The sequence below is a fragment of the Pseudolabrys taiwanensis genome (assembly GCF_003367395.1).
Lineage (GTDB): Bacteria > Pseudomonadota > Alphaproteobacteria > Rhizobiales > Xanthobacteraceae > Pseudolabrys > Pseudolabrys taiwanensis.
The window spans coordinates 1,412,944-1,526,470 of sequence record NZ_CP031417.1 but is presented as its reverse complement, the minus strand read 5'-3'; the positions used below and the strand labels follow the sequence as shown (position 1 = coordinate 1,526,470).

102 protein-coding genes, 2 tRNA genes and 1 pseudogene (2 of these 105 running past the window's edge) are annotated in these 113,527 nt (G+C 65.6%); 63 read left to right on the top strand and 42 right to left on the bottom strand.

Annotation, left to right across the window (positions count from 1 at the left end; all coding sequences use genetic code 11):
- The 5 genes from DW352_RS07310 to DW352_RS07290 all read left to right on the top strand — a co-directional run.
- A protein-coding gene (locus DW352_RS07310) for an isovaleryl-CoA dehydrogenase (protein WP_115689894.1) crosses the window boundary here: on the top strand, window positions 1-513 show its 3' end. 660 nt of this gene lie to the left of the window's left edge; only the last 513 of its 1,173 coding nucleotides appear in the window; its start codon lies off the left edge, out of view; the stop codon is at window positions 511-513.
- Window positions 514-582: 69 nt separating this feature from the next.
- A complete protein-coding gene (locus DW352_RS07305; protein ID WP_115689892.1) occupies window positions 583-867 on the top strand; it encodes a helix-turn-helix domain-containing protein in 285 nt (94 codons plus the stop codon).
- 103 nt (window positions 868-970) lie between these two features.
- Entirely contained in the window at window positions 971-1,795 is an 825-nt protein-coding gene (locus tag DW352_RS07300) for an aldo/keto reductase (protein ID WP_115689890.1), read from the top strand.
- Window positions 1,795-2,280 carry a lysozyme inhibitor LprI family protein gene (locus DW352_RS07295; protein ID WP_162826836.1) on the top strand — a complete coding sequence of 162 codons (486 nt, stop codon included), beginning with the start codon at window positions 1,795-1,797 and terminating at the stop codon, window positions 2,278-2,280. Before DW352_RS07300 ends, DW352_RS07295 begins: the two co-directional genes overlap by 1 nt.
- Window positions 2,281-2,291: 11 nt before the next feature.
- Window positions 2,292-3,107 carry an aldo/keto reductase gene (locus DW352_RS07290; protein WP_115689886.1) on the top strand — a complete coding sequence of 272 codons (816 nt, stop codon included), beginning with the start codon at window positions 2,292-2,294 and terminating at the stop codon, window positions 3,105-3,107.
- On the opposite strand, the gene DW352_RS07285 is transcribed toward DW352_RS07290, so the two are convergent.
- Window positions 3,104-4,027, bottom strand: coding sequence for a beta-propeller fold lactonase family protein (locus DW352_RS07285; protein ID WP_162826835.1), 924 nt, complete (start codon window positions 4,025-4,027; stop codon window positions 3,104-3,106). The two genes, DW352_RS07290 and DW352_RS07285, sit on opposite strands and share 4 nt — an antisense overlap.
- A 72-nt stretch (window positions 4,028-4,099) precedes the next feature.
- Here DW352_RS07285 and queC point away from each other — a divergent pair, with 72 nt between their 5' ends.
- Genes queC through DW352_RS07265 form a run of 4 tightly spaced genes read left to right on the top strand, consistent with a single transcriptional unit; the run spans window position 4,100 to window position 6,875 of the window.
- Window positions 4,100-4,819, top strand: coding sequence for a 7-cyano-7-deazaguanine synthase QueC (gene queC / locus DW352_RS07280; protein ID WP_115689882.1), 720 nt, complete (start codon window positions 4,100-4,102; stop codon window positions 4,817-4,819).
- Window positions 4,816-5,379, top strand: a complete 564-nt coding sequence (locus DW352_RS07275) for a VUT family protein (RefSeq protein WP_115689880.1) — start codon at window positions 4,816-4,818, stop codon at window positions 5,377-5,379. The genes queC and DW352_RS07275 overlap by 4 nt, the downstream gene beginning before the upstream one ends.
- A 9-nt stretch (window positions 5,380-5,388) precedes the next feature.
- The gene (locus tag DW352_RS07270) at window positions 5,389-6,084 is read left to right on the top strand and encodes a ribonuclease activity regulator RraA (RefSeq protein WP_115689878.1); all 696 of its coding nucleotides are present in this window, start codon (window positions 5,389-5,391) and stop codon (window positions 6,082-6,084) included.
- Window positions 6,084-6,875: a YdcF family protein gene (locus tag DW352_RS07265; protein WP_115689876.1), complete on the top strand. Its 792-nt coding sequence runs from the start codon at window positions 6,084-6,086 to the stop codon at window positions 6,873-6,875. Before DW352_RS07270 ends, DW352_RS07265 begins: the two co-directional genes overlap by 1 nt.
- On the opposite strand, the gene DW352_RS07260 is transcribed toward DW352_RS07265, so the two are convergent.
- Entirely contained in the window at window positions 6,872-7,213 is a 342-nt protein-coding gene (locus tag DW352_RS07260; protein ID WP_115689874.1) for an ArsR/SmtB family transcription factor, read from the bottom strand. The two genes, DW352_RS07265 and DW352_RS07260, sit on opposite strands and share 4 nt — an antisense overlap.
- A gap of 107 nt (window positions 7,214-7,320) precedes the next feature.
- Window positions 7,321-8,019, bottom strand: a complete 699-nt coding sequence (locus tag DW352_RS07255; RefSeq protein WP_162826834.1) for a hypothetical protein — start codon at window positions 8,017-8,019, stop codon at window positions 7,321-7,323.
- A gap of 174 nt (window positions 8,020-8,193) precedes the next feature.
- Here DW352_RS07255 and DW352_RS07250 point away from each other — a divergent pair, with 174 nt between their 5' ends.
- A complete protein-coding gene (locus tag DW352_RS07250) occupies window positions 8,194-9,180 on the top strand; it encodes a substrate-binding domain-containing protein (protein WP_115689871.1) in 987 nt (328 codons plus the stop codon).
- Window positions 9,181-9,288: 108 nt separating this feature from the next.
- Here the strand turns inward: DW352_RS07250 and DW352_RS07245 are convergent, their stop codons facing one another.
- The 4 genes from DW352_RS07245 to DW352_RS07230 are packed head-to-tail and all read right to left on the bottom strand — an operon-like array spanning window position 9,289 to window position 13,501.
- Window positions 9,289-10,080, bottom strand: coding sequence for an ABC transporter permease (locus tag DW352_RS07245; protein ID WP_245434353.1), 792 nt, complete (start codon window positions 10,078-10,080; stop codon window positions 9,289-9,291).
- On the bottom strand, window positions 10,059-10,835 hold the full coding sequence (locus DW352_RS07240; protein WP_115689870.1) for an ABC transporter permease: 777 nt from the start codon (window positions 10,833-10,835) through the stop codon (window positions 10,059-10,061). Before DW352_RS07240 ends, DW352_RS07245 begins: the two co-directional genes overlap by 22 nt.
- A complete protein-coding gene (locus tag DW352_RS07235) occupies window positions 10,832-11,665 on the bottom strand; it encodes an ABC transporter ATP-binding protein (RefSeq protein WP_115689868.1) in 834 nt (277 codons plus the stop codon). The genes DW352_RS07240 and DW352_RS07235 overlap by 4 nt, the downstream gene beginning before the upstream one ends.
- A gap of 21 nt (window positions 11,666-11,686) precedes the next feature.
- Window positions 11,687-13,501: a thiamine pyrophosphate-binding protein gene (locus DW352_RS07230; protein WP_115689866.1), complete on the bottom strand. Its 1,815-nt coding sequence runs from the start codon at window positions 13,499-13,501 to the stop codon at window positions 11,687-11,689.
- Window positions 13,502-13,718: 217 nt separating this feature from the next.
- Here DW352_RS07230 and DW352_RS07225 point away from each other — a divergent pair, with 217 nt between their 5' ends.
- Both DW352_RS07225 and DW352_RS07220 read left to right on the top strand, forming a co-directional pair.
- Window positions 13,719-14,669 carry a LysR family transcriptional regulator gene (locus DW352_RS07225; RefSeq protein WP_162826833.1) on the top strand — a complete coding sequence of 317 codons (951 nt, stop codon included), beginning with the start codon at window positions 13,719-13,721 and terminating at the stop codon, window positions 14,667-14,669.
- 121 nt (window positions 14,670-14,790) lie between these two features.
- Entirely contained in the window at window positions 14,791-15,993 is a 1,203-nt protein-coding gene (locus DW352_RS07220; RefSeq protein WP_115689862.1) for an MFS transporter, read from the top strand.
- On the opposite strand, the gene DW352_RS07215 is transcribed toward DW352_RS07220, so the two are convergent.
- From DW352_RS07215 to DW352_RS07190, 6 genes are all read right to left on the bottom strand, one after another.
- Window positions 15,990-17,228 carry a lytic murein transglycosylase gene (locus DW352_RS07215; RefSeq protein WP_115689860.1) on the bottom strand — a complete coding sequence of 413 codons (1,239 nt, stop codon included), beginning with the start codon at window positions 17,226-17,228 and terminating at the stop codon, window positions 15,990-15,992. The two genes, DW352_RS07220 and DW352_RS07215, sit on opposite strands and share 4 nt — an antisense overlap.
- Window positions 17,229-17,346: 118 nt before the next feature.
- Window positions 17,347-17,598 carry a hypothetical protein gene (locus DW352_RS07210; RefSeq protein WP_115689858.1) on the bottom strand — a complete coding sequence of 84 codons (252 nt, stop codon included), beginning with the start codon at window positions 17,596-17,598 and terminating at the stop codon, window positions 17,347-17,349.
- A gap of 161 nt (window positions 17,599-17,759) precedes the next feature.
- Window positions 17,760-19,475: a M23 family metallopeptidase gene (locus tag DW352_RS07205; RefSeq protein WP_115689856.1), complete on the bottom strand. Its 1,716-nt coding sequence runs from the start codon at window positions 19,473-19,475 to the stop codon at window positions 17,760-17,762.
- A 144-nt stretch (window positions 19,476-19,619) separates the two neighbouring features.
- Window positions 19,620-20,648, bottom strand: a complete 1,029-nt coding sequence (locus tag DW352_RS07200; RefSeq protein ID WP_115689854.1) for a Bug family tripartite tricarboxylate transporter substrate binding protein — start codon at window positions 20,646-20,648, stop codon at window positions 19,620-19,622.
- A 60-nt stretch (window positions 20,649-20,708) separates the two neighbouring features.
- Window positions 20,709-21,593 (bottom strand): substrate-binding domain-containing protein, encoded by an 885-nt coding sequence (locus DW352_RS07195; RefSeq protein ID WP_115689852.1) that lies wholly within the window; start codon window positions 21,591-21,593, stop codon window positions 20,709-20,711.
- Complete coding sequence (locus DW352_RS07190; RefSeq protein ID WP_115694280.1) at window positions 21,590-22,456, bottom strand: amidohydrolase family protein; 867 nt, start codon at window positions 22,454-22,456, stop codon at window positions 21,590-21,592. The genes DW352_RS07195 and DW352_RS07190 overlap by 4 nt, the downstream gene beginning before the upstream one ends.
- A gap of 112 nt (window positions 22,457-22,568) precedes the next feature.
- Between DW352_RS07190 and DW352_RS07185 the strand changes: the two genes are divergently transcribed.
- A complete protein-coding gene (locus DW352_RS07185) occupies window positions 22,569-23,807 on the top strand; it encodes a LysR family transcriptional regulator (protein ID WP_115689850.1) in 1,239 nt (412 codons plus the stop codon).
- Window positions 23,808-23,861: 54 nt separating this feature from the next.
- Here DW352_RS07185 and efp read toward each other — a convergent pair whose 3' ends face one another.
- Entirely contained in the window at window positions 23,862-24,470 is a 609-nt protein-coding gene (efp, locus tag DW352_RS07180) for an elongation factor P (protein WP_115694279.1), read from the bottom strand.
- 75 nt (window positions 24,471-24,545) lie between these two features.
- On the opposite strand from efp, the gene epmA reads away from it, so the two are divergent.
- From epmA to DW352_RS07155, 5 genes are all read left to right on the top strand, one after another.
- Complete coding sequence (epmA, locus tag DW352_RS07175; RefSeq protein ID WP_115689848.1) at window positions 24,546-25,589, top strand: EF-P lysine aminoacylase EpmA; 1,044 nt, start codon at window positions 24,546-24,548, stop codon at window positions 25,587-25,589.
- 21 nt (window positions 25,590-25,610) lie between these two features.
- Window positions 25,611-26,663, top strand: a complete 1,053-nt coding sequence (locus DW352_RS07170; RefSeq protein WP_115694278.1) for a lysine-2,3-aminomutase-like protein — start codon at window positions 25,611-25,613, stop codon at window positions 26,661-26,663.
- A 174-nt stretch (window positions 26,664-26,837) separates the two neighbouring features.
- Window positions 26,838-28,064, top strand: coding sequence for a 3-hydroxybenzoate 6-monooxygenase (locus tag DW352_RS07165; RefSeq protein WP_115689846.1), 1,227 nt, complete (start codon window positions 26,838-26,840; stop codon window positions 28,062-28,064).
- 31 nt (window positions 28,065-28,095) lie between these two features.
- Window positions 28,096-29,139: a cupin domain-containing protein gene (locus DW352_RS07160; protein ID WP_115689844.1), complete on the top strand. Its 1,044-nt coding sequence runs from the start codon at window positions 28,096-28,098 to the stop codon at window positions 29,137-29,139.
- Window positions 29,140-29,227: 88 nt separating this feature from the next.
- Window positions 29,228-29,689: a MarR family winged helix-turn-helix transcriptional regulator gene (locus DW352_RS07155; protein ID WP_115689842.1), complete on the top strand. Its 462-nt coding sequence runs from the start codon at window positions 29,228-29,230 to the stop codon at window positions 29,687-29,689.
- A gap of 28 nt (window positions 29,690-29,717) precedes the next feature.
- On the opposite strand, the gene DW352_RS26725 is transcribed toward DW352_RS07155, so the two are convergent.
- Window positions 29,718-29,864, bottom strand: coding sequence for a hypothetical protein (locus tag DW352_RS26725; protein ID WP_162826831.1), 147 nt, complete (start codon window positions 29,862-29,864; stop codon window positions 29,718-29,720).
- A gap of 256 nt (window positions 29,865-30,120) precedes the next feature.
- On the opposite strand from DW352_RS26725, the gene DW352_RS07150 reads away from it, so the two are divergent.
- Entirely contained in the window at window positions 30,121-31,599 is a 1,479-nt protein-coding gene (locus tag DW352_RS07150) for a flagellin N-terminal helical domain-containing protein (protein ID WP_115689840.1), read from the top strand.
- Here DW352_RS07150 and DW352_RS07145 read toward each other — a convergent pair.
- Window positions 31,596-32,513 carry a LysR family transcriptional regulator gene (locus DW352_RS07145; RefSeq protein WP_115689838.1) on the bottom strand — a complete coding sequence of 306 codons (918 nt, stop codon included), beginning with the start codon at window positions 32,511-32,513 and terminating at the stop codon, window positions 31,596-31,598. The genes DW352_RS07150 and DW352_RS07145 overlap by 4 nt on opposite strands.
- Before the next feature lie 119 nt (window positions 32,514-32,632).
- Between DW352_RS07145 and DW352_RS07140 the strand changes: the two genes are divergently transcribed.
- The 10 genes from DW352_RS07140 to DW352_RS07095 all read left to right on the top strand — a co-directional run bounded on the left by DW352_RS07140 (window position 32,633) and on the right by DW352_RS07095 (window position 43,461).
- Window positions 32,633-34,951 (top strand): xanthine dehydrogenase family protein molybdopterin-binding subunit, encoded by a 2,319-nt coding sequence (locus DW352_RS07140; protein ID WP_115694277.1) that lies wholly within the window; start codon window positions 32,633-32,635, stop codon window positions 34,949-34,951.
- Complete coding sequence (locus DW352_RS07135) at window positions 34,948-35,499, top strand: 3-hydroxyanthranilate 3,4-dioxygenase (protein ID WP_115689836.1); 552 nt, start codon at window positions 34,948-34,950, stop codon at window positions 35,497-35,499. The genes DW352_RS07140 and DW352_RS07135 overlap by 4 nt, the downstream gene beginning before the upstream one ends.
- An 82-nt stretch (window positions 35,500-35,581) precedes the next feature.
- Window positions 35,582-36,760, top strand: a complete 1,179-nt coding sequence (locus tag DW352_RS07130) for an ABC transporter substrate-binding protein (protein WP_115689834.1) — start codon at window positions 35,582-35,584, stop codon at window positions 36,758-36,760.
- 26 nt (window positions 36,761-36,786) lie between these two features.
- On the top strand, window positions 36,787-37,701 hold the full coding sequence (locus DW352_RS07125) for an MBL fold metallo-hydrolase (protein ID WP_162826830.1): 915 nt from the start codon (window positions 36,787-36,789) through the stop codon (window positions 37,699-37,701).
- Window positions 37,702-37,762: 61 nt separating this feature from the next.
- Complete coding sequence (locus tag DW352_RS07120; RefSeq protein ID WP_115689830.1) at window positions 37,763-38,932, top strand: ABC transporter substrate-binding protein; 1,170 nt, start codon at window positions 37,763-37,765, stop codon at window positions 38,930-38,932.
- 40 nt (window positions 38,933-38,972) lie between these two features.
- A complete protein-coding gene (locus DW352_RS07115; protein ID WP_115689828.1) occupies window positions 38,973-39,884 on the top strand; it encodes a branched-chain amino acid ABC transporter permease in 912 nt (303 codons plus the stop codon).
- A 41-nt stretch (window positions 39,885-39,925) separates the two neighbouring features.
- The gene (locus DW352_RS07110) at window positions 39,926-40,900 is read left to right on the top strand and encodes a branched-chain amino acid ABC transporter permease (protein ID WP_115689826.1); all 975 of its coding nucleotides are present in this window, start codon (window positions 39,926-39,928) and stop codon (window positions 40,898-40,900) included.
- On the top strand, window positions 40,897-41,649 hold the full coding sequence (locus DW352_RS07105) for an ABC transporter ATP-binding protein (RefSeq protein ID WP_115689824.1): 753 nt from the start codon (window positions 40,897-40,899) through the stop codon (window positions 41,647-41,649). The genes DW352_RS07110 and DW352_RS07105 overlap by 4 nt, the downstream gene beginning before the upstream one ends.
- Entirely contained in the window at window positions 41,649-42,347 is a 699-nt protein-coding gene (locus DW352_RS07100) for an ABC transporter ATP-binding protein (protein WP_115689822.1), read from the top strand. The genes DW352_RS07105 and DW352_RS07100 overlap by 1 nt, the downstream gene beginning before the upstream one ends.
- Window positions 42,334-43,461, top strand: coding sequence for an alpha/beta hydrolase (locus tag DW352_RS07095; RefSeq protein WP_115689820.1), 1,128 nt, complete (start codon window positions 42,334-42,336; stop codon window positions 43,459-43,461). The genes DW352_RS07100 and DW352_RS07095 overlap by 14 nt, the downstream gene beginning before the upstream one ends.
- Window positions 43,462-43,481: 20 nt before the next feature.
- On the opposite strand, the gene DW352_RS07090 is transcribed toward DW352_RS07095, so the two are convergent.
- The 3 genes from DW352_RS07090 to DW352_RS07080 all read right to left on the bottom strand — a co-directional run bounded on the left by DW352_RS07090 (window position 43,482) and on the right by DW352_RS07080 (window position 46,330).
- Entirely contained in the window at window positions 43,482-45,542 is a 2,061-nt protein-coding gene (locus DW352_RS07090) for a DEAD/DEAH box helicase (RefSeq protein WP_115689818.1), read from the bottom strand.
- A gap of 147 nt (window positions 45,543-45,689) precedes the next feature.
- Window positions 45,690-45,765 (bottom strand) — tRNA-Glu (locus DW352_RS07085).
- Between the two features lie 109 nt (window positions 45,766-45,874).
- On the bottom strand, window positions 45,875-46,330 hold the full coding sequence (locus DW352_RS07080) for a VOC family protein (RefSeq protein ID WP_115689816.1): 456 nt from the start codon (window positions 46,328-46,330) through the stop codon (window positions 45,875-45,877).
- A 57-nt stretch (window positions 46,331-46,387) separates the two neighbouring features.
- Between DW352_RS07080 and DW352_RS07075 the strand changes: the two genes are divergently transcribed.
- The 4 genes from DW352_RS07075 to DW352_RS07060 all read left to right on the top strand — a co-directional run bounded on the left by DW352_RS07075 (window position 46,388) and on the right by DW352_RS07060 (window position 48,538).
- Window positions 46,388-47,149: an SIR2 family NAD-dependent protein deacylase gene (locus DW352_RS07075; RefSeq protein WP_115689814.1), complete on the top strand. Its 762-nt coding sequence runs from the start codon at window positions 46,388-46,390 to the stop codon at window positions 47,147-47,149.
- Between the two features lie 170 nt (window positions 47,150-47,319).
- Window positions 47,320-47,901: a cold-shock protein gene (locus DW352_RS07070; RefSeq protein ID WP_425374653.1), complete on the top strand. Its 582-nt coding sequence runs from the start codon at window positions 47,320-47,322 to the stop codon at window positions 47,899-47,901.
- Window positions 47,902-48,000: 99 nt separating this feature from the next.
- Window positions 48,001-48,411, top strand: a complete 411-nt coding sequence (locus DW352_RS07065) for a DUF192 domain-containing protein (protein WP_425374652.1) — start codon at window positions 48,001-48,003, stop codon at window positions 48,409-48,411.
- A gap of 50 nt (window positions 48,412-48,461) precedes the next feature.
- A tRNA-Pro gene (locus tag DW352_RS07060) sits at window positions 48,462-48,538 on the top strand.
- Between the two features lie 49 nt (window positions 48,539-48,587).
- On the opposite strand, the gene DW352_RS07055 is transcribed toward DW352_RS07060, so the two are convergent.
- Window positions 48,588-51,323 carry a molybdopterin-dependent oxidoreductase gene (locus tag DW352_RS07055; protein WP_115689808.1) on the bottom strand — a complete coding sequence of 912 codons (2,736 nt, stop codon included), beginning with the start codon at window positions 51,321-51,323 and terminating at the stop codon, window positions 48,588-48,590.
- Window positions 51,320-52,144, bottom strand: coding sequence for an FAD binding domain-containing protein (locus DW352_RS07050; protein ID WP_115689806.1), 825 nt, complete (start codon window positions 52,142-52,144; stop codon window positions 51,320-51,322). The genes DW352_RS07055 and DW352_RS07050 overlap by 4 nt, the downstream gene beginning before the upstream one ends.
- A gap of 75 nt (window positions 52,145-52,219) precedes the next feature.
- Between DW352_RS07050 and DW352_RS07045 the strand changes: the two genes are divergently transcribed.
- Complete coding sequence (locus DW352_RS07045) at window positions 52,220-53,557, top strand: 8-oxoguanine deaminase (protein WP_115689804.1); 1,338 nt, start codon at window positions 52,220-52,222, stop codon at window positions 53,555-53,557.
- A 167-nt stretch (window positions 53,558-53,724) separates the two neighbouring features.
- Here the strand turns inward: DW352_RS07045 and DW352_RS07040 are convergent, their stop codons facing one another.
- From DW352_RS07040 to DW352_RS07025, 4 genes are read right to left on the bottom strand one after another with little or no spacing between them, the layout of a single operon-like run.
- Entirely contained in the window at window positions 53,725-54,801 is a 1,077-nt protein-coding gene (locus DW352_RS07040; protein WP_115689802.1) for a BMP family ABC transporter substrate-binding protein, read from the bottom strand.
- A gap of 21 nt (window positions 54,802-54,822) precedes the next feature.
- Window positions 54,823-55,743, bottom strand: a complete 921-nt coding sequence (locus DW352_RS07035; RefSeq protein ID WP_115689800.1) for an ABC transporter permease — start codon at window positions 55,741-55,743, stop codon at window positions 54,823-54,825.
- Window positions 55,730-56,821, bottom strand: a complete 1,092-nt coding sequence (locus DW352_RS07030; protein ID WP_115689798.1) for an ABC transporter permease — start codon at window positions 56,819-56,821, stop codon at window positions 55,730-55,732. Before DW352_RS07030 ends, DW352_RS07035 begins: the two co-directional genes overlap by 14 nt.
- On the bottom strand, window positions 56,805-58,391 hold the full coding sequence (locus DW352_RS07025; RefSeq protein ID WP_115689796.1) for an ABC transporter ATP-binding protein: 1,587 nt from the start codon (window positions 58,389-58,391) through the stop codon (window positions 56,805-56,807). The genes DW352_RS07030 and DW352_RS07025 overlap by 17 nt, the downstream gene beginning before the upstream one ends.
- Window positions 58,392-58,917: 526 nt before the next feature.
- Here DW352_RS07025 and DW352_RS07020 point away from each other — a divergent pair.
- Window positions 58,918-59,871 carry a hypothetical protein gene (locus tag DW352_RS07020; protein ID WP_162826829.1) on the top strand — a complete coding sequence of 318 codons (954 nt, stop codon included), beginning with the start codon at window positions 58,918-58,920 and terminating at the stop codon, window positions 59,869-59,871.
- 261 nt (window positions 59,872-60,132) lie between these two features.
- On the opposite strand, the gene uraD is transcribed toward DW352_RS07020, so the two are convergent.
- A complete protein-coding gene (gene uraD, locus DW352_RS07015; RefSeq protein WP_115689791.1) occupies window positions 60,133-61,020 on the bottom strand; it encodes a 2-oxo-4-hydroxy-4-carboxy-5-ureidoimidazoline decarboxylase in 888 nt (295 codons plus the stop codon).
- 129 nt (window positions 61,021-61,149) lie between these two features.
- Between uraD and DW352_RS07010 the strand changes: the two genes are divergently transcribed.
- From DW352_RS07010 to DW352_RS06980, 7 genes are all read left to right on the top strand, one after another.
- Window positions 61,150-62,280: a zinc-binding metallopeptidase family protein gene (locus DW352_RS07010; protein WP_115689789.1), complete on the top strand. Its 1,131-nt coding sequence runs from the start codon at window positions 61,150-61,152 to the stop codon at window positions 62,278-62,280.
- 123 nt (window positions 62,281-62,403) lie between these two features.
- A complete protein-coding gene (locus tag DW352_RS07005) occupies window positions 62,404-65,733 on the top strand; it encodes a transglutaminase family protein (protein WP_115689787.1) in 3,330 nt (1,109 codons plus the stop codon).
- Between the two features lie 7 nt (window positions 65,734-65,740).
- A complete protein-coding gene (locus DW352_RS07000; RefSeq protein ID WP_115689785.1) occupies window positions 65,741-68,242 on the top strand; it encodes a circularly permuted type 2 ATP-grasp protein in 2,502 nt (833 codons plus the stop codon).
- Window positions 68,239-69,111, top strand: a complete 873-nt coding sequence (locus tag DW352_RS06995; protein ID WP_115689783.1) for a transglutaminase family protein — start codon at window positions 68,239-68,241, stop codon at window positions 69,109-69,111. The genes DW352_RS07000 and DW352_RS06995 overlap by 4 nt, the downstream gene beginning before the upstream one ends.
- A 477-nt stretch (window positions 69,112-69,588) precedes the next feature.
- Window positions 69,589-70,797, top strand: a complete 1,209-nt coding sequence (locus DW352_RS06990) for a tyrosine-type recombinase/integrase (RefSeq protein ID WP_162826828.1) — start codon at window positions 69,589-69,591, stop codon at window positions 70,795-70,797.
- A gap of 377 nt (window positions 70,798-71,174) precedes the next feature.
- Window positions 71,175-72,458 carry a porin gene (locus tag DW352_RS06985; RefSeq protein ID WP_115689779.1) on the top strand — a complete coding sequence of 428 codons (1,284 nt, stop codon included), beginning with the start codon at window positions 71,175-71,177 and terminating at the stop codon, window positions 72,456-72,458.
- Window positions 72,459-72,670: 212 nt separating this feature from the next.
- Window positions 72,671-74,728 carry an O-linked N-acetylglucosamine transferase, SPINDLY family protein gene (locus DW352_RS06980; protein ID WP_115689777.1) on the top strand — a complete coding sequence of 686 codons (2,058 nt, stop codon included), beginning with the start codon at window positions 72,671-72,673 and terminating at the stop codon, window positions 74,726-74,728.
- Here DW352_RS06980 and DW352_RS06975 read toward each other — a convergent pair.
- Window positions 74,706-75,599 (bottom strand): alpha/beta fold hydrolase, encoded by an 894-nt coding sequence (locus DW352_RS06975; protein WP_115689775.1) that lies wholly within the window; start codon window positions 75,597-75,599, stop codon window positions 74,706-74,708. The two genes, DW352_RS06980 and DW352_RS06975, sit on opposite strands and share 23 nt — an antisense overlap.
- Window positions 75,600-75,772: 173 nt before the next feature.
- Window positions 75,773-77,806, bottom strand: coding sequence for a lytic transglycosylase domain-containing protein (locus DW352_RS06970; protein WP_245434351.1), 2,034 nt, complete (start codon window positions 77,804-77,806; stop codon window positions 75,773-75,775).
- 465 nt (window positions 77,807-78,271) lie between these two features.
- Here DW352_RS06970 and dapA point away from each other — a divergent pair, with 465 nt between their 5' ends.
- Genes dapA through smpB form a run of 3 tightly spaced genes read left to right on the top strand, consistent with a single transcriptional unit; the run spans window position 78,272 to window position 80,096 of the window.
- The gene (dapA, locus tag DW352_RS06965) at window positions 78,272-79,162 is read left to right on the top strand and encodes a 4-hydroxy-tetrahydrodipicolinate synthase (protein ID WP_115689771.1); all 891 of its coding nucleotides are present in this window, start codon (window positions 78,272-78,274) and stop codon (window positions 79,160-79,162) included.
- A 21-nt stretch (window positions 79,163-79,183) separates the two neighbouring features.
- Complete coding sequence (gene mscL, locus DW352_RS06960) at window positions 79,184-79,600, top strand: large conductance mechanosensitive channel protein MscL (protein WP_425374635.1); 417 nt, start codon at window positions 79,184-79,186, stop codon at window positions 79,598-79,600.
- Window positions 79,601-79,619: 19 nt separating this feature from the next.
- Complete coding sequence (smpB, locus tag DW352_RS06955) at window positions 79,620-80,096, top strand: SsrA-binding protein SmpB (RefSeq protein WP_115689769.1); 477 nt, start codon at window positions 79,620-79,622, stop codon at window positions 80,094-80,096.
- An 11-nt stretch (window positions 80,097-80,107) separates the two neighbouring features.
- Here smpB and DW352_RS06950 read toward each other — a convergent pair whose 3' ends face one another.
- Both DW352_RS06950 and DW352_RS06945 read right to left on the bottom strand, forming a co-directional pair.
- Entirely contained in the window at window positions 80,108-80,317 is a 210-nt protein-coding gene (locus DW352_RS06950) for a hypothetical protein (protein ID WP_115689767.1), read from the bottom strand.
- A 102-nt stretch (window positions 80,318-80,419) separates the two neighbouring features.
- Entirely contained in the window at window positions 80,420-80,941 is a 522-nt protein-coding gene (locus tag DW352_RS06945) for a superoxide dismutase family protein (protein WP_115689765.1), read from the bottom strand.
- Window positions 80,942-81,064: 123 nt separating this feature from the next.
- Here DW352_RS06945 and DW352_RS06940 point away from each other — a divergent pair, with 123 nt between their 5' ends.
- On the top strand, window positions 81,065-81,448 hold the full coding sequence (locus DW352_RS06940; RefSeq protein ID WP_115689763.1) for a VOC family protein: 384 nt from the start codon (window positions 81,065-81,067) through the stop codon (window positions 81,446-81,448).
- Window positions 81,449-81,489: 41 nt separating this feature from the next.
- Complete coding sequence (locus DW352_RS06935; RefSeq protein ID WP_210209941.1) at window positions 81,490-82,071, top strand: peroxiredoxin; 582 nt, start codon at window positions 81,490-81,492, stop codon at window positions 82,069-82,071.
- A gap of 33 nt (window positions 82,072-82,104) precedes the next feature.
- Here DW352_RS06935 and DW352_RS06930 read toward each other — a convergent pair whose 3' ends face one another.
- A complete protein-coding gene (locus DW352_RS06930; RefSeq protein ID WP_245434350.1) occupies window positions 82,105-82,731 on the bottom strand; it encodes a uracil-DNA glycosylase in 627 nt (208 codons plus the stop codon).
- 27 nt (window positions 82,732-82,758) lie between these two features.
- A complete protein-coding gene (locus DW352_RS06925) occupies window positions 82,759-83,427 on the bottom strand; it encodes a LabA-like NYN domain-containing protein (RefSeq protein WP_115689757.1) in 669 nt (222 codons plus the stop codon).
- A 328-nt stretch (window positions 83,428-83,755) separates the two neighbouring features.
- Between DW352_RS06925 and rpoZ the strand changes: the two genes are divergently transcribed.
- The 8 genes and pseudogenes from rpoZ to DW352_RS27295 all read left to right on the top strand — a co-directional run.
- The gene (rpoZ, locus tag DW352_RS06920) at window positions 83,756-84,151 is read left to right on the top strand and encodes a DNA-directed RNA polymerase subunit omega (RefSeq protein WP_115689755.1); all 396 of its coding nucleotides are present in this window, start codon (window positions 83,756-83,758) and stop codon (window positions 84,149-84,151) included.
- Window positions 84,152-84,336: 185 nt separating this feature from the next.
- Entirely contained in the window at window positions 84,337-86,664 is a 2,328-nt protein-coding gene (locus DW352_RS06915; protein WP_425374651.1) for a RelA/SpoT family protein, read from the top strand.
- A gap of 6 nt (window positions 86,665-86,670) precedes the next feature.
- Entirely contained in the window at window positions 86,671-87,447 is a 777-nt protein-coding gene (locus DW352_RS06910) for a pyridoxine 5'-phosphate synthase (protein ID WP_115689751.1), read from the top strand.
- Window positions 87,444-87,851, top strand: coding sequence for a holo-ACP synthase (gene acpS, locus DW352_RS06905; protein ID WP_115689749.1), 408 nt, complete (start codon window positions 87,444-87,446; stop codon window positions 87,849-87,851). Before DW352_RS06910 ends, acpS begins: the two co-directional genes overlap by 4 nt.
- Window positions 87,852-87,973: 122 nt before the next feature.
- Complete coding sequence (gene lepB / locus DW352_RS06900) at window positions 87,974-88,732, top strand: signal peptidase I (RefSeq protein WP_115689747.1); 759 nt, start codon at window positions 87,974-87,976, stop codon at window positions 88,730-88,732.
- A complete protein-coding gene (gene rnc, locus DW352_RS06895; protein WP_115689745.1) occupies window positions 88,729-89,448 on the top strand; it encodes a ribonuclease III in 720 nt (239 codons plus the stop codon). The genes lepB and rnc overlap by 4 nt, the downstream gene beginning before the upstream one ends.
- Window positions 89,441-90,361 carry a GTPase Era gene (era, locus tag DW352_RS06890; RefSeq protein ID WP_115689743.1) on the top strand — a complete coding sequence of 307 codons (921 nt, stop codon included), beginning with the start codon at window positions 89,441-89,443 and terminating at the stop codon, window positions 90,359-90,361. The genes rnc and era overlap by 8 nt, the downstream gene beginning before the upstream one ends.
- A 140-nt stretch (window positions 90,362-90,501) precedes the next feature.
- Window positions 90,502-90,585, top strand: a pseudogene (locus DW352_RS27295) (recombination protein O N-terminal domain-containing protein); the annotation flags it as partial.
- A 22-nt stretch (window positions 90,586-90,607) separates the two neighbouring features.
- On the opposite strand, the gene DW352_RS26720 reads toward DW352_RS27295, so the two are convergent.
- On the bottom strand, window positions 90,608-90,886 hold the full coding sequence (locus DW352_RS26720; RefSeq protein WP_162826664.1) for a hypothetical protein: 279 nt from the start codon (window positions 90,884-90,886) through the stop codon (window positions 90,608-90,610).
- Window positions 90,887-90,951: 65 nt separating this feature from the next.
- Here DW352_RS26720 and recO point away from each other — a divergent pair, with 65 nt between their 5' ends.
- Window positions 90,952-91,686, top strand: coding sequence for a DNA repair protein RecO (gene recO, locus DW352_RS06880; protein ID WP_115689741.1), 735 nt, complete (start codon window positions 90,952-90,954; stop codon window positions 91,684-91,686).
- A gap of 62 nt (window positions 91,687-91,748) precedes the next feature.
- Here recO and DW352_RS06875 read toward each other — a convergent pair whose 3' ends face one another.
- Window positions 91,749-91,970, bottom strand: a complete 222-nt coding sequence (locus DW352_RS06875) for a hypothetical protein (RefSeq protein WP_162826827.1) — start codon at window positions 91,968-91,970, stop codon at window positions 91,749-91,751.
- A gap of 158 nt (window positions 91,971-92,128) precedes the next feature.
- On the bottom strand, window positions 92,129-92,440 hold the full coding sequence (locus DW352_RS06870; protein WP_115694274.1) for a hypothetical protein: 312 nt from the start codon (window positions 92,438-92,440) through the stop codon (window positions 92,129-92,131).
- A 159-nt stretch (window positions 92,441-92,599) separates the two neighbouring features.
- Between DW352_RS06870 and parC the strand changes: the two genes are divergently transcribed.
- Window positions 92,600-94,873, top strand: a complete 2,274-nt coding sequence (gene parC, locus DW352_RS06865) for a DNA topoisomerase IV subunit A (protein ID WP_115689738.1) — start codon at window positions 92,600-92,602, stop codon at window positions 94,871-94,873.
- A gap of 152 nt (window positions 94,874-95,025) precedes the next feature.
- On the opposite strand, the gene DW352_RS06860 is transcribed toward parC, so the two are convergent.
- Complete coding sequence (locus DW352_RS06860; protein WP_245434349.1) at window positions 95,026-97,278, bottom strand: cation:proton antiporter domain-containing protein; 2,253 nt, start codon at window positions 97,276-97,278, stop codon at window positions 95,026-95,028.
- A 281-nt stretch (window positions 97,279-97,559) separates the two neighbouring features.
- Between DW352_RS06860 and DW352_RS06855 the strand changes: the two genes are divergently transcribed.
- Window positions 97,560-98,894: an Nramp family divalent metal transporter gene (locus tag DW352_RS06855; protein WP_115694273.1), complete on the top strand. Its 1,335-nt coding sequence runs from the start codon at window positions 97,560-97,562 to the stop codon at window positions 98,892-98,894.
- 3 nt (window positions 98,895-98,897) lie between these two features.
- Here the strand turns inward: DW352_RS06855 and DW352_RS06850 are convergent, their stop codons facing one another.
- Together DW352_RS06850 and DW352_RS06845 are read right to left on the bottom strand one after the other, a co-directional pair.
- Entirely contained in the window at window positions 98,898-99,647 is a 750-nt protein-coding gene (locus DW352_RS06850) for an arginyltransferase (RefSeq protein ID WP_115689736.1), read from the bottom strand.
- Between the two features lie 106 nt (window positions 99,648-99,753).
- Window positions 99,754-100,272, bottom strand: coding sequence for an RDD family protein (locus tag DW352_RS06845; RefSeq protein ID WP_115689735.1), 519 nt, complete (start codon window positions 100,270-100,272; stop codon window positions 99,754-99,756).
- 122 nt (window positions 100,273-100,394) lie between these two features.
- Between DW352_RS06845 and DW352_RS06840 the strand changes: the two genes are divergently transcribed.
- Both DW352_RS06840 and DW352_RS06835 read left to right on the top strand, forming a co-directional pair.
- Complete coding sequence (locus DW352_RS06840; RefSeq protein ID WP_210209940.1) at window positions 100,395-101,621, top strand: threonine ammonia-lyase; 1,227 nt, start codon at window positions 100,395-100,397, stop codon at window positions 101,619-101,621.
- Between the two features lie 307 nt (window positions 101,622-101,928).
- Window positions 101,929-102,720: a phosphoadenylyl-sulfate reductase gene (locus tag DW352_RS06835; protein WP_115689734.1), complete on the top strand. Its 792-nt coding sequence runs from the start codon at window positions 101,929-101,931 to the stop codon at window positions 102,718-102,720.
- A 183-nt stretch (window positions 102,721-102,903) separates the two neighbouring features.
- Here the strand turns inward: DW352_RS06835 and DW352_RS06830 are convergent, their stop codons facing one another.
- A complete protein-coding gene (locus tag DW352_RS06830) occupies window positions 102,904-103,734 on the bottom strand; it encodes an FkbM family methyltransferase (protein ID WP_115689733.1) in 831 nt (276 codons plus the stop codon).
- A 234-nt stretch (window positions 103,735-103,968) separates the two neighbouring features.
- On the opposite strand from DW352_RS06830, the gene DW352_RS06825 reads away from it, so the two are divergent.
- The gene (locus tag DW352_RS06825) at window positions 103,969-105,837 is read left to right on the top strand and encodes a tetratricopeptide repeat protein (protein ID WP_115689732.1); all 1,869 of its coding nucleotides are present in this window, start codon (window positions 103,969-103,971) and stop codon (window positions 105,835-105,837) included.
- A 112-nt stretch (window positions 105,838-105,949) separates the two neighbouring features.
- Here DW352_RS06825 and DW352_RS06820 read toward each other — a convergent pair whose 3' ends face one another.
- The 3 genes from DW352_RS06820 to DW352_RS06810 form a co-directional block, all read right to left on the bottom strand.
- Window positions 105,950-108,256 carry a xanthine dehydrogenase family protein molybdopterin-binding subunit gene (locus DW352_RS06820; protein ID WP_115689731.1) on the bottom strand — a complete coding sequence of 769 codons (2,307 nt, stop codon included), beginning with the start codon at window positions 108,254-108,256 and terminating at the stop codon, window positions 105,950-105,952.
- A 149-nt stretch (window positions 108,257-108,405) separates the two neighbouring features.
- Complete coding sequence (hemB, locus tag DW352_RS06815) at window positions 108,406-109,479, bottom strand: porphobilinogen synthase (protein ID WP_115689730.1); 1,074 nt, start codon at window positions 109,477-109,479, stop codon at window positions 108,406-108,408.
- Window positions 109,480-109,721: 242 nt separating this feature from the next.
- Window positions 109,722-111,263, bottom strand: coding sequence for an FAD-dependent oxidoreductase (locus DW352_RS06810; protein WP_115694271.1), 1,542 nt, complete (start codon window positions 111,261-111,263; stop codon window positions 109,722-109,724).
- A gap of 105 nt (window positions 111,264-111,368) precedes the next feature.
- Here DW352_RS06810 and DW352_RS06805 point away from each other — a divergent pair, with 105 nt between their 5' ends.
- Together DW352_RS06805 and DW352_RS06800 are read left to right on the top strand one after the other, a co-directional pair.
- Window positions 111,369-112,508, top strand: coding sequence for an acyl-CoA dehydrogenase family protein (locus tag DW352_RS06805; protein WP_115689729.1), 1,140 nt, complete (start codon window positions 111,369-111,371; stop codon window positions 112,506-112,508).
- A 218-nt stretch (window positions 112,509-112,726) separates the two neighbouring features.
- Window positions 112,727-113,527, top strand: partial view of an enoyl-CoA hydratase/isomerase family protein gene (locus DW352_RS06800; RefSeq protein WP_115689728.1) — the 5' portion only. It continues 255 nt past the right edge of the window; 801 of the gene's 1,056 nt are visible here — the first part of the coding sequence; its start codon is at window positions 112,727-112,729; its stop codon lies beyond the right edge, outside the window.

Here is a 113,527-nt window from a genome sequence, read left to right as displayed (position 1 = left end):
GTGTTCACCGATTGCGAGGTGCCGGAGGAGAACGTGCTCGGCGCCGTCGGCAACGGCGTCAACGTGTTGATGTCGGGCCTCGACTACGAGCGCGTGGTGCTCGCGGCCGGCCCCCTCGGCATCATGCAGGCCTGTATGGACGTGGTGATCCCTTACGTGCACCAGCGCCAGCAGTTCGGTCAGGCGATCGGCCGCTTCCAGCTCATCCAGGCCAAGATCGCCGACATGTATGTGACGATGAATTCGGCGAAGGCTTACGTCTACGCCGTCGCGCGCGCCTGCGACGAAGGGCGCACGACCCGCGAGGACGCGGCGGGCGCCATTCTCTACGCCGCCGAAAAGGCGACCTGGATGGCGCTCGAGGCGATCCAGTGCCTGGGCGGCAACGGCTACATCAACGACTTCTCGACGGGACGCCTGTTGCGCGACGCCAAGCTTTACGAGATCGGCGCGGGCACGAGCGAGATCCGCCGCATGCTGATCGGCCGGGAGATATTCGAGAACACGCGCTAGTTCTCATTAACTTTTGACTATCCCGAATCGCCTAGGCCTCTGACCGACCCATCGTCGATGGAGCGAGGCATGATGCGGGTGCGGTTGAAGGCCGACGGACGGATCGTCGAAATCCTGTCCGACGGCAGTGAGAAGGCGATCGAGTACAAGGACCCGGCGGTCTTCGTCCGCTATGTGCGGGCACGCTGCGGGCTCACCCAGGCGGCCTTTGCCGAGAAGATCGAAGTGCCGCTCGAGACCGTCCGCAATTGGGAGCAGGGCAAGCGCTCGCCGCGCGGTCCGGCCCGTGCACTGCTCAAGCTGATCGATCGCGCGCCCGAGGTTGCTTTCGCGGCGCTCGGCGGAAGCCGCTGACCCGCGCTTGGCATTGGGGGAGATACCCCCGTTGGCAGCTCCGTAGCGGCGGGGCATGCTCCCGGCCGCCACGCACATGAGCAGGTAGGCAGGGAGACAACCAATGAATGTCGTCGTCGCGCACGGCGCCCAAATTCCGACCATCGGCCTGGGGACCATGACCCTCAAGGACGACGTCTGTGTTCAAGCGGTGAAAACGGCGCTGCAGCTTGGATATCGCCATCTCGACACCGCCGCTTTCTACGGCAACGAAAAGGAAAATGGCGAGGGCCTAAGCCAGTCCGGCGTGAAGCGCGACGATGTGTTCATCACCACCAAGGTGCGTCAGGAGAACCTGATGCCCGACGACTTCCAGCGGTCGCTCGACCAAAGCCTGGCGAACCTGCAACTCCCTTACGTCGACCTCCTGCTGATCCACTGGAATAACGCCGAGGTGCCGTTCAAGCTGTCGGTCGGCGCGCTGTGCAAGGCCAAGAAGGACGGCAAGGCCAAGCATATCGGCGTCGCCAATTTCACCACCGCCATGCTGGACGAAGCGTGGGCGGTGACGACGGAGCCGCTCGTGTGCAACCAGATCGAGATGCACCCGTTCCTCAACCAGGACAAAGTGCTGGCGGGTTGCAACAGGCATGGCATGGCGGTGGTCGCCTATTGCCCGATCGCGCGCGGCAAGGTGCCGGGCGCCGAGGTGTTGGAGCGTATCGGCCAGGCGCACAACAAGTCGTCGGCCCAGGTGTCGCTGCGCTATCTGGTGCAGCGTGGCGTGGTGGCCATTCCGCGCACGGCGACGCCGGCGCATCTCCAGCAGAACCTCGACGTGTTCGATTTCACGCTCAGCGACGCCGAAATGGCGGAGCTGAAAAAGCTCAATGACACCAACATGCGCGTCGTCAATCCGCCGCACGCGCCGAAATGGGATACGCCTTGATGCGGGCGTTGCTGGTCGCCTTGGCCGTTGCCACGTTTGCCGCCGGTCCGTGGCCGGCGGAGGCGGCGCAACCGTCCAAGTTCGCGGCGAAGGACTCGGCCGAGATCCAGGATTGCATCAAGTCGAAGCCGGGCAAGGAAGAGGCCTGCATCGGCATCGTCTCCGAGCCTTGCCTCAATCGCGACGAGACGAAGTCGACGGCCGATATGAACGCATGCGTCGATCGTGAGCTGGCCGTCTGGGACGACATCCTGAACGAGACCTTCCGGCGCCTGCGCGACAAGCTCGACGCGCAACAGAAGGAGAAGCTGCGCGACATGCAGCGCGCCTGGATCGTGTCGAAAGAGAAGACGTGTGCGTTCTACTGGGACTATTTCCAGGGAACCATGGCGAGCCCGATGGCCGCCTCGTGCGTTAACAGGGAGACGGCCCGGCGGGCACTGTTCCTGCTCGGGTTCCTCGTGGACGCAGACAGCAGCAAATAGCCGGAGTGGTCATGCAAACGGTCGAGGCCAAGGGTTTCAAGATTCCCATCGTCGGGTTGGGCACCTGGATGTTGCGCGGCCGCGAATGCGCGCGGCTGACCGAACAGGCGATCCGCATCGGCTATCGCCACATCGATACCGCCCAGATGTACGACAACGAGCGTGACGTGGGCGAGGGCGTGCGCGCCTCCGGCAAGCGCAGCGAGGTGATGGTCACCACCAAGGTGCAGCCGACCAATCTGGCGCCGCACGATCTCGAGCGATCGGTCAAGGAGAGCCTGGCGAAACTCAGGCTCGATCACATCGACCTGTTGCTGATCCATTGGCCGAACCCGCGCGTGCCGCTCGCCGAGACGCTCGGCGCGATGGCGAAGATGCGTGACGCCGGCTACACACGCGAAATCGGCGTGTCGAATTTCACCGTTGCGCTGCTCGAGGAAGCGACCAAGATTTCGTCCGCACCGCTCGTCTGCAATCAGATCGAGTGCCATCCGTTTCTCGACCAGAGCAAAGTGATCGCCGCCTGCCGCCAGCTCGGCATGGCGGTGGTCGCCTATAGCCCGATCGCGCGCGGCAACGCCAAGGGCGACGCCGTGCTGGAGCGGATCGCCAAAGCGCACGGCAAGAGTGCGGCGCAGGTGTCGCTCCGCTATCTCGTGCAGCAGAACATCGTCGTCATTCCGCGCACCAGTAAAGTGGAGCGGCTGGAAGAGAATATCGCGCTGTTCGACTTCGCGCTCTCCGAGGCCGAAATGGCCGACATCGCCGCGCTCGGCGGACGACGCGAGCGCATCGTCGACTGGTCCTATTCGCCGAAATGGGATTAGAAAAACGCCAGTGACTCACACCCGGTGCCGGCCTGGAAGCTCGCCTTCCAGCGCCGCGCCGGAATGTCGATGACATGCACCGAGCCGTCGCCCTGGCAGGCGACGAACAGCTCGTCGCCGCGGAAGGCCATGTCCATCGGTTGTTCGCCGACCTTGATCGCCGTTTGTGTTTTGAAATCCGGCGAGATGAGGCTGACCGTGCCGCTGTTCAGGCTGGTGACGCCGAGGAGGCTGAAGTCCGGGCGATAGCGCGCGATTTGCGCCGCCTTCGGCACATCGGTCAGGGTCACGGTTTTGCGCACGCGCTCGCTCTTGGTGTCGATCAGGAACAGCACGGGGTCGACGTCGGAAACGGTGACCAGCGTTTCGCCGTCGCCGGAGATGGCGATGCCGGCGAGGGGCTGCGGCGTCTTGATCTTGCCGAGGAGCTTGCGGGCCGGCAGGTCGATCACCGATACCTCGCCGTCTTCCTCGTTCTCGGTGTAGAGCCGCTTCCCGTCGGGCGCGATGATCAGGCGATGCGCGTTGGTCGAGTCGGAGCCGATGGTATCGACCACGGTGTTGGTCTTGGGGTCGATCACCACCACCACGGCGCTGTTCTCGCAAGTGATGTAGATGAGCCCGTCGGGACCGAGCTTGAGCGTGTGCGGAGCGATATGCGGCCGCAGGTCGATGTCGGTGAGATGCGTCTCGTTGCGGAGATCGAAGACGCACAATGTGTGGCCGGGATTTGGATTGCGGCCGTGGATGCCGTCGCCAAAGATCGGCACATAAGCGCGGCCCATCTCCGGGATCACCAGCAATTCGTGCACGGTACGCTGGAAGCCCTCGAGTACCTTCCTTGTCGCGTAGGTCTGGGCGTCCAGGAACAGAACCTTGCAGCCCATTTTGTCGACAGCGATCAGCCCTCGGCTGCTCATTTTTATGCCTTGCTTGTTTGTTTCCCCACCCTCCATTAGCACGAAGCCCGCCAACCCATGTAACGAGGAACGATGACCATCGGCTCCGACACCGCGCTCGTCCTGTTCTCCGGCGGGCAAGACTCCACGGTTTGCCTGGCCTGGGCGCTCGAACGCTTTTCGCGGGTGGAAACCGTCGGCTTCGACTACGGCCAGCGCCATGCGATCGAGCTGTCGGTACGCAACAGCCTGCGCGAGAAGATGGCCGCGCTCGATCCGGCCTGGGCGATGCGCCTGGGGGAAGACCATCTGGTGAAAATCGACGCGCTCGCCGCCATCTCGGAGACGGCGCTGACGCGCGACACCGCCATCGAGATCGCCGACAACGGCCTGCCGACGACCTTCGTGCCCGGCCGCAACCTGCTGTTCCTCGGCTTCGCTGGGGCCATCGCGTACCGGCGCGGCGCCCGCCATCTGGTCGCCGGCATGTGCGAGACCGACTATTCCGGCTATCCGGACTGCCGCGACGACACCATCAAGGCCATGCAGCTTGCCTTGACCCTCGGCCTTGACAAGCGGGTAACCATCCATACGCCGCTGATGTGGATCGACAAGGCGGAGACCTTCGCGCTGGCGGAGGAACTGGGCGGGGAGGTCTTTCTCGACCTCGTTGTCGAGGAAAGCCATAGCTGCTACCTGGGCGACCGCAGCCGGCGCCATGCCTGGGGCTATGGCTGCGGCACCTGTCCGGCCTGCCAGTTGCGGGCGCAGGGCTTTGCCAAATTCATGCGCGAACGAGAAACGACGAAATGACGAACGAACGACGCAGGATCCTGGAGGGCGCGGTATTCCTCGTCCTGTTCTGCCTCACCATCCCGGCCGCCAACTGGATGATCGGCAATGTGGGAACCGTGTGTACGCGGAGCGGCCCTTGTCTGGTGCCGGTCGCGCCCGGTCTGATGGCGCCCTCCGGCGTCCTCATGGTGGGTTTGGCCCTGGTCCTGCGCGATCTGGTGCAACGGCGGCTTGGCGTAGAGTTCGGCGTCGCCGCGATCATCGCCGGCGCCGTCATTTCAGCCGGTGTCGCGCCGGGCGCGTTGGTGATCGCTTCGGCGGCCGCCTTCCTGCTCTCGGAGTTCGCCGATTTCGCCGTCTACACGCCGCTGGCCCGCCGCCGGCTGGTGCTGGCCGTCCTGGCCTCGAGCGTGGTCGGCTTGGTGGTCGACTCCATCGTGTTCCTGTGGCTTGCCTTCGGTTCGCTCGACTTTCTCGCCGGCCAGGTGGTGGGCAAGTTCTGGATGGTGCTGCTGGCGCTGCCGCTGGTGGCCTATTTGCGCCGCCGCGACGAGCGGCTTGGCCTGACGATCGCCTGAGGTTTCCCAATGACCGCGACATTGGACGCGCTGCGCACCATCACCACCGGCACCATCACCACGATGCTGCTGAAGAAGGGCATTCGCCACGCCTGGATGAAGGGGGCGATGCCGTTCGGCTTCTCCGGCAAGCGCGTCGTGGGACCGGCCTTCACGTTGCGCTTCGTTCCGGTGCGTGAAGATCTCGCGACCCCGGAAAGCTGGATGAAGCCGATCTCGACGCGTGGTGCGATCGAAGCGATGCCGGCGGACTGCGTCGTCGTCGCCGATGCCATGGGCATTACCGGCGCCGGCATCTTCGGCGACATCCTGTGCATGCGCATGGTCAAGCGCGGCGTCACCGCGCTGATCACCGACGGCGTCATGCGCGACAAGCACGGCGTGCTCGCGACCAACCTGCCGGTCTGGTGCCAGGGTGTTGCCGCGCCGGCGTCGGTGAACCAGCTCACCTTCGTCGGCTGGAACGAACCGATCGGCTGCGGCGGCTGCGCGATCTTTCCCGGCGACATCATCGTCGCCGATGACGACGGCGCGGTGGTGATCCCGAAGGACCTCGCCGATTTCGTTGCCACCGAAGGCGCCGAGCACGAGTTGCTGGAAAGCTGGCTGGTGCAGGAAGTGGAGAAGGGCGAGCAGCTTCTCGGCCTCTATCCGCCCAACGAAGAAAACAAGAAGCGCTACGAGGCCTGGAAAAAGGCGCGCTGATGTTCTTCGTTTTATCGAAGACGATCGGCTTTCTCCTTCTTCCTTCCAATCTGCTTATTCTGTGCGGCGTCGTCGGCGCCGCGTTGTTGCTCACACCGTGGCGGCGGCTCGGCGCCTGGCTCGCGGGTGGCAGCGTCGTCCTGGTCGCGCTATTGTCGTTGCTGCCGGTGGGCGCGCTCTTGCTGTCGACGCTCGAGAGCCGTTTTCCACCCTGGCGGCCGACCGAGGGCGCCCCTGACGGCATCGTCGTGCTCGGCGGCGCATTCAATACCGACCATTCTCGCGCCTATGGCGTGCCGATGCTCAACAGCGACGCCGGCCGCCTGGTCGCGCTCGCCAAGCTTGCGCGCGATTATCCGAACGCGCGGATCGTCTACACCGGCGGCGACGCCAGCCTGCTCGGCAATGGCGAACCGGAAGCGGATTTCGTCTATCCGCTGCTCGACGCGCTCGGCGTGCCGCGGAGCCGGGTGATGCTCGAGAGCAAATCGCGCAACACGCAGGAGAACGCGGTTCTGACCAAGCAATTGGTCCAGCCGAAAGCGGGTGAACGCTGGCTGCTGGTGACGTCCGCGTTCCATATGCCGCGGGCGATCGGCTGCTTCCGCAAAGCGGGCTTCGACGTCGAGGCTTATCCGGCCAACTGGTACACGCTGCCGAGCGGCGAATGGGAGTTCAAACGCAGCGTTTCGTCAGGCCTGCGCGTGCTCGATCTCGCCGTGCACGAATGGCTGGGTCTGATTGCATACCGGCTGACCGGCAAGACCGACGCGTTGCTGCCGTCGCCCTAGCGCTTGCGCGCCTTCTTGCAGAACACTTCGTACACCGCACCGATCACGATGTGCGCTTCCTCGCTGGCGAGCGTGTAGTAGATCGTCTTACCCTCGCGTCGCGTCGACACCAGACCGTCGGCGCGCAGCCGCGCTAGTTGTTGCGATACGGTCGGCTGCCGCAGCTTGAGCAAGTCCTCCAGTTCGCTCACGGACTTCTCGCCCTCGGCGAGGAAGCAGAGGATCATCAGCCGGCTTTCATGCGCGAGCGCCTTGAGGAAGTCGCTGGCGCGCTTGGCATTGCCCACCATGCGGTCGAAGTCGTGCGGACGTTCGCGGCTCTCGAGTTGCAACGTCATGGGGGCTCCGGGGCCGTCAAAGGCGCCAAACTACAGACGATCGGACGGGCTAATGCAACCCCGGTCGCGCTGAAACCGGCACGGACCTGACGACGCGGGCTTCCGCATCAACCGAACTGGAGCGCCATCAGCGTATCAAGCGACCGCAATTCGTTCAGCGCGCGGCGCAGCCGGACGGCGTCGCGTGCCGTCGCAGCCTCTGAGAGCAGCGCCAGGTTTGCCTTGGCGTTGTCGATGAGGTGGCGGAATGCCGGATCGTCCCTGACCGGGCCGGCGATGGCGTCGCAATGCGTGAGTGTGTCGCCATAGCGCTTGGCCTTGTCCGTGAGATCGGCGGTGTCGCCTTTGACGACATCGGGGGCGTGCTCCTCAAAGGCGGCGAGCGCTTCCATTGCGCTATTGGCATCGCGCACGCAGTCGGCGAGCACGACGATGCCGGCCGACTTGCGTAGGTCATAGAGGTTGTCGCGTATGCCGAGGAGGGCGGTGCGCGCGACATCGGGACGGCCGAATTTGAGCATCATGTCGGCGGAGATGAGGCGCGTCGCGACGTCCGTCATCACCGTCGTATAGAGCGCGCTGTTCTTGAACGCGTCGGGCCGCTTGCGCTCGCTCACCTGCCGCCACGCCGCGCGCAGACGGTTGAGCTCCAATTCAGCGAGTTCGACGTTGCGGTTCTCCAGCGCGCCGATGGCGGCGCGGTTCTGTTTGCCGACGGCATCGATGGCGGCGCTGAAATCGTCGTCGGCGGCGAAAGCCGCGGCCGCGAGCAGGAACAGCATCAGCAAGGCTTGAGCTGCGCGCATTGAAGCACCGTCTACGAGGCCACCGGCGGGCTGCCTACGCGACTATAGGCGTCGGCGGCCGCGCGGGCGAGCAGCCTTGCGGTGCGCAGCCGGAATGGCGGTCCTGCTTTGCCTCACGCGGTCATTTCCCTTAAGACAGAGCGCTACCAGAAACATTAATAACCGGAACGCTCCATGGCCAAACTGAACCTCTCCGTCGCGGTCGGTCCTTACGATCGCACGCGGGCGCTGATCGATGGCACCGTTAAGATCGACGGGGTCGAGCCTGTCTGCATGACGCTGCCGCCGGAGGAAATCTTCTTTCGCGCGCTGCGTCACACCGAGTTCGACATCTGCGAATTGTCGCTGTCGAGTTTCACCCTGAAGACGTCGCAGGGCGGGGGGCCTTACGTCGGCGTGCCGTGCTTCGTGTCACGCGCGTTCCGCCACAATGCCATCTGGGTGCGCACCGACCGCATCAAGAAGCCGCAGGACCTCAAGGGCAAGAAGGTCGGCCTGCCTGAATGGCAGCTCACGGCGAACGTCTGGGCTCGCGCCGTCCTCGAGGACGATTTCGGCGTGAAGTCGTCCGACATCCAGTGGGTGCGGGGCGGCATCGCCAGTGCCGACCGTCCGGAGAAGATCAAGGTTTCGCTGCCGCCGGGCGTGCAGATGGAAGACGCGCCGGCCGGCAAGTCGATCTCGGCGCTGCTCGCGGAAGGTGCCATCGACGGCTTCATCGCGCCGCGCGCGCCGGCATTGCCGCGCAACACGCCGAATGTCGGTTATCTGTTTCCCGATCCGATCGTCGCGGCGCAGGACTATTTCAAGCGCACAGGCATCTTCCCGATCATGCATTTGGTCGGCGTGCGCCGCACCATCGTCGAGCAGCATCCGTGGCTGCCGGCGGCGGTGTTCAAGGCCTTCTCGCAGGCCAAGGATGTGGCGCTGGAGGCGCTGGAGGACGCGTCCGCCAGCAAGGTGACCTTGCCGTTCATGGAGGAGCGCGTCGCCGAAGCGCGCGCCACGATGGGCGACGACTTCTGGTCGTATGGCCTGGAGGCGAACCGCAAGACGCTCGAGAACTTCCTCAAGCACCATCATGCGCAAGGTTTGTCCTCGCGCCTCGTCAAGCCGGAGGAACTGTTCCATCCCGGCACGCACGAGCAGTTCAAGATTTGACAAGACCTATGTCATCGCCCGCGAAAGCGGGCGATGACATTTTCACCGGATATGTGGACCGGATGCCCCGTTCTTGCGGGGCATGACGATTGCAGGGCCGACGCACCGTTAGCGGCGGATGGTGTGCAATCCGCCCAGGCGCCCAACCAGCGCATTGGCGCCGATCGCCAGCACGAACAGCACGATCAGCATCGCGTACATGCGCGGCATATCGAAGACGCTGTAGGCCTGGATGATCAGAAAGCCGATGCCTTTATTGGACAGCTTGGTTTCGGCAAGCAGCGTACCGATCAGCGCGACGCCCAGGCCCAGCCGGATGCCGTTGATGATCGGATGGCGCATCGCCGGCAGGTAGATCTTCCACACGGTCTGCCACGTGTTGGCGCGGAAGCTCTTGCCGACCTTGATCAGCACCTTGTCGATCTGGCGCATGCCGGCCGCGGCGGACAGTGCCACCGGAAAGAAGCACGACAGGACGCCGAGCGCGATCTTCGAGCCGGGACCGACGCCGAACCACATGATCATAATCGGGAAGAAGATGATCTTGGGCGTCGGGCCGAGATAATAGAGATAGGGCTCGTAAGCCTTCGCCAGGAACCTGTTCGAGCCGAGCACAATGCCGACCGCGAGGCCCGAGACGCCGCCGATGGCGAGCGCCGCGGCGATCTCGCCCGCGGTTACGCCGAGGTTGAAGTAGTAGTCGGCGTGCAGCAAGAGGTCGGCGAGAGCTTTGCCGATCGCCAGCCACGACGGCACGACGTCGCGGTACAGCCAGCCCGAACGGGACAGCAGTTCCCAGCCGGCGAGGAACGCCAGAATGATGGCGACGCGCAGCAGCGTCACCGGCGAAAACATCGGCGCTGCCGGCGCCGTGCGGGTCAGTCGACCGGTCTCAGCCATCGTTCGGCCTTTTCCAAGAACATGAAGAACACGACGCTCACCAGGATGACGAAGCAGATCGCCGCGTAAGTGCCGGGGAGGTCGTAACGCTCGGCCAGATCGTTGATGAGCTGGCCGAGGCCGCCATAGTTGATCAAGAATTCGACGCCGACGATGTTGATCAGCGCGAAGATCAGCCCCAGCCGCACGCCGACGAACATCGTCGGCAGCGCGGCAGGAAACATGATCTTCCAGAATTGCTGCGAGCCGGTGAGATTGAAGCTCTTGCCGACGTTGATCAGCACCTTGCGCGTGCCCGACAGACCTTCGAGCGTCTTGAGAACCACCGGCGACAGCGCGGCGACGAAGCCGATCATGATGATGGTCCAGGCCGAGCGGCCGAAGATCACCATGAACAACGGATAAGCCAGTACGACGGGCGCCGCGGCGAGCGCGGCGACCCAGGTCTCGACCGCCTGCTGCAACAGCTTGTAGCGATAGAGCAGCACGCCACCGGCCACGCCGAAGACGGTGATCATCACGCCGGCGACGAAGCATTCGCCAAGCGTAAAGAAGAAGCGGCTGACGACATGCTCTTCGGTCAGGACGCGGCCGAAGCTGCCGATGATCTCGGACGGCGGCGGCACGATGAAGCGATTGATGAGGCCCGCCTGGATCAGGCCTTCGAGCGCGGCAAAGAAGACGACGACGGTCCCGATGCCGAGCGCGGCCGGCATCCAGTCGTAGACGGAGCGGCGACGGGCTGCGGCGCTCATGAGCCGGATGCTCCGTGCAGGTGCTCTTCTTCGTCCTGAAGGCCGCGGCTCGCTTCTTCGCGCAGGTCGTTCCAGATCTCTGCGACATAGCGGCCGAACGCTTCGCTGCCGACGATTTCGGACGTGCGCGGACGCGGCAGGTCGATATCGACGATGCGCTTCACCTTGCCGGGCCGGTAGGTCATCACCAGGATGCGGTCGGACATCTGCACCGCCTCGGTGATGTTGTGAGTGATGAGCAGGGTGGTCTGCTGCAGCTGCTGCTGGATCTGCAGCACCTTGTCGCCGAGCAAGAGGCGGGTCTGTTCGTCGAGCGCGGCGAAGGGCTCGTCCATCAGCAGGATCTTCGGCTCGGAGGCGAGCGTCCGCGCCAGCGACACGCGCTGCCGCATGCCGCCCGACAGTTCACCCGGAAAGCGGTTCTCGAAGCCGTCGAGGCCGACCATCTTGATGAAGGTCCGTGCCTTCTCGATGCGCTTGGCCTTCGGCAGGCCGATCAGCTCGAGCGGGAAGCAGACATTGTCGATGACCGTGCGCCAGGGGAAGGTCGACTCCTCCTGGAACACCATGCCGATCGACTTGTGCGGCCCGTCGATGGTCTCACCACCGACTTCGACCGAGCCCTGATGATGCGTGAGCAGGCCGCCGATGACGTTGAACAGACTCGACTTGCCGCAGCCGGACGGACCGATGACCGACAGGAACTCGCCCTGGCGCACGTTGAACGAGACATTATCGACCGCCGTGATCGGGCCCTCGGCCGTCTCGAAGCGGACGATGACGTCCTTGGCGACCAGGATGTCGTTTCGCGTTGAAGAAGGAGAAAGCATCGCTTCGCGTTCCTATTCGGTCTAGTCGCTTTTGCGAGTCATTACGGCGGTCATCGCCGCAGTGTAACCGGGTTCGACGCGCACATCGACGACGACGACGTTGCCGGCCTCGACTTCGGCGATCGCCTTCTCGAAGGTCGGCGTCAGGTCGCTGATTTCGGTCACCGGGCCGAAGCCGACCGCGCCTTGCGCGCGCGCCATGCTGGCGAGGTCGATATCCGGTTCGGAAATGCGCTGTCCGACCCAACGGTTCTCCACCGGCCGGTTGCGCATGCGCGCAACGCGCTCCTGATGCAGCTCATCGTTGAAGAAGGAGCGGTTATTGGCGACGACGATCAGCAGCGGGATCTTGTAATGCGCAGCGGTCCACAAGGCGGTGACGCCCATCAGGAAGTCGCCATCGCCGCAGACGGCGACCGGCAGGCGGCCGGAGCCCTTGAGCGCCAAGGCCGCGCCGACCGAGATGCCGGGCCCGCCGCCAATGCCGCCGCCGGCATCGCTGCCGAGATAATCGAGCGGATGGCGGAACGGCCAGCTCGCGCCGTTCCACGACAGCGACACATGCGTCAGCGAGGCGGGACGGTCGCCGACGGCGCGGCGCAGATGATCGGCAAGGTGATCGACGGTGAGTTTGTCGGTGCCGAGCTTCGGGAACTCCTTCGGCGCGCTCGCGGGCGCCGGCGCGCTGCCGGAGCCGAGCGCGTCGACGAGCGCCGCGACCGCGGCGTCGGGCTCGCAGGCAATCATCAGATCGACCGGTGGCAGCGCCTGATAGTCCATGCTCCAGCCGTTATGGAGCTGATGGTCGACCGAGACCTGGATCACCTTGGCCTTCGGCGCACCGCCCGCGTGTCTGAAGGTGCCGGCGAGATCGAGCCAATCGAGGCTGACGATGACGTCGGCGTTGCGGATCGCCTCCTGGCCCTCGGGGAGCGGCGCGATATTGCCCGGCGCGGCGACGTGCAGCGGATGGTCGGTCGGGAAGGACGCTGCGATCTTCAGATCGGTGAGCACGCGCGCACCGAGCCGCTCCGCGAGCGCGACGCGTTGTTTCCACGCCTCGACGCTGCGCGACGTGCGGCCGCACAGGATCACCGCGTTCTTGGCGTTGCGCAGCAACCCGGCCGCTTGCGCGATCAGGTCGGGCGGGGCGGCGCCGCCGACCGGCGGCATGTAGCGCTTGGTCTCGATCGGCGCGATCGGCTCTTCGAGTTTGCCTTCCTGCACCTCGGCATCGAGGTTGATGTAGGTCGGCCCACGCGGCGCGGTGTTGGCGATCCAGGTCGCCCGCAGGATGGCTTCGCGCGCGGCGGCAGGCGAGGCGGGCTGATCGTCCCACTTGCTGTAGCCGCGCAGCAGCGCGCCTTGGTCGCGCGCGGTGTGGATCCAGTCGATCCAGGGCCGGCGCTTCGCCGCATCCACGGGGCCGGTGGCGCCCAAGATCAGCATCGGCATGCGGTCGCACCAGGCGTTGAACACGGCCATGGTGGCGTGCATCAGGCCGACATTGGAGTGCACCGCCGCCGCCATCGCCTTGCCGGTAACCTTGGCATAGCCATGCGCGATGGCGACCGCCGCTTCCTCGTGCAGGCACAGCAGCATCTGCGGCTTGTCGTTGCCAAGGTAGTTTACAAGGCTGTCGTGCAGGCCGCGATAGCTCGCGCCCGGGTTGAGGGCGATATAGGGAATGTCCGTCGCGCGCAGCGCGTCGGCGATGATATCGCTGCCGAAGGCTGGCGCGTTCACGCCGGCCGGGACCGGACGGTCGATGGCGGCGATGTCGTTTGACGCATGGGTCTTCGCCGCCGGCGCTGGGCGGTTGGCAGAATTCGACATGTGAAATGCTTTCCGACTTGCTTGCAAAAGGCCGGTACGACGTTTCTCCGTCGACCCACTGCCGGCCCACTTCTCTCCCTATTGGCGTGCGGGTTGGGTCCCGCCTGTCGTCCTTGGCGTCGGACTATAGACTTTGACATTAGCGCATATAAGCCGCTAAATGCGAACCACATTGTTGCATCAGAATAAACAATAAGACGCGACTCGAGGACGCGGGGTGGATCGATTTCGCACTATGGAAAGCTTCGTGCGCGTGGTGCGCGCGGGCTCCTTCACCACCGCCGCCAGTCAGCTCGGCCTGTCGCGCGCGCTCGTGTCGCGCCACGTGGGTGAATTGGAAGCGCGGCTCGGCGTTCGGCTGCTCAATCGCTCGACGCGTTCCTTGAGTTTGACGGAGGAGGGCGCGTCTTATCTGGAATTCTGCGAGCAGGTTTTTCGCGACATCGAATCCAACGAACGGGCGATGGTGCGCACGCGGCTCGAGCCGGCCGGCACATTGAAGATGCTCGCGCCGAAGTCGTTCGGCACCGCGCACCTGTCCAACGCGGTGATCGCTTTCGCCAAAGCTCAACCGCGCCTGCGCGTGTCGTTGCTACTGGAGAACACGCCGTATCGCGGCAGCTACGATTTTTCCGAACGCGGGCTCGATGTCGTGCTCTCCTTTTCACCGCCTGGCCCGCCATCGGCGGGCGCGCCAGGCTCTTCTCTCGTCGAGCACCCGGTCGCGACGCTGGATTGGACGTTGTGCGCATCGCCTGACTATCTCGCGGAGGCGGGTGCACCGAAAACCCCTGCGGATCTGAGTGAGCATGCCTGTCTGGTGCACGTCGACACAGCGCCGAACGACAGCATCTGGCGGTTCGAAGGAACTGGTGGTCCGGTTTCCGTGAAAGTGCGCGGCGCGTTCTTGTCGAACAGTGCGGCTGCCTTGGCGAGAGCCGCGGAGGCCGGGCTCGGTATCACACTCATCCCGGCTTACGCGGTCCGTGAGCAGATTGCCGAGGGCACCTTGCAGACCGTCCTGCCGGACTTTCACGTGCCGCCACGGCCGCTGCTCGCGGTCTATCCGCGCACGCCCGCAATACCGCGCAAGGTGCAGGCCTTCGTCGAATTTCTCACGGGCTGGATGGCGGAGCACGCGCTTGACAGCGTTGTGACGCCGCACTAGTCGCAGCTTCGATCCTGCGGCGGAGGATTTGTCGGGAATCCAGGCGCCGCGTTTGAACTGCGGACTCTCATTCAGGGCGCCGCCCGGCACGCCTTTGCCTAGATTTGCCTAGAGCGGTGCCGTGTCACGCAAACCCATTATCGCCGGCCCCGCGCTTGTTCTTGCCGCCGGTTTCCTCGTGCTGTTCATTGCCGGCGGGTCGCGTTTCGCTGTCGGCTTGACGCTGCGTCCGATCGTCGACGATCTCGGCTGGGATCGTAGCGATATCGGACTTGCCGTCGCGGTATTTCAATTTGTCTCGGCCGGCGCGACCTTCGTCGCCGGCCAATTGGCGGACCGCACGGGTCTGCGGCTTGTGCTCGGGGGCGGGCTGGTCGTCTGCGGCATTGGCATCGGGCTGATGAGCTTCATGGTGGCGCCGTGGCAAGCCTTGCTGCTGTACGGCGTCATTTACGCCTTGGGCAACGGCGCCGCGTCCATGAGCCCGGTCGGCGTGATGGTAACGCGGGCCTTTCCGACGCGCGCCGGCTTTGCCAACGCCGTCGCCATGTCCGGCATGAGCGTCGGGCAACTCATGACGATTGCCGTGCTGGCCGCCGCGCTCACGCTGATGTCCTGGCAGTCGATCTATCTCTGGCTCGGCGTGGCGCACATCGTGCTGGTGCCGATGCTGCTGCTCATGATCCCGCGAAAGCAATCGGCACACGCGCCATCGGCCAGGTCGGATGGCGGGCTCAATATCCTTGCCGCGGCCAAGGGGCGCCAGTTCTGGCTGCTGCTCGTCATCTACGCCATCTGCGGCTTCGACGATTTCTTCGTGACCACGCATGTCGTTGCCTTCTCGCAGGACCGCGGCGTCGATGCATTCCTCGCCGGCAATTTGCTGGCGGTGATGGGCCTGACCGGCCTCATCGGCGTCGTTGCGGGCGGCGCATTCAGCGACCGTTTCGGCCCGGTGTGGCCGACGGCGATTGCCTTTGCCGCGCGTATCGTCGTGTTCGCGCTCGTGATGATCGATCAGTCGCCATTGTCGATCGCAATCTTTGCGCTCGTGTTCGGCGCCACGTTCCTGGTGACGGCGCCGCTCACCATCGTCTTCGTTGCCGAGAGCTTCGGCATGCGCCATCTCGGCGCGCTCACCGGCTTTATCACGATGGTGCACCAGGTCTTCGGCGGCCTCGGCGCCTATCTCGGTGCGGCCCTGTTCGACAGCACGAAAAGCTACGATGCGGCGTTTCTTGTCATGCTGGCGGCATCGGCCGTCGCCCTGGTGCTGACATTGATGCTGAAGCGGCCGGCCGCGCATGCCGGCGCGGCCGCCTAGCGCATCTGGCGCAGCTGAGCCAACAGCTTCAGTCCGGCATAACCGTCGGGGTCGATGCCGTTCTTCTTTTGAAAGGCGACAATGGCGCGCACGGTGTCGGAGCCGGTGCGTCCGTCGATGCCGTCGGTCTTGAAACCCTGTTCGTTCAAGCGGCGCTGGATCTCCTTGACCTCGTCGATGGTCGGGATGCGTTCGCCGCCGGGGAAGTGCTGGCGGAAGCCGCCATTGCCGCGGATGAGGTCGCCGAGATGGACGAGCGCCAGCGTGTAGTTGGACGATGGATTGTAGGAATAGACGGCGCGGAAATTTGGTCCGACGAGGAAGGCCGGGCCGCCGGCGACGGGCAGCCACAGCTTGGCTTGATCGTGCGGCCGCGGGAACGCCGCGCCGTCGGCACGCGTGACGCCGAGCTCGTGCCATTTCGCGTAACTGCGCCAGGTGCGATTATTGGCGAGCCGGGCATGGCCGGCGGGAATCTTCACCTCGTAGCCCCAGGCTTCGCCGCGCCGCCATTTGCCGCGTTCGACGAGGTAGCGCGCCGTGCCGGCCAGGGCATCGTCCGGCTTACCGAAGGGATTGATGCGGCCGTCGCGATCGTAGTCGACGCCGACATGCAGCCACACCTCCGGCATCCATTGCGTATGTCCCATGGCGCCGGCCCACGAGCCGATCATCTCGGACGGTTGCGCCCATTTACGGTCGACGATGAGCAGCGCGTTGAGCAGTTCGGATTCCCAATATTTACGGCGGCGCGGTTCGCCATAGGCGAGTGCGGCCAATGACGGGATGATCGGCCGCATGTATTTCGGATTGTCGATGACGTCGCCGTAGGACGACTCCATGCCCCATAGACCGAGCAGCACGTAACGGTCGACGCCGTAGTCTTTCTCCACGCGCGCCAAGAGGCTGGCATGTTCCTTGGCCCGCTGCTTGCCTGTGATGACGCGCCAATCCGAACAGCGGCGATTGATGTATTGCCAGGTCTGTTCGGTGAACTCGGGCTGCTTGCGAAACTGCTCGTAGACGGCGGTATCGGGCTCGAGCCGGCCCATCACGCGGTCGTAGGTTTCCTCGGAGATGCCACGCGCGATGGCGCGCGCCCGGAAGGCTTGCACCCAACGCTCGAAAGCGGCGGAACGTGCCCAGGCTGGAACGGACCACGTCAAGCCGGCGGCGATGGCGGTACCCAGCACCGTACGGCGGTTCACCGAGGGGAGGCGGGAGATTCGCGTCATGGCGTCATTCTAGACGCCATGGGTCGCCAAACAATCGCGACGGCCACACGCAAGATGCCGCAGCGGCAGCCCTGAAACCCCCGCTGGCGGCCAGCGGGGACTTTCAAGCGTGCGGCCGTCAGCGCAGCGAAACGCCGCCGCCCGTCACATAGCCCGCGCCTTCGACGCGCGGATCGATCCGTCTCGATGAAGGCGCTGCGCGCGGAATGGGCGTACGCACCCGCTCGGCGCTGGCATAGCTTTCGGAACCGTCGGTCCGAGCCTGGTATGCCCCGTGTTGCTGATATGCCTGATAAGCGGGCGCGCCGAAATCGACGCCAGCCGTCGCGCCCATGGTCTGCGCGAATGCGCCGGTGCTCGCGATCGTCATAGCGCTCGCAACGAGCGCCGTCTTTATCCGTGTCATGGCAATGATCCTCTACAAGGCCACACGGCGGTGGGACCACCGCTCGTTGCGATTTGACATGGAGAGGGGCGCGCACAACGGCTAGGTCGCCATCGATCACGCATCAGCACAAAGCAGTGATCGGACTATTCGTCCGCCGTGTGCGAGCGCTTGCGGCGGCGCCGAATGCGACGCTTGCGCGGTTTTTTCTCTTTGCTGGAGGTCGCACGATGCGGCTGCGACTCCGCACGCTCTTTGGCGCCGATCTGTGCAGGCTTCGGCTCAGGCAATTTTGCAGGCACGAGCGCATCCTTCGCGCCGTCGGCCATCGCATTTCCCTGTTCCGCGGTCGGCACGCGCACGATGCCCGGCTGCAGGATCACGGGCGCCACCGTGGCGACGGGCGGCTCCGGATCGCCGGTCTTGATCTCGGTGCCGCGTGCGCCGATGAGCCGCTCGTACGCGGCAACCAAAGTCATGTAGGGATTGACGAAGACCCAGCCGATCCTGGTCGGCACTTGCATGTCGAAATGCAGGTGATTGGTCGTGCCGCGTTCGTACTCATTGTAATTCGCGACGAGGCCGATGCGTTCGCCGGCCTTCACCGTGCGGCCGCTGAGCACGCCGTCGGCGTCGAGGCGTTTGGGGCTCATATGCATGTAGCGCACGCGCATATGCGTGTCGGCCGTGTTGATGAACAGGAACACCGCTTCCTGCTTGGGCGCGCGCAGCAGCATGCCGTCATGCGCGGCCACGACGTCGTGCCGATAGGGCTCGCAGCGGTCGGCGCCCTGGTTGATCTGCGCGCAATTGCTCGGGCGAATGTCCTGGCCCTGATGGCCCTGGCCCGCGGGGCATTGACCAACGTCGAAATTGCGGTGTTCGCAGAAATTGTCGCGCCATGGATAGGAGTAGTTGCGGCCGGCCGATTCATCGAACACCAAAGGCAGGCCGTTCACCTTGCATGAATAGCTCATGCCCTTGCGGCCGAGCCGGCGCGGCGAGCGGCCGGTGAAGTCGCAATCGCCCCAGTTGTTGAACGACTGCGAGTTCGCGAAGGCGGGCGGCTCCTTTATCGGAAAGCGCAGGCGCGCATAGACCGTGTAGTCGGTGCGGCCCGGTACGTCCGGGCGGCGGCCGGATCCCGGGATGAGCGAGCCGGGGCTGAAGTAAGTGAAGTCGGATGATATTTGATCCGGCCTGACGATCGGTGGCGGCTCGACGGCCGGTCCGGCGGCCGCGGGATTGCCGCCGGCCAGCTTGAGCGCGCGCAGGAAGCGCTCGGCGACGCGGTCGGCCTGCTTACAAGAGAGGATCCGCGGCCGCGGGCGGATGTCGCGGCAGTAGATCGCCGCGACGTAAGTCACGCCGAAGCGTGAGAAGCTGTAGCGCACATAGAATTCGTGAAGGGTGCGCGTGATGCCGGGGAACAGCGCGTCGAGTTCCTTGACCGGCTGGCCTTCGGGCAGCGCCGGGCCGTCGAGATCGTAGGTGAAGCGCAGACCCGACATCAGCACATAGACGGGGTCGCGATAGCGGATGTCGGAAAGATCGGCGGTGTCGGCGGTGCGCAGCGAGAAGACGGCGTCGTACCCGGCGGGGCCGGATTGGAAGAAGCCGGTCGGCCGAAAGCCGGCGAGGGTTTCCTTGTCGAACGGCAGCAGGACCGGGACACTGCTCTTGTCGATGCCGGTGAAGCGTGTCGCGGCCGCGGCATTGAGCGCGTCCAGCCCGTCAGGCGCATTGGCGGCGGCCATCTGCCAATCGGGCTCGGCGACCGCCAGGCGCGGTACCGTCATCTCGTCCGCCGCCGCGGCGGCAGCGGTCAGCAGCGCCAGAATGAGGACGATGGCGCGTGTCAAAGCGGGTCCCTCGTTTTGCCCGCTCCCCCGGGGCCGTGAAGTGCTTGGCCCCGGAACTTAGATTGCTCGGCCCCTCGGATACAAGGGAGGGGGCCCGAGGCTGTGCGCAAGGACGGGCAATGCCGGCCGTCGCGTGACCGGCCGCTAGCGCTGGGCGATACCGGCCTGTTTGATCACGCGCGCCCACTTGGCGACGTCGCTGACGATGCGTTCGTGCAATGCCTCGGGCGACATGCTGCGCGCGTCCATGCCGGCCTCGCTGGAGAACTTCTGCACCTGGGGCGACTTGAGTGCCTCGTCGACCGCGCGATTGAGCGTACGCACGATCTCGTCCGGCGTGCCTTTGCGCACGGCAAGGCCGTTCCAACTGGTCACCTCGTAATCGGGCACACCGCTCTCGGCGACAGTCGGTATGTTGGGCAGATTGGCCGCACGCTCCTTGCCGGTCGTCGCGAGGACCGTGACCTGATTGTTCTGGATCGGCGATTGGAAGCCGACGAAGTATTCGAATGCGACATCGACATCGCCCCGGAGGACCGCGTTCGCGAGATCCGGCGTCGTCTTGTACGGGATCACGGCGACATCGATGCCGGCGAGAAGCTGGAACAAGACCGCCGATAGGTTCTGCGCGCTGCCGGCGTTGATGGTGCCGAAGTTGATGGTGCCGGGCTTTGCCTTCGCGGCGGCGATCAGGTCCTGGATGGTTTTGAACTTCGAGTCGGCCTTGGTGACGATCACCAGGCCGTACGAGGCCGTGGTCGAGATCGGCGTGAAGTCGTTCTCGAGGTCATAGGGCAGCTTCTTGAACAACGCCTTGGCGATGGTGAGGCCGCCGCCGATCATGGTCATCGTGTAACCGTCGGCGGGCGCTTGTTCGGTCGCCTGCATGCCGAGCACGCCAGCCGCCCCCGGACGGTTTTCGATGAAGAACTGCTGGCCGAACTTCTTGCTCAGATTGTCCGCGACCATGCGCATGGTCACGTCGGCGATGCCGCCGGGGCCGTAAGGAACGATGATGCGGACCGGCTTCGATGGATAGGTCTCGGCCGCGACGGGCCGCGACGCAAATGCGCCGAGCGACAGACTCAGAACGAGCGCGGCGCCCGCAAGTCGCGCGAGCGTCGGTCGCGCGAACTTCGATCGCGAACGCGTCGATGTGTGCAATGACAGCATGATTCCTCCATTCACTATGGCCGATTGCGACGGCTTCGTTTGTCGGCTTCTTGGACGTCGTCAGATGCGCATGGCATCGCCCAACAGGGCGACCGTTTCGGCGAATATCTCATCGACCGTCAACGGCCGCGGCAGCAGCTTCTGTTGTTCGCAATAATGCAGCACCGTCTCGAGACCGCGGCGGTTGGCTTCGATGCCGATGGCGGTCATGCGCGGCGTTGATTTTGCCGGTGGCTCCGCCTGCACGATCGCGCGCCACAGGTCCTTGATCGCTTGCGGGTTGGCGCGCGCGGCGTCCTTGCGCACCACGATCATATGATTGATCGGGATGACGCTGTGTTTCGCGTACCAGTCCTTGGCGGCGTTCTCGGGATCGGGGATCACCGGCACGAGGTCGGGATCGTCCGGCAGATCGTTGCCGAGGATGGCGGCATCGATATCGCCGGCGCGCAGGAGATCGACGAGCTTGCTGCCGGCCGGTGCGGGCTCGACCCAGGCCGGGTTGCGATACTCGGCCACATGCGCGCCCTCCTGCGTCACCCAGCGCACCGCGTCGGGCGCGACGCCATAGTCGTTTTGCAGGATGCCGCGCAGCCAGACGCCGGTCGTCTGCGTATAGGCGCGAACGCCGATCCGGCGTCCCGGCAAATCGGCGACGCCGAGGGCAGGGCTTTGCCGCCGCGCGATCAGACAGCGCTGCTGGAAGCGCGCGGCGACGGTCACGGGCAACAACAGCAGCGGTTTGTCATAGGCGAGCGCTTGCAACGCCGTGACGATCGCCATCTCGCTGACGTCGAACTTCTGCTCGCGCGCCATCGGCGCGAAGGCGCGGTGGATCGGAGAGACCTCAGCGAAATTGAGATCGAGGCCGGAAATGGCGGCGGCCGCCGCAGGCAGGCGCTCGCGCCAGGCCTTGGCGCCGATCACCGTCGTCAGGGCTGTCATGCCGCGGCTCCCTCGCGGTTCAGCGCCGGATAGAGACGGCGCGCGGTCTTGCCGAAGATGGCGGCGCGGTCGCTTTCGGTCAGGCAGGCGAGGGCCTGTTTGGTCTCATCGAGCAGATGCGACATGGTGCCGGCATGGGCCGGGAAGTTCGAGCCGTAAGCGATGCGGTCGGCGCCGAACGCCGCGACGATCTTCGGGAAGAAAGCCTCGGGCGTCGAAGCACCGGCGCTCGCTTCCTCCACCGTCCTCGTTGTCAGCTTGAGGAAGAGGTTGGGATAGCGGGCGAGGTCGAACAGCCATTGCGCGCCGGCGTAGGGCGCCCCGTCCGACAGGTTCACACGGCCGAGATGGTCGAGCACGATCGGCACCGTGCGGAAGCGCTCCAGCAACTGCTGCAGCTGCGCCGCGCCTTCGGGGCGCATCTGGATGCAGACGGGCAGGTTGATCGCTTCGGCGCGCTCCCAGATCGGGAAGGTCTTGGGATCGGCGAGCCAGCCGGCCTGGCCGGGGCTCGTGCTGCCGGTGGTGAACAGGCGCATGCCGGTCAGGCCGGCCTGCGTCCAATGATCGAACTTTGCGGCGGCATCGGGCGCGAACAGGTCGATCGAGAACACGCCGGTGAAACGGTCCGGATACTTGGCGACGGAGTCCGCGAGGTATGAGTTGTCGTAGCCATAAGCGGTCGAGGCGTGCACGACCGCCGACTGCGCCACGCCGGCGGCGTCCATGGCCGCGATCAGCGCCTCGGCGCTGGTCGGCCGCGTGCGCGACCAGTCCGATTGCTTGCCGCCGAGCGGCGCCAATGGATAGCGCGCGGTGTCGGATGAGATGACGTGCGTGTGGATGTCGACGATGTCGGCCACGGCCAAGGCGTACCTCCGGTTTCTTTTTGTCGCCCGCCATTAAGCGCCTGCGCGCCACGCGCGGCCAATTCCAATCGTGGCCGCGGTCATAACTTTTTGCTAAGCCGCTGCGATGAAACAGCCGTCCGAATACCGCCTGCCGCGCCTCAGCCGCCTGCGTGCGTTCGAAGGCGTGCGCGTTGCCGGCGCCATGAGCGGCGCGGCGAACCGCCTGCATCTCACGCAGCCGGCAATCACCCGTGCGATCCGCGCGTTGGAGCGCGACCTGCGCGTGACGCTGTTCAAGCGCGCCGCCGGCGGCAGTTTTCTCACCGCCGAGGGCGCGCTGTTCGGGCGCCGTGCCGGGCGTTTCTTTGCACAACTGAATGCCGCCGTGGCCCATGCGCTAGGCGCCGGTGCCGATCGTGACGACGTGGCGCGGCTGACGCGCAAGGTCAGCGACGGTCACATCCATACGCTGCTCGCCATCGCGAAGGCCGGCAATTTTCGCCGCGCCGCGCAGGCCCTGAGGATCGCCGAGCCGACATTGCATCGCGCCGCGCGTGCGCTCGAGCGGCTGCTCGGCGTCTCGCTCTACCGGATGCAGGCCGGTGGCATTGGGCTATCGCCTGCCGGCGCGGAACTGGCGCGCCGCTTCGCCGTGGCCGGTATCGAGATCAAAGCGGGCTTGGATGAACTCGCGTCGCAGCGCGGTGCCGCCGCGACGACCATGACCATCGGCATTCTGGTTCTCGCGCCGAAACGCCTGTTGTCGTCAGCGACGGAGAAGGTTCTGGAGAGCCATCAGAAGGCGCGTTTGACGCTGCGCGAAGCGAGCTATCAGGAACTCGTCCATGAACTGCGCAATGGCAGCATCGACGTGATCGTCGGTGCGCTGCGTGCGCCGCCGCCGTTCGGCGACCTGCAGGAAGAGCCGCTGTTCGAGGATCCTTATTGCGTGGTGTGCCGCCGTCATCATCCACTCGCGCGCGTGAAGCGGCCGCGACGCGCCGATCTGCGCGCCTATGACTGGATATTCCCGACCGCGTCGCTGCCGCGCCGCGCGGTGCTCGACGATCTCATCGATAAATGGCGGCTCTCGGGCCGTGTCCAGATCGAGACCGATTCGCTGGGCGCGGTGACGTCAATGCTGGCGGTCAGCGACCGGCTGAGCCTTCTGCCGCGCGGCTATGTCTTCGGCGAGGATCGTTCGACGCAGCTCAAGATCTTGGATGTGCCGGTGCCCCATGTGCGCCGCATGGTGGGGCTGACAACGCGGCGCGACTGGCTGCCGACCGCGCTGCATGCCGCGTTCGTCGATCGTCTGCGCGATGTTTCGCAGGTGCACGGGGCAGCCGCCGCGTCAAAATGAAATGGCCGGGCAGGGCCCGGCCATCGCGCGCGATCTAGGTGAACGGAGCGGGGCTCAGTCCTTGGCGCGCTCGACATAGGAGCCGTCGGCCGTGTTCACCACGACGCGGGTGCCGGTGACGATGTGCGTCGGCACCATGGTGCGGACGCCGTTCGACAGCATCGCCGGCTTGAACGAGCCCGACGCGGTCTGGCCCTTCACCACCGGCTCGGTGTCGGTGATTTCGAGGGTCACCTTCTGCGGGATCTCCATCGACACCGCGATGCCTTCGTGGATGGCGAGGCTGACGATCATGCCTTCCTGAAGATAGGGCGCGTAGTCGCCGACGACGTCGGCGGGAACCTGGAGTTGCTCATAGTTCTCCTGGTTCATGAAGTGGAAGCCGTCGCCGTCCTGGTAGAGATAGGAGAACTCGTGGTCTTCCACGTGGGCGCGCTCGACCTGGTCGGTCGTCTTGTAGCGCTGCTGGGTCTTCACGCCGTCCGAAATGCGGCGCATATCGATCTGCGTGGTCGGCGTGCCCTTGCCGGGGTGGAAGCTTTCCGCATTGAGGACCACATAGAGCTTGCCGTCGAGGTCGACGATGTTGCCCTTGCGGATTTGGCTGGCGATAACCTTCACGACGAGAATCCTTGATCTGGGACGATTTTCGGGGCGCACCATAGCGATCTTCTCGCCCATTACCAGCCTTTCCGCCGGGCTGATTTTGTTGAGGTAAAGGCCGTTTCCGAGGTCGAATTGCGCGAATCCATCCCATTCTGGCTGCCCGGGCCGCATGCCGCCCGCAGACCGTACCTCGCGGCCCGTGGCCGGATCGCGGCCGCGCTGCGCGGCTGGTTCGCCGGTTCCGGCTTCATCGAGGTCGAAACGGCGACCCTGCAGGTCTCGCCCGGTAACGAGACGCACCTGCATGCCTTCGCTACGGACCTGGTCGGGCCGGGCGGGGAGCATGAGACGCTCTACTTGCGTACCTCGCCGGAGTTCGCCTGCAAAAAGCTATTGGCCGCCGGCGAGACCCGCATCTTCGATTTTGCCCGCGTGTTCCGTAACCGCGAGCGCACGGCGCTGCATCATCCCGAATTCACGATGCTCGAATGGTACCGCGCCAACGAGAGCTACGAGACGCTGATGGACGATTGCGCCGCGCTGCTGGCGGAGGCGGCGCGCGCGGCCGGCGCCACGCAGCTCACCTATCGCGGCAAGACCGCCGATCCCTTCGCCGCGCCGGAACGCATCACCGTGGCGGAAGCCTTCGACCGCTACGCCGGTGTCGATCTCCTCGCGACCATTACCGGCGCGCAGGGCGACCGCGATGCGCTGGCGGCGGCGACGGTGGCCGCCGGCATTCAGATCGCCGACGACGACACCTGGGGCGACATCTTCAGCCGCGTCATTGTCGAGAAGGTCGACCCGCATCTCGGCATGGGTCGCGCCACCATATTGTACGAATATCCGCTGCCGCAGGCGGCGCTGGCACGCGCCAAGCCCGGCGGCGACAAGGTCGCCGAGCGTTTCGAGATCTATGCCTGCGGTGTCGAACTCGGCAACGCCTTCGGCGAACTGACCGATGTCGCCGAACAGCGCACGCGCTTTGCCGAGGCCATGGCCGAGAAGCAGCGCCTCTATGGCGAGCGCTATCCGGTGGACGAGGACTTTCTGGCCGCCCTGGCGCAGATGCCGCAGGCCGCCGGAATCGCGTTGGGTTTTGACCGGCTGGTGATGCTGGCGACGGGCGCGAGCCGCATCGATCAGGTGATATGGACGCCCGTCGTCGATCTGTGACGGCGGGAAGGAGAGACGATGATGGACGCAAAAGTGCAGACGTTGCGCAATCCGACGCAGCTCTGCGAGCATGGGCTGGCTTCGCCCGCGCAGTTGCCGGCGCTCGAAGCGGTCGCCGCGCGCTATGCCGTTGCGGTGACGCCCGCGCTGGAAGCACTGATCGACCATGCCGACCCGCACGATCCGATCGCGCGGCAGTTCGTGCCCGACGCCGCCGAACTCGACCACAGGCCGGAGGAACTCGCCGATCCGATCGGCGACGATGCGCATGCGCCGGTCGAGGGCATCGTGCATCGCTATCCCGATCGCGTGCTGCTGAAGCTCACCCATGTCTGCGCGGTCTATTGCCGCTTCTGCTTCCGCCGCGAGATGGTCGGCCCGAACAAGCCGAACGCCTTGGCACCGGAAGCGCTGGCGCGCGCGCTCGATTACATCCGCAGCGATGCCAATATCTGGGAGGTGATCCTCACCGGCGGCGATCCGCTGGTGCTGTCGCCGCGGCGCTTGCGCGCGGTGATGACCGCGTTGGCGGCCATCGATCATGTGAAGGTCGCGCGCATCCACACGCGCGTGCCGGTCGCCGATCCCGCACGCATCACGCCCGATCTGGTGCGCGCGATGAAGGCGAGCGGCAAGGCGACCTACGTTGCCGTGCACGTCAATCATGCGCGCGAACTGAGCGACGCGGTGCGCGAGGGGCTTGCCCGCATGGCCGATGCCGGCATGCCGCTGTTGTCGCAGACGGTGCTGCTGAAGGGCGTCAACGACACGCCGGAGACTTTGGGCGCTCTCATGCGCGCGCTCGTCGAATGCCGGGTGAAGCCTTATTACCTGCATCACGGCGATCTCGCCCCCGGCACCAGCCATCTGCGCACGGATATCGCAACGGGGCAGCAGCTGATGCGCGACCTGCACGGCCGCTTCTCGGGGCTCTGCCAGCCGACCTATGTGCTCGATATTCCGGGCGGCCACGGCAAGTCGCCGGTCGGGCCGGTCTATCTGACGTCGAGCGGCGAAGGCGATGCCGTGGTCGAAGATTTCAACGGCCGCTCGCACATCTATCCGCCGCGCTGAACGCTCCGCCGCGCCGATCCTGGCCCTCGCTGCGTTGCACTACGTAGTATTCCGTATCGGCGGGGCCGTCCAATTAGATTGACAGTATACGGTCGAAATGCTTCGATAATTGAACGTATGCTGTCAAACTGGAGTCGCGCTGATCAAGGCGCGGCCGGAAGCGGAGGAGAGGCCATGCCCCATCGTCAAGGTGCGAAGTCGTCCGTCGTTGTTGCCGGCGGCGGTATTGGCGGGTTGGCCGCGGCGCTCGGCCTGGCGCGCAAGGGCTGCCGTGTCACCGTGCTCGAACAGGCCGAGAAGTTCGGCGAGATCGGTGCCGGTATCCAGATCGGACCCAACGCGTTTCACGCCATGGACTATCTCGGCATCGGCGATGTCGGCCGCGCACGGGCGGTCTATGTCGACGCGCTGATCATGATGGATGGCATGACCGGCGAGCAGGTGTTCTACGGGCCGTTGGGCGATGCCTTCCGCAAATATTGCGGCAATCCTTATGCCGTGATCCATCGCGCCGATCTGCACGGCGCCTTTCTCGACGCCTGCCGCGCGCACGAACTGATCACCTTGGTCAACAAGGAGCGGGTGATCGCCTGCGAGAACACGGCGTCCGGCGCCAAGGTGGTGACCGCGGCCGGCAACACCTACGAGGCCGATGCCGTCATCGGCGCCGACGGGGTGCGGTCCAAGGTGCGCGAGCACGTGACGGCCGGTGCGAACGATCCGCTGCGCGTCTCCGGCCACGTCGCCTATCGCGCCGTGTTGCCGATCGAGCAGATGCCGGAGGATCTGCGCTGGAACGCGGCGACATTGTGGGCGGGTCCCAAGTGCCACATGGTGCATTATCCGCTGCAGGGCTGGCGCAGCTTCAATCTGGTGGCGACCTTCGTCACCGACCAGGCGAACGTCGGCAGCAACGAGCCGGGCACGCGCGAGGAGGTGCTCAGCCGCTTCGCCCACATAGTGCCGAAGGCGCGCAAGCTCTTGGAAGTGCCGACCGAATGGCGACGCTGGGTGCTGGGCGATCGCGATCCGATCCCGAACTGGGTCGACGGGCGCATCGCGCTGCTCGGCGACGCCGCGCATCCGACCTATCAATACTTCGCGCAAGGCGCCTGCATGGCGATGGAAGACGCGGTGTGCCTTGCCGACAAGGTCGAGAAGACCGGCGGCGATGTCGCGGCCGCCTTCCAGGCCTATCAGGAGGAGCGCATTCCGCGCGCTTATCGCGTCGTGCTTTCGTCGCGCGAACTCGGCCGCATCTATCACGCCGACGGCGTCGAGCGGCTCGTGCGCAACGCCTGGCTCAAGACCAAGACGCCGGAGCAGTTCTATTCGAGCGTGGCCTGGATCTATGGCGGCAACGGCCTGACCGGTGCCGGCCAGCAGCGTGCCGCAGCCTAAGCCCAACGAACAAGCCGGTGGAGGAAGCCCAATGAGCGCGCTCGGTACGTTGAGCGAATTGCCCGCGTCCTATGTCGAAGGGCTCGCGGCGAAGAACCTGGTGCCGTTGTGGCCGAGCCTGCGCAAGGCATTGCCGCACGGCGCGCCGTTCCGCCGCACGCAGCCGGTCGTCTGGCACTATGCCGACGTGCGGCCGCGCCTCATCGAAGCCGGTGAGCTGACGCCGATCGAAAAGGCCGAGCGTCGGGTGCTGGTGCTCGCCAACCCTGGCCTCGGTCTTGAGAACATGCAGGCGACGCCCTCGATCTATATCGGTCTGCAACTCATCCTGCCGCGCGAGACCGCGCCCAATCACCGGCACACGCCGAGCGCGGTGCGTTTCGTCGTCGAAGGCGAGGGCGGCTACACCATCGTCGACGGCGAGAAGCTGCCGATGGAGCGCGGCGACCTGATCCTGACGCCGTCGTTGCTGTGGCACGAACATCGCCACGAGGGCACGGGCCCGGTGATCTGGCTCGATGCGCTCGATCTGCCGACGGTGTTCGCGCAGGAAGCGTCTTATGCGCTCGAAGGGCCGCCGCAGACCGTGCGCAACCAGCCGGACAGTTCGCAGACGCATTATCGGCGCGCCGGCCTTGTGCCCTACCGCGCCTTGAGTGGGCCGCGCGCCAACTATCCTCTGCTGCGCTATCCGTGGCGGGACGTGCGCGAGGCGCTGCTGGCAATGGCAGCCGTCACCGAGGCCTCGGAGATGGTGCATCTTGCTTATGTTAATCCCGAGACCGGAGCCGAGTGTCTGCCGGTGCTGGGCTTCTCGGCGATCATGTTGCGGCCGGGCGAGGCCGCGGCGCCGGCACGCCGGTCGGCCTCGGCGGTGCTGCATGTGGTCGAGGGCGCGGTGGACGCCGAGGTGGATGGCGTCAGCTTGAGCGCCGATGCCAGCGACACCTTGGCTGTGCCGACGCACGCCAAGATCCGCATCGCCAATCGCTCGACGCAGAAGCCGGCCTTCCTGTTCCAGGTCGACGATGCGCCGATGCAGCGCAAGCTCGGTTTCTTCGAAGTCTTCCACTAGGGCCTATCCGACCGCTTTTGCTTTTCGCGGCAATGTCCGGTACCAACCGGGCATTGCAGGCGGGAGCGCCGGCTGGCGGAGCCGATTGATGCGATTAAAGGATTTGCATTCAAAGCCGGGGCATCTCATCCGGCGGGCGCAGCAGATTGCGGTGGCGATCTTCATGGAAGAATGCGCCGCTTTCGACCTTACGCCGGTGCAGTACGCGGCTCTGGTTGCCATCCGCGAGAATCCGGGCACCGACGCTACCCGGCTTTCGGCGACCATCGCCTTCGATCGCTCGACGCTTGGCAATGTGCTGGAGCGGCTGGAGGCGCGCAAGCTGGTGACGCGCTATGCCTCGCCCGAGGACAAACGCATCAAGGTCCTCAAGCTGTCGGCGTCCGGTACTGCGCTGGTGAAGCGGGCGGAGGCGGCCGTGCTACGCGCGCAGGATCGCATCCTCGAGCCACTGAAGCCGGCCGACCGGGACCGGCTGGTGGAACTGTTGGAGCAGCTTGTCGAGTTGAACAACGAAGCGTCGCGGGTGCCGCAGCGGCTGGCAGGCTGACCGGACACGCGTGACGTGACGGCGCGCGTCAGTAGCGGAGCGCCAGCAGGTCGACGACGGCGGCGGCCAAAACCACGACGGCGAAGCATACGAACACAACGGCGACCGCCGCCTGCGCGAAATAGCTCGCGTCACGCCGCAGCATCTCACCGATATTCCAGCCTTTGATGACCATGATCGTCCGCTCCCTCCGTGCCTTGGGGAGTACAACGCGACCATAGCCCTGGCGGCCGACGGTAAATGTAACTTCTACGTTAAGAATCCCTTGCGGCGCGTATGCCTGCTATTCCGATGGTGCGGTTCGCCGGTTCCGAAGGGTGATGGAGCGGTGAAGGCGGCTTCTTGCCCGGGGAGCGGCGATCATCGAGAGACGAGTTCCATCCCTTTACCGCTCATTGAGCAGCTTCCGCTAAAAGCCGGTGGGGGGCTGTATGTCGGACCTTGTGTTGTCGCGGGGCGTGCGAGGGATATTGCTGTCGCTGCAGAATGCGGCGGCCGACACGACGACCGTGCAGAACCGTCTGGCGACCGGCAAGAAGGTCAACAGCGCGCTCGACAAGCCGTCGAGTTACTTCACCGCGAGGGCGCTGGATGCCCGCGCCGGCGACCTGAGCGCACTGGTCGACCGCGTGAGCCAGTCGCTGGAGACGCTGAAGGCGGCCAGCACCGGCATCGGCGGCATCGTCAAGCTCGTGCAGGCGGCGAAGTCGCTGGCCCTCCAGGCGCGGCAGGCGCCGCTGGCGCAGACGAGCTACGACGCGATCGCACAGACCGGCTCGACCGACATCAGCGGCGAGACGGTCGGCAGCGTCACGGGCAATGTCGACGTGTCCGGTGCGTTTCAGGCGAATATCAGCGGGCTGAAGATCCAGGTCGGCGCCACGACCTATACGGTGGCCGCGCCGGCCGGCAACGTCGGTACCAATACGATCATCAACGCCATCAACAGCACCGCGGGATTGAATGGCGCGGTGCGCGCCTCGCTCGATGCCAGCGGCACATTCGTCAAGCTCACCGCGACCAGCAGCGACACCAGCTTTCAGGTGCTCTCATCGGCGGCGGCGACAGCGGTCGGCATCGATGGCTTGAGCGGCACTTCGACCAACCTGTTGCAGGCGGTCGGCGGTTTGTCCGGCACGAGCATGACGGTGCAGGCCAATGGCGGCGGCGCCAAGACGGTGGCCTTCGGCACCGGCGCCGGCCAGATCTCGACGCTTGCCGAATTGCAGAGCGCGCTCGGCGGCGTCGGCGTCTCGGCATCGTTGAACGGAACAGGTCTGAGCATTGGCGTGCCAGGCACCGTCGCCCATGCCAATTCGCTGACGACCAGCGGCAGCGCACTGGCCGTGCTCGGCCTGCCGGCCGCCGGCACGGACTACGGCACGGTGAATGCGCCGACGCCGGATCCGATCCGGGCCGCAGCCCAGGAACAATATAATGCGCTGCTGCAGCAGATCGATCAGATGGCGGGCGACGCGTCGTTCGGCGGCATCAATCTCCTCAACGGTGATAGCCTTGTCACAACCTTCAACGAAAGCGGCAGCAGTACGCTGACGGTGTCGGGTTTTGGCGTGAGCGCGGGCGGACTCAATCTGACAGCGGCGTCCGGCAACGACTTTCAATCGAATGGCGTGATCGACGGCCTCATGCCGGGCCTCGATGCCGCGCTCGCGACTTTACGTCAGCAGGCGGCGAGTCTCGGCGCCAATCTCGGCACACTGCAGATACGGCAAACCTTCACCAACAATATGATCAACACGCTGCAAGGCGCTGCTGACGGCCTCGTGCTCGCCGACACCAACGAGGAGGGGGCTAATCTGCTCGCGTTGCAGACGCGGCAGGGCCTGGCACTCACGGCGTTGTCGCTGTCGACCCAGGGCGACCAGACGGTGCTGCAGTTGTTTCGTTAGGCGCGCTTCGGCTTGGGCGGGAAGGTCGCGATCGTCCGCTTCGTCAGCGCGCGCGCGAAACTCGACAGGGCGGGGGAGACCGAGCGCCCGGCCGGCGTAATCAGCACGATGTCGCGCGTGATGGTCGGGTTTGCCATTGGCACGGCGGCGATCGCGCCCTGGCGCATCGCCACGCGCGCATACGTCGGCAGCACGGCGATGCCCAATCCCGCTTCGACCATCGCCAGCGCGGTCGTCACGTGCGACACCTCATGCGTGATCGTCATGCCGATCTGCGCGGTTTCGCAGCCGAGCTCCACCAGCAGGCGAATGCCGCTGTCGCGGGTGAGCGTCACCAACGGCTGGTTCTCCAACTCGCTCCAGTTGATGCGCTTCTTCTTCGCCAAAGGATGAGAGAGCGGGCAGAACAGCGCCAGACTATCGCTCGTCACCGGCGTCGAGACGATGCCATCCTCACCGGCACGAAAGGTGCCGAAGCCGCAATCGACGGTGCCGGAGCGGACCTGCGCGACAATCTCGTCGGCGCCCGCTTCCACGACCGTGATTTGGATGCCGGGGAACTCGGCTCGGAAGTCGGCAATTGCCCAGGGCAGGATCGCGCCCGCGAGCAGAGGCGGCGTCGCGATCGTCACCTTGCCGCGCTTGCGGGTGGCGAGTTCATGCGCATGGCGCGCGGCCAGCTCCAGGTCTTCGACGATCTTGGCGGCGGTGTTGCGAAACTCGCGGCCGCCTTCGGTCAGTTCGACGCGGCGGGTGGTGCGGTCGAACAGGCGGATGCCGAGCTCGCTCTCGAGATCGCGCACATGCTGCGACAGCGCCGGTTGCGCCACATGCAACCGCTCCGCGGCGCGCGTGAAGCTGCCGCATTCGGCGACTTTCAGAAAAGCTTCGATTTGGCGGATGGTGATGTTCACGAGGCGGCTCTTACTTATAAGTATTGCATATCAATAGATACGAATAAACGACATTGTCATATAGACAAATTAGTCCCGTAATCGGCAGCTGAATGAAATTCGATCCCGATTCAGCGCCCATGAATGCTCCGTTTCAGGCGAAGGCCCCAGACCGCGGCACCGCAGCCGATCCGGCATGGATCGGCCGCGACGTGCGCCGGGTGGAGGATGCTGCGCTTGTTACCGGCCGGGGCCGGTTTATCGGCGATCTAACGCCGCCCGACTGTTTGCATCTGGAGTTCTTTCGCAGCCCCTATGCACGCGGGCAGATCACCCACATCGATATTGCCGCGGCGCGGGCGCATCCGGGCGTGGTTGCGGTATTGACGGCCGCCGATTTGGCAGGCGCCGGACGTGCGGCGGTCAACGGGCTGGTCGACGGCCTCAAACTGGCGCCGTTCACGCTGCTGGCCGGGGATGCCGTCGAGGCCGTCGGGCAGCCGGTCGTTGCGATCGTTGCCACCTCGGCAGAGGCTGCACGTGACGCAGCAGCCACCGTCGATATCGTTGTCGAGAGTTCTGTCCTGCGCGGCCGTTCGCCCGAGAATGCCGCTTTCACCGAAACATGGTCGTCCGGCGCGAGCGCGCAAGCCTTTGCCGAGGCGGCGCACGTTGTCCGGGTCGATATCGACTATCCGCGGCTTGCACCGATGGCGCTCGAGCCGCGCGGCGCGCTCGCCGTCTGGGACGATGACGGTCTGACGGTGTGGCTGCCGACGCAGGCGCCCCATCGCGCCCGCATCGATCTCGCCGACGTGCTGGGCATGCCGCAGGAGCAGATCCGCGTCATCGCGCCCGACGTCGGCGGCGCCTTCGGCGGCAAGGCTTCGCTCTACCCCGAAGACGCTGTGGTCGCTTGGGCCGCGCGCGCGTTACGCAAGCCGGTGAAGTGGGCCGCCAGCCGCGGCGACGATTTCCTGGCCGCCACGCATGGCCGCGGCGGTCGTACCGAGGCGGCGCTTGCACTTGCGAACGACGGCCGCGTCCTGGCGCTCCGCGCGCAGCTGTCGTTTCCGCTCGGGCATTGGATGCCCTACAGCAGTGTGGTGCCGGGCCGGAACGCGGCGCGCATTCTCCCCGGGCCTTATCGCGTCGACAATGTCGATATCGAACTCACCGGCTATCTCGCGAGCACGGCCGCCATCGGCATCTATCGCGGCGCCGGCCGGCCGGAAGCCTGCATGGTGATGGAGCGGTTGATGGATCGCGCCGCCGCAGTGCTCGGCGTCGATCCGCTCGAGTTGCGCCGGCGCAATCTCATTGCGCCGGCTGCCTTTCCCTACACGACGCCGACGGGCCAGGTTCTTGACTCCGGCGACTATCCGGCCTTGCTCGCCAAGGCGGAAAAGCAATCGTCTTATGCCGAGCTTTGCCGCGAGCGGACGCGTCGCCGCAAGCGCGGCGAGATCGTCGGCGTCGGGACGGCCCTCTATGTCGAGCCGTGCGGGCAAGGCTGGGAAAGCGCCCGGATCGGTCTTGCGACAGACGGCACGATCGTCCTCGCCACAGGCAGCAGCGCGCAGGGGCAGGGGCGCGAGACGGCCTATGCGCAAATCGTTTGCGACGTGCTCAAGACGCCGTTCGACTCCGTGCGTGTGTTGCATGGCGATACGCGCACGACGCCGGCCGGCATCGGCGCGCTGGCGAGCCGCGGCACGCCGATCGGCGGCAGCGCCGTATTGCGCGCGACGCAAGCATTTCTCGACAAGGCGTTCGGCATCGCACGCGACTTGCTCGCGTGTGCGGACGCACCGCTCGAAGCCGTCGCGGACGGCGTTGTCGTGCGTGCTGGTGACGGGCGTCATGCATCGTGGACGGACATTGCGCGCCATGCGATCGCCAAAGGCATTGACCTGGCCGAAGGCTTGGCGCTGACAACGACCGAAGTCTACGAGGCGGCTGGCGAGGCCTGGAGCAGCGGTTGTTGCGTCGCCGCCGTTTCGGTCGACGCCGACACGGGCGAACTGACCGTCGAACAGGTGACTTGGATCGACGACGCCGGGGTTGTGATCAATCCCATGCTGGTCGAGGGCCAGTTGCGTGGCGGTTTCGCGCAAGGCATTGGTGCGGTGATGAGCGAGCGCATCGTCTACGACGAAGAAGGGCAGTTGCTGACCGCCTCGTTGATGGACTACGGCATTCCGCGTGCGGGCGACATTCCGCCGCTTGTCATAGACAAGCTGCCGGCGGTTTCGCCGGCGAATGCTCTCGGCGCCAAGGGTGTCGGCGAGGCGGGTTGTATCGGGCCACCGGCGGCGATCATGAACGCCGCGGTCGACGCCTTGTCGCCTTTCGGCGTGACCCATCTCGACATTCCGCTTACGAGCGAGACAATCTGGCGCGCCCTCGAGACGCATCGGCATTCAAATATGAACACTACCGGCAGGAGAGAAACATGAAACTCGGGCGTCTGCAGGCTTTCAATTTCAACAAATGGATCGACGAGCATCAGCATCTGCTTAAACCGCCGGTCGGCAACCAGCAGGTCTGGAAGGATGCCGATCTGATGGTCACCGTGGTCGGCGGCCCGAACCGGCGCACCGATTTCCACGACGATCCGGTCGAGGAGTTCTTCTACCAGTTGCGCGGCAACATGGTGCTGAAGGTCGTCGACAACGGCGAGCACTACGACGTGCCGATCCGCGAGGGCGATATCTTCATGTTGCCGCCGCATGTGCGCCATTCGCCGCAGCGTCCGATGGAAGGCTCCGTCGGGCTGGTGGTCGAACCGCATCGCCCGGATGGGTTGCTCGACGGCTTCGAATGGTACTGCTTCAACTGTCAGGGGCTGGTGCATCGCACGGAAGTCGACCTCGGCGACATCGTCGCGGATCTGCCGAAGGTGTACAGCGCCTTCTACGCCGACGAGAAGGCGCGCACCTGTCCGCACTGCGGCACCTTGCATCCTGGCAAGGAGCCACCGGCAGGCTGGGTGACGCTGCCGTAACCGCCACTCGTTTGTTACATCGCAACCGCGCGGCCCTCACGCTGGAAGGGCCGCGCCAGAAGCCAAATAAGGGAATGTGTTGATGCTGTCGTCGCGTGCTTTCGTTTTCTCTGCTCTCGTGCTCGGGAGCTTGGCTTCGGCGTTTCCCGCCGCGGCCCAATCGCCGGTCAAGATCGGTTTCATCACCACTTTGTCGGGACCGGCGGGATATCTCGGGCAGGACGTGCGCGACGGCTTCAATCTTTTGGTCAAGAAGCAGGACGGCAAGTTGGGCGGCGCGCCGGTCGACGTGCTGGTCGAGGACGACGGCCTCAAGCCCGGGCAGGGCAAGCAGATCGCCGAGCGCATGCTCAAGAACGAGAAGATCAAGCTCATCACCGGCCTCATCTTTTCGAACGTGGCCAGCGCGGTGGTGCCGGATGCGCTCGATGCCGGGGCGATCGTCATCAGCCCGAACGCGGGTCCGTCCGAATTCGCCGGCAAGGAATGCAACCGCAATTACTTCGTGATGTCGTGGCTGACCGACACGATGCAGGGCAGCGCCGGCCGTAACGCGACGGAACTCGGTTACAAGCGCGCTTTCGTGCTGGCGCCGAACTATGCCGCCGGCAAGGATGCGATCGCGGGCTTCAAACGCTTCTTCAAAGGTGAGATTGTCGGCGAGGTCTATACGCGGCTCGACCAGACCGACTACGCCGCCGAGATGGCGCAAATTCGCGCGGCCAAGCCGGATGTCGTGTTTCAATTCCACCCGGGCGGGCTGGGCATCAGCTTCCTGCGGCAGTATCAGCAGGCCGGTCTTCTCAGCACCATTCCGATGGTGCTGGCCGAGCCGTCGATGGACCACGCGATCCTGAAGGCGGTGGGCGATGCCGCGCTCGGCCTCAATGTCTCGGGGCACTGGAACGCCGATCTCGACAACGCCACCAACAAAGAGTTCGTTGCCGCGTTCACGAAGGCCTATGGCCGTGTGCCGACGATGTATGCCGCCCAGGGCTACGACACCGCGCTGGCGATCGATGCCGCGCTCAAGCAGACCGGCGGCAAGATCGACGACGCGGCCGCTTTCCGCACGGCGATGCTGAAGGCGGATTTCCACGCGACGCGCGGCAGCTTCAAGTTCGGCGCCAATCAGCACCCGGTGCAGGACTGGTACGCCATGAAGGTCGAGAAGGATGCCTCCGGCGCGCTCACGCTCAAGACGACGGGCAAGATCATGAGCAATTACGTCGATCCCTTCGCGGCGCAGTGCAAACTGTGAGCGCGGCCAGCAATGCGAATCGCGCTGTGATCGAACAGTCCCAGCGCGACGTCCTCGGCTTCGATGTGCACAGCCTGCACATCGGGCCGTACCGCATTCATCGCATCGCCGACATGGACCGTGTGAAGTGGCCGGCGACCGCAATGTTCCGGGCGATGACAGGTGATGCCCTGGTGCGGGCGGCGGCCAATACGCCCGCCGGCATGATCGACGTGGCGGAAGAGGGCCTGCTGCTCAGCTTCAACTCCTACGTCGTCGAGACGCCGGACGCGTTGGTGCTGGTCGATGCCGGCATCGGCAATGACAAGGATCGTCCCGATCGCCCGCGTTGGCATAAGCGGACGAGCAAATTTCTCGATGCGTTGGCGGCGATGTCGTTTACGCCGGAGCGCTTCGACATCGTCATCAACACGCATCTGCACGCAGACCACGTCGGCTGGAACACGGTGCTCAAAGACGGCGCCTGGGTGCCGGCCTTTCCACGGGCGCGTTACGTGACTCCGGAAGGCGAACTGGCGCATTGGGGCAAGCTTTACGAGACCCAGGGCGTCGAGACGTTGCACGGCGCTTATGCCGACAGCGTCGCGCCGCTGGTCGAACGCGGTCGGTTGGAGACGGTGGCAACGCCGAGCGAGATCGCGCCGGGCATCTCGCTCGAGCCGGCGCATGGGCATTCGCCGGGCATGGCGGTCGTACGACTTAAGGCGGAGGACACGGAAGTATTGTTCCTGGCGGACGCCGTTCACCACCCGCTGCAATTGAGCGATCCGGAGACAACATCGAATTTCTGTCAGGACCCGGCGATGGCCAATGCCACGCGCCGCCGTCTGCTCGACGATTGTGTGGCCCGTGGCACAATCGTTGCACCGTATCATTTTCCAACGCCGGTATTCGGCCGCTTCGAGCGGGCCAGCGCGGGCTATACGTACGTGCCGCTTTGACGTAGGCCTTGCGCATGGAATGACAGGTGCCGGGTAAGACTATCATCAGAGGGGACTATCGATGCGAGTTGCTTCACTAGCGTGCGCCGCTGCGATGACTTTGGCCGCCGGGGCGGGGGCCTTGGCGCAAACGCCGCTCAAGGTCGGCTTCATCACCACGCTGTCGGGCCCGGGCGGCTATCTCGGCCAGGATATCCGCGACGCCTTCAATCTCGCGATCAAGATGCAGGGCGGCAAGCTCGGCGGCGTTCCGGTCGAAGTCGTGGTGGAAGACGACGGCCTCAAGCCGGGGCAGGGCAAGCAGATCGCCGACAAGATGCTCAAGAACGACAAGATCAAGTTGTTCACGGGCATCGTGTTCTCGAACGTGTCCGGCGCCGTCGTGCCGGACGTGCTGGACGCCGGCGGCATCTACGTGAGCCCCAACGCGGCGCCCTCGACCTTCTCCGGCAAGGGCTGCAACAAGAACTACTATGTGATCTCCTGGCAGAACGACAGCCTGCACGAAAGCGCCGGCCAGAACGCGACCGAGCTCGGCTTCAAGACGGCCTTCATCCTCGCGCCGAACTATCAGGCCGGTAAGGACGCGCTCGCCGGCTTCAAGCGCTTCTTCAAGGGCAAGATCGTCGGCGAGATCTACACTAAGCTCGACCAGACGGATTTCTCCGCCGAACTCGCGCAGATCCGCGCCGCCAAGCCCGAGATGGTGTTCCAGTTCCAGCCGGGCGGCCTCGGCATCGCCTTCCTGCGTCAGTATCAGCAGGCCAACCTGAACACCGAGATTCCGATGGTGGTCGCCGAGCCATCGCTCGATGCCGTGACCCTGAAGGCGGTCGGGGACGCCGCGCTCGGCCTGAACGTGACCGCGCACTGGAACGCCGACTTTGACAATGCCGCCAACAAAGAGTTCATGGCGGCATGGACCAAGGAGTACAACCGTCCGCCGACCTACTATGCGGCCCAGGGCTACGACACGGCGCTCGCCATCGGCGCGGCGTTGAAGGAGACCGGCGGCAAGGTCGACGATACGGACGCTTTCCGCAAGGCGATGCTGAAAGCGGACTTCAAGTCGGTGCGCGGCAACTTCAAGTTCGGCCCCAACCAGCATCCCGTTCAGGACTGGTACGCGCTGAAAGTGGAGAAGGGCGCGGACGGTGCGCCGCACCTCAACACCAAGCGCAAGATCATGTCGGCCTACGGCGACTCTTTCGCCAAAGACTGCAAGCTCTGATCGCTTAAGGTCAGGCCGGCTTCAATCGGATCGATAAGACATGCTTGTTCTGGAGCAGATCCTCAACGGCATCCAATTCGGCATCGCGCTGTTTCTGATGTCGGCCGGCCTGACGCTCATCTTCGGCATCATGGGTGTGATCAATCTCACCCATGGTTCGCTCTATATGGTCGGCGCCTATGCTGCTGCGATCGTCGCCGCCAAGACCGGCTCGGCGCTCTTGGCGCTGCTCGCGGGTCTTGCCGGTGCGGCGGTGGCCGGCGTCGTCATCGAGGCGCTGGTGATCCGACGCCTTTATGCGCGCGATCATCTCGATCAGGTGCTCGCGACTTTCGCGCTCATCCTCATCATCAATCAGACGGCCACAATGCTGTTCGGCCGACAGCCGCTGTTCGTGGCGATGCCGCCGGCGCTGTCGCATTCGGTGACGCTGCTGCCCGGGCTCGTCTATCCCGTCTACCGCCTGGTGGTGATCGGCGTCGGACTGCTGGTCGCCATCGGACTTGCCTTGCTCATCAACCGCACGCGCATCGGCATGCTGGTGCGCGCCGGCGCCACCAGCCGCGAGATGGTGCGGGCGCTCGGCGTCGATATCCGGCTGCTCTATACGGTCGTGTTCGGGCTCGGCGCGCTGCTGGCGGGCCTTGCCGGCGCGATGGCGGGCCCGATCATCGCTGTGCAGGTCGGCATGGGTGAGCAGATCCTCATCCTCGCCTTCGTGGTCGTGGTCATTGGCGGCGTCGGCTCCGTGCGCGGCGCTTTCTACGGCGCCTTGCTGGCGGGCTTGATTGATACCTTGCTGCGCGCCTTCCTGCCGGGGCTGCTGCGTCAGGTCATGACCGGCTCCGGCGCCGATGCGCTTGGGGCGGGGCTCTCTTCCATGGGCGTCTATCTGTTGATGGCGATCGTTCTCTTGCTGAGGCCCAAGGGCCTGTTCGTGAAGCAGTCATGACCAGCGAGGCTCTCCACGCATCCACGGCGGCGAAGCCGTCAATGGCCTGGCGCTGGCTGCTCGCGGCGATCGTTGCGGCGCTGCTGGTCGCGTTGCCTTTCGCTGTCCGATCGTTCGGCTATGAATCCTTCACCGGTCTGGCGACACAGGTGCTGATCTACGGCATCGCCGCGCTCAGCCTGAATCTCATCTTGGGCTACGGCGGCATGGTCAGCTTCGGCCACGCGGCGTTCTTCGGCGTCGGCGCCTATGCCGTCGGCATTCTCTATTATCACATGGCCGACGATAGCCTGTTCCTCGGCCTGGTTCCGGGCACCGACGCGATGCTGGTTACCTTGCCGGCCGCGATGATCGTGGCTGGGCTGGTGGCGGCGATCATCGGGGCCTTCTCGCTGCGCACCGGCGGCGTGCAGTTCATCATGATCACGCTCGCCTTCGCGCAGATGCTGTTCTTCCTGTTCGTATCGCTCGACACCTATGGCGGCGACGACGGCCTGATCATGCGCCGGCGCGACGTGCTGCCGTTCCTCGACACCCGCGATCCGACGACGTTCTATTATCTGTGCCTTGCGGCCGCGGCGCTGTGGCTGGGAGTCACCTATTGTTTGGTGCGGTCGCGCTTCGGCTTCGTGCTCAACGGCATGCGGCAGAACGAAAATCGCATGGCGGCGATGGGCTATGCGCCTTATCCCTACAAGCTGGTCGCCTTCGTCATCGCCGGCATGGGGGCAGGGCTCGCCGGTGCTCTCATGGCCAACTATCTGCGCTTTGCCAGCCCCGACATGCTGCATTGGACCAAATCGGGCGAGCTGATGATGATGGTCATTCTCGGTGGCGCGGGCACGTTGTTCGGGCCGCTCTTGGGCGCGGCGGCGCTGGTGATCCTGGAAGCGGTGCTGACGGCCTATACCGAGAACTGGCAGCTCCCGCTCGGCATCATCCTCTTGGCCATCGTGCTGTTCTCGCATGGCGGCATCGTCGCGCTCGTCCGCCGCTTTCTGCCGGACAAGCCATGACCGCGCCGCTCCTCGACGTTCAAGGTTTAAGCAAGCGGTTCGGCGGCCTGACGGCCACCGACTCGGTCGATCTCACGCTGCCGGAAGGCGAGCTGCACGCGCTCATCGGCCCGAACGGCGCTGGCAAGACCACCTTGATCAGCCAGCTTGTCGGTGCGTTGCCGCATGACTCCGGCTCCATCAAGCTCGCCGGCGAGGAGATCGGTCAACTGCCGGTGTGGAAGCGGGTGCACCGCGGGCTCGGCCGGACCTTCCAGATCACGCAGTTGCTGCCGGACTTCACGGCGCTCGATACTGTCATGCTGGCGGTGCAATCGCGGCACGGTCACAGCTTCCGCTTCTTCGCCGATGCGCGGCGCAACCGCGCCATCCGCACCGAGGCCGCGCAGTATCTCGATCAAGTGGGCCTTGCGCCGCGCGCGCAGGCCCGCGTCGGCGATCTCGCCCAGGGCGAGCGCAAGCAGCTCGAGCTTGCGGCCGCGCTCGCCGGCAAGCCGCGTCTGCTGTTGCTCGACGAGCCGATGGCGGGCCTCGGCACGGCGGAAAGCCAGCAGATGATCGGCCAGCTTGCCGCGCTCAAGGGCAAGATCACCATGCTGATCGTCGAGCACGACATGGAGGCCGTGTTCACTTTGGCCGACCGCGTCTCGGTGCTGGTCTACGGCAAGGTCATCGCGCAAGGCGATGTCGAGGCGATCAAGAACAACGAGGACGTGCGCACGGCCTATCTCGGCGAGGGGGACGTCTGATGCTGCAGCTTTCCCACGTCGAGGCCGCGTACGGCACGAGCCAGGTGTTGTTCGACGTCAACCTCGAGGTGCCGCAGGGCAAGATCGTCACGCTGCTCGGCCGCAATGGCATGGGCAAGACGACGACCGTGCGTTCGATCATGGGCCAGCTGCCGAACAAGCAGGGCATCCGTTTCGACGGCGCCGACATTTGCGGCGAGACGCCGGACGCGATCGCGCGGCGCGGCATCGGCCTCGTGCCGGAAGGCCGCATCGTGTTTCCGACGCTGACGGTGCGTGAGAACCTGGTGGCGACGGCGGCGAACCGTTCGCGCAACGCGCAAGGCTGGACGCTCGAACGCATCTATCAGTTGTTCCCGCGCTTGCAGGAACGTCACGGCCAATTGGCGCAGACGCTGTCCGGCGGCGAGCAGCAGATGCTGGCCATCGGCCGCGCGCTGATGACCAATCCGAAGCTGTTGATCCTGGATGAGGCGACCGAGGGACTGGCGCCGGTGATCCGCGGCGAGATCTGGCGCTGCATCGAGGCGCTGAAGGCCGCCGGGCAATCGATTCTGTTGATCGACAAGAATCTGCATGTGCTCAAGCGCGTGGCGGACTATCACTACATCCTCGAAAAGGGACGCACGGTGTGGAGCGGCGACAGCGCCGCCCTGACGCGCGACGCGGAGACGGTCTATCGCTATGTCGGGCTCTGAAAATGTGATCGAGGTGGTCGGCGCCTCCACCGCGGCCGATCCAATCAATGCCGTGCGCGATGCGCTCAGCGAGGCGGCCAAGACGCTCGGCGCCGCCGGCTGCGGACCGCAGCACATGACCGCGATGCGCTGGGAGGCGGCCGCGCCGCTGCGCTTCCATCCGTCACGGCACGAGATCGAGCTGGCGCAGCGCGAGGTCTTCGCCGGCTTTCGGGTGCCGGTGACGCTCAAGCGCGCCAAGGATGTCGCAGGCTTGCGCGCGGTGCTCCAAGCCAGGAAACCGGCAAGCGCGCCGGGCACCGATGCGGTGTATCGCGGCTACGCGCCGATGCAGCTCGCGCGCGAATACAGCCCGCGTTTCCAGACCGACATGAACGTGCTGTTCAAGGCCTGGAGCGCGGAAGGCGAGGGCTTCCGCGCCCGCTTTCCGGGTCTCGATCTCACCTACGGGCCCGGCCGTTATGAGGCCTTCGATATCTTCCTGCCCGCGGGCGTCGAGAAGCCGCCGGTCTGGGTCTTCGTGCATGGCGGCTATTGGCAGGCCTCCGATAAGAATCAGCACGCGCATCTCGCCAAAGGGATGTTGGAAGCGGGCTTCGCCGTGGTGATGGCCAATTACGGCCTCGCGCCGGAAAACGCGCTCGCCAACATCGTGGCGCAGAACACGCGCCTCCTGGCCTATCTCGTCGAGCAGGCCGACAGCCTCGGCATCGACGCCAGCCGCCTGCACATCGCCGGGCACTCCGCCGGCGGCCATATTGCCGGCATGATCGCCACGCGCGGCGCCGCGCCGACATTGCGTTCGGCGCTGCTGCTGTCGGGGGTGTTCGACCTCGAGCCGCTCACGTTCCTGCCGATGGGCGGCATCCTCAAGCTTACCCCTGAACTGGTCGCCGACTTGTCGCCGCTGCGTCTGCCGGCGCCGAAGGGCGTCAAGATCGGCGTCGCCGTCGGCTCGGAGGAGAGCGACGAGTTCAAGCGCCAGTCGCGGGAGATGGCGACGCTGTGGGGTGCGCCGGAGTCGCTGATCGTGCCAGGCCATCACTTCAGCATGCTGGAAGGGCTCAACGGCGGCGCGCTGCTCGATCTCGCGCTGTCGCTGACGAAGGCCTAAGCGCAGCGGCCGCCTGGCCGCTACGCTTTGTCCTGGCCGCGATGCTTGTGCTTCTTCGGCTTCTTGCCGAAGGCGGGCTTGGCAAAGGGCGCGCCATCCTGACGCCGGGCCTGACCCGCATGAGCCGGCTTGTGCTCGTGCCGCTGCTTCTTGTCGAAGCTCTTCTTCTTGTCGAAGCCGTGCTTCTTATCGAACCCCTGCTTCTTGTCGTCGAAGCCCGGTTTCTTGCCGAAGTCGGATTTCTTCTCGAACTTGGCCGTCTTATCGCGGAAGCGCTCGTCGTGATGCTTGCGCGGCTTGTCGTAACGCGGCTTTTCATTCCGGCGGGTGTCGCCATCATGTGGCTTGCCGGCGCTCGCGGCGTTATCGGCGGGCTTGTCGGCTGGCGCTTCACCGCGCGGACCGTCCGCCAACTGCTCGATGCGGATGTTCTCTTCTTTGTCGGGAACGGCGACCTTGGCGGCAAATTCCGCGGCCGCCTTGGCCGAGATCTCGATTTCGGTGATGGCCTCGTAAATCCGGATCGCGCCGATGTCGTTCCGGCTGATGCCGCCGCGGCGGCAGATCATCGGCAAGAGCCAGCGCGCTTCGGCATTCTTGCGGCGGCCGATACTGGCGCGGAACCAGACGCTGCCGCCTTCCAGGCCGCGGCGAAAGCCGGTTCGTTGTCCCGGCTTCGGTCCGCGCTCGTCGTCGGCGCGTTCGGGGCGCGGCCCGCGTCGATCGCCACGGTCCTCGCGTGAACGCGTTTTGTCGTAATCGCGTCCCTGGCCGGGATCGGCGATGTCTTCGGGCGAGGGCAGGCGCGCGCGATAAAGCCGCGCCAGCGCCGCCGCGATCTCTTCCGCAGAGCGCTCGGCCAGCAGGGCGCGCGCCAGCGTTTGATCCTCCTCGGTCGCCTCCTGCGTGAAGACGGGATCCTGCAGCATGCGCTGCTGATCGAGCTTGCGGATTTCCTCGGCCTGCGGCGCGGCGCCCCAGATGGGTTCGACGCCGATCTGGTCGAGCATCCGTTCGGTGCGGCGGCGGCGTGCGGGCGGCACGAGCACCACGCTCACGCCTTTCCGGCCCGCGCGGCCGGTGCGGCCGGAGCGATGCTGCAGCACTTCGGCGTCGTTCGGCAGCTCGGCGTGAATCACGAGGCCGAGGTTCGGCAAATCGATGCCGCGCGCGGCGACGTCGGTGGCGACGCAGATGCGCGCCCGTCCGTCGCGCAGCGCCTGAAGCGCATGCGTGCGCTCGCCTTGGGTCAGTTCGCCCGACAGCGCCACGACGGAAAAGCCACGCTCGAGCAATGCTGCCTGCAGATGGTTGACCGCGCTGCGCGTGTTGCAGAAGACGATCGCGCCCGGCGATTCGAAATAGCGCAGCACGTTGACGACCGCGTGCTCGACCTCGTGCGCGGCGATCCGGATGGCGCGATACTCGATGTCGGCATGGCCGCCGTCGCCGGCGGCGACTTCGATGCGCAACGCGTCCTTTTGATATTGCTTGGCCAGCGCGACGATGCCGCGTGGCAAGGTCGCCGAGAACAGCAGCGTGCGGCGCGCCTCCGGCGTCGTCTTGAGGATCAGCTCCAGGTCCTCGCGAAAGCCGAGATCGAGCATCTCGTCGGCCTCGTCGAGGACGACGGCCTTCAATTCCGAGACGTCGAGGCGTCCGCGCCGCAGGTGATCGCACAGCCGGCCAGGCGTGCCGACGACGATGTGGGCACCGAGTTCGAGCTCGCGCTGCTCGCGACGCGGGTCCATGCCGCCGACGCAGGAGACGACGCGCGCGTCGGTGTAGTGATAGAGCCAGGCGAGTTCGCGCTGCACCTGCAGGGCAAGCTCACGAGTCGGCGCGACGACGAGGGCCAGCGGCTTGGCGGCCCGTGCGAAGCGGTCCGCGCCGGCCAGAAGATCCGCCGCAACCGCCAGTCCATAGGCGACGGTTTTGCCCGAGCCGGTTTGTGCCGAGACCAACAGATCGCGGCCGGCGGCCGTGTCGGCCAGCACCGCCGTCTGAACCGGCGTTGCCTCGGTGTAGTTGCGCTCGGCCAGGGCGCGGGCGAGCGGGGGATTTGCGGGCAGGAATGTCACGAAAGTAAGCCTTTAACTGGTTGCCGTATCGACGAGGCAACCCATGGATCGCCGGTGGCGTCCGCGGTTTGGAAATAAGGGGACGTACGGCGGGCTTCAATCGCGGGCAGACAGACCGCGATTGATGGCGTTCGCTTTGTACGCAAATGGCGCGCCCTAGGGGATTCGAACCCCTGTTACCGCCGTGAAAGGGCGGTGTCCTAGGCCTCTAGACGAAGGGCGCGGGATGCCGCCGGCGGCAGGCGCCGGCAGCAGGATGGCGGCTGTATAAAGAGCTTCGCCCGGCCGGGCAAGCGAGCCGGTGGTGGAAATTTTCCGGGCCGGCCTCCCGGTTACCAATGCCCGGTGTTGGCCATCGATTTCCAGGGCTCCTGCGGCGGCAGGGGATTCCCTTTCTGGAGCAACTCGATCGAATGCTTGTCGGGTGAGCGCACGAAGGCCATGACGCCGTCGCGCGGGGGGCGGTTGATGGTGACGCCCGCCTTCATCAGCCGGTCGCAGGTCGCGTAAATGTCGTCGACCTCATAGGCGAGGTGGCCGAAGAATCGCGCCTCGCCATAGTCCTCGCTATCCCAGTTGTAGGTGAGTTCCACCTCCGGGCCAGGCCGGCCGGCCTTCTTGGCGATCTCAAGCGCCGCGTCGTCCTGCGGCGCAGCCAGGAATACCAGGGTGTAGCGGTTCTTCTCGTCGACCCGCCGCCGGGTCTCGATCAGACCGAGTTTGTTGACGTAAAAATCGAGCGCGGCGTCGAGATTGCGCACGCGCAACATGGTGTGCAGATATCGCATTGACTGGACCTCACGAACGTCGGGCGGTCATGCCGGCCCGCCAGGACTTATATAGCAATGATCGCTCCCGATCTTGACACCGCCGTCGCCGAATTGAGCGAGATGATCGCGGAGGCGGAGGCCATCCTGCCGTTCACCGGCGCCGGCATCTCGACCGAGTGCGGTATCCCGGATTTTCGCTCGCCCGGCGGGCTGTGGACAAAGAACCGGCCGATCCCCTTTGACGAATTTCTCGCCAGCCAGGACATGCGCGACGAATCCTGGCGGCGGCGCTTCGCCATCGACGCGACCTTCGGGGCGGCCAGACCGGGCCGCGGCCATAGCGCGCTCGCCAGCCTTTATCGCAGCGGTAAAGTTCCGGCCGTGGTGACGCAGAACATCGACAATTTGCATCAAGCTTCGGGCATCGCCCCGCAAGATGTGGTGGAGCTGCACGGTAACACCACTTACGCCCTCTGCCTCGAATGTGAGCGGCGCTACGAATTGGAATGGATCAAAGAACAGTTCGACGCCAACGGACAGCACGCGCCGGATTGTACCTGCGGCGGCTTCATCAAGACCGCGACCGTATCGTTCGGGCAATCCATGCCCGCTGCTGCGATGCAACGTGCTGAAGATTTGACCAAACGTTGCGACCTGTTCCTCGCGGTCGGTTCGTCACTCGTGGTGTGGCCGGCGGCGGGCTTCCCCTTGATGGCAAAGCGCAATGGCGCTTCGCTCGTCATCATCAATCGCGATCCCACGGAGTTCGACGAGATCGCCGATCTCGTCGTTCGTCATGACATCGGTGACGTGCTGGGACCCTTCATTCAGCACTGATTCGCAATGCTTTCCGAGTGGAACAGAGTTGTGCGCAAGCATATTTTGCACTTTGCGGCTATGCGCGCGGTGTTATCGTTCTTTTAGAGATTCGACGAAGCGCTCTTGAAGAGGCGCCAGAAAAGCGGCGGCGTTGCGGCGTCATGGCGTCGGACGGGATTGAATCAAAAATGCCTGCGACAACATTTCGGCCAGGAACGGTCAGAGATACAGAAATCGTCGACGAAACGGCGACGAACCTTGTTGAGATGACGGGGGTCATCAAATGGTTCGACGTCGCGAAGGGCTTCGGTTTCATCATTCCTGACAATGGTATGGCGGACGTGCTTTTGCACGTGACCTGCTTGCGCCGCGACGGTTATCAAACCGCATACGAGGGCGCGCGCATCGTCGCGGAGGTGCTGGTCCGGCCGAAGGGCCTGCAGTGCTTCCGCATCATCTCGATGGACGAGTCGACGGCGATCCATCCGGCGCAGATGCCGCCGCCGCGCACCCATGTGACCGTCACCCCGACGAGCGGCCTCGAGCGCGCGGTGGTGAAGTGGTTCAATCGGCTGCGGGGCTTCGGCTTCCTGACGCGGGGTGAGGGCACGGAGGACATCTTCGTCCACATGGAGACCTTGCGCCGCTTCGGCCTGACCGAGCTGCGCCCGGGTCAGACCGTGCTGGTGCGCTTCGGGCCTGGGCCGAAGGGCCTGATGGCCGCGGAGGTCCGCCCGGACGGTGGCTCGCTCGGACCGGCGTCGCACTGAGCGCGCTCACCGAGTTGTCAGTTGCCGGCTCCGGCGCGGCCGCGTAAAGGCGATGCCATGCGTATCCTCCGCTGGCTCTCTCTCGTTCTCCTTGCTGTTATGTGGGCGACCGCGCCCGCTCGGTCCGCCGAGCGGGACACGGTGGAGATCGCCACGAAGTCCGGCGTGCACGCCTTCTCGGTCGAACTGGCTGCCACCGAGGCGGAGCGCGAGAAGGGGCTGATGTACCGCAAGTCGCTGCCGGAGGGGCAGGGCATGCTGTTCGACTTCCACCGCGACCAGGAAGTCGGCTTCTGGATGAAGAACACCTATATCCCGCTCGATATGATCTTCATCCGCGGCGATGGCCGAATTTTGCGGATCGCCGAAAACACCGAGCCGCTATCGGAAAAGATCGTGCCGTCGAACGGGCCGGTCCGGGCGGTGCTGGAGGTGATCGGCGGAACCGCCCGCAAATTGGGCATCGCCCCCGGCGACCGGGTCGCGGGTTCTATCTTCAAGGGCCGCTAGGTCGCTTGCTGGCCGGCGGCGGGCCGTGTATCGAGCGTCCCTGAGACCGGCGGAGCGTAGCGCAGTCTGGTAGCGCATCTGGTTTGGGACCAGAGGGTCGCAGGTTCGAATCCTGCCGCTCCGACCATCTCCACCCGTCATCCTTCCAGAGATCGGCCGATTGCCCGCGTCGCGGGTCAAGCGCACGCGTTCTTTTCCCGTTCCGCCTCTTTCAGCCGCGCATAGACCCGGTCCGGCCGCAGCGGCAGGCGATGGAAGCGCACGCCGGTCGCGTCCCGCAGGGCATTGGCCAAAGCGGCGGCGACCGGGTTGTACGGGCTCTCGCTCATCGATTTGGCGCCGAGCGGGCCGAGGCTGTCATAGGTGTCGGCGAACAGCACTTCGGTCCGCGGCACGTCGCCGAAGGCGGGCAGGTGATAGGTGCGGAAGCTGGGCGTCGTCACCTTGCCGTCGGCATCGATGATGACTTCCTCGAACAGCGCCGCGCCCAAGGCCTGCGCCACGCCGCCTTCGATCTGGCCACGGCACTGCATCGGGTTGATGACGCGGCCGGCGTCCGCCGCCTGCACGCTCTTGAGGATTCGGATCTCGCCGGTGGCAGGGTTCACCGCGATGCGGAAGCCGTGGACGTTGAAAGCCACCGAGCGCGGCGTGCCGCCGGAATGACCGCTGGCCGACAGGCTGACGCCGGCCGCCGTGGCCGCCGCCTGCAGCTTGGTCAGCACGAGCGGGGTGCCACCGCACATCACCACGTCGCCGTTCAGCGTGCAGCTTTCGCGCGGCGCGCCGGTGTGGCTGGCGGCAAAATCGAGAATCGTGTCGCGCAAGGCTTGCGCGGCCGCCTCGGTCGCCTTGCCGGCGACGACCGTGCCGGTGCTGCCGTAAGCGCCGGTATCGTGGCCCCCATGCACCGTGTCCGACGGCCGCAGCCTGAACGCCGAGGGCGGCGCGCCGAGCAGGGTCGCGGCGATCTGCTTGTGCACCGTCGCCGTGCCGTTGCCGAACTCGGCGGTGCCGACCGTCAGCGTGTAGCGGCCGTCCGCATCGAGCGACACGACGCTGTCCGAGATATGCCCGCCGGGCGGCACGGTGTTGATCATGGTCAGCGCCATGCCGGTGCCGGTCAGCCAGTCGGCGGCGGGAGGCGTCAAGCCCGCGTCGTTCTTCAGCGCGGCCTCGGCAAGATCGAGACACTGGTCGAGGCCATAGCTGCCGTAGACCACGTCCGCGTGCGGATGCGGCGACAGCGCCAGCATCGGATCGCCGGGTTTGACGACGTTGCGGCGGCGGACCTCGAACGGATCCAAGCCGAGCAGGCGCGCGACTTCGTCCATCGCCTGCTCGACGGCAAAATTCGACTGCGGCAGGCCATAGCCGCGGAACGCGCCGGCCGGCAGCGTATTCGTATAGGCCGCGACGCCGGTGATCTTCTTGTTCGGGCAACGATAGACCGCGATCACCTCGGAGCAGGCATGTGCCAGCACGGCCTTGGCGTGATTGCCATAGGCGCCGGTGTTGGAGACGATATCGAGCTTGATGGCGGTGAGGGTGCCGTCGCGCTTGGCGCCGATCTTGACCCGGGTGCGCATCGGATGGCGCGTCGTGGCGCCGACGAACTGCTCCGTGCGCGTGAATTCGAGCTTGACCGGCCGGCGCAGCTTGAGCGCGGCCAGCGCCACCACGTCCTCGACCAACATTTCCTGTTTGGCGCCGAAACCGCCGCCGACGCGCTCGCAGAACACGCGCACTTTGTCGCGATCGAGCCCGAACACGTGCGCGAGTTCGTTGCGCGTCAGGAACGGCACCTGCGTCGAGGAGCGGACGGTCAGGCCGTTGTCGTCGCACCAGGCGATGGCGCTGAGTGTCTCGAGATGGGCGTGCTGGATGCGTGGCGTTTCGAAGCTGCCTTCGTACACGACGTCGGCCTCGGCGAAGCCTTGGACGACATCGCCAAATCCGCCGTCGAACTGCGCGACGATGTTGCGCGCCGGGTCTTCGATGCGCGCGTCCGCGGGCCTGTCGGCGTGTAGGAGCGGCGCGCCGGGGCGTATCGCCTCCTCGGGGTCGAACACGGCCGGCAATATCTCGTAATCGACGATCAGCCGGCGGCAGCCTTCCTCGGCGGCGGCGTCGGTGTCGGCGACGACGGCGGCAACGCGCTGCCCGATAAACCGCACCACATCGTCGAGCACGAATGTATCGTCGCAATCCGTGGTGCGGATTTCATGCCGGGCGCTCGAGAAAGGCACATTGGGCGAATCCTCGTGCGTGAATACGGCCCGCACGCCGGGCACCGCCAGCGCGGCCGTCTTGTCGATCGAGCGGATGCGCGCATGCGGATAAGGCGACCGCACGAGTTTCATATGCAAGAGGCCGTCGATCGCGACATCGAGCGTGTAACGGGCCTTGCCGGTGACAACATCGGGGCCGGCCGGCGCGGGCACGTTGTGGCCGCAGCCGGCGCCGGGCGCTTCGGCCTCGATATTGTTGGCGCCGGCGAAGGCGTCGCCGATGCTGCGATAACCGGTACAGCGGCAGAGATTGCCCTTGAGCGCCCAGCCTAGATCGTGACGCTGCGCCTGGTTGAGCGAGGCCGCCGTCATGATCATGCCGGCGGTGCAGAAGCCGCATTGGAAGGCCTGCGCGTCGAGAAAGGCGCGCTGCATCGGATGCAGGTCGTTGCCTTTGGCGAGGCCCTCGATGGTGGTCACCTCGCGACCTTCGGCGCGGAAGGCCGGCGTCAGGCAACTGTGCACCGGGTCGCCGTCGACATAGACGGTGCAGGCGCCGCAGTCGCCGGCATCGCAGCCTTTCTTCACCCCGAACCAGCCGAGCTGGCGCAGGAATGTGCGCAGGCATTGCCCCGCCGCGGGCTGTTCGGAAAACGTCTTGCCGTTGACGGTGAAGCTCATCGCGCACCTGTCAGTTCAGCGCAAATTTCTTCGGCGAAGGTGAGGGTCATCGCGCGCCGCCAATCCGGCGCGCCGTGTACATCGTTGTAGTAGGCGCCCGCCGGCACCTCATCTTCAATGCGGGCACGCAGAGCCGCGGCCGAAGGCATCGTCTCGAAGGCGAGCCGCACCGGGTGCGGCGTCGACGCCGTGATGGTGAGGGTGAAAGCGTCGCTGTCTGTCGTGCGCGTGCCGATGAGCAGCGCCGCCGAGCGTCCAAGCGGGGACAGCGAAATCTGGCGGAAGGCGGTGCGCCGCGTCATGGCCGCGCTCGGCAGCTCGATCTGCCGCAGCAACTCGCCCGGTTGGAGCACATTGCGCTGCGGCCCGAGCACGAAGTCGATGACTGGCACGCGCCGCTCGCCGCCATCCGACGACCAGATGACGCATTCGCCATCGAGCGCGGTGGTGAGGGAGATCATCGGGCCGGCCGGCAGGGACATGCACAGATTGCCGCCGACAGTCGCCATGTTCCAGATCTTGAAGGAAGCGAGGAAAGCGCGGCAGCACTGCTCGATCAGCGGCTTCACCGTCCACGGGGCGGGTAACGCGACGCTCTCGAGTTGCGCAATGGTGCAGGTCGCGGCGATCGTCAGGCCCGCCGGCGTTGCCTGCAGCGGGGCGAGCCGGAGGCCTGGCAAATCGATCAGTCGCTTGAGATGGGGCTGCGGCTCCGAGAACAGCCAAGTGCCGCCCGCGAGATAGGCGTCGCCCTCCCGCCAAGCCGGCAATTCGGCGCGTTCCGAGGGCCGCATCACTTCCGTGATTGTGTTCAGGTCCATACCCGCACCCATGCAAGAATGTGGCCGCGACTTTGCCTGTCCCTGTATGTTCGCCGGGTTAATGGGAGCTGCCAAATGAGCGAAGCGCTCTGGATCAAGGACCCTCTGGCGATCTTGGCCGATGGCGCCGAGCGCGGCGTCGTGGTCGCCGACGGCCGGATCGTCGAATTGGTCGGGATGGGCAGGGAGCCGAGAACGCCGACTGGGACGTACGACGCGGGCGAGCACGTGGTGCTCCCAGGTTTGATCAACACCCACCACCATTTCTATCAGACGCTCACCCGCGCGCTGCCGGCCGCGCTCGACCGCGAACTGTTTCCCTGGCTCAAGGCGCTCTATCCGGTATGGGCAAAGCTGACGCCTGAGGCGCTCGATGCCGCGGTGACCGTGGCGATGGCCGAACTGATGCTGTCGGGCTGCACCACCACGACCGACCATCATTATGTGTTTCCAAACGGGCTGGAAGACGGCGTCGACATCGAGGTGGCGGCCGCCAAGCGTCTCGGTCTGCGCGTCTTGTTGACGCGCGGCTCGATGAACCTGTCGGAGCGCGACGGCGGCCTGCCGCCCGACAGCGTCGTGCAGGACGAGGATACGATCCTTGCTGACAGCGAACGCGTCGTCTCGCGTTTCCATGAGCGCGGCGAGGCGGCGATGGTGCAGGTGGCCCTGGCGCCGTGCTCGCCGTTTTCGGTGACGACGTCGCTGATGCGCGCGACTGCCGAGCTTGCCGACAAACTCGACGTGCGCCTGCATACGCATTTGGCCGAAACCGAGGACGAGGATCGCTTCTGCGACAGTCTCTATGGCTGCCGGCCGCTCGATTATCTCGAGCGATGCGGCTGGTTGTCGAGCCGCGTCTGGCTGGCACACGGCGTCCACTTCCAGGCCGAGGAGATGCCGCGCATGGCCAGAGCGGGGATCAGCGTCAGCCATTGTGCGTGCAGCAATCAAGTGCTCGGCTCAGGCACGTGCCGGGTGTGCGAACTGGAAGCGGCCGGCGTGAAGGTCGGTCTCGGCGTCGACGGCTCGGCGTCGAATGACGGTTCGAACCTGATGCAGGAGGTGCGCGCGGCGTTCCTGGTGCAGCGGGCGCGCTACGGCGTCTCGAAAGTCAGCCACAAGGATGCGCTGCGGTGGGCGACGCAAGGCTCGGCGGCGTGCGTTGGACGGCCTGAGCTTGGTGAGATCGCCGTCGGCAAGCGCGCCGATTTTGCGTTATTCAAGCTCGACGAGTTGCGCTTCTCCGGCGCCGGCGATCCGCTCGCGGCACTCGTGCTGTGCGGCGCGCATCGCGCCGACCGCGTCATGGTCGACGGCCGTTGGACGGTCGAGAACGGCGTCATTCCCGGTCTCGATCTTGCCGCCCTGATGCGCCGTCATAACGAGGCGGCGCGCAAGCTGCGGGGGTAGCGGTCTCATACGCGCTGACCGCTGGGCTTTCTTATCCCTCCCCCGCTTGCGGGGGAGGGTGCGAGCGCAAGCGAGTCGGGTGGGGGTCTTCGCAATCGGGATGTGACCCCACCCCCGGCGCTACGCGCCGGACCCTCCCTTTCAGGGGAGGGATAAGGCGACGCCGCTCACTTGCCTGGGAATTTGTCGTCCACGCCCTTCACATAGAAGTTCATGCCGAGGATCTGGCCGGCATCGAGATGCGTGCCGCCTTTGCACTCGACGGGTTTGCCGTCCTGGCCGAGGACAGGGCACTTGAACGGATGCAGCGTGCCGGCGACGATCGCCGCCTCCGTGTCCTGCGCCATCTTCTTCACATCGTCGGGCATGTTGGTGTAGGGCGCCATCATGACCATCTTTTCTTTCAGGCCGTCCCAGGTGTCTTCGGCCTTCCATTTCCCGTCGAGCTTGGCTTTCACCTGGCGCACGTAATAGGGCGCCCAATTGTTGATGATGGCGGTGAGCTGGGTCTTCGGGCCGAACTTGCTCATGTCGGAGTCCTGGCCGAAGGCGTAGATGCCGCGCTGCGCCGCGACCTGCATGGCGGCCGGGCTGTCCGTGTGCTGCATGATGATGTCCGCCCCCTGATCGATCAGCGCTTTGGCGGCATCGGCTTCCTTGCCCGGATCGAACCAGGTGTTCACCCAGATGATCTTGATCTTGATGTTCGGATTGACGGTCTGCGCGCCGAGCATGGTGGCGTTGATGCCCGAGATCACTTCGGGGATCGGGAACGAGCCGATATAGCCGAGCACGCCGGTCTTCGACATCTTGGCGGCGATGATGCCCTGGATGTAGCGGCCTTCATAGAAGCGGCCCGAATAGATCCCGAGGTTGTCCGCGCGCTTGTAGCCGGTGGCATGCTCGAAATCGATTTTCGGATACTTCTTGGCGACCTTCACCGTCGGGTCCATGTAGCCGAACGACGTCGTGAAGATAAGCTGATGGCCGGTGCGGGCGAGTTGCTCGATCGAGCGCTCGGAGTCCGGACCTTCGCTGACGTTCTCGAGATAGGTTGTCTCGATCTTGTCACCGAACTCTTTGACGATGGTCTGACGGCCGACTTCGTGCTGGTAGGTCCAGCCGAAATCGCCCACCGGGCCGACATAGATGAAGCCGACCTTCAGTTTTTCCGCGGCGGATACGGGCAGCGCGGTCGCGGCGGCCGCCAGCACGGCGACGGCGGTGACGAGTAGCTTTTTCATGGGATCACTCCGGTTAGAATCTCAACGATCGGGGACGAACGCCATTCCAAGCGATGCAGGCGCGGCCGATCCGGCGCTAGCGCGCGTCCGCGAAATCAAGACGAGGACGATAACAGTAGCGAGGTAGGGTAGCGACGACATCAGTTGCGAGGGAATGCCGATGCCGGCGCCTTGCGCATGAAGCTGCAAGATCGATACCGCTCCGAACAGGTAAGCTCCGGCGACCAGGCGGAGCGGCCGCCAGGACGCGAAGACGACGAGCGCCAGGGCGATCCAGCCGCGGCCTGCGGTCATGCCGGGAATGAAGAAGGGCGTGTAGGCGAGCGGCAGATAGGCGCCGCCAAGTCCGGCGCAGGCGCCGCCGAACAGCACGGCGTAGAAGCGCACCTTGAGCACCGGATAGCCGAGCGCATGCGCCGAGGCATGATTGTCGCCGATGGCGCGAAGGATGAGCCCGGCACGGGTGCGATAGAGAAACCACCAGATGCCGGCGATCAGCAGGATCGAGAAGTAAACGAAGCCGTCCTGATTGAAGACGATGCGCCCGAGCGCCGGCAGGTCGGAGAGTCCGGGAACGTAAAGATGCGGCGCCGGGTTGATGCGCTCGCCGACGAAGCCGGCGCCGATGAGGCCGGATAGGCCGATGCCAAGGATGGTGAGCGCGAGGCCGGTCGCCACCTGGTTGACGGCGAGGCCAAGCGTCAGCACGGCGAAGATGGCTGACATCGCGACGCCGGCGGCGATGCCGAACAGGGCGCCGATGAAAGTCGAGCCGGTGAGCCAGGCGCCGGCAAAACCACAGGCGGCACCCATGATCATCATGCCTTCGGCGCCGAGATTGAGCACGCCGGATCGCTCGACGACCAATTCGCCGGCGGCCGCCAGCAACAACGGCGTGGAGGCGGCGATAACCGAGAGGACGATGGCTTCAAACAGGCCCATGGGCGGCCTTTCGCGAAGAGCCGATGAGGCGGATGCGGTAGAGGATCATGGAGTCGCAGGCGAGCACGTAGAACAGCAGGATGCCCTGAAACACCTTCGTGAGGTCGAGCGGCAGCTTCATCGAGATCTGCGCGCCTTCGCCGCCGATGAAGGTGAGGGCGAGGAACAGTCCGGCGACGAGGATGCCGATCGGATTGAGCCGGCCAAGGAACGCGACGATGATCGCGGTGAAGCCGTAACCCGGTGAGATGCCGGGCTGCAGATGGCCGACCGGCCCCGCCACTTCGATGATTCCGGCTAGCCCGGCAAGCGCGCCGGACACGGCGAATGTGAACAACACCAGCTGGTTGGCATTGAAGCCGGCGAAGCGCGCGGCCTTCGGCGCGGCGCCGACGACGCGGATCTCGAAACCCTTGATGGTGCGGCCGAGCAGTACGGCGGCACCGATCACCACGATCAGCGCAACGAGCGCGCCGGCATGGAGGCGGCTGCCTTCGACCAAGGTCGGCATCGTGGCGACCGGGTCGAACTCGGCGGTGGTGGGGAAGTTCATGCCCTTGGGATCGCGCCAGGGGCCGCGCACCAAATAGTCCATCAACAGATCGGCGACATAGACCAGCATCAGGCTGGTGAGGATTTCGCTGGCGCCGAAGCGCACCTTGCAGAGCGCCGGAATGAGCGCGTAGAGCGCGCCGCCGGCGGCGCCGAGCACGAGCATCGCCGGCAGCACCCACGGTCCGGCGCCGGTTCCGTTGGTGATGACGGCGAGCCAGGAGCCGCACACCGCGCCGATGATGAATTGGCCTTCGGCGCCGATGTTCCAGACATTGGCGAGATAGCAGAGCGACAAGCCGACCGCGATCATCACCAGGGGCGAGGCTTTCACCACCAACTCCTGCAACGCGTAGGAGTCGGTCAGCGGCTCGATGAAATAGACCCACAAAGCGGCGAGTGGGTTCTTGCCCATGACCGCCACCAGGATCGACATGGTGACGAGGGTGAGGGCGATCGCGAGCAGCGGCGAGGCGATCGCGATCAAGGTCGAGCGCTCGGCGCGCCGCTCAAGCACCAGCTGCATGCGCGGCCTCCCGTTCATCGATCGCCGGTGCGTCGCCAGTCTTGGCGCCACCCATCAGCAGGCCGAGCTTTTCGCGCGTGGCGTCCTGCGCCGTCAGCGGCGCGGACAACGTGCCGTGATACATGACGGCGACGCGGTCGGCGATCTCGGCGAGTTCGTCGAGGTCCTGGCTGATCACCAGCACCGCGGCGCCGCGACCCGACAGATCGAGCAGCGCCTGACGGATGGTGGCGGCGGCGCCGGCATCGACGCCCCAGGTCGGCTGGCTGACGACCAGCACGCCCGGCTCGCGCAGGATTTCCCGGCCGACGACGAACTTTTGCAGATTGCCGCCGGAAAGGCTGACCGCTTCGGGGTCGCGCTTGGCTTTGCGCACGTCGAAGGCTTGTGTGGTCTTGTCGACGGTCGCCAAAGTCGCGAGCTTGTCGATGAAGCCGTGCTTGACCATGCCGCTCGCGGCGTGGCCGGTCAGCAATGCGTTCTCCGACAGCTTCATGCGCGGTGCCGTGCCGTGCCCCAGCCGCTCCTCCGGCACGAAGGCAGCGCCGAGGCGGCGGCGTTCTGTGATCGTCATCACGCCGGCGCCGTTGCCGTCGATGATTACCGCGCCTTCGTTGTCGGTGCGCCGCTCTCCCGAAAGCGCCGCGAACAGCTCGTCCTGGCCGTTGCCGGCGACGCCGGCGAGGCCGAATATCTCGCCGCCTTTGACCTCGAAGGAAATGTCTTGCAGCGCGACGCCGTGCGGATCGTCCGGCTTCATCGAGAGATGGTTCACGACCAGCCGCGGCACGGTGGTGGCGCGCGCGGACTTCGGCTTCACCGCCGCGATGTCGGCGCCGACCATCATCCGGGCAAGCGACGCCGCGGTTTCCTGGCGCGGATCGCAGGTCGCGACCTTCTTGCCGCCGCGCAGGATGGTGGCGCTGTCGCAGAGCCGCTTCACCTCTTCCAATTTGTGGCTGATGTAGAGGATGGCGCGTCCTTCCTCCTTGAGCCGCTCGAGCACCACGAATAACTGGTCGGCCTCCTGCGGCGTCAGCACGGCCGTCGGCTCGTCCAGGATGAGCAGTTTCGGGTTCTGCATCAGCATGCGCACGATCTCGATGCGCTGACGCTCGCCGACCGAGAGCCGCCACACCTCGCGCTTGGGATCGAGTGGCAGGCCGTAATCGCGCGACACCTGCGCCAGCCGCGCCGACATCGCCGCAAAGCTCTCGGAGCCGTCGAGACCCAGGGCGATGTTCTCCGCGACCGTCAGATTGTCGAACAGCGAGAAATGCTGGAACACCATGTCGATGCCGCGCGTGCGCGCATCGGAAGGGCCGGCGAGCACCATCGGCTGCCCCATCCAGCGCAGTTCGCCGGCGGTCGGTTCGATCAGGCCGTAGATGATCTTGACCAGGGTCGACTTGCCGGCGCCGTTCTCGCCGAGGAGGGCGTGGATCGTGCGGGGATAGAGGTCGAGGTCGACCGCATCATTCGCGAGAAAGTTGCCGTAACGCTTGGTGATGCCGATGGCTTGCAGCAGCGGACGGTCGCCGGACGGGCCGTGCAACGACGCAACATCCATGACGGCAGGAGCCTCGACGTTTACGAGTTAGGCAATCTCATAGTGTGACAAAAGAGACGGCATTAGAAGACGTGAAATTGCGGCAACAGCCGCCTAATCCACTGGCAACATGCACCAAATCGTAGCAATGCGCTAAACCGGGCAGAACGAACCTGCGGGTCTTCGCCGACGGTCCGCCCCGGGGACGTCATCGTGGCGGGACATGTTGCCGCAGGGTCACAGCGGCAAGACATTGTGTGCAGCGCCACAACCTCTGCTCGTTTTTTGTACAGCGCCGTCTCTTTGGGACAGGAGGCCGAAAATTGCTTCACGCCGAGCGACCGTCGTACGGAATTACCTTAGATAGATTCATACGATAGGCGCCGCTCTAGATCGGTCGTCGCTAACACCCAATGCATGTAAAGGTGGCTCGTCTCGGCGCATGCACGCCGAAATAAGCAGCGTCGATTGCGGAATCTTCGCGCTTCCCCCGCGCAACGGCTGTGACAGTTTTTTGTCGCCGGGAGTCTTCGTTGGGGGTCAAACTATGTTTCTTCGAACAGCGATGCTCGCCGGTATGCTCACGGCGGCGGCGGTCGGCGTTGCAAGCGCGGCCGATATGGCGACCAAAGCGCCGGTGCTGAAGGCGCCGGCGGAGCTCCCGTTCTTCTTCGTCAACGACAATTCGATCAGCTACCACTACGAATTCCTCGCCACCAATCCCGGCGCCGGCAAGACGCCGAAACATGTGCTCAGCTTCACGCATTTCGACGTGTGGAAGTACGGCACGAATTTCATCAACATCGACTGGCTCAAAGCCACCAGCATGCAGACGCCGACGCTCGATGGCGGCGCTCCGTATACCGAGATCTACGGCTTCTTCCGCAGCACCTTCGGCTTCAACGAGGTCTTCAACACCAAAGCCTTCTCCTATGGTCCGCTGACCAATGTATCGCTGATGGTCGGCGCCGATCTCAACACCGACAACACGCAGCTCGGCTCGGCCAAGCGGTCCATCGAAGCGGGTATCCAGTTCAGTTTCGCGATGCCCTACAAGGGCTTCTTGAACGTGACGCCGACTGTCTACAAGGAATGGCAGCACGACGGGTTCAACGGGATTACGCCCGGCACGACAAATCCGTCAGGCAATGTCGACTTCAACACGACTTGGGGCTTCGAATGGCTCTATGTGCAGCCGCTCGGTTTCATGCCGTCCTGGCTGCCGCTGACCTATAAGTTCTTCGGCACCATTCACGGGCCGAAGGGAATGGGTGAGCCGGCCGGCAGCGCGGGCCTCGAACGCACGACCGAATACTACCTGCAGCAGAACCTCAGCCTCGATGTCGGTCCGTGGCTCGGGCTGCGCCCGAACATGTACTCGGTCTGGGGCGGCTATCGCTACTGGGTGAACAAGTTCGGCATCGATCCGAAGCAGCCCTTCGGCAACTTCACGGCCACCACCGAAAGCACGTGGCTCCTCGGCGCAACGGTGGCGTTCTAACGAACTTGCGCGCTTGAACCTGACTACGCCGGCCGCACGCGGCCGGCGTTTCTTTCTGCCGGGGGTGGGTGCTCTGAGTTAGGGGAGGCGCATGCCGCAAGCACTGCAGGCTCCCTCTCCCCTGTGGGGAGAGGGTTGGGGTGAGGGGGGTATGACTCTCGGAGTTGGTAACCCCTCACCCGACGCGCTTATGCGCGTCGACCTCTCCCTATGGGAGAGGTGAAGAGAGCGTGCGGCGATTTAATCCAAAGCTATGACTCTCTAGCTGCCGCGATAGGTCGAGTAGCTCCACGGCGTGACCAGCAGCGGCACGTGATAGTGCCCCTCCGGCTCCGCCACGGAGAAACGGAGCGGCACGATGCCAAGGAACGGCGGGTCGGGAAGGCTGATGCCACGATCGGCGAAATAAGTGGCGACGTCGAAGCGCAGTTCGTAGACGCCGATCGGCACCGGCCGGCCGCCGATCAAGGGCGCATCGGTGCGGCCGTCGCTGTTGGTTATTCCGCGCGCGACGAAGCGGCTGTCGCCAGACGCCGATAATTCCCACAGCTCCACGACGACGCCTTTGGCGGGATGGCCCGCATGCGTGTCGAGCACGTGGGTGGAGATGCGGCCCGCTACTTTGAGCTTGTCGTCCGCCGCGACCGCCTGGTCGAGCCGCAGCGCCGCGATGCGGAATATCTCGGTGAGGGCGGTGGCCAACTCCTCGTCCGCGCTATGCGCAAGCCGCCGCTCGAAGGCCCGCAGGATCGAGTCTTTCGTGTGTCGCCGCACACAGACGATGAAAGGAAAGCCGAAGCGCGCCTTGTACGCATCGTTGAGCCGATGGAAGCGCGCATAATCCGCGTCGCTCAGCCGGTCGAGGCCGGCGCTCATCTGCTCGCTGGTCGAGGCGGCGGTGAGTTCGCCGGCGCGCGCCGCCTTGCCGGCGAGATCGGGATGGGCTTTGACCAGCGCCAACTGCTTATCGGCGGAGGCGCCCCGCACGGCGCCGATCATCGCGTCGTGCAGCGCCAGCAGGCTGGCGAACGGCCGCTGCGCGACGACCGCCTCGGCGATCCAGGGAGAGTGCTCGTAGATGCCGGCGAGGGCGGCGACGAAGTCCGTGGCGGGCGCGGTGTTGAGGGCGGCAAGGTTGTGTGGTGTCATTGGCCGGTCGTGCGTGAATTCGCGGCATGATAGCGGGCGATGCGCGAGGAGGCCAAGGCCGCACCGTGTCTGCAACCTTTTCTGTCACCAGCAGTTTCATAACCCGGGCCAATCAACTTCGCGAAGCCGATGAAGCTGTTCGAGTGCCAGCATTGCGGCCAGCCGCTCTACTTCGAAAATACGCGCTGCGAGAGCTGCGGGCATAAGCTCGGCTATCTGCCGGGCCGTGGGACCGTGACTGCGCTCGAGGACGACAATGGCGTTTGGCGTGCTTTGGCCGACCCCGATGGGCGCTATCGCTACTGCGCCAACGCCGAACACGAGGTGTGCAACTGGCTGGTCGCCGCCGATAGCGATGAGCAATTCTGCGCGGCCTGCCGCCATAACCGCACCATTCCCGATCTGTCCGTGCCGCAGAACCTCTTCAATTGGCGCAAGATCGAAACGGCAAAACATCGGCTGTTCTATTCGCTGTTGCGCTTGAAGTTGCCGCTGGGCGGCCAAGCCGGCGATGCCAATGGCTTGATTTTCGACTTCAAGTCGGCGGCCGGCGAGCCGGTGATGACGGGTCACGCCAATGGCGTGATCACGATCAATATCGCCGAAGCCGACGACGCCGAACGCGAGCGTGCCCGTCACGCGCTCGGCGAGCCCTACCGTACGCTGCTCGGGCACTTCCGGCACGAAATTGCGCACTATTACTGGGATCAATTGATCAAGGATAAGCCGGTCATCACCGAATTCCGTCAGCTCTTCGGCGATGAAACGATCGACTACGGTGAGTCGCTGAAGCGACACTACGACAACGGCCCGCCGCCGGATTGGAACGAGCACTTCGTCACCGCTTATGCCAGCAGTCATCCGTGGGAGGATTTCGCCGAGACCTGGGCGCACTACTTCCACATGGTGGATACCTTGGAGACCGCCAAGGCTTTTGGTCTGCGCGTGCGGCCGCGCGTGACCATGGGGGCAGAACTTGCCACCGCGGTCGATTTCGATCCGCACGAGGTCGAGATGGAGCGCATCGTCGATGCCTGGCTGCCGCTGACTTTCGCGGTCAACTCGATCAACCGCAGCATGGGGGTGCCGGATCTTTATCCTTTCGTGTTGGCGCCGACGGTCATCGTGAAGCTGGCTTTCATCCATGCGCTCATCCACGGCGCCCATGGTTCGGCCGATGCGGCGGCGCCCGAGGAGCCGCTGCGCGCGGTCGTCGCGGGACTAAAGCGAGCCGTTGCCGCGCCGGAGCCGACCCAATAAGCTGATACAAAAGACGAAATCCGGCTGGCGGCGGTTCCGCCGCCGTCGCAACAGTGTCGCTTGGCGGCCTGAAACTTGCTTCTCTTATCAAGCCCGTTTGGGTCCGGCGGAGAAGTCCAAGGCATGTCAATTCAAGTCAGTCTCAGGCACGTCACGCGCTACCTCTACGACCGTCCGGTCGCGCTCGGGCCACAGGTCGTGCGCCTGCGGCCGGCGCCGCACACGCGTACGACCATCTTGAGTTATTCGCTGAAGGTGACGCCGAGCCAGCATTTCGTGAACTGGCAGCAGGATCCGAACGGCAATTGGTTGGCGCGCTTCGTCTTCCCCGAACGCACACGCGAGTTCTCGGTTACCGTCGATCTGACCGCCGACATGTCGGTCGTCAATCCGTTCGATTTCTTTGTCGAACCCTTCGCGACCGATTTTCCCTTCGATTACCCGGCGGAATTCGCCGAGGAATTGGCGCCGTATCTGGTGAAGGAGCCGCTCGGGCCGCGGCTTGAAGCCTTTCTCGCCTCGGTACCGCGCGGAAAGCAGAACACCACAGACTTCCTGGTCGCTCTCAATCAACGCCTTCAGCACGAGATACGGTATCTCGTGCGCATGGAGCCGGGCGTTCAGACACCGGAAGAAACGCTCGCTTGCGCGTCCGGCTCGTGCCGCGACAGCGCGTGGCTGCTGGTGCAGGCGTTACGCCATCTCGGCTTCGCCGCGCGGTTTGTCTCCGGCTACCTCATCCAGTTGAAGCCCGATATCGCGGCACTCGACGGTCCGGCTGGCGCGGCAGAGGACTTCACCGATCTGCATGCCTGGTGCGAAGTCTATCTACCCGGCGCTGGCTGGATCGGTCTCGATCCGACGTCCGGCTTGCTGACGGGCGAGGGGCATCTGCCGCTCGCCGCCACGCCGCATTATCGCGCGGCGGCGCCGATCAGCGGCGGCGTCGAGGCCGCCAAGGTCGACTTCGCCTTCGAGATGAAGGTGACGCGCATCAACGAAAAGCCGCGCGTGACCTTCCCGTTTTCCGACGCGGCGTGGAAAGCGCTCGATGCGCTGGGCGAGAAGGTCGATGCCGATCTTGCTACCCACAACGTACGGCTCACCATGGGCGGCGAGCCGACCTTCGTGTCGATCGACGACTACCAATCCGCGGAGTGGAATACGGCGGCGCTCGGGCCGACTAAGCGTCAGTTAGCCGATACGCTGATCCGTAAGTTGCGCGACCGTTTCGCGCCGGGCGGCATGCTGCATTACGGCCAGGGCAAATGGTATCCGGGCGAAGAGCTGCCGCGCTGGGCGCTGTCGCTGATCTGGCGCAAGGACGGTAAGCCGCTCTGGCAGGATGCCGCCCTCGTCGCAGCCAAGCCGCGCACGCAGCCGCCGTCGGCGCCCGATGCGCAGCGCTTTACGGAAGTGCTTGCCGGCAAACTGGGTCTCACGCGCGATTACGTGCAGCCGGCCTTCGAGGATCCGGCCGATCGTCTGTTGAAGGAAGGCGCGCTGCCGCCGAATGTCGACCCGGCCGATCCCAAGATCGACGACCCGGTCGAGCGCGCGCGGATCATGCGCGAGTTCGAACGGCCTTTGTCGGTGCCGACCGGCTACGTGCTGCCGGTGCAGCGTTGGGGCGCGCTGGGTGCGGGCGGTGGCTGGTTCAGCGAGATCTGGCAGACGCGGCGCCAGCGGTTGTTCCTGCTGCCGGGGGATTCACCGATCGGCTTCCGTCTGCCGCTGAAGTCGCTGCCTTATCTGCGCCCATTCGAGGAGCCGTTGCCGGCGCCTGCCGATCCTTTCGATGAGCCGCGGCCTTTGCCGGACGCTGCGGCGCTGGCCCGCAGCTTCGCCGTTTCGACGGCCTATGCTGCGGCGCTGTCGCCGCAGGCGCGCATGGCCGAGCCGGCCGGGTATAGCGGCGGCTCGGGCGGCTGGCCGGTGCGCACCGCGCTGACGATCGAGCCGCGCGATGGTCAGCTCTGCGTGTTCATGCCGCCGACCGAGCGGCTCGACGATTATGTCGCCCTGCTGGGTGCTGTCGAGGCGACCGCGGCCGAACTCGATCTGCCGGTGCATATCGAAGGCTATCTGCCGCCGCCCGATCCGCGGCTGAACGTGATCAAGGTGACGCCCGACCCCGGGGTCATCGAAGTGAACGTGCATCCGGCCGCGTCGTGGCGCGAAGCGGTCGACATCACGCGCACGCTTTACGACGAGGCGCGGCTGTCGCGGCTCGGCACCGACAAGTTCATGACCGACGGGCGGCATACCGGCACCGGTGGCGGCAACCACGTCGTGCTCGGCGGTGAGATGCCGGCCGACAGTCCGTTCCTGCGCCGGCCCGATCTGCTGAAGAGCCTGGTGCTGTATTTCCAGCGCCATCCGTCGCTGTCCTATCTGTTCTCCGGTCTGTTCATCGGCCCGACCAGCCAGGCGCCGCGGATGGACGAAGCGCGCCACGATCTGTTGTACGAGCTCGAGATCGCGATGGGCCTGGTGCCGCCGCCGAATGCCGGCGAAGCTCCGCGGCCGTGGCTGGTGGACCGGCTGTTTCGCAACTTGCTGGTCGACGTCACCGGCAACACGCACCGCGCCGAGATCTGCATCGACAAACTGTTCTCGCCGGATGGACCGACCGGACGCCTGGGTCTTGTCGAATTCCGTTCTTTCGAGATGCCGCCCGATGCGCGCATGAGCCTCGCGCAACAGCTCCTGTTGCGCGCGCTGGTCGCCTGGTTCTGGCGCGAGCCGCAGCAGGGACAATTGGTGCGGTGGGGCACGACGCTGCACGACCGCTTCATGCTCGGCCATTTCGTCTGGCAGGATTTCCTCGGCGTGCTCGCCGATCTTTCGCACGCCGGTTATCCGTTCGATCCGGTCTGGTTCGAGGCGCAGCGCGAATTCCGCTTCCCGTTCTACGGCAGCGTCACCCATGGCGGCGTCGAACTCGAACTGCGTCACGCGCTCGAGCCCTGGCATGTGCTGGGCGAAGAGAGCGTCGCGGGCGGCACGACGCGCTTCGTCGACTCCTCGGTCGAGCGCTTGCAGGTGAGGGTGGATGGCCTCAATCCTGCCCGCCACGCGGTGACGTGCAATGGCCGCCGCATGCCGCTCACGCCGACCGGGCGCAGCGGCGAATTCGTCGCGGGCGTGCGGTTCAAGGCCTGGGCGCTCGCCGCGGCGTTGCAACCCACGGTTCCTGTGCAGGCGCCGCTCACTTTCGATATCTATGACGCCTGGAATGGCCGCTCCTTGGGCGGCTGCGTGTATCACGTCGCCCACCCGGGCGGCCGCAACTACGAGACTTTCCCCGTGAACTCCTACGAAGCCCAGGCCCGCCGGCTCGCCCGGTTCGAAGCGCGTGGCCACACCCCCGGCGCCTTCACGATTCCCGCGGAAGAACGCTCGCTCGAATACCCGACGACCCTCGACCTGCGGCGTCCGACTCAGATGTGATGCCGCGATGACCTCGCCCGAGAACGCCGCGGCGCCGCCTGGCGAGCTGGAAAGCCTGCTGTCGGGCTACTACTGCCCGCTGCCGCGAAATTTCGATGAGATGATGGACCATGCGGGCCACGTGCGCCCGCATTGGCGGCCGTTCCTGCAGATGCTCGCCGACCTCGGGCCGGACGAGGTCAACCGGCGCTTTGCGGCGGCCGACCGTCATTTGCGCGACTCCGGCGTCTTCTACCGGGTTTACGAGGACCCGGCCGGCGCGGTGCGGCCGTGGCCGCTGTCGCATGTGCCGCTGATCATCGATGCCACCGAATGGCAGGAGTTGCAGGCTGGCCTCGTTCAGCGCGCGGAGCTGCTCGAAGCCATCCTCGGCGACATCTACGGCCCGGCCGAGTTCATTCGCGACGGCCGGCTGCCGGCGCCGGTCGTTGCCGGCAACCCGGAATTTCTGCGGCCGATGGTCGGCGTCGAGCCGCCAGGTGGCGCCCATCTGCGTTTCTACGGCGTCGATGTCGGCCGCTCGCCGGACGGACGCTGGTGGGTGCTGGGCGATCGCACCCAGGCGCCGTCCGGCGCCGGCTATGCCCTGGAAAACCGGCTGGCGCTGTCGCGCGCCATGCCGGACATCTACCGCGACTTGCGCGTCGAGCGCGTGGCGCCGTTTTTTCAAGCCTTCCAGATGGAGCTGTCCTCGCTCAACCGGCAGGACGACAGCCGCGTCTGCGTGCTCACGCCCGGACCGCTGAACGAGACCTATTTCGAGCACGCTTATCTCGCGCGTTACCTCGGGTTTCTTTTGGTCGAAGGCGAAGATCTCACGGTACGCCCCGACGGCGTTTTCATCCGCACCGTCTCCGGGCTCAAGCGCGCGGAAGTGCTGCTGCGCCGGCTTGATGCCGACTTCGCCGATCCACTCGAACTGTCGGCACGCTCGCGTCTCGGCGTGCCGGGCCTGATGCAGGCGATCCGCGACGGCAACGTCGTCGTCGCCAACAGCCTCGGTGCGGGCGTGATGGAAGCGCGCGCGATGCTCAGCTTCCTGCCGGCGCTGGCGCCGATCCTGACCGGTAAGGACCTCGCATTGCCGAACGTCGCCACTTGGTGGCTGGGCGATCCGAGCGTACGCGAGGACGTGATCGAGCGGCTCGACGATCTCGTGATTGCCTGTGCGTTCAACCGCGATCTGCCGCCGCCATTCAACCGGCCTTACGTGCTCGGCAAGCAGTTGGACGACGCGGGCCGCGCGGCGATGATCGAAGCGATCGGCCGCCGCGGCATCGACTTTGTGGCGCAGGAAGCGGTGACGCTGTCGACAACGCCCGTATGGGATAATGGCAAGCTGGTGCCGCGTCCGTTCAGCCTGCGGCTGCTGCTGGCCCGCACCAGCGACGGCTGGCGGGTGATGCCGGGTGGCTTCGTGCGCATCGCCGACGACATCGACGCGCGTGCGGTCAGCCTTCAGCGCGGCGGGCGCACCGCCGATGCCTGGGTGGTCTCCGACAAGCCGGTCGCGCACCTGACGCTGTTGCCGGCGCCCGATCGCGTGGCCATCAATCGTTCGACCGGACCGCTGCCGAGTAGGGCCGCCGCCAATCTGTTCTGGCTCGGACGTTACGTCGAGCGCGCGGAGGCGACGTTGCGGTTGGTGCGTGCGCTCGTGAGCCGGTCGACCGAGAGCGATGAGGCTTTGAGCGCGGTCTGCGCCAGCATCACGGCGCTGCTGGCGAGCTGGGACGCCGTTGCGCCCGACATGCTCAGCGTCAAGCCGGCGCTGGTCGCATCGGCCGCGATGCAAAGTCGCGATCTTTACGGTGCGTTGCCCGCGCTGACGGGGGCGGCCGAGGCCGCCGCGTCGGTGATCCGCGACCGCTTCTCGCCGGATGCCTGGCGTGCTCTGACCGAGCTGTCGAATCTGATCAGCACGCCGCTGGAACAGGGGCCGGCCGAAAGCGCCATGTTTGAAAGGGTTGATGGCGCGCTCCGTATCGTCGCTTCGTTCTCGGGATTGGCGCAGGAGAACATGAGCCAGGCGGTCGGCTGGCGCTATCTCGAGCTCGGCCGCCGTCTGGAGCGCGCACTCGCGACCTCGCGTTTCGTGCGCCAGTTCGCTTTTGGCGAACGGCTGGACGGAGCGCTCGATTGTCTGCTTGAACTCGCAGACAGCCAGATCACGTATCGTCTGCGTTATGTGATGGTGGCGGCGCGAGCGCCAGTCATCGATCTGGTCGTGCTCGATCCGAACAATCCGCGTTCCATCGTCTATCAACTGGCGCGCATCGAAACGCATCTCGCCGCATTGCCGCGGCGTGGACAAGACGGCCGGCTGTCACCCCCGGAGCAGGTGGCATCGGCGCTGGCGACCAGGATCCGTACATCCGACGCCACGGCGATCGATGCGAACGACCTGATCGAGATCGAGAATGCGCTGATGAAACTGTCGGACCTGATCGGGTCCAACTACTTCACCGCGCGCGAACGTTCGGAAGCAGCCTGGGAAGCGCTCGAATGATCTACGACGTGCGCCAGGTCACGACCTATCATTACGACTCCGCGGTCACCGACGCGCACCACGCGCTGCGGCTGACACCGATCGATCGCCCGGGGCAGCGCGTGCACGCCGCCGCGCTCGACGTCACGCCGGCGCCTGTCGAGCGCCGCGAAGGCCGCGACTTCTTTGGCAACCGAGTCACCTGGATCAAGCTCGAGCAGCAGCATGATGTGCTCAGCGTGCGTGTCGCCGCGCGTATTGTCGTCGAGCCGCCGCAGCAGCCGGGCGAGACGCCGGCGTGGGAGGAGGTGCGGGAGGCCGCCGTACGCTGCACCGATTTCAGCCCGGAAGCGCCCGCACATTTCCTGTTCGCCAGCCGCGTGGTCTCGCTCGATCCTGAGATCCGCGAATATGCGGCCGCGAGTTTTCCCGAAGGGCGGCCGGTGCTTGAAGGCGCGGTCGATCTGATGGGCCGCATCAAGGCCGACTTCGTCTACGAGGTTGGTGCGACGACGGCGACCACCACGCCGCCGATGTCATTCGCGCTGCGGCGTGGCGTCTGCCAGGACTTCTCGCACGTGATGATCTCGGGGCTGCGCTCGCTTGGGCTGCCGGCCGCTTACGTGAGCGGCTATCTGCGCACGGCGCGACCGGGCGACGAAGTCAAGCTGGAGGGCGCCGACGCCATGCACGCGTGGGTGCTGGTGTGGTGCGGGGACGAGGCGGGCTGGATCGGGCTCGATCCGACCAACGACATGCCGGCGGGCACCGATCATCTCGTGCTCGCCATCGGCCGCGATTATGCCGATGTGGCACCGATCGACGGCGTTATTGTCGCCGCCGGCGGACAGCGCCTCGAAGTCGCCGTGCAGGTAACGCCGGTCGGCTGAGGCTTGCCGCGCGAACGTGCGGCGAAATGCCGAGTATAAAGCACAAGGTGCCGAGTAAATCGCTCCGAACCCTTCGGCGTCCGGTGGTGCAGGCGTATAGAGATGCGACCATGACGGGAATATCAGGACTACGACAGAGTAGTTCCAAGTAATAGAAAAATAGTGTTTTCGAACGCGACGACAATTTACCGGACACGCAAGACCGCCGTTCTGGTCATGAGTGTGCACTGCGGCAAAAAGAACGTATTGAAATCACTGATGATATGCCCTTCGTTATTTCTTGTGATGCAAAGTGCATAAATTATGATTTTTGCTTGCCTCGATACGGTCGTTACGACAAAATTTACATGAAATTTATGCCTGTACTTGTGCTCAAGGACAACCAATCGGTGTCGCCGGCATGCGGTCTCGGCGATGATGAGCTCGAGGCAGGAACTCCTGCGTTAGTGTGTGATTACGGCTATGCCGACTGTTGTGTTGTCAGTTCCTTTCGTACGTCAGGCCGTGTGTCCCACCGGCCGCAGGAAGACTGACTATTTCGATTCAACGCAACGCGGCTTTCTCCTCGAAGTGCGCTGCTCCGGCGGCAAGACCTATTACCAGCGATACACCGATGAGCGTGGCCGCGAGCGCCAGTACAAAATCGGCCCCGCCGACGTCGTCTCCCTCGATCAGGCGCGGCGGAAGGCCAAGCAGATCGTTGCCGAGGCGCTGCTGGGCGCCGACCCGCAGCAAAAGCGGCGCGAGCTGCGCGCCGTCCCCTTGCTCAGGGATTTCGTCGCCGAGCGCTATTTGCCCTACGTGCAAACCTACAAGAACAGCTGGTCGACCGACGAGACGGTTCTGCGCATTCACATCCTGCCGAAGCTCGGCGCGTTGGCACTCGACGAGATCAAAACCGACGCCATCACCGATCTGATCAATCGCATGCGCGAGGATGGTTACGCGGCCGGCACGATGAACCGCGTGATCGTCATCCTGCGCTACATCTATAATCTCGCCCGCAAGTGGAAGGTGCCCGGTGGGCTGGAGAATCCGGCCGCCGGCTTGACCGCCGGGCCCGACGTGCAGCGCAACCGCTTCCTCAGCGAGGAGGAGGCGGAAGCTTTGATGCGCGCGATCCATGCCGATGAGAACCGCACGGCGGCGCGGTGCATCATGTTGCTGCTGTTGACCGGTGCGCGCCGGAACGAAGTCACCTTCGCGAAGTGGGACTACATCGACTGGAAGAACAAGACGCTTCTGGTGCCGAAGTCGAAATCGGGCCGCGCCCGCGTCGTGGCGCTGAACCAGTCGGCGATCGCGCTGCTGACGTCGACGCCGCGGATGGAAGGCAATCCGTACATCTTCCCGTCGCCGGTGAACGGCAAGCCATCGCCGTCGTTGTTCTTTCCTTGGGATCGCATCCGCAAGCGGGCAGGGCTCGAGGATGTCCGTCTCCACGACCTGCGTCATTCGTTCGCGAGCTTCCTCGTCAACCGCGGCGTCTCGCTCTATGTCGTGCAGGGCCTGCTGGGGCATCTGCACGCGCGCACGACACAGCGTTACGCGCATCTGACGCAGGAGACGCTCATCGGCGCGGCCGACCTCATCCAGGAGGTCGTGACGTTTCCAGGTGTCGAGCGGCGCGCCGAGACGGCCGCACCGGTGGCGGATTTCCCGCCGGCCGCACAACAAACGACCTAAGCACAACTCCTCTCTTCGTGACGTCACCGCGCGAACTGCCACCGGCAGTCGGCGCCGCTGACGCGCGTCTGCATTCTTAAACTTTACCGAAAATTCATCCCTTGAACGCCAACGTTGCGAACGCATTCGCGCGCCGCAAGCGCGCGATTTTGCGCCGTTTTTAAAGGCGACCTACGCCATACCTATTTCGCTCAGCCAGTTCGTAAGGTCCACGCGCGGCGAAAGTCGATTGCATTCCGGAGCTTGAGTTTTCCGCCGACCCACGAGAGCCCCAGAAGGTCGAGATGCCTTTGCGGGCGATGGTGGACATTGGCGAACCTAGAAAATCCACCATTCTTGGGATTGCAGCGCGGTGATGCACGCAATCCCTCCAGTACGTGAAGATTTGCAGCCTGTACGGCGTCGGGTTCTACTACATCCCCGGCACCGACATGTGCGTGAAGATTGGTGGCTGGGTCCGTTCGGAATATTCGTACGGCGGCAACGGCAACTTCGCGTGGGGCTGGGCGAACGGTAACGTCAACAACCGTACGACCAACAACAGCGTGTTCCGCGCCCGCGGTTACATCACCGCCGACGCGCGCAACCAGACCGAATACGGCACCGTCCGCGCTTACTTGGCGGTCGGCGTTTCGGAAAACGACACGGGTGCGAACACCTCGTCGAACACGTTCAGCGCCAACCGCGCCTTCATCCAGTGGGCCGGCTTCACCTTCGGCCGCGCGCAGTCGTTCTACGACTTCTACTCGTCGCCGGCGACCTCGTACTGGGGTGCGTTCCCGTCGTCGGACAGCGGCGATCCGGGCTGGCTGGTCTGGGGCTACACCGCGCAGTTCGGCAACGGTCTGTCGGCCACGATCTCGGCTGAAGAGCGTCGCATGACCTCGATCGTCGGTGGCACCTCGACCGTGACCTCGGCGTTCCCGGGCGCGTACGGCGGCTTCCAGGCGCCGGACATCGTCGCCAACCTGCGCGTCGACCAGGCTTGGGGTTCGGCCCAGATCATGGGCGCGATGCACGAAGTCAACGCGCTCTACTACGCTGCGGCTCCTGGCTCGGGTCACCCGGGCGACAAGTGGGGCTTCGCGGTCGGCGCCGGCATCAAGCTGAACGCGCCGATGATCGGCAAGGGCGACTACCTGCAAGCCCAAGTCAACTACACCCAGGGCGCTCTGCGTTATACGTTCATGACGCCGAACTCCAACTGGGGCAAGGTTGACGGCTCGGGCATGGGCTTCGGCTTCCTGACCGACGGCGTGTACTCGGCCACCGGCACGACCGACCTCCAGCTGACCACGGCTTGGAACGTCAACGCGGCCTACGAGCACTTCTGGAATGCCCGTTGGCGCACGTCGCTCTATGGCGGTTATGCTGCCACGAGCTACAACTCGACCGCGAACAACATCCTCTGCACCGGTTCGCCGTCGACCGTTCTCGCCGGTTGCGACATGAACTGGAAGACCTGGTGGGTCGGTTCGCGTACCCAGTGGAACGTCACGTCTGACTTCTACCTCGGTGTCGACGTGCTGTACTCCAAGCTCCAGAGCGCGACCGCTCCGGCTGGCTTCGTGCCGGCGACGGCTCCGGCCGGTGTCACCAGCATCAAGGACATCGACAACTGGGCCGTCCGTCTGCGTGCGCACAAGGACTTCTATCCCTGATCGCTTAACCGCGATTTCTTGGATAACCGAACCCCGGCGGGCAACCGCCGGGGTTTTGTTTTTGGCGCCTTGCCTTTGCGCCGCCGGCGTGGCACGGCCGGACCGTCAGCGAACCCTCCGCCGAGTGCCGAGCCACAGTGACATCCAAACGATCGTCTTCTGGCCAACCCCGACCTCTGCCGCCGCCGGCGGCCCGCGCTTTTGAGGAGGCGATGGCCGCGCTCCAGAGCGGCCGGCTCGACGATGCCGAGCGCCTCTATCGCAAGGTCCTGAAAGCGGAGTCGAAGCACTTTCCCGCGCTCGTCATGCTCGGGCTCGTCTGCGCACAGCAGGGGCGTCTGGTGGAGGCGGAGGGGCTGTTGCGCGAGGCGCTCACGGTGCACCCGGGCGATCCCGGCGCGCAGTTCAACCACGCCAACGTGCTGCTGGCGATGCAACGCCACGACGAGGCCTTCGCCGCCTTCGGGCGGGCGCTGGCGCTCCACCCGGCGATCCCGGAGGCGCACCTCAACCGCGGCGGCATTCTCATGATGCGCCAGCAGCCGCGGGATGCGATCGCCTGTTTCGACGCGGCCTTGCAGATCAATCCGCGCTACGCCGAGGCGCATTGCAACCGCGGCAATGCGTTGGAAGCGCTCGGCCGGCCTGACGAGGCGCTCGCGAGCTACGACCGCGCGATCGCTCTCAATCCGCAGCAGCCGGAGTTTCACGCCAGCCGTGCCAACATCCTGCACCGCTTGCGCCAGAACGATGAGGCGCTCGCCGCGCTGGCGAAGGCGATCGCGCTGCAGCCGCAGCATCCCGGCCTGCACCTCAACCGCGCCAACATCCTGCTCGATCTCAAGCGCTTCGACGAAGCCTTCGCCGCCTACGATCAGGCGTTTCGCCTCGATCCCAATCTGGATTACCTCGAGGGCGATCGTTTCTTTGCCAAAATGATGATCTGCGACTGGACGGATCTGGCGGCAGAGAACGCGCATCTCGTCGCGGGCGTCGCGGCGGCGCGCCCCGTGTCGAGGCCGTTCGCATTTCTGACCGCGCAGGCCCCGGCGGCGGCGCAGATTCAGTGCGCTAATATGTTCGCCGACCGCGATTACCCCGCGCGACCGCCGCTATGGCGCGGCGAACGCTACGATCACCAACGGATCCGCATCGCTTATCTGTCCGCCGACTACCGCGAGCACCCGGTCGCCATCCTGCTGGCCGGCCTGTTCGAGCGGCACGACCGCAGCCGCTTCGAGACGATGGCGGTGTCGTTCGGCGCCGCGGGCAACTCGCCGATGCGGCAGCGGTTGATGGGCGCTTTCGATCGCTTCCTCGATGTGCACGACAAAAGCGACGGCGATGTCGCGCAGCTGCTGCGCGACATGGAGATCGATATCGCGGTCGACCTCATGGGGCCGACGCAGAACGCACGTCCCGGCATTCTGGCGCATCGGCCCGCGCCGGTTCAGGTCCTGTATCTTGGTTATGCCGGCAGCAGCGGCGCGCCTTACGTCGACTATCTGCTGGCGGATCGCGTCGTCATTCCCGAAGCGGAGCGGGAGCTGTTTCGCGAGCGGATCGTCTATCTGCCCGACAGCTTCATGGGCGCGGATTCGTCGCGCGCCATCGCGGCGGCGACGCCGACGCGGGCGGAGGAGGGGCTGCCGCCGAGCGGATTTGTGTTCTGCGCCTTCAACAACAGTTACAAGCTCGGCCCGCTGATCTTTGATGTTTGGATGGCGCTGCTGAACGAGGTCCCGGGCAGCGTGCTGTGGCTCTCGGGCAGCAACGAGAGTGCCGAACGCCGCCTGCGTGCGGCGGCGCAGGCGCGCGGCGTCGCGCCCGAACGGCTCGTCTTCGCGCGGCGCGTCGCGCGCAACGAAGACCATCTGGCGCGGCATCGGCTGGCCGATCTTTATCTCGATACCTTGCCGATCAACGCACATTCGACCGCGAACGACGCCTTGTGGGCGGGGCTTCCGGTCCTGACCTGCCGTGGCGGCACGTTTGGCAGCCGCGTGGCGGCGAGCTTGCTGACCGCTGTCGGATTGCCCGAACTCGTTACGGACAATCTCGCCGACTACACAGCACTGGCGCTCAAGCTCGCGCGCGACCCGGACCTGCTGTCCTCGCTGCGCGGCACGCTCGCGGCCAACCGCAACCGGTCGCCGCTTTTCGATACCGCGCGCTTCACGCGGCACATTGAGGCGGCGTACTTGACGATGTGGCAGCGCGCGCAGCGTGGCGAGCCGCCGTCGCCCTTTAGCGTGCCGCCGCGGGAATAGCGCGCTCGCATCGCGCCACGAAATCGGCGATCCGGCCGATCACGTCGGGCTCGACCAGCAGCGGCGTGTGACCCTGGTCGGGCACTTCGAGCGTCTCCAGGTCCGGACGCCGCGCCTGCATCGCTTCCACGGTGGCCGGCATCAGAAGATCGGAGTTTTCGCCGCGGATCACCATGACCGGCACGTGGGCGAGGGCGTCGAACTGCGGCCACAGCGGCGGCAGCGGCTTGTCGAAGTTGACGCCTTCCATGGTCTTGGCGAGCTTGACGTCGTAGGTCGGCACCAGCCGGCCGTGCTCTTCCTTGAAGCCGCGCCGCGCCGCGGCCAGCCAATCCTCGGATGTGAGCTTGGGAAACTGCGCGCTGAACAAGCGGCGCAGAATCTCCGCGCCTTCTTCGAAATCGCGCGGCTGCGGCAGTTTGCCGACATAGCCCTTGATCCGCATGAGCCCCTTCGGCTCGATCACGGGGCCGATGTCGTTGAGCACCGCGCCGGCGATCGCCGTCGGCCGCAGCACCGCGAGCAGCATAGTCAGGATGCCGCCGCGGGAGGTGCCGATGAACACCGCCGGCATGGCGTCGAGTGCGGCGAGAACCGCCAGCACATCGGCGAGTTCGACATGAAAGTCGTAGTGCGAAGGATCGCGGTCGTAGTCGGACAGACCGCGGCCGCGATAATCGAGCGCCAGCACGCGCCGGGGTGTCGCGGCATCGCCGGCCAATGATCGGGCCAGCACGTCGAAATCGGCGGCCGTGCGGGCAAGGCCCGGCAGGCAGACGACGGTGGCTTCCGCGCTGCGCGGACCATAGCAGCGCACGTGCAGCTTCAGGCCGTCGGGTGCGGAGATGAACGTGCTGACGGCGTCGCTCATGAGGGCCTTCGATGTGGGAACGATGGAGCGGGGTTTAGAAGCGGAAGCTGTTCTAGTTAGTGCGTATTTTCATCCGCTCATTCCCGCGAAAGCGGGAATCCAGCGATGGGTCCGCGCTTTCGCGGGGGGTGAACGGATACAGGATAATCGATGTTATGCGAGCGGCAACGCCGTTAGTTCGAATTGCCGCGCTTGAGATCGGCCTCGATCACCAGCCGGCTGCTGCCGCCGAAGCGGGCGCGGTAGATCTGCAGGTTTTCCATGATCCGTTGCACGTAGTTGCGTGTCTCGGCGATCGGGATGCGCTCGACCCAGTCGACCGGATCGACGCGCGGGTCGCGCGGATCGCCATAAGCGGCGACCCACTGACGCACGCGGCCGCGGCCGGCGTTGTAGCCGGCGAAGGTCATGATGTAGGAGCCGTTGTACTGCGACAGCAGCATCGACAGTTCGGCCGCGCCCATCTGCACGTTGTAGATCGGGTCGCTCAGCAGCCGCGCTTTGTTATAGGCGACCTTGAAGCGCTTGGCCGTATCCTGCGCCGACGCCGGCGTCACCTGCATCAGCCCCATCGCCTTGGCGATGGAGACGACCTTCTGATTGAAGTGGCTTTCCTGGCGCGCGATCGAGTAGGCGACCGCGTCCTCGATGGCCGGCGCGATCGGCGTGTAGTGCGGCAGCCCGACCACCGGATAAGCGTAGTAGTCGAGCGGCAGGCCGCGACCGAGCGCGCCTTTGCCGAGCAGGAGCATGGCGCGGCCGTCGCGATGCTTGGCGGCGAGTTCGCCCAGCGCCGCGAGGCCGGCGACGTCGGTCGCGGTCTCGCCGAGTTCGGCATAGATCGAGGCGAGCATGTCGCGCTCGTCGAGCGCGTAAAGAATTTCCGCCGCGCGGACGACTTCGAGGTTGCTGAGCAGGTTACGATCGTGGGTCGTGAAGGTCGGCGGGCCGCGCAGGCCGAGGTCGGAAAGCCCGAGCTGGGCGCGCGCGAGCTGGCCGTAATAGGTCGCCGAGTGCACGGCGGCGGCTTCGTAGAAAGCCTTGGCCTGGGCGCGCTGACCCATGGCCTCCGCGGCGCGGCCCTGCCAATAGCCACCGCGCGCCAGCGCATGCGGATTGGTCGTGCCGTCGTCGATGTGGGCGAAATGCTGCGCGGCGGTCTTGGGATCGTGCAGATAGCGCAGCGCGATCCAGCCGGCGGTGAAGTGCTGGTCGACGCGGTAATTGCCTTTGTGCGCCGGCGCGGCATCGCGCGCCACGCGATAGGCGGTCTGCGCGTCCTGGTCGTCGAGCAGCTTGCGCACGACGAGGCGGCGTTCGACCCACCACTGATCTGGATCGACGACGGACTCCCGGTCGCGCGGCGCGGCGAGGATCGCCCGCGCGGCTTCTTCCGGCTGGTCGTTCTTGCGCAGCCACTGCGCGCGCGAGAACAGATAGCCGGCGTCGCCGCGCGCCGAGCTCGGCACGGAGTCGAGCAGGGCCTTGGCGTTGCTGGCGCGCTTGATGACGGCGGCGCGCGCGCGCGCGATCAGCAGTTCGTTGCCGCCGAGCCGTTCGGCCTCGCGCATGCCGGCTTCCACGTCGTCGTCGTAGAAGCGCTGATCCATGCGGATCTTGTGATCGGCGCGCGTGAGCAGGTCGCCGAACATGTCGAGCACGCGGGCTTCGACGTCGGCGCTGCAGTCGTCGTATCGCCAGGCGTAGCGCACGAGCGCCGCGGCGCCGTCGCGATCGCCCTGGGCGAGCAGCGCGCGCGCCAGCACATAGCGGCCCTTCGCGGTGGTCGGCTTCGACCGCGCAAAGAAGGCGCGCACGGTGCTGTCGTCGAGCTTGTCGTTCCACAGCGCGTTCTCGGCACGGCGGCGGAACAAGGCCGAATGCGGCCAGGCCGGATTGGCTTCGACGAACGCGGCGTAGCGCTGGAAGCTCGGCCTGGTGTTGTCAGACCGCAGGATCATCCACTCGGCGAGCTTGCGGGCGACCGGATCGGACAGCTGACGCGCGGCGGCGTCGGCATCCGCTTCCTTGCCCTTGCGCGTCGCCTCCAGCACACGCTTGAGCGTGGCGATGTCGGCGGGCGATGTGGCGGTGGAGGCGGCAACCGCGAACGGACCCGCGGTCGGCCGGACCAGCGGTTGGAAGGTCGCCCGGCTGGCGAACATGGCGCCGCGCACGCCGACATTGGCCTGCGCATAGGACGTCATCTCGGGCGCGGCGGCCGATGGGCGGTGACGGGGTAGGGGTGTCTGGGCGGCAACGTGGGGAGCGCTGACGGCGGCCGGTGCGCGAACCACGCTGGGAGCGCCGATGGCGGGGCGAGGCCGGGGCAGGGGAACTTTGCTCGTTGCGGCCAGGACCGGGCCGGCGCTGATGGCGCCCGCAAGCACGAGAGATAAACGAGCCACTCTCATGGCTTTTCGATCAAGCACGTCCCTGTAACCCCTCTGCGGTTCCCGGTCAGTCCGACTCAGAAAGGGAATCACACCCCCATTAGGCCAACATGGTTGACGAAAAAATACCGGGCTGAATGCTAGCCCGGATGCCTAGCGGCGGACAGGGGCAAAAGCGGGGCGGATCGCACCTTTCCCGGCGGAGCCTTAAGGGCTTTCATCGCCGCCGCCGACCCGATATCTATGGTCCTCTTATCTCTTTACCGGAGTGGACGCATCATGACCGCCAAGACGAGCTTTCGAGGCTCCTTTACCGCCCTCGTCACGCCGTTCAAGAACGGCGCGGTCGATGAAAAAGCCTTCCGCGACCTGGTCGACTGGCAGATCGCCGAAGGCACCAACGGTCTGGTGCCGGTCGGCACGACGGGCGAGAGCCCGACTTTGTCGCACGACGAGCACAAGCGCGTGGTGGAGTGGTGCGTCGATCAGGCGCGGCGGCGCGTGCCGGTGATTGCCGGCGCCGGGTCGAACTCGACCGCCGAGGCGATCGACTTCTCCAAGCACGCCGAGAAGGCGGGGGCCGACGCCGTGCTCATCGTGACGCCGTACTACAACAAGCCGACGCAGGAAGGGCTCTATCAGCACTTCAAGGCGATCAACGATGCCATCGGCATTCCGATCCTGATCTACAACATTCCGGGACGGTCGGTGATCGACATGTCGGTCGACACCATGAAGCGGCTTTATGAGCTCAAGAACATCGCCGGCGTGAAGGACGCCACCGCCAACGTGCTGCGCGTGTCGCAGCAGCGCGCGGTCATCGGCGAGGACTTCAACCAGCTCTCGGGCGAAGACGGCACCTGCCTCGGCTTCATGGCGCATGGCGGCCACGGCTGCATCTCGGTGACGTCGAACGTGGCGCCGCGGCTCTGCGCCGAATTCCAGAGCGCGTGCCTGAAGGGCGACTACGCCACCGCGCTCAAGCTGCAGGACAAGCTGCTGCCGCTGCACCAGAACCTGTTCATCGAGACCAACCCGTCGCCGGCCAAGTACGCGCTGTCGGTGCTTGGCAAGATGTCGGACGATGTGCGCCTGCCGATGGTGCCGCTGTCGGAGAAGTCGAAGGCCGCCGTGCGTGAGGCCATGGTCCACGCTGGCCTGATCAACTGAAGCTGGAATAGGGGCGCCACAATGCCGGTGTTGGACGACTTCAAGAAATTCGCGCTGAAAGGCAACGTCATCGATCTCGCCATCGGCGTGATCATCGGCGCGGCCTTCGGCAGCATCGTGTCCTCGCTGGTCGGCGACGTCATCATGCCGGTGATCGGCGCCGTCACCGGCGGCCTCGACTTTTCGAACTACTACATCCCGCTGTCCTCCAAGGTCACAGCCGACACGCTGGTCGAGGCGAAAAAGCAAGGCGCTGTATTGGCTTACGGGAGCTTTCTCACCGTAACGCTTAACTTCATCATCATTGCCTGGGTGCTGTTCATGGCAATCCGGGCGATCGGCACGGTGATGAAGAAAGAGGAGGCGAAGCCGACGCCGCCGACCAAGCAAGAAGAACTGCTGACCGAGATCCGCGATCTCTTGAAGGCGCGCACCTGAGCGCTGATATTCCTTACCCATGTCTGCAAAACCTGAGCGCCGGTTCAAGGTGGTCGCCGAGAACCGAAGGGCGCGTTTCAACTATGAGATCGGAGATACCGTCGAGGCCGGCATTGCGCTGACTGGCAGCGAGGTGAAATCTTTGCGCTCGGGCAAGGCGACGATTGCCGAGTCCTACGCCGACGCCAAAGGCGGGGAGATCTGGCTCGTCAACGCCAACATTCCCGAGTACCAGCAGGCCGGACCCTACAACAATCATGCGCCGAAGCGGCCGCGCAAGCTGCTGCTGCACGAGCGCGAGATCGACAAGATGGCCGCCGCGGTCGAGCGCGAAGGCATGACCATCGTGCCGCTCAAGCTTTACTTCAACGAGCGCGGGCGGGCGAAGGTCGAGCTCGCGGTCGCGCGCGGCAAGAAGCTGCACGACAAGCGCGAGACCGAGAAGAAGCGGTCCTGGGATCGCGAGAAGAGCCGGCTGATGCGGCTCAAGGGCTAGGCCCTCGCGCGCTAGAGGGGATCGACGATCTGATCGAGTTCGGTGTGCACCGCTTGCCCCAAGTGGCAGCGGTGGCCTTCGCCGGCCTGCAACAGCGCGCGGGCTTCTTCCGGGCTGCTGGCGTCAACGCACCATTCCTCGACGCGCGTGACGAGCATGGTCGCGTGATAGGTTTTGACAGTCTTCTTGGCAGTCGTCTTGGCAGTTGTCTTGCGGCTCATGGTCCGTGAACACGCGAATCAGCCGCCGTGTTCCGTCGGCGCGTTGCGCTCCTCCTGGCGCGGCGCAGGAGGAGCGGTTCCGCGCGGCCTGCGAGGCGCTGCTTACTCGATCACGCCGCAGGCGATGCGGCCGCCGGCATCGCCGGTCGGATCGGTCTTATAGTCGTCCTTGCCGGCGTGGATGATCACCGCCGAGCCGTCGGCGTCGTAGACCGAGTTCGGCTTGCCCTTCTCGAGCGTGATGTTGGTGTTGAGAATCTCGACGGTCAGGTCGCCGCTCTGCGGGATGTGGAGGTTGGGCATGTCGCCGGCGTGCTGGCCTTCGGGCGACATCATGCCGTGCTTGTGGTTGGCGGGATTGAAGTGACCGCCGGCCGAGGTGAATGGCGGTTCGCACTTGCCGACGGCGTGCACGTGAAACGCATGCTCGCCCGGCGGCAGTCCCTTCACCGACACATTGATCAGCACGCCTTGCCGCGTCTGCGTCAGGTTCACCGAGCCGACTTCCTTGCCCTCGGCATTCTTGAGCGGCGCGGAGGCGCTCTGCGCGGCGGCCGGCAAGGCCGCGCCGGTGCAGAACACGGCGGTCAGCAGACCGAATGCGAAATGACGGTGGAATTGCATGATGTCGCTCCCTGGGTTGGGTCGTCGTTCTTGATCGCTAATGTGACCGAAGGCAAGGGCGGTACGCCTTGACCTTCGGCCGCATTCACGTTGCCGTGACCAGATGAGCCGGGAGAGCCGCCTATGCCGCCAACCAAACTCGATCATTGCGTCATCCATGTTTCCAACTGGGAACGCTCCAACAAGTTCTACGCCGATGTGCTCGGCGCGGAGCTCGTGTCGCGGCCGGCCGGCTGGGCCTATCGCTTCGGCGACAAGCAGCTCAACGTGCACGGGCCCGGCGTGACGCCGGCGGAGGTCGCGCGGCTGCCGGTGCAGCCCGGCAACAGCGACCTGTGCTTCGAATGGGACGGCCCGATCGCCGATGCGGTGGCGCATCTCAAGGCGCAGGGCATCGCCATCGAACGTGGCCCGCTGCAGCGCTTCGGCGCCAAGGGGCCGGGGACGAGCGTCTATTTCCGCGATCCCGACGGTTCCCTGATGGAGTTCATGTCGTATCGCGGCTGAGGCGGCTGCGCTAAAATGTTCGCTTCCCAAGGGAGGCGACGATGAGCGAAGCACCAGGAATGCACAATCCGCTGGATTTGCCGGCGGACATTCCGGCGCCGGAGGACGACGGCGGGGCCGACCATCTGACCGGTCTGCGGCTGCCCGATCTCGCGCTGCCGGCCACCGACGGCAGCGAGGTCAACCTGTCGCGGCTCTCCGGCCGCACGGTGATCTACATCTATCCGCGCACCGGCGTGCCGGGACAGGCTTTGCCCGAGGGCTGGGACGAGATCCCCGGCGCGCGCGGCTGCACGCCGCAGTCCTGCGCCTTCCGCGATCATCATGACGAATTGCGCGCGCTCGGCGTCGCCCAGCTCTATGGGTTGTCGACGCAGGATACGCTCTATCAGCAGGAGGCGGCGGAGCGGCTGCATCTGCCGTTTCCGGTTCTGTCGGACGAACGCCTGGCCTTCACCACCGCGCTGACATTGCCGACCTTCGGCGTCGCCGGCATGACGCTGCTCAAGCGTATGGCCCTCGTCGTCGACGAGGGCATCATCAGCAAGGTGTTCTATCCGGTGTTTCCGCCGGACAAGAATGCTGAAGAGGTGATCGCCTGGATTCAGGCGTCGCGCGCGTGATCCCGAAGAGCGGGGACGGTTTTTCGGTCGCGATCATGCGCCATCCAAAAAGCCCCGTACCGCTTTGAACACATCGCGGAACATCTCGGGCGTCAGCACGCCGGTGTTCGTGTTGTAGCGCGAGCAGTGATAGCTCGAGAACAGCGCCAGATCGCCGATCGTGTGCTTGCCGCCATGCTTGAAGGCGTGCGCCGATCCCTTGGCGCCGAGCGCGACCACCGTCGATTCATGGGCAATGCGGCCGAGCGCGACCAGCGCCTTGAGCTTCGGCATCTCGGCGATGGTCGCCTTCAGGTAATCGCGGCAGGTGTTGATCTCGATCGGTAGCGGCTTGTTCTCGGGCGGCACACACCGCACCGCATTGGTGATGCGGCAGTCGGTCAGCGTCAGCCCGTCGTCAGGATCCGCCTTGTATTCGCCGCGCGCGAAGCCGTAGCGCAGCAGCGTTTCGTAGAGCAGCACGCCGGCATAGTCGCCGGTGAACGGCCGGCCGGTGCGGTTGGCGCCTTGAACGCCCGGTGCGAGACCGACGATCAGGACGCGCGCCTTCTCCGGTCCGAAGGAGGGGACCGGCGCGTTGAACCACGTCGGCTCCTTCTTGCGCCACGCTTTGCGGAATTCGACCAGCCGCGGACAGCGCGGACAATCGCGCCCCGGCATCCCTGCGGTGCCCCCCATGGCCGCAGGCTATTCGTAGGACTCGTCGTCGTCCACCGGCGCGCCGGCACCGGCCCGCTGCGGCGGCGCGGTCGAGCGCTGCAGGAATTGCGGCGTATGGCCGGGCTCGCGGTCGTCGCGCGGGCCGCGCGGCTCGCGCGCCGGCCGCTCGGACGGCTCGCGTCCGATCTTGGTCTGCAACGTCACGATGTCGGTGAAGATGTCGGCCTGGCGGCGCAGTTCGTCGGCGACCATCGGCGGCTGAGTCGTGACCGTCGAGATCACGGTGACGCGTACGCCCTTGCGCTGCACGGCTTCAACGAGACGCGTGAAATCGCCGTCGCCCGAAAACAACACCATCTGGTCGATGTGGCTGGCGATCTCCATGGCATCGACCGCGAGTTCGATGTCCATGTTGCCCTTCACCTTGCGGCGGCCGGTCTGATCGACGAATTCCTTCGTCGCTTTGGTGACGACCGAATAACCGTTGTAGTCGAGCCAATCGATGAGCGGACGGATCGAGGAGTATTCCTGATCTTCGATCACCGCGGTGTAATAGAACGCACGCAGCAGATAGCCGCGCGACTGGAACTCGCGCAGCAGCTTCTTGTAATCGATGTCGAACCCGAGAGATTTTGCCGTCGCGTAGAGATTAGCGCCATCAATGAACAATGCGATTTTTTCACCGGGAACGGTCATGTCGGTTCTCACAATCCTTGCAATTCGAGTCGCGGAAGTCGGAATTTAGAAGGCCGGGACCTGTCGTCCGCCGGCGCGCCATGAGCGCGGGTCGTGCAAAGTTGGGCACGCGTTACGGAACGGCGGATGGCAGCCTCGATCAACGTATTTGGCACCCACGCAAACACGCCCTTACGGCGAAAATTCGCCCTGGGCCGCCTGTCTGCAATCGAAGTTCGGTAACAGACGGTTGCGGCCAAACCAAGACAAAAATGCTTGAAATTTCGCGCGATAGGGGATAGCTACCGGCTGTTTCCAGGACATTGTTCCACGAAGGAGTGACGAGCCGATGGCCCGTGTCACCGTAGAAGATTGCATCGACAAGGTTGAGAACCGCTTCGACCTCGTGCTGCTCGCGAGCCATCGCGCGCGTATGATCTCGTCCGGTTCGCAGATCACGCTCGATCGCGACAACGACAAGAACCCCGTCGTGGCGCTGCGCGAGATCGCCGAGACGACCGTATCGCCGGGCGATCTGAAGGAAGACCTGATCCACAGCCTGCAGAAATACGTCGAGGTCGACGAGCCCGAGCCCGAGGTGCCGCTGATCGGCGCGGGTGCCGGCGCGGGCGTCGAGGCCGACGATACCGAAGTCACCGCCGACCGCATGACCGAAGAGGAACTGCTCAAGGGCCTCGAGGGTCTGGCGCCGCCGGAAGAGGTACCGGAAGAGGACGGCGAGTAAGCCGCGCCCCTGACGGCATAAACATTTTTTAACGGCCCGGCCTTAGCGCCGGGCCGTCTGCTTTTTGTCAACCAGAACGCTCAAAGCCTTGCGACCGCAGGGATTCGACGTGATATCTGTAATTACGACAGAGATCGCGGCAAACGCTCGTTAACCAAGGAGCCGCGGTCCGATAGGCAGGTATGATGCGTCCGCGTCCCGATCTTCCGCGCATGCAGAAGCAGGCTCCCATCCGGGCGCCGCTCGGGGCCGTTGCCGTTCCGGCGCAGGACAAGCCGGCCGCGCCGCCGCCGCGTAAGCCGCAGATGATGCGGCAGTACGACCTGATCGAGCGGGTCAGGGCCTACAACCCGAACACCGACGAGGCGCTGCTCAACCGCGCCTATGTCTACGCCATGAAGGCGCATGGCGATCAGCGCCGCGCCTCGGGCGACCCGTACTTCTCGCATCCGCTCGAAGTGGCGGCGATCCTGACCGACCTCAAGCTCGACGACGCCACCATCGCGGCGGCGCTGCTGCACGACACGATCGAGGATACCGCCGCCACCCGGGCCGAGATCGATCAGCTGTTCGGCCCCGATATCGGCCGGCTGGTCGAGGGCCTGACCAAGCTCAAGAAGCTCGACCTCGTCACCAAAGAAGCCAAGCAGGCCGAGAACCTGCGCAAGCTGCTGCTGGCCATCGCCGACGACGTGCGCGTGCTGCTGATCAAGCTCGCCGATCGCCTGCACAACATGCGCACGCTGCATTACATGCGCGAGGCGTCGCGCCGGCGGACGGCGGACGAGACGCTGGAGATCTATGCGCCGCTCGCCGGCCGCATGGGCATGCATGAGCTGCGCGAGGAACTCGACGACCTCGCATTCCGTGAGCTCTATCCCGACGCCTATGCGGTCGTGACCGCGCGTCTCAACGCGTTGGAAGACAAGAGCCGCGTTCTCATTACGGAAATCGAAAGCCAGCTGACGAAGAAGCTTTCCGACCGCGGCATCGACGCGGTGGTGAAGGGCAGGCGCAAGCGCGCTTATTCGATCTGGCGCAAGATGGAGCGCAAGTCGGTCGGCTTCGAACAGCTGTCCGACATCTTCGGCTTCCGCGTCATCGTGAAGACGATGGCCGACTGCTACCAGGCGCTTGGCATCGTGCACACGACCTGGCCGACCGTGCCCGGCCGCTTCAAGGACTACATCTCGACGCCGAAGGCGAACGACTATCGCTCGATCCACACCACGGTGATCGGCCCCGGCAAGCAACGCGTCGAGCTGCAGATCCGCACGCGCGAGATGCACGAGATCGCTGAATACGGCATCGCCGCGCATGCGCTCTACAAGGACGGCGCCGGCTCGCCGACCGAACTCCTGTCGCGCGAGTCGACGGCCTATGCCTGGCTGCGCCGCACCATCGAGCTGCTGGCCGAAGGCTCGAACCCTGAGGAGTTCCTCGAGCACACCAAGCTCGAACTGTTCCACGATCAGGTGTTCTGCTTCACGCCGAAGGGCAAGCTGATCGCGCTGCCGCGCAAGGCGACGCCGATCGACTTTGCCTATGCGGTGCATACCGACGTCGGCAACACGGCCGTCGGCTGCAAGATCAACGGCAAGATTGCGCCGCTCACCTCCGAACTGCTCAACGGCGACGAGGTCGAGGTGCTGGTGTCGAAGGCGCAGCTGGCGCCGCCGGCGGCCTGGGAGTCGCTGGTCGTCACCGGCAAGGCGCGCGCCGCCATCCGCCGCGCCACCCGCGTCGCGGTGCGCAACCAATATGCCGGCCTCGGCCGCCGCATCGTCGAGCGCCTGTTCCACCGCGCCAAGATCGCCTATTCCGACGAGAAGCTCACCGGCGCGTTGCCGCGCCTTGCGCGCTCGTCGATCGAGGAGGTGATGGCGGCGGTCGGGCGCAGCGAACTGAAGGCTTCCGACGTCGCCCGCGCGATGTATCCCGACTACCGCGAAGAGCGGGCCGCCGCGATGGCGGCGCGACCGAAGCGCGCGGAAAGCGGCTGGTTCGGCCTCAAGAAGCTCACCTCGGTCAAGTTCAAGGTGCCGGACAGCGACACCGGCGCGGCGATCCCCATCCGCGGCATCAACAGCGATCTGCCGATCCGCTTCGCGCCCAATGGCGGCGCCGTCCCGGGCGACCGGATCGTCGGCATTGTCGCGCCGGGCGAGGGCATCACCATCTATCCGATCCAGTCGCCGGCCTTGAGCGAGTTCGAGGATCATCCCGAGCGCTGGCTCGACGTGCGCTGGGACGCGGACGAGACGACGCCGCGCCGCTTCCCCGCGCGCATCGCCGTGCAATCGGTGAACGAGCCGGGCTCGCTGGCGCAGATCGCGCAAGTGATCGCCGAGAACGACGGCAATATCGACAACATCAACATGTCGCGGCGCGCGCCGGACTTCACCGACGTGACCATCGATCTCGAGGTCTACGACCTCAAGCATCTCACCGCGATCCTCGCGCAACTGCGCGCCAAGCCGATGGTGGCGAAAGCCGAGCGCGTGAACGGGTAAGTTCGCATGAGCAACCGCATCCGTCTGGGCGTCAACGTCGACCACGTCGCCACCATCCGCAACGCGCGCGGCGGGCGGCATCCCGATCCGGTGCGCGCGGCCAAGCTCGCCATCGCGGCCGGTGCGGACGGCATCACCGCGCATTTGCGCGAAGACCGTCGCCATATCCGCGACGACGACATGGCGCGGCTCAAGTCCGAGATCGACAAGCCGCTCAATTTCGAAATGGCGGCGACCGAGGAGATGGTACGCATCGCGCTTCACACTAAGCCGCATGCCGTCTGTCTCGTGCCGGAGAAGCGCGAGGAGCGCACGACGGAAGGCGGGCTCGACGTGGTCGGGCAGGCGGCGTCGCTGAAGCCGGCGGTGCATGCGCTCAAGCACGCCGGCATCCGCGTGTCGCTGTTCATCGCGGCGGCGCCGGCGCAGATCGAGATGGCGGCCGAGATCGGCGCGCCGGTGATCGAGATCCATACCGGGGCGTGGTGCGATGCGCTGGCCGAGGGCCGGCACACCGAAGCGGAGGCCGAGTGGCAGCTCATCCGCGCCGGCGCCTTGCTCGCCCAAAGCGTCGGCCTGGAAGTGCATGCCGGTCACGGCCTCGATTACGCGACCGCCGAAACCATTGCCGCGTTGCCGCAGATCGTCGAACTGAACATCGGTCATTTTCTGATCGGGGAGGCCGTGTTCGAGGGCCTGGCCGAGACCGTGCGGTTCATGCGCGCCGCCATGGACCGGGGACGCCGGCAGATCGCGGGCGCCGCGCTCAAGGAAAAAGCATGATCATTGGGCTGGGCTCCGACCTCTGCGACGCGCGCCGCATCGAGAAGGTGCTCGAACGGCATGGCGACCGCTTCCTCGATCGCATCTTTACGCCCGCCGAACGCGCCAAGGCCGAGCGCCGCGCCAACCGGGTCGAGACCTATGCCAAGCGCTTCGCGGCCAAGGAGGCCTGCGCCAAGGCGCTCGGCACCGGCTTTCGCAAGGGCGTGTTCTTCCGCGACATGGGGGTGATCAACCTGCCGTCCGGACGGCCCACCATGAAGCTCACCGGTGGGGCGCTGGCGCGCCTCAAGGCGATCACGCCGCCCGGCTACCAGGCGACCATCGACGTGTCGCTGACCGACGAAGGGCCGACCGCCCAGGCCATCGTCATCATTTCGGCCGTCCCCGCCACGTCTGGTTGAGGCCAGAACATCAAGTTTGCCAAAAGGTTATGCGTAGGTTGGGGCGATCTTCGTTGCGCCCCTTCGGGTGAGCGGCTACAAGACCGCCGGGTGCGGTTGCCGAAAGGCGGGACAAGAGGCCGATGAGCGTGACATCCGGAACCAAGCGGAAAGAGGGCGGTTTTTCCGAGACCGTTAAGGTCATTTTCCATGCCCTGATCATCGCCCTGGTGATCCGGACCTTCCTGTTTCAGCCGTTCAACATCCCGTCCGGCTCGATGAAGGCGACGCTGCTGGTCGGCGACTACCTGTTCGTCTCGAAATACTCCTACGGCTACAGCCAGTACTCGCTGCCGCTGTCGCCGCCGTTGTTCTCGGGGCGCATTCCGGGCGGCATGACGCCTGAGCGCGGCGACGTCGTCGTCTTCCGGCTGCCCAAGGACACCTCGACCGATTACATCAAGCGCGTGATCGGTCTGCCCGGCGACAAGATCCAGGTCATCGATGGGGTCGTGAACATCAACGGCGTGCCGATCAAGCGCGAGCGCGCGCCGGACTTCATCGAGAACGAAGAGGGCGTGCGCGAGCAGCCGGTGAAGCGCTGGAAGGAAACGCTGCCGAACGGCGTGAGCTATTACACGCTCGATCTGGTCGACAACGGCTTCGCCGACAACACCCAGGTCTACACCGTGCCGCCCGGCAACTACTTCATGATGGGCGACAACCGCGATAACTCGACGGACAGCCGTTTCCTGTCGCAGGTCGGCTACGTGCCGTTCGAGAACATCGTCGGCAAGGCGCAGATCATCTTCTTCTCGGTCTATGAGGGCGAGCGCGCCTGGCAGTTCTGGCGCTGGCCGGTGTCGGTCCGTTGGAACAGGTTGTTCACGATCGTAAGATGAGCCGGAAGTCGGCCAAGGATAAGGAACGCGCGGCTCTCGAGGAGCGGATCGGTTACGCGTTCACCGACAAGGAGCTGCTGGAGCGCGCGCTCACGCACATCTCCGCGCTCGCCGGCGGCAACCGCAATGCCAGCTATCAGCGCTTGGAGTTTCTCGGCGATCACGTGCTCGGGCTCGTGATCTCGGACATGCTCTACAAGTCGTTCCCGCGCGCCAATGAGGGCGAGCTGTCGCGCCGCCTGTCCGATCTGGTGCGCAAGGAAACCTGCGCCGAGGTCGCGCGCGTCATGGATATCGGTCCCGCGCTCAAGCTCGGCTCGTCGGAGTCGCATGCCGGCGGCCGGCTGCGCGCGACCATCCTCGCCGATGCCTGCGAGGGGCTTGTCGGGGCCGTGTTTCTCGACGGCGGCTATGCCGCGGCCGAGGCGCTGGTCGATCGTTTCTGGCGCGAGCGCATGCTCAAGCCGCTGCGCCCGTTGCGCGATCCCAAGACTTTGCTGCAGGAATGGGCGCAAGGGCGCGGCCTGCCGGCGCCGGCCTACAAGGAGGTCGAGCGCACCGGGCCACATCACGATCCGGAATTTCGCGTGTCGGTGAGTTTGCCAGACCGGCCGACGGCGGAAGGCATCGGATCCTCCAAGCGGGCGGCGGAGCAGGCGGCAGCAGCCGCCATGCTCGCGCGCGTCGGCATTGCCGCGGACAAACTCGATGGCTGAACAATTCGCGCCGGAAGGCGATTCCCGTTGCGGCTTCGTCGCGCTGATCGGCGCGCCGAATGCCGGCAAGTCGACGCTGCTCAACGCGCTGGTCGGCTCCAAGGTCACGATCGTTTCGCACAAAGTGCAGACGACGCGGGCGCTCATTCGCGGCATCGCCGTCGAGGACAAGGCGCAGCTCATCTTCGTCGATACGCCGGGCATCTTCTCGCCGAAGCGTCGGCTCGACCGCGCCATGGTGACGACCGCCTGGAGCGGCGCGCACGAAGCCGATCTGGTGGCCGTGCTGATCGATGCGCGCAAGGGCATCGACGAGGAAGCCGAGGCGTTGCTCGATCGGCTCGCCGACGTGAAGGGCGAGAAGATCCTCATCCTCAACAAGGTCGATCTGACGGCCAAGGAAGCGCTGCTCAAGCTGACGCAGGTCGCCAACGAGAAATCGAAGTTCGAAGCCACCTTCATGGTGTCGGCGCTGACCGGCGACGGCGTCGCCGATTTGAAGCGCTGGCTGGCGGGGCGCATGCCGCTCGGGCCGTGGCTCTACCCGGCGGACCAGATCTCGGAAGCGCCGATGCGGCAGCTCGCGGCCGAGATCACGCGCGAGAAACTGTTCGAGCGGCTGCACCAGGAATTGCCGTATCACTCGACGGTCGAAACCGATCAATGGAAGGAATTGCGCGGCAACGCCGTGCGCATCGAGCAGACGATCTATGTCGAGCGCGAAAGCCAGCGCAAGATCGTGCTCGGCAAGGGCGGGGCGGCGATCAAGGCGATCGGCGAAGCCTCGCGCCGCGAGATCGAAAAGATCACCGAGGGCAAGGTGCACCTGTTCCTGTTCGTGAAGGTGCGCGAAGGCTGGGGCGAGGACCCCGAGCGCTACCGCGCGATGGGCCTGGAGTTTCCGAAGGAGTGATGTGTCGTCCCCGCGAAGGCGGGGACCCATACGCCGCAGCGTTTCCTTGTGGCACGGAATAAATTGTCTTTTGGTCGAGAATACGCGCCGTCGTTAGCTCAGGGGTTATGGGTCCCCGCCTTCGCGGGGACGACAATAACATGCAATGGACCGATGAAGGCATCGTGCTGGGCGTCAAAAGGCACGGGGAGGCGAACGCCATCCTCGACCTGATGACGCGGGCGCAGAGTATTATGCGCTGCGTGACTACCGTTTTTGCCCGCGGATATCACCCCGCAACAGCGCAATAATGACACCGCAAACGAAGCAGGCTCCGAAAATTATCCAAAAGCGCGTTATCCAAGTGTCCTGCGATTGATTAATAAAGAAAGTCACAGGCCCGTATTGATGGCGAACAGGATGTTCGGAATCGGTAATCTTGTGGACGTCCGTTGTTGCCAACCATGCTGTAAGCAGCATTGCTGCGAGCATCGCGAGAAAGCTCGCGACGAGGAAGGTGTACTGAACAGACTTCCAAATCTTCATGTTTGGCCTCGCGCACTTGGAGTATCGTTCAAATTTGGCAGCGAAAGGTAAAGTCAGGCCAGTAAATGCAATGGACCGATGAAGGCATCGTGCTGGGGGTCAAAAGGCACGGGGAGGCGAATGCCATCCTCGACCTGATGACGCGCGAGCACGGGCGTCATCTCGGCATGGTGCGCGGCGGGACCGGCTCGCGCCTGCGACCGATCCTGCAGCCGGGCAACCGCGTCAGCGCGACCTGGCGCGCGCGGCTCGACGAGCATCTCGGCGCGTATACGGTCGAGGCGCTGGATCTGCGTGCCGCCAAGTTCTTTGGCGCGCAGCATGCCATCTATGGTCTTTCCCATCTGTCGGCGTTGATGCGCCTTCTGCCGGAGCGGGATCCGCACGAGGGGCTGTACGCGATCCTCGACGAGATGCTCGATCATCTCGACGATGCGGCGGCGATCGCGCCGGCGGTGGTGCGGTTCGAGTTGCAGCTTCTGTCCGAACTCGGCTTCGGACTCGATCTCGAGCAATGCGTCGCGACCGGCGCGACGGACGAACTCGATTACGTGTCGCCGAAATCGGGACGGGCGGTGTCGCGTACGGCGGGGACGCCCTATGCCGACCGCATGTTGCGGCTGCCGGCTTTCCTGCGCGATCAGGAGGCGGAGCCGGAAGGGCGCGATGTCGCCGACGGCTTCGTACTGACCGGCTTCTTCCTCAATCGCTATGTGTTGGAGCCGCGCGGTCTGCTGCTCGGCGACGAGCGCGCGCATTTCATCGCCGCGCTGGCGAGGGCGTTGTCGAACGCTGCTTGACGAAGCGCGCAAAAAAAACGGCCCGGCGATCGCCGGGCCGTTCTGTGTACGATTGATTCCGATTACCACACGCGGCGGCAGACGCGCTCCCAACGGCAGCGGCGGCCGTAGGGCGTGGGGCGGCATACGCGCACGTTACGGCAGCGCACAGCCACGTCCTGCAGCAGCGAGCTCGCGTTGAGGCCTTGGCTCAGGCCGCTGGCAGGGGCGGCGGGAGCCGCGGAAGCGCCGGTGGTAGCGGCAAAGCCGAGACCGAGAGCCACCAGGGCCGACAGAGCGATCATGCGCATCTTCTTTTTCCTCTCAGTTGAGCGTTGGTCCTCCCCGGATCGGCGACCCGGTCTCCCAACAACGACGTCCACCGTATTATTCGATCAGGGCCGGCCCTACGGCGAGGCCGGCCGCGACGCACGAGGTTACAAGAGTCTTCGTCACGTTGCCGTTACCAGCGGCGGTAATGCCGATAGCCGTAACCGCGATAGCCGCGATAGTAGGGGCGGCCATAGTAGTACGGACGGCCATAATAGCGCGGATAGGTGTTGGTGCAGAACCGCCGCCAGCCGCAGCCATAGGGGCCGCAGCGCCAGACGCGGCGGCAGACATAGGCCACGTCCTGGGCCAGCCCTGTGGCATCCACCGCGGCCGCGATGCCGGCCGGCGTGGACACGGTCATGGCCTCGGCCCGGCTAGGTGCCAGCGAGCCCGCGGCGAAGATCGCGAGGGTCGCGGCGATGGCGAGTACAATACGTCGCATTGCTTCCTCCATTTACGTCCCGGCATCCCGCGGAACGTCTGTTCCCGATAACGTGACGGAACCCAGTAAGTTCTCAAATTACCATTGAAAATTAGAAGATTGGATGGCTGGCCCGTTCATCACTTGTTCATCCGGGATCGGCGCAGTAGCTAGTCCACCATGGCTAAAAGAGTGATTCCCCCTCCAGAAGACGGCAAGGTCGAGGACGTCGCGTTGCGCGAGGCGCTCGAGGAGCGCTACCTGGCGTATGCGCTCTCGACCATCATGAACCGCGCGCTGCCGGATGCGCGCGACGGTCTCAAGCCGGTGCACCGCCGCATCCTCTATGGCATGCGTCTGTTGCGCCTCGATCCGGGCGCCGCGTTCAAGAAGTCGGCCAAGGTCGTCGGCGACGTGATGGGTAACTTCCATCCGCACGGCGACCAGGCGATCTACGACGCGCTGGTGCGCCTGTCGCAGGACTTCGCCCAGCGTTATCCGCTGGTCGACGGGCAGGGCAATTTCGGCAACATCGACGGCGATAATCCCGCCGCCATGCGTTACACCGAGGCACGGCTCACCGAGGTCGCGCGCCTGCTGATCGACGGCATCGACGAGGATGCGGTCGATTTCCGCGCCACCTATGACGGCACCAGCGAAGAGCCGGTGGTGCTGCCGGCGGCGTTTCCGAATCTGCTCGCCAACGGCTCGCAAGGCATCGCCGTCGGCATGGCGACGTCGATCCCGCCGCACAATGCCGCCGAGCTGTGCGACGCGGCGCTGCATCTGATCGACAATCCGAATGCGCGCGGCAAGACGCTGCTGAAATACGTCAAGGGTCCGGACTTCCCGACCGGCGGCATCATCGTCGACGGTCATGACTCGATCGCCGAGGCCTACACCACCGGCCGCGGCTCGTTCCGCGTGCGCGCGCGCTGGAAGGTGGAAGAGGGCAACCGCGGGACCTGGGTGATCGTCATCACCGAGATCCCGTGGCTGGTGCAGAAATCGCGCCTCGTCGAGAAGCTCGCCGAGCTGATCAACGAGAAGAAGCTGCCGCTCGTCGCCGACGTGCGCGATGAATCGGCGGAAGACGTCCGTCTCGTCATCGAGCCGCGCGCGCGCACGGTCGATGCCGAACTGCTGATGGAATCGTTGTTCAAGCTCACCGAGCTCGAAAGCCGCATTCCGCTCAACATGAACGTGCTGGTGAAGGGCCGCGTGCCGAAGGTGCTCGGCCTTGCCGAAGCGCTGCGCGAATGGCTCGACCACCGCCGCGAGGTGCTGATCCGCCGGTCGAAGCATCGCCAGGCGGAGATCGAGCACCGCCTGGAAGTGCTCGGCGGCTATCTCGTCGCCTATCTGAACCTCGACAAGGTCATTAAGATCATCCGCACCGAGGACGAGCCCAAGCCCGTCCTGATGAAGACGTTCAACCTGACCGACGTCCAGGCCGACGCCATCCTCAACATGCGGCTGCGCAACTTGCGCAAGCTCGAGGAGATGGAGATCCGCGGCGAGGACAAGGCGCTGCGCGACGAACTCAAGAAGCTCAAGGCGCTGCTTGGCTCCGAGGAGCAGCAGTGGCAGGCGGTCGGCGCGCAGATCAAGGAGATCCGCGAGAAGTTCGGCCCCAAGACCGAGATCGGCAAGCGCCGCACGACCTTCGGCGAAGCGCCGGCGCATGACGTCGCGGCGATCGAAGAAGCCATGGTCATCCGCGAGCCGATCACGGTGGTCGTGTCGGAGAAGGGCTGGATCCGCGCGCTGCGCGGCCACGTCGCCGATCTGTCCGGCGTCGCCTTCAAGCAGGACGACTCGCTGAAGTTCGCCTTTCCGACGGAGAACACGGCCAAGGTCCTCATCTTCGGCTCGAACGGGCGCTTCTACACCATCGACGCGCAGAAGCTCCCGGGCGGCCGTGGTCACGGCGAGCCGGTGCGACTGTTCATCGATCTCGAGGACGCCGATGTCGTTGCCGCGATGGCCTATCAGGGCGACCGCAAATTCCTGGTCGTGAGCTACGACGGCAACGGCTTCATCGTGCCGGAAAGCGAAGTGCTCGGCACGACGCGCAAGGGCAAGCAGGTGTTGAACCTGAAGGCGCCGGACAAGGCTGCGGCGTTGACCGTCGCCGATGGCGAACTGGTCGCGGCGGTCGGCGAAAACCGCAAGATGGTGATCTTCGGTATCGAGCAGGTGCCGGAGATGACCAAGGGCCGCGGCGTGCGCCTGCAGCGTTATCTGCAGAAGGGCCTGTCGGACATCTGCGTCTTCCGCGCCGAAGTGGGCCTGACCTGGACCACGGGGGCAGGGCGCTCCTTCACGCTGCCGCTCAAGGAGCTGAAGGAATGGCGCGGCAACCGCGCCGACGCCGGCAAGATCGCGCCCAAGGGCTTCCCCAAGAGCAACAAGTTCATCGCGTCGCCCACCGCGAAGGCGAGCGAGGATTAGACGGCGGCGCCTCCCAATCCCTCCCCGCTTGCGGGGAGGGTGGCGAGCGAAAGCGAGCCGGCGGGGCGAGTAAACATCTTGAGCGCGACCCCACCCCGATCGCGCTTTGCGCGATCGACCCTCCCCTTTCAGGGGAGGGAAAAGCGCGCGCCTCACGTTGCCACGAACAACAGCGCGCGATCCGACTTCTCCAGCAATGACGCCGCGGTATCGCCGAAGAACAGACCTTCGCCGGGGCGGCGGCCGACGCCGAGCACGACAAGATTGGCGCGGCGGCGGTGCATTTCCTTGACGATCGCTTCGTCGGCCGCGATGTCGGCGCGCACGGTGGTCTTGATCTCGACGCCGTAAGTGTCCGCCAACTTGGCGATGTCCTTGAGGATCGCTTCTTCGTTGCGGCGCGAGCGTTTCTTGGTGCGCGCGCTCGGGGCGACATAGAGCGCGGTGATCGATGCGCGGCTGGCGCGCGCGATGGTGATCGCGACTTCGGCGGCGCGGCGCGAAACTTCGGTGCCGTTCACCGGCACGAGAATGCTCATGCGGCCGCGTAGCGGGTCCTTGAGGAGATCGCCGCGGGCATCGGCGACGGCGAGCGGGCCTTGGAAGCCGGCGGCGAGATTGGTGATGTCGTCGCTGAACTCGTTTTTGCGGACGACCGGCTTGTTCAACCCCATCAGCATCAGGTCGTAGCCTTTCTCGGCTTCTTCCGCGATGTGCTCGGCATTCGGCGCGGCTTTCACGGCGGTGCTGATGTCGAGCTTGAGATCGCTCTTTTCCTTCTCTTCGTCCTCCTTCGACAACCGGCTGCGTTCGGCTACGGCCTGAATGGTTTCGGCGGCCTGCTTGGCCTTCTCATCGGCCTCGGCGGCCGCCGACTTGCTGCGCGTCTTGGTGGGCTCGATGTGCATGACGGTGGTCGGCATCGCATTGTGACCGGCGAGGATGCCGCCGATGCGCGTGACGAACTTGCCGTTGGCGCTGTCGTCGACGGCGATGAGCAGCCGCTCGAGATGGGACACGAAACCGCGTGCCTCCATGTCCTCGCGCTCGAGGCGCTCCTTTTCCTCCTTGCGCATCGGAATGCGGGAGAGGGCCCAGCGCAAGGTCGGCGGCATGGCCATCGTGGTGATCACCGCCATGGCGACGATCATCGTGAAGAGATCCTGGTTCAGCGCGCCCATCGACAGGCCGACGGTGGCGATGATCACCTCGGTCGAGCCGCGCGCATTCATGCCGCAGGCGAGGGCGAAGCCTTCGCGCTTGGTGAGGCCGCCCAGTTCGGCGCCGACGAAGGCGCCGCCGAATTTGCCGACGCTGGCGATGACGATCAGGCCGGTCGTGAGCAGCGCCACCTGCGGGTTGGCGAGGATGGAGAGGTCGGCCGACAGGCCGGCGATGCCGAAGAACACCGGCGCGAAGAACGCGGTGATCAGGCCGCGCAGCTGTTCGTCGATATGCTTGGTGAGGATCGGCGATTCACCGACCAGAATGCCGGCGACGAAGGCGCCGAGCACCGTGTGCACGCCGATCAGATGCGTGATCAGCGCCATCACGCTCATGATCACCAGGATGGCGGTGATGACGGCGAATTCGCTGACGAAGGTGTCGTTCACCCAGCGGATGGCGAAGAACACCAGGCGCCGGCCGATGGTGAAGCTCGCCACCATGAACAGGATGGTGCCTATCACGCTCTGCGCGACCGACAGCGGCTCGATCGCGCCGTGCAAAGCGAGGCTGAAGATCACCGAGACGATGATCCAGCCGATCGAGTCGTCGATGATGGCGGAAGCGAGGATCACCTGGCCGACCACGCGGCGCATGAAGTTCATCTCGCGAATGACGACGGCGACGATCTTCACCGAGGCGATGGCGAGGGCCGTGCCGAGGAAGAGGGACGTGATCAGCCGCTTTTCCGGATCGGGCAGCAGCGAGTCCGGCAGCATCTCGCCGAGCGCCACGCCGCACGCGAAGGGCACGATGATGCCCATGACCGAGGCGTAGACCGAGGCCCGGCCGGTCTGACGCACCAGCTTGAGATCGGTCTCCATGCCGGTGAGCAGCAACAGCAGCAGGACGCCGAACTGCGAAACGCCTTCGATCATCGCCTTCTGTTCAGGCGTCTTGGGAAAGATCATGTGCTGCAGGTCGGGCGCGATCAGGCCAAAGAACGACGGCCCGAGCAGCAGGCCGGCGACGAGCTGGCCCATGACCGCAGGCTGGCCCCAGCGCAGCATCAGTTCGCCGAGCAGGCGGCCGACGATCATCAGCGCCACGACCTCGACGATGAAAATGACCTCCGAGGGGCCTTTGGAGGCTTCGCCAGTGGGGGCGGCGGCCCAGGCTGGGGCTGCCACGAGAGCCGCGAGCGCCAATGCCCACAGCCATCTGATTTTCGGTCCGCTCACGCGCGGTGTCCCTCCGAGCCCTCTGGATTCGAGCGTCTGACAACCCGGTTCCATCGCAGAGGTTCCAGCCTGGAACAGGAGCGGCCGGCGTGGAAAGGGTCCGAATCGGAGCTTCGGCTTTCTTTTTTGCCACGGTTGGCCCCAGGCCGCTTGACGGTTCCCGTCGGCACTGCCAGATTTCTTTTTGCAACTAAGTTGCAACTGCAGAAAACCGATGGCGTTAAGTCTGGGCACATGCGATGACCGTTTCGAGTGAAACTGCCAAGGGTCCCTTCAATCCCATGTCCGGCAATAGCGAAACGGGCTGGCGCACGGCCTCCGGTGCCGAGCGGCCGAGCCTGTCCGAGGTGCATGCCAGCGTTGCCGTCCCGTGGCATGGCTCCTGGGTGCGCCGGCTGATTGCCTTCTCGGGGCCGGGCTACATGGTCTCGGTCGGCTATATGGACCCCGGCAACTGGGCGACCGATCTCGCCGGTGGATCGAAGTTCGGCTACACGCTGCTCGCGGTCATCATGATTTCCAATCTGATGGCCATCCTGTTGCAGGCACTGTCGGCCCGTCTCGGGATCGCCACCGGCCGCGACCTCGCCCAGGCCTGCCGCGACGCCTATCCGCGGCCGGTCGGCTTCGTGCTCTGGATCGCCTGCGAGTTGGCGATCATCGCCTGCGACCTCGCGGAGGTGATCGGCACCGCCATTGCCTTGAACCTGCTGTTCGGCATTCCGTTGATCGGCGGCGCGCTGATCACGGCGCTCGACGCGTTTCTCGTGCTGCTGCTGATGAGCAAAGGCTTCCGTTTCCTCGAGGCCTTCATCGTCGCGCTGTTGATCATCATCTCCGGGTGCTTTGCCGCGCAGATCGCCATGGCGGCGCCGCCGATCGCTGCCGTGCTCGGCGGTTTCGTGCCGTCGCCGCAAATCGTCACCAACCCCGAGATGCTCTACATCGCCATCGGCATCCTCGGCGCCACGGTGATGCCGCATAACCTCTACCTGCATTCGTCGATCGTGCAGACGCGCCAGTACGAGCGGACCGACGAGGGGAAGGGGCAGGCCATCCGCTGGGCGACCGTGGACTCCACCATCGCCCTGATGCTGGCGCTGTTCGTCAACGCAGCCATTCTCATCGTCGCGGCCGCGGTCTTCCATGCGCACGGCAAGGAGGTGACGGAGATCGAGCAGGCCTATGCGTTGATGTCGCCGCTCCTCGGCGTCGGCATCGCGTCGGTGCTGTTCGCGATCGCGCTGCTCGCCTCGGGCCTGAACTCCACCGTCACGGCGACGCTCGCCGGGCAGATCGTGATGGAAGGCTTTCTGCGCATTCGCCTGCCGCATTGGATGCGGCGCCTGATCACGCGCGCCATCGCCATCGTGCCGGTGGTTATCGTGACCGCGATCTATGGCGAGAGCGGCACCGGCAAGCTGCTGATCTTCAGTCAGGTGATCCTGTCGATGCAGCTGCCCTTCGCCGTGATCCCGCTGGTCATGTTCACGACCGATGCGCGGAAGATGGGCCGCTTCGCGATCCCGCGTCCGGTCGCGGTTCTGGCGTGGATCGTCGCGGCGCTGATCGTCGTGCTGAACGTGAAGCTGCTGATCGACACGGTTTCAGGCTGAAGGCTATTTATCGACCCGCATCCAGCCCGCCGGCATCAGCCGTTCCTGCGGCAAGAAGCGGCCCTTGTAATCCATCTTGCGCGAGCCCGAGACCCAGTAGCCCAAATAGACGTAGGGCAGGCCCATCTTCAGGGCGCGCTGGATGTGATCGAGGATCATGAAGGTGCCGAGCGAGCGGTCGGCCTCGGCCGGGTCGAAGAACGAGTAGACCATCGACAGCCCGTCGCTCAGCACGTCGGTGAGCGCGACGGCGACGATCTCGCCTTGTCCGCGCCCGGTGATGCCGCTATCGGGGCCGCGCCGGCGATATTCCACCACGCGGGTGTCGACGTGGCTGTCCTCGATCATCATCGCGTAGTCGAGCACGGTCATGTCGGCCATGCCGCCGTCGCGGTGGCGCGCGTCGAGATAGCCGCGGAAGACGGAATACTGTTCGGAGGTCGGCGTCGGCGAGCGCATGTCGCCGATCAGGTCGCTGTTGCGATCGACCAGGCGCCGCATGTTGCGCGACGGCTTGAACTCGGCCGCAATCACCCGCACCGAGATGCAGGCGCGGCAGCTCTCGCAGGCCGGGCGATAGGCGATCGACTGGCTGCGGCGGAAGCCGCCATGGGTGAGCAGGTCGTTGAGCTCGCCGGCGCGCTCGCCCACCAGATGCGTGAACACCTTGCGCTCTTCCTGGCCGGGCAAATACGGGCAGGGCGAAGGCGCCGTGAGGTAGAACTGCGGTGTATCGCGCGAATGTTGGGTCACGCGTCAAACCATTTCATTGGCGGAAGGTAAGGTTCGCACAAGCGCTCCTCCCATTGCCCCACGATTCGGGTAGCATCGCGCGGTATAGTCGTGCCGTCAAAGGTCGTCATGCGGCGCCGTAACCCGGGTTCCCTGTTCTTAGCATGGCGGCCCGCTCGGAGTTGTTAATGACCACCGTGCCGAGCACGATGTCGTGGAGTAGCCGCCGCCGGTCGTTGAAGAAGGCGACCAGGAGGATGAACGGCGTCAGCGCCGAAATCGAGACCCAGAAGACGATGGCGTGCACCGCGCCGAGCACGAAATAAGCGGGCGCGCCGTACCAGGTGCGCATCTCCAGATTCATCACGCGCATGCCGATCGTCGCCGAGCGCGGGCTGCCCAAGGTCGCGCCGAAATAGATCAGCGCCCACACCACCGTGGCGGGCGGCAGCAGCCAGTAGAGCGCGAAACCGAGCCCGAGCGTGACGAGGCCGAAGGCGAAGATAAACATCGCCGCCAGCACCACGGGGATGGCGATGAGGACGAAGTCGATGACGAAGGCGACGATGCGGCGCGCCAGCACGCCCTCGAACAGTTCGGGGTTGCGGATCGGATCGTAAGCGTGCGGTTTGATATCGATCGGCATGGCACCAACCCCCTCGCGCCTGGAGCCATTAAGATAGGGCTGGAAAAGAGGCGCCGCCAGGGCGGTTGCGCACTGGCCGATGGCCCCCGCGTGCGGCATGGTGCGCCGATCTGGAGGTCCCCGTGCTGCCCGTGACGCTTGCCGATATCGAAGAAGCCCGCCGCGTTCTCAAGGACGCGGTGGTGCACACCCCCATGTTGCCGGCGCCGAAGCTGTCGGCGCTGACGGGCGCGGAGGTCTTCGTCAAATACGAAAATTTCCAGATCACCAACTCGTTCAAGGATCGCGGCGCGCTGGTCAAGCTGGCCTCGCTGAGCGCGGCCGAGCGGGCGCGCGGCGTGGTGGCCATGTCGGCCGGCAACCATGCCCAGTCCGTCGCTTATCACGCGGCGCGGCTGCATATTCCGGCGACCATCGTCATGCCGGTCACCACGCCCTTCGTGAAGCTGGCGGCGACGCGTTCCCACGGCGCCGACGTCGTCCTGCACGGCGAAACCGTCAACGAAGCGCAGGAGCGCGTCGGCGAACTGGTGCGGGAGAAGGGCTATGTCGAGGTGCACCCTTACGCCGATCCGCGCATCATCGCCGGGCAGGGCACCATCGCGCTCGAGATGCTCGAAGAGTTCGGCGAACTCGATTGCCTCGTCATCCCGATCGGCGGCGGCGGCCTGATCGGCGGCAATGCCGTCGCCGCCAAGGCCTTGCGGCCGGACATCGAGATCGTCGGCGTCGAATGCGCGCTGTATCCCTCGATGTGGAATGCGGTGCGCGGCGACAACCGGCCCGCGGGCGGATCGACCTTGGCCGAGGGCATCGCGGTCAAGAGCGTCAGCGGGCTGACCGTGTCGATCGTGCGCGAGCTCGTCGACGATCTGCTGCTCGTCGGCGAGCCCGACCTGGAGCGGGCCGTGAATGCGTACACCACCTTGCAGAAGACGGTGGCCGAAGGCGCGGGCGCGGCCGGGCTCGCCGCGCTGCTCGCTTATCCCGAGCGCTTCCGCGGCAAGCGGGTGGGGCTCATTCTTTCAGGCGCCAATATCGATCCGCGCATTCTCGCCTCCATCACCGTGCGCGAGCTCGAGCGCGAACACCGCATCGTCTCGTTCCGCCTGAGCATCCCCGACCGGCCCGGCACGCTCGGCCTCATCGCCACGCGCCTCGGCGCGCTCGGCGCCAACATCCTCGAGGTCGAACACAAGCGGCTGCTGCTCGACGTGCCGGCCAAGGGCGCCAAGCTCGACGTCACCATCGAGACGCGCGATGCCGCGCACGCCAACGAGATTTTGACGGCGCTGGCGGCCGACGGTTACCAGCCGGCGCCGATCGACGGCGGCGCGGGCATCGAGTGACGCCGGCGCGCGTTCTTTCTCCGTTTCGAGGCTGCGCGGGAATATGGTTGCTGACATCGCTTGCCTGGATGAAAGAACGATCCATGTCGGAGGATGTTATTTCCCCGCGACACGGTGAGGCGGATGCCGCTTGCGCCGTCGCGCCGATCGGCGACATGTTTGTTGCCCGCGCCTCCACGTCGCCATTTGGCATAGCCATCGCGCCAGAGCGCGCGTTGCGAGCATAGGCCTTCGCCGAAACGGCTCGGCCGGCGAATGATATTCAGCCTTTGACAGCAGGCATTTCGGTACACATGTCTGGCGTCAAATGTTTCGTGAATCGTCGCTTTCCCTTCTCGATCTGCCGCTCGTCCCATCGGACAGCGCTCATGACCTGCCGCCCGACACGGCGTCGCAGGCAAGTGCGTTGGCGCATGCAATGGCGGCGCTGTCGCCGCCGGAGCGGCTCGCTCTGCTGCGCCGTGAGCTGCCGGGGCGGCTGGTCTTCACGCACGGCTTCGGCATCGAAGGCCAGTTGCTCTTCCATTGGATCTGCACGCAGGACCTCGATATCGACGTCGTCACCATCGACACCGGGCGGCTGTTTCCCGAAACCTACGAATTGTGGAGCGCGACAGAGGCGCGTTACGGCCGCCGCATCCGCGCCATTTATCCCGACGGCGCGGCGCTCGAGCGTCTGGTCGCGCGCGACGGCGCATATGGGTTCTATGAGTCGGTCGAGGCGCGTCACGCCTGCTGCGATGTGCGCAAGGTGAAGCCTCTCGACCAGGCGCTGGCCGGCGCGCGGGCGTGGCTGACCGGCGTGCGCGCCGATCAGACCGGCACGCGTCATGCCGCGAGCCTCGCCGATGTCGACGCCAGCCGCGATCTGATCAAGGTCAATCCGCTGCTGGATTGGACGCGGGCCCGCGTCCTGGCGGAAGTCGCCGCGCACGACGTGCCGATCAACGCGCTCCACGCGCGCGGTTTCGCCTCGATCGGCTGCGAGCCCTGTACGCGCGCCATCAAGCCAGGCGAGCCCGAGCGCAATGGCCGCTGGTGGTGGGAAGCGAATGGCAGCCGCGAATGCGGCCTGCATCTGCCGCGCCGCGCGGGGTGAGGGCCACACGCCCGTTCGTCGCCGCGAAAGCGGGGACCCAGCCCCCGTAGGGTGGGCAAAGGCGCGTTAGCCCCGTGCCCACGCGGATATTTGCCAAATGCGCGAGAGTGATGCGTGCGCACGGCGTGCGCAAAAGCGCGCGCCTTTACGCACCCTACGGCCGTGCCCTCCGGGCCGGCCGCGTTACGCCGCCGAAGATTGCGTCTGCGCCGCCGCGCCGCGCGCCGCGTTCAGATGCTGCAGCGTCGGATCGCTCTCGTGCACGGCGACGATGTTGATGCCGGCATCGATCGGCTGATAACCGCGCGCGGTGAGCCAGGCGCTCAGCGCCTCGCGTCCCGTCTTGATCTGCTCGATCAGCAAAATCGGATGGCAGCGTTCGATCGTCTCGCGCGCGCCTTCCAGCGCCTCCATCTCCATGCCTTCGATGTCGAGCTTGATGAGGTCGACCCGCGGCAGCTTCATGTCGTCGAGCGCCAGCTGCTGCACCGGCACCAGCTTGCCGGAGGAATAGTCGATGGGCTGGCCGATGAATTCGTTGTCGGGGCGCTGGCGCAATTCGAGGCTGCCGAAGCTCGACGCCTTGAGGTAGTCCGGCTCCGGAATGCTCATCACGCCCGAGACCGACGACACCGCCGCGTGCATGGCGACGGCGTTGAAAGCGTTGTTGATCGCGATATTGCCGGCGAGGGCGTAATAGATGCGCTCCTGCGCTTCGATCGCGACCACCGAGCCCCAGCCGGTCATGGCCGTCGCCCATTCGACCGTGTGCACGCCGATATTGGCGCCGCAGTCGATGGCCACCGCGCCGTCGCCGAAGAAGCGCCGCCGCATTTCCAGGAGCTGCACCGCCAGTTCCACCTCGACCGGGTCGAAGCAGGCCTGCTCGAGCAGCTGATGTCCGACGCCCACGCCGATGCCGTCTTGGATGCGGTAATCGAACCGATTGATGATCATGGTCCCGTGGTTCGACGAGGCGAGCACGAACGCGAGCTTGCGTCCGACATTGCGCATGAAGGCGCTCCTTACGGCAGAAAATTGCAGAGACGCGGCGGGCACAGGGACGCGTTACGGCACGGGCGATGACAGCGCCAGCATGCGAATCGTGTGCACGAGCTTAGTCGCAGGTACATATGTCCGCCAGCGCATAAAGCTGCGCCGTTCGCGCGCTTCGGCTGGCAGAATACCGATGCCGCTCCGACGATTCGCGTATCCCGCCAGCCGCCGACGCCAACAAGCGCACCTGTCATGAACGCCGCCGCCTCGAAATTGTCGCTCGCCCTCGACCGCGCGCTGCAGGCCTATCGCGGCGGCCGACTCGCCGAAGCCGAAGAGGTCTGCCTCAAGATCGTCGCGACCAAGCGCAACTTCTTCGATGCCCTTTACGTGCTGGCGGTGGTGCAGGCGGCCGCCGGCCGGAACGAGGAGGCGGTCGCGAACTACAACAAGGCGCTCGCCGTGCAGCCCAGGCACGCCGAGGCGCTGTCGAACCGGGGCAACGCGCTGAAGGCGCTGGGCCGTTTCGACGAAGCGCTGGCGAGCTACGAGAAGGCGCTGGCGCTGCAGCCCAACTACGCGACCGGCCATTCCAATCGCGGCGCCGTGTTGTCGGACATGAAGCGGTTGCCGGAGGCGCTCGCCGCGTTCGAGCGGGCGCTCGCCCTGCAGCCAGATCACATCGAGGCCCTCTACAATCACGGCCACGTCCTGCACGGCCTCGGCCGGTTCGAGCAGGCGATCGCCAGCTACGACCGCGTGCTCGCGCTGCGGCCCGCTTTGGCCGCCGCTTATGTCAATCGCGCCAATTCGCTCAATGAGCTCAAACGTCACGCCGAGGCGCTGGCGAGTTGCGACCGCGCGCTGGCGACGCAGCCGAACTTCGTCGAGGCGCACGTCAATCGCGGCATGGCCCTCCATGCGCTCGAGCGTCACGACGACGCGATGGCGGCCTTCGATCGCGCGCTGGCGCTTGCGCCCGATTATCCCGCGGCCTGGTACAATCGCGGTGCGACGTTGCACGCGCTCCAGCGCTACGACGACGCGGTCGCGAGCTATGACCGTGCCGTCGCGCTCAAGCCGGACTACGCCGCGGCCTATTCCAACCGCGGCGCAAGCCTCTACGAGATGATGCGCTTTGACGAGGCGCTGGCGAGCTACGACCGCGCCGTCGAGGCCGATCCCGCGTTCCCCGATGCGCATTGGAACGAGGCGTCGCTGCGTCTGCTGCTGGGCGACTTGAAGCGCGGCTTCGCCGAATACGAATGGCGCTGGACCTATGAGCGTCTGGCGCCGGCCAAGCGCGACTACCCGCAGCCGCTCTGGCGTGGCGAGGATATCGCCGGCCGCACGCTGCTGCTCTACAGCGAGCAGGGCTTCGGCGATACCCTCCAGTTCTGCCGCTATGCGCCGCTGGCGGCGGCGCGGGGCGCGCGCGTCGTGCTCGAGGTCGAACCGCAGGTCGAGCGGCTGATGCGCTCGCTGCCCGGCGTGGAGGTCGTGCTCAAGGGCAGCGCGCCGTCGGCTTTCGACTTCCATTGCCCGCTGATGAGCTTGGCACACGCCTTCGGCACCGAACTCGCCACCGTGCCGGCGGATGTCCCGTATCTCAGCGCGCCGCCAGCATTGGCGGCAGCGTGGGCGGCGCGCCTGCCGCAGGACGGCCGTCGCAAGATCGGTCTGTGCTGGTCGGGCAATGCCGCGCATCTGCGCGACAAGGAGCGCTCGATCGCGTTCGAGGTGCTGGCGCCGCTGCTGGGCGCCGATGCGACCTTCGTCGTCGTGCAGAAGGATGTGCGCGACGCCGATGCGGCATTATTGGCGGCGCGCGGCGACGTGCGTCAGGTCGGCGAACTGCTCGGCGACTTCGCCGACACGGCGGCGATGCTGTCGCAGCTCGATCTGGTCATCACCGTCGATACCAGCATCGCGCATCTCGCCGGTGCGCTCGGCCGGCCGGTGTGGGTGCTGCTGCCGCGCATCCCCGATTGGCGTTGGCTGCTGAACCGCGCCGACAGTCCCTGGTATCCGACCGCGCGGCTGTTCCGCCAGGAGGACGGCGCAGGCTGGGCGCCGGTGATCGCCCGCGTGCGTGCGGCGTTGGACCAAATCGGATCGTAGCGTGCGCAAAGGTGCGCGCTTGCGCGTCGTGCGCACGTCGTCTCTGCGCGTGGGCTTCGCTGCGCTCAGCCCACCCTACGTTCGACTCCCGACCACGCCCCGGAATGACGGGTTAGCGCTGTATCGCCCGCCACACGCGCTCTGGCGTCGCCGGCATCTCGATATGCGTGACGCCGAATTCCGCAAGCGCATCGACGATGGCGTTGCTGACCGCGGGCATCGCGCCGACCGCGCCGGCTTCGCCCGCGCCCTTGACGCCGAGCGGATTGGTCGGCGTCGGCGCCGGGCAGCTCTCGACCTCCATATCGGGGAAGTCGTGCGCATGCGGCATGGCGTAGTCCTGGAACGAGGCCGTCACGAGCTGACCGGAGGCGTCGAAGTGGATGTCCTCCATCAGCACCTGGCCGGCGCCCTGAGCGATGCCGCCGTGGATCTGCCCGTGCAGCAGCTTGGGATTGAGCACGGTGCCGACGTCGTCGACGACGTTGTAGCGCACGATGTCGGTCTTGCCGGTCTCCGGATCGATCTCGACCTCGCAGATGTGGCAGCCGTTCGGATAGTTGGCGACCGGCGCGGTGTAGATCGCGTTGGCGAGAAGGCCGGGCTCCATGCCTTTGGGCACGTTCTTCGGCTCGAGCGCGGCCGCGGCCAGTTCCTTGATCGTCAGCGTGCGGTTCGTCTTGGTCGACGAGAACACGCCTTCGTCGAACTTGAGGTCCGCTTCCTCGATCTGCAGCATATGCGCGGCGATCGCCCGCGCCTTGGTGACGATCTTCTCGGTGGCGAGATGGAAGGCGGATCCCGCCAGACTCGATGAGCGCGAGCCGCCGGTGCCTTCGCCGAAGAACACTTCGTCGGTATCGCCCTGAATGTAATAGGCCTCGTTGGGATCGAGGCCGAGGCGGTCGCAGACCAGTTGCTTGAACACGGTCTCGTGGCCCTGGCCCTGGCTGTTGGAGCCTGAGAACAGCGTCGCCGTGCCGGACTTGTCGATGCGCACCTCGGCGCCTTCGAGGCTGGCCGCGCCGGCGCGCTCGATGGTGTAGGAGAGGCCGAGGCCGCGCAGCTTGCCGCGCTTCTGCGCCTCCGCCTTGCGCGCGGCAAAGCCCTTCACGTCGGCCATCTCGACCGCCATGTCGGTGGCCTTTTCGAAATCGCCGCTGTCATAGGTGAAGGTGAGGGCGGTCTTGTAGGGCATGGCGCTCGGCGTGATGAAATTGCGCTTGCGCAGCTCGACGCCGTCGATGCCGAGTTGGCGCGCGGCGAGATCGACCATGCGCTCGATGACGAAGGCGGCTTCGGGCCGGCCGTTGCCGCGATAGGGCCTTACCGGATTGGTGTGCGTGTAGACGGCGGTGATGTCGACGTGGATCGCCGGCGTGCGATAGACGCCGGCCAATGTCCCGGCATTGAGCACGAAGGCCGGCGTCGCGGTCTGCAGATAGGCGCCGATCGCGGCGATGGTCTGCACGCGCAGTCCGAGGAACATGCCGTCTTTGTCGAGCGCGAGCTCGGCCGTCGTGATGTTGTCGCGCGCCTGCGCGTCGGACAGGAATGCTTCCGTGCGCGTCGAAATCCACTTCACCGGCCGGCCGGTGAGCTTCGAGGCCAGCAGCACCAGCGGCGTCTCGTTAAAGATCGGCGACTTCATGCCGAACGAGCCGCCGGTATCGCCGGTGACGATGCGGATCTTGCTCTCCGGCACGCGCATCACCTGGGCGAGCTCGGTGCGCGTCGGATGCGGCCGCTGCATCGGGCCGTAGAAGGTGTAGCGCCCGTCCGCGGCATTGTAGTGGCCCGCCGCGCCGCGCGGCTCCATCGTCGCGGCGGTGACGCGGTTGATCACGAACTCGCCTTTGACGACATGCGCAGCGTTGGCGAAGGCGGCATCGGTCGCGGCCTTGTCGCCGATCAGCTCGACGAAGCAGATGTTATCGGGCGCATCCGCCCACACCTTCGGCGTGCCGGGCTTGGGCGCCTCGGCGGTGGAGACAACCGCGGGCAGCTCGTCATAGTCGACGACGACCATCTCGGCCGCGTCCTGCGCCTGCGCGACGGTCTCGGCGACCACGAAAGCGACGGCGTCGCCGACCCAGCGCACATGCGTCTCGGCAAGGATCGGATAACGCGGCTTGTACATCGGCGTGCCGTCGCGCCGCTTGAGGCCGCCGGGCACGGGAATGTCGGCAAGGCCCGCGGCTTTGATATCGGCGGCGGTCAGCACGGCCAGCACGCCCGGCGCGGCCTTGGCGGCCGTGGTGTCGATGCCGACGATCTTGGCGTGCGCATGCTGGGCGCGCACGACGACACCGTGCGCCATGCCCGGCAGCTTGAGATCGTCGATGTAACGCCCGCCGCCTCGGAGCAGGCGGGGATCCTCGAAACGCGATACGCCCTGACCGACGGCGAACTCACCCATGGTACGTTTCCAATGTTTATGTGGAGTGATCTATCAGCCGTTCGTCCCCGCGAAAGCGGGGACCCAGGGCAATTTGTAATGGTGAAGCTTTTTGACTCTGGGTTCCCGCTTACGCGGGAACGAACGGAGATTGGGCAGGCGGCCCATTCCTACGATTGATGTTTCAATTTCTCCGCCACGCGCGGGGCGAAGTAGGTGAGCACGCCGTCGCAGCCGGCGCGCTTGAAGCCGATGATGCTCTCCATCATCGCGCGTTCGCCGTCGAGCCAGCCGTTCTGCACCGCCGCCATGATCATGGCGTATTCGCCGGACACCTGATAGGCGAAGGTCGGCATGCCGAACGTCTCCTTCACCCGGCGCACGATGTCGAGATAGGGCATGCCGGGCTTGACCATGATCATGTCGGCGCCCTCGGCGATGTCGAGCGCGACCTCGCGCAATGCCTCGTCGGAGTTGCCCGGGTCCATCTGATAGGTGCGCTTGTCGCCGCTGAGCGTCTTGGCCGAGCCGACAGCGTCGCGGAACGGACCGTAGAACGCCGACGCGTATTTCGCCGCATAGGCCATGATCGAAACGTCGAGGAAGCCGGCATGGTCGAGCGCCTTGCGGATCGCGCCGACGCGGCCGTCCATCATGTCCGACGGCGCGATGATGTCGCAGCCGGCCTCGGCCTGCACCAGCGCCTGCCTGACCAGCACGGCGACGCTCTCGTCGTTGAGGATGACGCCGTCCTTGATCAGCCCGTCATGGCCGTGGCTGGTGAAGGGATCGAGCGCGACGTCACAGAGCACGCCGATGTCCGGCGCCTCTTTCTTGATGGCGCGGATGGCGCGGCAGACGAGATTGTCCGCGTTGAGCGCTTCGCTGCCTGTCTCGTCGCGCAGGGACGGGTTGGTGTAGGGGAACAGCGCGATGCAGGGGATGTTGAGCGCGGCGGCGCGCGCGGCCTCGCGCGCGATCAGGTCGACGGACAGTCGCTCGACGCCCGGCATCGAGGCGACCGGCTGGCGCGCATTGTCGCCATCCATCACGAACATCGGCCAGATCAGATCGTCGGTGGTGACGACGTTCTCGCGCACCATGCGCCGCGTCCAGTCGGCGCGCCGGTTGCGCCGCATGCGCACCGTGAGATCGAGGGCGGGGGTCTGTGCGTCGCGGGCCTCCGGTTCGATCGGCGTGAAACCGATCGAGCGCTGCAAGGGCCGGCCGAATTTGATTGCCATGGGATTGTCTCCTGGCGCCGTTTTAGCGGGTTGGGGCGCCCGGCGCTACCGGGGGAGACCCGACGCCGCCGCTTAGCTGACCAATGTATAGTGCAGTCATTCCGGGGCGCGAGCACAGCTCGCGAACCCGGAATCCAGCCACATTGATTTGCGTCGGGCCGCTGGATTCCGGATCGCCGCCATAGCGCGTCGAAGACGCGCGTGAACGCGCTTATGGCGGCGTCCGGAATGACGGAAGCGGCTTACCCGGTCTGCGGCGTTGTCATTGCCGCGCGCAGCTCCATCTCGGCGTCGGCTTCGAGGCTGTCGCGATCGCGGTAGATCGAGGCGACCGCCAGGATGCGGCCGTCCTTGCGGTAGCGCACCAGACAGTCGCGCTGCATCACGTCGCCGTCGATCTCGATCTTGTCCCATTTCTCGGCGTGGCCGACATAGTTGATCGGCACGTCGTAATGCTGGCTCCAGAAGAAGGGCACGGCGCGGAACGGCGCCGGCTGGCCGAGCATGTTGAGCGCGGCGATCTGCCCCTGGCGCTCGGCCACCACCCAGTGCTCGACGCGGATGCGCTCGCCGCTGATCGGATCGGGCCAGCGCGCGATGTCGCCGGCGGCATAGATGCCGGCAGCGCTGGTTTGCAGGTGTTCGTCGACGCTCACGCCACGGTCGACGGCGAGGCCGGCCTTTTCGGCCAAGGCAAGCCGCGGCCGCACGCCGATGCCGACCACGACCAGGTCGGCCGGCAGCGGGCTGCCGGCCTTGAGCGTCACCTTGTCGCCATCGATGGCGGTGACGCCGTTCTCGAGATGGAAGATGACGCCATGCTCTTCGTGCAAGGCGCGCACGAAGTCGCCAAGCTCCGGCCCGAACACGCGCTCGAGCGGGCGCTTGTCGGGCGCGACGACATGCACCTCGATATCGCGGGCGCGCAGGGCGGCCGCCGCCTCGAGGCCGATGAAACTCGCGCCGATGACCACGGCGCGTGTCGCGCTCTTGGCCTTGTCGACGATCGCGCGGCTGTCGTCGAACGAGCGCAGCAGATGCACATGCGGCAGATCGGCGCCGGGAATTTGCAGACGCACCGGCTCGGCGCCGGTCGCCAGCAGCAGTTTGTCGAACGACACCGTCGTACCGTCGCCGAGCGTCACGGTGCGCGCGGCGGGATCGAGCGCGGTCGCCTCGGTCTTCAGCTTCAAGGTGATCTTGTTCTCGGCGTACCATTCGTCGGGCCGCAGCGGCACCCAGTCGTCCGGCGCGCTGCCGGCGAGATAATCCTTCGACAGGTTCGGCCGGTCGACCGGCGCGACGTCGTCGTTGGAGATCATGGTGATGGCGCCGGCAAAGCCGCGCCGCCGCATCATCTCCGCCGCGGCAAAGGCCGCCGCGCCGCCGCCGACGATGACGAAGTGCTCGGCCGGCGTGCCGATCGTTTTCGGCGGCGGAACCTTCTTGCGCGCGCCGACCGTGATGCGGCCGTCGCGTTCCTCCACCTGCCAGCAGGGCAGCGGGCTGAGCGCCGGGGCGGCGAGGGCCTCGCCGCTGCGCAGATCGAAGCAGGCGTGGTGCCAGGGGCAGCGGATGGTGTCGCCGACGGCGAGGCCTTCGGCCAGCGGACCATGATAATGCGTGCATTCGGCGCCGACGGCCGACACGCCGCCACTGTGCCGCACCAGGATGACGGCCTCGTCGCCGACGTGGCCCTTGAGAATGGCGCCTTCGGCGAGAGCGGCCGAGGCAACGCCCTGCGCGAGATCCGGGCCCTTCTGGTTCGCGTCGTCCTGCGCCATCCGCGCGTCCTCCACTGCAAAATGAGCCTAACACCGATTGCCGCGCCCGGCCGGTTGCCCCGGCGGGGCTGCCCTTGCTAAGCGGGTGAGGCGAAGGGGAGTTCCATGGACTTCGACCTCACCGAAGAGCAGCACGCGTTTCAGGCGACCGCGCGGGGCTTCGCCCGCGACGAGATGATGCCCTATGTGCGTGACTGGGATGAGAACGAGACCTTCCCCGAAGCGGCGCTGCGCAAGGCGGCCGCGCTCGGCTTCGGCGGCATCTATGTGCGCGAGGATGTCGGCGGGTCGGCGCTGAACCGGCTCGACGCCGCCATCATCTTCGAGGAACTGGCGCAGGGGTGCACATCGACGGCGGCCTACATCTCCATCCACAACATGGTGGCGTGGATGATCGATGCCTACGGCAGCGAGGAACTGCGGCAGAAACATCTGCCCAAGCTCTGTTCGATGGAGAACTTCGCCAGCTATTGCCTCACCGAACCCGGCGCCGGCTCGGACGCCGCGAGCCTCACCACCAAGGCGCGTCGCGACGGCGACGTCTATGTGCTCGACGGCGCCAAGGCCTTCATCTCCGGCGGCGGCCGCTCCGACGTCTATCTCGTCATGGCGCGCACCGGCGAGGGCGGCCCCCGCGGCATCTCGTCGATCCTGGTCGAGAAGGGCACACCGGGACTTTCTTTCGGCGCGCAGGAGAAGAAGCTCGGCTGGAAGACGCAGCCGACAGCGATGGTGATGTTCGAGAACTGCCGCGTGCCGGTCTCGAACCGCGTCGGCAAGGAAGGCGAGGGCTTCAAGATCGCCATGGCCGGGCTCGACGGCGGCCGCCTCAACATCGGCGCCTGTTCGCTCGGCGGCGCGCAATTCTGCCTCGACCGCACCATCGACTACATGAAGGAGCGCAAGCAGTTCGGCACGCGGCTTGCCGACTTCCAGGCCTTGCAGTTCCGCATGGCCGATTACGCGACCGAGCTCGATGCGGCGCGCTTATTGTTGCACCGCGCCGCGGTCGCCGTCGGCAACAAGGAGGGCCACGCGACGCGGCTCGCCGCGCAGGCCAAGCGCCTCGCCACCGACACCGGCTTCGACGTCGTCAACGGCTGTTTGCAGATGCACGGCGGCTACGGCTATCTGCGCGATCATCCGATCGAGCGCGTGCTGCGCGACGTGCGCGTGCACCAGATCCTCGAGGGCACGAACGAGATCATGCGCCTGATCGTCTCACGCGCGATGTTGGGGAATTGAGATCTAATGGAAATGCATTTCGGTTCGGCGCTCTTCAACCCTCCCCCCGCGCAGCGGCGGGGAGGGTCGGATCGCAATCGCGTGCGATTGCGATCCGGGGCGGGGGGCGCCTTTGCTTTCGCTCATTCGCGCAATCGCAGCGCCGCTTGCCCCCCACCCCTGACCCCTCCCCACCACGCGCAAGAGCGCGCGGGGGGAGGGGAACACAAGGCGTCGCAATGACGTCCGACATCCTCTTCTCCCGCCGCGGGGCCGCGGGTCTCATCACGCTCAACCGGCCAAAGGCGCTCAATGCGCTCAACCGCGGCATGGTGCTGGCCATGCGCGCGCAGCTCGAAGCGTGGGCGAGCGACGACGCGGTCACGCGCGTGATCGTCACCGGCGCCGGCGAGCGCGCCTTCTGCGCCGGCGGCGATATCCGCGCGCTCTACGATCTCGGCCAGGCTGGGCGCCACGCCGACGCACTCAAATTCTGGGCCGACGAATATCCGCTCAACACGCTGATCAAGAATTACCGCAAGCCCTACATCGCGCTGATCGACGGCATTGCCATGGGCGGCGGCATCGGCGTGTCGGTGCACGGCTCGCACCGCGTCGCCGGCGATCGCTGCTCCTTCGCCATGCCGGAGGTGGGCATCGGCTTCTTCCCGGATGTCGGCGCCACCTGGTTCCTGCCGCGCATGCCCGGCGAGACCGGCGCCTATTGCGCGCTGACCGGCGAGCGCTTCAACGCCGCCGACGGCGTCGCCTGCGGGCTGGCGACGCATCGCGTCCCCTCCGAGCGCTTCCCGAAGCTGATCGAGGCCCTGACCGGCACGGTCTCGGTCGATGCCGTGCTCGGCGCCTTCGCCGAGCCGGCGGGCGAGGGGCCCGTCGTGACGCACAAGGCGGCGATCGACCGGCTGTTCAAAGGCGACACGGTGGAGGGCATACTCGCCGCGCTCGACCGGGAGGCGCAATCCACAGGCGCGGACGCCGCATGGGCGGCCAAGACGGCCGCCACCATACGGACCAAATCG

What these genes read in the sequence shown, in the direction of transcription:
- DW352_RS07305 (WP_115689892.1), top strand. Translation starts at nt 583, where the DNA reads ATGATGCGGGTGCGGTTGAAGGCCGACGGACGGATCGTCGAAATCCTG.
- DW352_RS07300 (WP_115689890.1), top strand. Translation starts at nt 971, where the DNA reads ATGAATGTCGTCGTCGCGCACGGCGCCCAAATTCCGACCATCGGCCTG.
- DW352_RS07295 (WP_162826836.1), top strand. Translation starts at nt 1,795, where the DNA reads ATGCGGGCGTTGCTGGTCGCCTTGGCCGTTGCCACGTTTGCCGCCGGT.
- DW352_RS07290 (WP_115689886.1), top strand. Translation starts at nt 2,292, where the DNA reads ATGCAAACGGTCGAGGCCAAGGGTTTCAAGATTCCCATCGTCGGGTTG.
- DW352_RS07285 (WP_162826835.1), bottom strand. Translation starts at nt 4,027, where the DNA reads ATGAGCAGCCGAGGGCTGATCGCTGTCGACAAAATGGGCTGCAAGGTT.
- queC (WP_115689882.1), top strand. Translation starts at nt 4,100, where the DNA reads ATGACCATCGGCTCCGACACCGCGCTCGTCCTGTTCTCCGGCGGGCAA.
- DW352_RS07275 (WP_115689880.1), top strand. Translation starts at nt 4,816, where the DNA reads ATGACGAACGAACGACGCAGGATCCTGGAGGGCGCGGTATTCCTCGTC.
- DW352_RS07270 (WP_115689878.1), top strand. Translation starts at nt 5,389, where the DNA reads ATGACCGCGACATTGGACGCGCTGCGCACCATCACCACCGGCACCATC.
- DW352_RS07265 (WP_115689876.1), top strand. Translation starts at nt 6,084, where the DNA reads ATGTTCTTCGTTTTATCGAAGACGATCGGCTTTCTCCTTCTTCCTTCC.
- DW352_RS07260 (WP_115689874.1), bottom strand. Translation starts at nt 7,213, where the DNA reads ATGACGTTGCAACTCGAGAGCCGCGAACGTCCGCACGACTTCGACCGC.
- DW352_RS07255 (WP_162826834.1), bottom strand. Translation starts at nt 8,019, where the DNA reads ATGCGCGCAGCTCAAGCCTTGCTGATGCTGTTCCTGCTCGCGGCCGCG.
- DW352_RS07250 (WP_115689871.1), top strand. Translation starts at nt 8,194, where the DNA reads ATGGCCAAACTGAACCTCTCCGTCGCGGTCGGTCCTTACGATCGCACG.
- DW352_RS07245 (WP_245434353.1), bottom strand. Translation starts at nt 10,080, where the DNA reads ATGGCTGAGACCGGTCGACTGACCCGCACGGCGCCGGCAGCGCCGATG.
- DW352_RS07240 (WP_115689870.1), bottom strand. Translation starts at nt 10,835, where the DNA reads ATGAGCGCCGCAGCCCGTCGCCGCTCCGTCTACGACTGGATGCCGGCC.
- DW352_RS07235 (WP_115689868.1), bottom strand. Translation starts at nt 11,665, where the DNA reads ATGCTTTCTCCTTCTTCAACGCGAAACGACATCCTGGTCGCCAAGGAC.
- DW352_RS07230 (WP_115689866.1), bottom strand. Translation starts at nt 13,501, where the DNA reads ATGTCGAATTCTGCCAACCGCCCAGCGCCGGCGGCGAAGACCCATGCG.
- DW352_RS07215 (WP_115689860.1), bottom strand. Translation starts at nt 17,228, where the DNA reads ATGACGCGAATCTCCCGCCTCCCCTCGGTGAACCGCCGTACGGTGCTG.
- DW352_RS07210 (WP_115689858.1), bottom strand. Translation starts at nt 17,598, where the DNA reads ATGACGATCGCGAGCACCGGCGCATTCGCGCAGACCATGGGCGCGACG.
- DW352_RS07200 (WP_115689854.1), bottom strand. Translation starts at nt 20,648, where the DNA reads ATGCTGTCATTGCACACATCGACGCGTTCGCGATCGAAGTTCGCGCGA.
- DW352_RS07195 (WP_115689852.1), bottom strand. Translation starts at nt 21,593, where the DNA reads ATGACAGCCCTGACGACGGTGATCGGCGCCAAGGCCTGGCGCGAGCGC.
- DW352_RS07185 (WP_115689850.1), top strand. Translation starts at nt 22,569, where the DNA reads ATGAAACAGCCGTCCGAATACCGCCTGCCGCGCCTCAGCCGCCTGCGT.
- efp (WP_115694279.1), bottom strand. Translation starts at nt 24,470, where the DNA reads ATGGTGCGCCCCGAAAATCGTCCCAGATCAAGGATTCTCGTCGTGAAG.
- DW352_RS07170 (WP_115694278.1), top strand. Translation starts at nt 25,611, where the DNA reads ATGGACGCAAAAGTGCAGACGTTGCGCAATCCGACGCAGCTCTGCGAG.
- DW352_RS07165 (WP_115689846.1), top strand. Translation starts at nt 26,838, where the DNA reads ATGCCCCATCGTCAAGGTGCGAAGTCGTCCGTCGTTGTTGCCGGCGGC.
- DW352_RS07160 (WP_115689844.1), top strand. Translation starts at nt 28,096, where the DNA reads ATGAGCGCGCTCGGTACGTTGAGCGAATTGCCCGCGTCCTATGTCGAA.
- DW352_RS07155 (WP_115689842.1), top strand. Translation starts at nt 29,228, where the DNA reads ATGCGATTAAAGGATTTGCATTCAAAGCCGGGGCATCTCATCCGGCGG.
- DW352_RS26725 (WP_162826831.1), bottom strand. Translation starts at nt 29,864, where the DNA reads ATGGTCATCAAAGGCTGGAATATCGGTGAGATGCTGCGGCGTGACGCG.
- DW352_RS07150 (WP_115689840.1), top strand. Translation starts at nt 30,121, where the DNA reads ATGTCGGACCTTGTGTTGTCGCGGGGCGTGCGAGGGATATTGCTGTCG.
- DW352_RS07140 (WP_115694277.1), top strand. Translation starts at nt 32,633, where the DNA reads ATGAATGCTCCGTTTCAGGCGAAGGCCCCAGACCGCGGCACCGCAGCC.
- DW352_RS07135 (WP_115689836.1), top strand. Translation starts at nt 34,948, where the DNA reads ATGAAACTCGGGCGTCTGCAGGCTTTCAATTTCAACAAATGGATCGAC.
- DW352_RS07130 (WP_115689834.1), top strand. Translation starts at nt 35,582, where the DNA reads ATGCTGTCGTCGCGTGCTTTCGTTTTCTCTGCTCTCGTGCTCGGGAGC.
- DW352_RS07120 (WP_115689830.1), top strand. Translation starts at nt 37,763, where the DNA reads ATGCGAGTTGCTTCACTAGCGTGCGCCGCTGCGATGACTTTGGCCGCC.
- DW352_RS07115 (WP_115689828.1), top strand. Translation starts at nt 38,973, where the DNA reads ATGCTTGTTCTGGAGCAGATCCTCAACGGCATCCAATTCGGCATCGCG.
- DW352_RS07110 (WP_115689826.1), top strand. Translation starts at nt 39,926, where the DNA reads ATGGCCTGGCGCTGGCTGCTCGCGGCGATCGTTGCGGCGCTGCTGGTC.
- DW352_RS07105 (WP_115689824.1), top strand. Translation starts at nt 40,897, where the DNA reads ATGACCGCGCCGCTCCTCGACGTTCAAGGTTTAAGCAAGCGGTTCGGC.
- DW352_RS07100 (WP_115689822.1), top strand. Translation starts at nt 41,649, where the DNA reads ATGCTGCAGCTTTCCCACGTCGAGGCCGCGTACGGCACGAGCCAGGTG.
- DW352_RS07095 (WP_115689820.1), top strand. Translation starts at nt 42,334, where the DNA reads ATGTCGGGCTCTGAAAATGTGATCGAGGTGGTCGGCGCCTCCACCGCG.
- DW352_RS07080 (WP_115689816.1), bottom strand. Translation starts at nt 46,330, where the DNA reads ATGCGATATCTGCACACCATGTTGCGCGTGCGCAATCTCGACGCCGCG.
- DW352_RS07075 (WP_115689814.1), top strand. Translation starts at nt 46,388, where the DNA reads ATGATCGCTCCCGATCTTGACACCGCCGTCGCCGAATTGAGCGAGATG.
- DW352_RS07070 (WP_425374653.1), top strand. Translation starts at nt 47,320, where the DNA reads ATGCCTGCGACAACATTTCGGCCAGGAACGGTCAGAGATACAGAAATC.
- DW352_RS07065 (WP_425374652.1), top strand. Translation starts at nt 48,001, where the DNA reads ATGTGGGCGACCGCGCCCGCTCGGTCCGCCGAGCGGGACACGGTGGAG.
- DW352_RS07055 (WP_115689808.1), bottom strand. Translation starts at nt 51,323, where the DNA reads ATGAGCTTCACCGTCAACGGCAAGACGTTTTCCGAACAGCCCGCGGCG.
- DW352_RS07050 (WP_115689806.1), bottom strand. Translation starts at nt 52,144, where the DNA reads ATGGACCTGAACACAATCACGGAAGTGATGCGGCCCTCGGAACGCGCC.
- DW352_RS07045 (WP_115689804.1), top strand. Translation starts at nt 52,220, where the DNA reads ATGAGCGAAGCGCTCTGGATCAAGGACCCTCTGGCGATCTTGGCCGAT.
- DW352_RS07040 (WP_115689802.1), bottom strand. Translation starts at nt 54,801, where the DNA reads ATGAAAAAGCTACTCGTCACCGCCGTCGCCGTGCTGGCGGCCGCCGCG.
- DW352_RS07035 (WP_115689800.1), bottom strand. Translation starts at nt 55,743, where the DNA reads ATGGGCCTGTTTGAAGCCATCGTCCTCTCGGTTATCGCCGCCTCCACG.
- DW352_RS07030 (WP_115689798.1), bottom strand. Translation starts at nt 56,821, where the DNA reads ATGCAGCTGGTGCTTGAGCGGCGCGCCGAGCGCTCGACCTTGATCGCG.
- DW352_RS07025 (WP_115689796.1), bottom strand. Translation starts at nt 58,391, where the DNA reads ATGGATGTTGCGTCGTTGCACGGCCCGTCCGGCGACCGTCCGCTGCTG.
- DW352_RS07020 (WP_162826829.1), top strand. Translation starts at nt 58,918, where the DNA reads ATGTTTCTTCGAACAGCGATGCTCGCCGGTATGCTCACGGCGGCGGCG.
- uraD (WP_115689791.1), bottom strand. Translation starts at nt 61,020, where the DNA reads ATGACACCACACAACCTTGCCGCCCTCAACACCGCGCCCGCCACGGAC.
- DW352_RS07010 (WP_115689789.1), top strand. Translation starts at nt 61,150, where the DNA reads ATGAAGCTGTTCGAGTGCCAGCATTGCGGCCAGCCGCTCTACTTCGAA.
- DW352_RS07005 (WP_115689787.1), top strand. Translation starts at nt 62,404, where the DNA reads ATGTCAATTCAAGTCAGTCTCAGGCACGTCACGCGCTACCTCTACGAC.
- DW352_RS07000 (WP_115689785.1), top strand. Translation starts at nt 65,741, where the DNA reads ATGACCTCGCCCGAGAACGCCGCGGCGCCGCCTGGCGAGCTGGAAAGC.
- DW352_RS06995 (WP_115689783.1), top strand. Translation starts at nt 68,239, where the DNA reads ATGATCTACGACGTGCGCCAGGTCACGACCTATCATTACGACTCCGCG.
- DW352_RS06980 (WP_115689777.1), top strand. Translation starts at nt 72,671, where the DNA reads ATGGCCGCGCTCCAGAGCGGCCGGCTCGACGATGCCGAGCGCCTCTAT.
- DW352_RS06975 (WP_115689775.1), bottom strand. Translation starts at nt 75,599, where the DNA reads ATGAGCGACGCCGTCAGCACGTTCATCTCCGCACCCGACGGCCTGAAG.
- DW352_RS06970 (WP_245434351.1), bottom strand. Translation starts at nt 77,806, where the DNA reads ATGACGTCCTATGCGCAGGCCAATGTCGGCGTGCGCGGCGCCATGTTC.
- dapA (WP_115689771.1), top strand. Translation starts at nt 78,272, where the DNA reads ATGACCGCCAAGACGAGCTTTCGAGGCTCCTTTACCGCCCTCGTCACG.
- mscL (WP_425374635.1), top strand. Translation starts at nt 79,184, where the DNA reads ATGCCGGTGTTGGACGACTTCAAGAAATTCGCGCTGAAAGGCAACGTC.
- smpB (WP_115689769.1), top strand. Translation starts at nt 79,620, where the DNA reads ATGTCTGCAAAACCTGAGCGCCGGTTCAAGGTGGTCGCCGAGAACCGA.
- DW352_RS06950 (WP_115689767.1), bottom strand. Translation starts at nt 80,317, where the DNA reads ATGAGCCGCAAGACAACTGCCAAGACGACTGCCAAGAAGACTGTCAAA.
- DW352_RS06945 (WP_115689765.1), bottom strand. Translation starts at nt 80,941, where the DNA reads ATGCAATTCCACCGTCATTTCGCATTCGGTCTGCTGACCGCCGTGTTC.
- DW352_RS06940 (WP_115689763.1), top strand. Translation starts at nt 81,065, where the DNA reads ATGCCGCCAACCAAACTCGATCATTGCGTCATCCATGTTTCCAACTGG.
- DW352_RS06935 (WP_210209941.1), top strand. Translation starts at nt 81,490, where the DNA reads ATGAGCGAAGCACCAGGAATGCACAATCCGCTGGATTTGCCGGCGGAC.
- DW352_RS06930 (WP_245434350.1), bottom strand. Translation starts at nt 82,731, where the DNA reads ATGCCGGGGCGCGATTGTCCGCGCTGTCCGCGGCTGGTCGAATTCCGC.
- DW352_RS06925 (WP_115689757.1), bottom strand. Translation starts at nt 83,427, where the DNA reads ATGACCGTTCCCGGTGAAAAAATCGCATTGTTCATTGATGGCGCTAAT.
- rpoZ (WP_115689755.1), top strand. Translation starts at nt 83,756, where the DNA reads ATGGCCCGTGTCACCGTAGAAGATTGCATCGACAAGGTTGAGAACCGC.
- DW352_RS06915 (WP_425374651.1), top strand. Translation starts at nt 84,337, where the DNA reads ATGCGTCCGCGTCCCGATCTTCCGCGCATGCAGAAGCAGGCTCCCATC.
- DW352_RS06910 (WP_115689751.1), top strand. Translation starts at nt 86,671, where the DNA reads ATGAGCAACCGCATCCGTCTGGGCGTCAACGTCGACCACGTCGCCACC.
- acpS (WP_115689749.1), top strand. Translation starts at nt 87,444, where the DNA reads ATGATCATTGGGCTGGGCTCCGACCTCTGCGACGCGCGCCGCATCGAG.
- lepB (WP_115689747.1), top strand. Translation starts at nt 87,974, where the DNA reads ATGAGCGTGACATCCGGAACCAAGCGGAAAGAGGGCGGTTTTTCCGAG.
- rnc (WP_115689745.1), top strand. Translation starts at nt 88,729, where the DNA reads ATGAGCCGGAAGTCGGCCAAGGATAAGGAACGCGCGGCTCTCGAGGAG.
- era (WP_115689743.1), top strand. Translation starts at nt 89,441, where the DNA reads ATGGCTGAACAATTCGCGCCGGAAGGCGATTCCCGTTGCGGCTTCGTC.
- DW352_RS26720 (WP_162826664.1), bottom strand. Translation starts at nt 90,886, where the DNA reads ATGAAGATTTGGAAGTCTGTTCAGTACACCTTCCTCGTCGCGAGCTTT.
- recO (WP_115689741.1), top strand. Translation starts at nt 90,952, where the DNA reads ATGCAATGGACCGATGAAGGCATCGTGCTGGGGGTCAAAAGGCACGGG.
- DW352_RS06875 (WP_162826827.1), bottom strand. Translation starts at nt 91,970, where the DNA reads ATGATCGCTCTGTCGGCCCTGGTGGCTCTCGGTCTCGGCTTTGCCGCT.
- DW352_RS06870 (WP_115694274.1), bottom strand. Translation starts at nt 92,440, where the DNA reads ATGCGACGTATTGTACTCGCCATCGCCGCGACCCTCGCGATCTTCGCC.
- parC (WP_115689738.1), top strand. Translation starts at nt 92,600, where the DNA reads ATGGCTAAAAGAGTGATTCCCCCTCCAGAAGACGGCAAGGTCGAGGAC.
- DW352_RS06855 (WP_115694273.1), top strand. Translation starts at nt 97,560, where the DNA reads ATGTCCGGCAATAGCGAAACGGGCTGGCGCACGGCCTCCGGTGCCGAG.
- DW352_RS06845 (WP_115689735.1), bottom strand. Translation starts at nt 100,272, where the DNA reads ATGCCGATCGATATCAAACCGCACGCTTACGATCCGATCCGCAACCCC.
- DW352_RS06835 (WP_115689734.1), top strand. Translation starts at nt 101,929, where the DNA reads ATGTTTCGTGAATCGTCGCTTTCCCTTCTCGATCTGCCGCTCGTCCCA.
- DW352_RS06830 (WP_115689733.1), bottom strand. Translation starts at nt 103,734, where the DNA reads ATGCGCAATGTCGGACGCAAGCTCGCGTTCGTGCTCGCCTCGTCGAAC.
- DW352_RS06825 (WP_115689732.1), top strand. Translation starts at nt 103,969, where the DNA reads ATGAACGCCGCCGCCTCGAAATTGTCGCTCGCCCTCGACCGCGCGCTG.
- DW352_RS06820 (WP_115689731.1), bottom strand. Translation starts at nt 108,256, where the DNA reads ATGGGTGAGTTCGCCGTCGGTCAGGGCGTATCGCGTTTCGAGGATCCC.
- hemB (WP_115689730.1), bottom strand. Translation starts at nt 109,479, where the DNA reads ATGGCAATCAAATTCGGCCGGCCCTTGCAGCGCTCGATCGGTTTCACG.
- DW352_RS06810 (WP_115694271.1), bottom strand. Translation starts at nt 111,263, where the DNA reads ATGGCGCAGGACGACGCGAACCAGAAGGGCCCGGATCTCGCGCAGGGC.
- DW352_RS06805 (WP_115689729.1), top strand. Translation starts at nt 111,369, where the DNA reads ATGGACTTCGACCTCACCGAAGAGCAGCACGCGTTTCAGGCGACCGCG.